Source organism: Pseudomonas alloputida (genome assembly GCF_021283545.2).
Taxonomy (GTDB): Bacteria; Pseudomonadota; Gammaproteobacteria; order Pseudomonadales; family Pseudomonadaceae; genus Aquipseudomonas; species Aquipseudomonas alloputida.
In genome coordinates this window covers 5,050,317-5,162,822 of sequence record NZ_CP128540.1, presented here as the reverse complement: position 1 = coordinate 5,162,822, position 112,506 = coordinate 5,050,317, and the positions used below count along the sequence as shown (strand labels likewise).

Below are 112,506 nucleotides of genomic sequence, written 5' to 3'. Positions count from 1 at the left end.
AGACCGGCGGGTTGGCGCGGTTGAGAGAATCAAGCAGTTCGTCGCCGAACTCGCCGACAAAATCCTGAAGGCTCAGGGTCAGAGGGGATGATTCCGCTTCGAGCAGTTCGCCCGGTACGGGCGCTGCATTGCTGGCGGTGGTGTCGAGATCAACGGGCATGGTGATGCTCCATAAAAAGAATGGGGCATGCACCACCCCAGCGGGGCGATGACATGCCCCGTGGTGGGAAGAGAGACGGCGAACCGTCGGTGGTTGGACAGTACAGGCACTCCTTGGCCTGCGGTGACAACTCGCGGTCAGTACTCGTTGGGCAGCAACAGCGTGGTGACGCTGCGATCCCATTCGGTGATGATCCAAATCTTCAGGCCGGGTGTGACCTCGTAAGAAGAAAACAGACGATCCTCGCCGGACTTCAGCGCGGCATCGTTCTGCCGCCTGTCGCTGTCGTCGAGGTCGCCCCAATCGCCGCCGAGGTGGCGACGCAGGTAGGGAGTCGGGTTGAGCCGGCCCTGTCGGACCAGGTCATCGACGCCGCAGGTCATGACCACCTGGCCTGGCGAGAAGCGCAGGCTCGGTGTTTGGCTGATGGAAAGTGCTTGGGCTGCCATGGAAGGCTCCTGGATATGGAGGGGCCACGGCACCCCATCGGGGCGACTGGACCCCGGTAGGTGGAAAAATCGACGGCGAACCGTCGGCGGTGAAAAACAATCAGCGAATGGTCAACACCTCGCCCCGTGTCGGGGAATCAGGCGTCATGTCCCACGCGCGGATGACGGGAACAAACTTGTCGGTGAGGATGCGCGTCTCGGCGATCGAGCCGTCTTCGCGCTCGGTGAATTCCCGCTGGAGCGTCTTGTCCTTGTGGGTGTCACCTTTGACGACGAGCACGCGCCCCGTCTTGGATTGCACGACTCCCGAGATCGCGCCTGCGGCCAGAGCCAGGGCGAGATGCCAGTGGGACAAGGCCCGCGCCGGTGGACGTAGCGTCTGCTGCGCGGCCCCCAACTGCGTATCCCGCGACGGCCAGAGGCCTTGCAGTCTGCCAACCTCATCGGCGAACTGCTCCGGCTCCATCGTCACGCGGAAGAAATGCCCCGGCTCCGCCGGGCTGGCGGGGACGATGTACGGCAGGAACGGCCATTCGCTCGGCAGCTCCTCGGCTTCGATTTCGCCAAGCCCAATCTGCAGCAACAGACTGCGCACGGCCTTGACGGCATCGGGTGTCTGCTCACGCTGACGCACCCGTCGCCCGAAGATCACCACCTGCTTAAACTGCGTTTCCACCGCTCGATAGATCCGCAGGTCGGTGTAGTGGCGTGTCAGCCAGCCGACCAGCTCGGCATCGAGCACGTAGCCGGGGACGATGAAGACCAGCACGCCGCCGTACTGCAACAGGGGCAGCGTGCGCTGGTAGAACAGCTTTTCGAGGCGGGCTCGGCCCTGACCTTGATAGCCAATGTTGCCGTTGACGTCCTTGGACAGGTCGCCATACGGCGGATTGAGCCAGAGCAGACCGAAGGACTGCTTGGAGATCATCGTGTCCATCAGGTCCGCGTGCAGACAGTGATCGACCAGACCACGGGCATGGCGCGCCCGCTCTGCGTCGAACTCGACGGCGAACGCCTTGGCATGCTCGCGCCCCAGGGCATGAGCCGCTTCAGCGATTGCCACGCCTTCGCCGGCGCAGGGATCGAGGATGCACATCGGCCCATTGGATTCAGAGTTACTGGGCATCAATGCGTTGAGCGCTCTTTCGAGCGTGGGTTCGTCGGTCGGGAAGTACCCGTTTTTCACGAAATTGCGGGCGAGCCGCGGGAACATGAGAGCCATGGAAGTCTCCTGGTTGGCGGGGATGATTGGCGCAGGCACGCCTTGGCGTGCCTGCGCAGGTGGGTCAAGCCGCTACCGTTTCCGGCGTCCAAATCTTGGCCGGATAGGGATAGGCGGTGAGCACGTCACTGCGGATCAGCGAGCCGAGCGCCTGGGTCAGCGCCGGCACGTCGATGGCGAGCCGATGGCCCACCAAAGGCCCGAGGGCGAACGGCAGGCGGGTCAGCATCTCGCGGCTTTGCAGCAGTTCCAGCACGGTTTCGCGCCAGTGGTCGAGCAATGGCAGTGGGCAGGTGTCCTGCACCAACGTCCACAGGCGGTCAAGCCGGTGGTCGCTATCGCGGGGCAGCAATGCCAGTGCGCTGGCGTTGGCCTTGTCGGGCTTGACGCAGCGCCGATCGAACAGCCACACGTTGGACAGCGAACCGAACAGCGTTCGCCGGTAGGCGCGGGTCATGCGCTTTTCCAGGCGATCGACGTTGCCGACGAACACCGGGACGCTGCCGCCCTGGTCGGTGATGACGTGGAACTGCTCCAGGCCTTGCTCGTCACGCCCGAGGGTCAGGCGAGCAAGGAACTGCTGGACGGCGGTGTCCCGCGCCCAGATCGACAGGAAGATCAGATTGCCCTGGTCATCGCCGACGCAAGCGTCGGCCATCACGTCCGGGCATTCGTCGATGCGATACAGCGTGGTGGAAGAAGGGTTTGCGGGCATAGTGGTGTCCTCGGATAAGCGGGAACAGCAGCGCCGCTGGGGCAAGTGCTGCCCCTTGGGGTGGTAGGGCAAACGCCCTGGCTCAGGCCGTCAGCGTCGTAGCCGGGGCTGCTTTGGGTATGCGCCTCTGCGCGTGGTAGGCGCGAACGCCTGCACGCCAGTCGGCGGATTGCTCCGGTGCGAGATCCAGATAGGACAGCGGGCACGAGTAGTAGTACGGGTGCATGGATTCGTCCAGCGGCTTGTAGCCCCACTGGCCGCCGCTGCGTTGCAGCAGATCGCAGCGGATATAGCGCAGGGACTGACCTGGCGCGAGATCACGATGTACGCCGTCGGCTTTGGCCGTCACTTGCGTAACAGACCAGAGGACGTTGCCACGCAGTGCGTGGGCGATGACCTTCACGCTGGTGCGCTCGGTCTCTTGCGGTGTGATCAGTTCCGCGATCAGTTCAGACCGCGATTGGGGGGAGAAATACCAGCCCATGAGAGGCCTCCGGGAGAAATGAAGCCGGAGGCTTCCCCCGAGGGGAAGGCCCCCGGCGGGTGGGTGAGGAACACCGCAGATGCAGCGTTCCGTACTACGCGGGTTGCAGTTCGGCCTGGCGGCTCCACTCTTGCGTCTTGAAGTCCAGCGCATAACCCAGTTCGCTCAAGCGAGCGATCTGCGCGCGCAGGGTGCGGCGGTCGATGGTCGAATCCAGTTTCACGGACTCATCCAGCGGCCACAGCAGGCCGAACAGCGCGGCATCGCCCTCTTCGGTACTGCCGGAGGCAGTCGCCGTAGCGGGCGTCGGCGCATCCACACCAAAGGGGGTGGTATCGACCAGCGGGTCTGCGGATGCCTGCACAGGTGCGGGCTTGGCGGGCCTGGACGTTTTGGCTGGTTTGGCTGGTTTGGCCGGCGTTACCGCAGGCTGTTCGCCCAGCTCTTCATCAAGTGGATCGAGGTCCTGAGTGGCGAAGCTGCGTGCCTCGTCACGGCTCAGTTTGTCGATGTCGTAGAGCGTCATTCCGTCCAGACTGGCGCGGATTTCGAAACGCATGCCACCACCGACCGGGTAGGACTTCGGGAAGATGTACCTGATGATGAACTCCCCGTCGTACTTGCCTTCGGGGTATTGCTCCAGCTCCGGGTCCTTGACCTCGAACGTACCGAGGTGCGTGGCGAGGCGACCGACGGTGAAGGGGCCGTTCTTGCCGCGAATGGTGCGCAGCGTGAGTTGGCCGGGGACGACAATGGGCGAAACCGATTTATCGGATGCCGATGTGGCTGCCATGATGGTTCTCCTTAGCGATTGGGAAAACGACAAGGCCCGCGAGGGCCTTGCCGATCAGAACGAATCAGCCAATGCCGGCTCCTGCTTCTCGACTTCACCTTCGGGCTCGCGCTCGGCGGGCTCGGCAGGCTGATCGGCAGCGGGGCCGGCGTCCTCGGCTTCGGACGCGGATGCGTCCTGGGCTGGCGGCGTCTCGGCTTGCGCGGGGCTCGTCGGATAGACCTTGGTGCCGTCGATCTTGATCAGGCCGATGTGGATCAGCGTCGATTCCAGGCTTGCGGCCGGTTCCCCAGCGCGTTCACCCTTGGTGCGGATGTACGGATCGATCTTCATGTCGTTGAGACGGAAGGCGATCAGCACCTTGCAGTCCCCTTCGATGGCCTGCACGCACCGGCGAACCAGATGCTCGGCTTCAGGGGTGGTAACGATGGTGTCGAAGTACCGATACTCCGGTTCATCGACAGGCCCGGCCAGCGCGGCGACGGTGCAAGAGAGGAACGGGTCGCCATCTTTGGGCGTGACGTCCTTCGGACGGCTGAGGTAGCCGATGCCGCGGGTGATCAGCTCGTGATGCCTGATCGAAGCCAGTTCGGCTCGGTCAAGTGGCTCGGCCTTGAGCAGTCGCGCCTTGAGGGACGCGGCGGCTTGGCCTTTCTGCTCGCCCTTGTCGCGGATGTACGCATCGCCCCACAGGTCGCCGAGGCGAAAGCGCACCAGCGGGCGCTGCTTGGGATCGTCAACGCCGATGCAGCGCTCGACCAGCTTCTTGGCCTCGGCACCCGAGACCTTGACATCGAAATAGCGATAGCTGGGGTCCTTTGCGGAACCGACCAGCGCGGCGATGGTGCATGCCAGAAAAGGCTGCGCACGGCGGCCGCCCCGAACAGGCACTTCACGGACACGCTGGATGTAACCGATGCCCGAGGTGTGGAGGTCGAAATACGATTTCTCGTTGGACGTGGTGCTCATGGTGAATCTCCATAGGGATGAAGCGGAGACACGCCAGTCCCACGCTGCGGGGAAAGGTGCGTAACCCCGCGATGGGTTGATAAGGCGAAAGCATCCACCACCAGAGACTGGTGGCCGCTCGCGGATGGATGCGGTGCGAGCTGGCTCGGTCACGCAGTGGGAGCTGCGCCGCAACCTCGAAGACCGATGGTTGCCTGGCATGTCGCTGACAACGTCAGCAGGCATGGGCTCAGCATGGCCTCGCCTCGCGCGCGAGGCAGCCATCAATCGGCATCCGGGCGATTCCCTTTGATGAATCTCCCAGGCAGAAAAAAGGCCCTCCTTCCGAATGGAGGGAGAGCCTGTGGGGGCATGTCGCCTGGTTTTTTTCGTGGTGTCACGCAGGTACAGCGCGGCGCCGTCGGGACGTCTCCGCGCCGATCACGCTCACATCGATCAGACGCCAGCGTCCGTCGTCGATGAGCCGCTCCAGCACTTCGCCGAGCATGTCGAAGTACACCTCGTCGTGCCGATCGACCAACTCGCCGTCGCGGCGCAGCTCCACCGCATAGGTATCGCTGCCGCGCTGGTAGAGGATCGTCACCTGGCCGGCGAACTTCGCGGTCGAAACCGTGAAACTGATCGCCGGGGGCGTTTCGATGATCCTGGACGGCTTCGGATCGACCCAGGTGAAGTCGTGGGCGCCCGCATCGACCAGCATGTGGGTGATGCGCCGGAACCTGTCGGGCGCCGGCATTTCCTCCAACTGCTCGATGAGCTGACCCAGTTCCATGCACTGCGGCTCGGGAATGGGCAGCTTGGCCGGCGCGGAGCCGAGGATGTGTGTCTTGACGGTGTAGGGAGTGCCGTCGGACATCATCTCGGTGCGCTCTTCTGGCGTGTCCGCACGCAGGCCGTCGAAACGGCGACGGGCATAGGGTTGGACATGCACCTTGGTGCCCTCGCTGGGAACGGTGGTCACCAGGTTGGGATCGAGTACCGCGAACTCGCTGGGCTTGAGCTTGACGACGATGGCGTCTTTGCTGGCTGCTACCACCTTGCCGTCGAAGGGCTGGGGATCAATGACGAAGCCCAGTGTCGAGGACTGTGGTTGATCATCGAACACGCGGTACTTGAACGATCGCACGTTGCGCGGCACATGGCCTGCGACCAGCGAAGGCATCAGGGTCTTGATGAGAGAGCGATCCATGTGAATCTCCTTGAGGAAGAACAAGGGATTCCCGCCCGCAAGGGAGAGGTCCCTTGTGGGTGAATGGGCGCGATGCGTCCGTAGGAAGAAACAACCAGCACGGTTTCCCGCGCTTGCAGCCTTGAAGGTCTTGGCTGCCTGGGCATGTGTCGGCAACGCCGACGAACATGGGGTAAGGATGGCCCTTGAGTGAGCGGCCTGCGCTCAGCAAACCGCACCGCGCCGCACCCGCTTTCCTGCGCCGGGACAAGAAAAGGCCCCTCGAAAGGGGCTGGGTGGTCAGGCTTGGTACACGAAGTAGTGTTCGCGCTGACGTGGAAAGAACACGTGCTTCCACGTGTCGCCGCCGGTGTTGCCACCGTCGAAAACGACCATTTCGTAGTCGTCAATGTCGGTGTCGGCCAGATCGGCGCTGGCGATATGGCGCATGTGCAGCGTGCCACTCAAGCGCTCGAATACCAGGATCTGGCCGATGGCGTCGTCCTGGCCCATGGCGTTGACGCAGGCTCCAAGCTGATGCTCGAAGTCGCGTGCGGGCGAGATGAGGTCGGGGAACATAAAGTGCTCCTATGAAATTGGACCAGCCCGGCTCCTAGAAAGGAGACGGGCTGGCATGGAGGGCAAAGAGGAAGGTGGGCTCGTGGTGTGTTTGCTAGGACTCGGCCAGCGGCAAGCCCGGCAACACGGGCGCGTCGGCGTCGAGGATGAGGATGCGCACATCGGCCTGGCCAGCCAGTTCCAGGATGTTCGCCAGGTCGTCTGGCATGCCCTTGCTGCGGTGCTCCTGCCGAAGCTGCTCGGCGGTGATGCCATCGGCGTGCTCCAGGTTCTGGTCCGTCCAGGGCGTTGAGATCAGCTTGACGCCGATCGCCGGGCTGTACGGAACCCGAAAGGCGATGAACAAAAAGGCCTCCGGCGTGGCGAGGTCCGCCAGATTGGCGAGGTACTGGCCGGTTTCCTGGCTGATGTGCGCGCTGCTGATTTCCCAGCAGCGGCTGTAGTAGCCGGTCTCGAAACTCAGGCGCTGCACGATTTCCCGCGCGGCCTCGACCGAATAGCTGTCACCGACGTGGATCAGGCGATCGTCGAAGTCCTCGCCATGAATGGCATAGACCACGGCACCGATCACGCCTTCGCCGTTAACGCCCTCATCGGCATCGCATTCGGCCAGCACCTCGGCGCTTATAGGTTCAGAGCCGTTCGTGACCACCGCGAAATCGCTGGTGACGATGCAGGAAGATGAAATCAGTTCCTGGTCGGAAAGATGTTGCTGGCTCGGGTGGATATTTCGCCAGACATGCGGGCTTCCGTCCTCGTAGCTGATGGACAGCGTGCGGACGATTTTCAAGTTCCAGTAGCCGCGAACAAAGGGATTGGGATTCTGAGACATGGGAACGCTCCAGATTGAATAATGGAGCCAATTCCCGCCACCGGGAATTGGACCCAGTGGGTTGAAAAGGGAAAATGCGTCAGTCGGCGCTGATCGTTGGCTTTGATTCAGCCGCTTTACGCTGGGCTACGGAAAGGAAATCGAGGGACATGGCCGTGTGGACGCATGTCCCTCGTGGGGAACGAAAAGACGGGGGTGTGCCCGAAACGGGCTCACCAGCCGCTGTAGTTCACCATCAAGTCGGCGATGACCTTGCGGCGTTGCAGATCGAGGCCGTCGAAGTCCGACAGCCCGTCGAAGTGGCAGCGCTTGAGCATGGCACCGCCCTCGCGCGCGTTGTAGAAGCTGACCATGGCGGACAGGAACATGCGTTCGCCGCTGCTCAGGACGCCGAGGGCATCATTGAGCAGCAGCATGTTGGGACGCAGATCCCACTTGCTCTTGGCCTGGTTCAGACCTTCACGGGTGCCGTCGCCGAACCATTCGGGGCCAGCGATCTCGGCACCACGCTTCCATGCCTCGAAGAAGGCTTGGGGCGCGGCAGCGAAATGCTGCTCTTCCCGCATGATCTGATCGACGACTTCCTGCGGCAGCAGTTGATTCATGGCGTGATTCCTCCAGTTGGATCAGGGAATGGCGAGCTGGGACCAGCCGCCTCTTTCGAGGGCACGTTGAGCCGCCGCATGGCTGCGGAAGTACTCGTGCGATTCCCGCGAAACGGGACCTTCGGTATCGCGCGTGCCGATGTAGTGGCCGGCGGCGCTTTGCAGGACTTCGAGCGGCAGGAACTTGCCGCAATAGGTCAAGGCCAACTGGCCGAAAGAGGCTTTGTGGGACATGGGTAGGCTCCTTGGAAAAGCGAGGCCTTGTCCCTCACGGGATGGCAGCTCCCGCACGTGGTGGATAAAAAGCATCGGCGTCACGGGGACGCGCGTCCGCAGACTTGATGCGATACGGACTGGCGGGTTACGCGGGAAGAACCCACGGCAGCCTGGAACCCATGGCTGCTGGCATGTGCTGACGAATCAGCGAACATGCGGGCAGCTTCGTCCGGGAGCCTCGCTGCGTCAGTTGGAAAACGGCAATCGGCCCAGCCCGGATTGATGGCGCGGAGACAGAAAACCCGCATCGAGTGCGGGCTGTCAGGGGGGGCGTGGGTGCGTTGGCTCACTCGGTCTTGTCGCCCAGGACATACTGCTTCCACAGGGCGAATGCCTCGTCCTGTCCCAGTTCGGCCAGGACCACAATGGGTTGCGTTTGCCGCGCACGCAGCGAAGCGAAATACGCCTTACGGTCGGCGATGGCCTTGAGGTTGATGCCATCGATAAACAGCAGCTTGCCGTCCTTGATGAACAGCACCTTGTTGCCAAGGTCGCGCTCGAACGCGGCTCGTACTTTCTCCGGTTGTTGCATGCGTCGGTTTCCTGTTGCTGTGGCCGGCCCTTGGATCGGAACGTTGATCGACGAGACAAAGGAGCCGAAGGCTCGCTGACCTTCGGCTCGGGAGGAAATAACCACCCGTGGGCTGTTGCAGGCCCGGTCGTCGCTCGAACCGTCTGCTCATCAGCAATCACACCCGGCCCATGTCGTGGCTGGGGCCGGCATCGTCTGGCGCACATCCGCGCACAAAGGGAGCCCGTTTTTGCGCCGGTGGGCACCGGCACTGAATACCGCTGACCACAAAGGGTCTCCGGGTGGCTCGCGCTGCCAGGCAAGCCATCGGGGGACCACTTCGCAGTGGGCGGGAGAAACACAGACCAGCAGAACACGCGGGAGGCGGTTCGCGGAAAAACTACCTTCAGGTCCCGCAGCCGGGGACGGCTCGACGGGACGCGCACACGGACAAGAAGGCGTTGCGCGCTGGGCGACCCGCAGGGGCGTGCGGGACACGGGCCACGCCTTTGAAACAGGGTGCGGCCCACGGGAAACGGAGTCGGTTAGGCGCCTTTGCGGCCGCTGCTACGCGAGCGCGAAGCGCCACGCTTGGGCGGACCAGATTCGACCGGCAGCGTGCCTTTGCAGTCGGGGTAGCGACTGCACGACCAGAATGGACCGCTCTTGCCGGTGCGTTGGCGCGTCGATGCGCCGCACTGCGGGCATGCTGGTCCATGGGCAAGCTTGATGGACAGGGACATGCTGCCGTACTGCGCGATCAACTGCGAAATCCAGGCGGCCTGCTTGCCAATGAACACGTCCAGCGTGAGCTGACCAGCCTCGATCATGTCGAGTGCCTGTTCCCACACGGCGGTGGTGCCGGGGTCAGCAATCGCCGCAGGCACGGCATCGATCAGCGTGAACGCCGCATCCGATGCACGGATGGAGCGTCCCTTTTTCACGATGTAGCCGCGAGTGATCAACCCGCTGATGATGTTGGCCCGCGTCGCCTCGGTGCCGATGCCCGTCGTGTCCTTCAGCTTCTGCTTCAGGCGCGGGTCGGTCACGAAACGCGCAACACCCTTCATCGCCTTGACCAGTTCGCCCTGCGTATAGGGCTTGGGTGGCATCGTTTTGAGTGCCTTGATGTCGGCCCCAGCGATCTGACATGCCATCGCTTCGCGCAACGCGGGTAGCACCTGGCTGCGTGCAGAGGCGTCGGCGTCCTCATCAGCGCTGCCTTCACGTTCGGGCTCGTCCAGCACCAGGCGCCAGCCCTTGACGACGACCTGCTTGCCCGTAGCCACCAGCTTCTGCTGGCCGCAGGAAAGCTCGGCCACGGTGCGGTCGAACTCGTGGTGAGGGAGGAACTGGGCCAGGTAATGCGCCCGGATTAGCCGGTACACGGCCCGTTCCTTCTCGCTCATGACGGAAAGATTCGCCGGTTCGAGCGTCGGGATGATGCCGTGGTGCGCTGTGACCTTGCCGTCGTTCCATGCACGCGAACGCTGGGTGCGGTCGAGCTGACCCATGATCGGGCGCAGCGACGGGTCGGTCTTGAGCAGGCTGTCCAGGACGGTGGGCACCTCGGCGAACATGCTTTCGGGCAGGTAGCCGGAGTCCGAGCGCGGGTAGGTTGTGGCCTTGTGCGTCTCGTACAGGGCCTGGGCTATCTGCAATGTCTCCTGTACGTCCAGCCCGAGCTGCCTGGAACAGACCTCCTGAAGCGTCCCCAGGTCGAACAGCAGGGGCGGGCCTTCGCGCACGCGCTCGGTCTCGACCGACACCACCTGGGCGCTGCCCGCAGCGCGAATCTGCTGCGCCGCCTGCTGGGCGACCGGCTGTTGCAGGCAACGACCGGCGTCGTCGGTGCAGCCGTCGGGCGCAACCCACTGCGCGGAGAAAGCCTGACCCTCTGTGGACAAAGACACGTCGATGGCCCAGAACGGCGCCGACTTGAAAGCCGCGATTTCGCGGTCGCGATCAACGACCAGCTTCAGGGTCGGGGTCTGGACACGTCCGACCGACAGCACGCCGTCGTAGCCCGCCTGCCGCCCGAGCAGCGTGAACAGACGGCTGAGGTTCATGCCGACGAGCCAGTCTGCCCGCGAACGCGCCAGCGCCGAGTAGTACATCGGCAGCGTATCGGATGATGGTCGCAGCTTGCCGAGCGCAGTGCGGATCGACGCATCGTTGAGCGCCGACAGCCACAAGCGCTCGATGGGGCCACGGTAGCCGCACAGGTCGATGATCTCGCGGGCGATCAGCTCGCCCTCGCGGTCGGCATCGGTGGCGATGACGAGATGGGTCGCCTTCGCCAGAAGCGCCTTGACGACCTTGAATTGCGTGGCGGTCTTGGGTTTGACCTCGACCCGCCACTGCTGGGGAATGATGGGCAACTGCTCCAGCGACCAGCGCTTGAGCGCCGCGTCATAGACCTCGGGTGCTGCCGCTTCTACGAGATGGCCGATGCACCAGGTAATCGTGACGCCGGAGCCGTTGAGGCAGCCTTCACCGCGCTGTGTCGCGCCGAGAATCCGACCAATATCCTTGCCCTGGGAGGGCTTCTCGCACAAGAACAGCCGCATATCCGTCCATCCGATTTCCGTGGTTCATTGAGTTGCTGGAATCGAGGATGCCGGTCCCCACCAGGGGCAACAGCAAACAAGTCGCAAGCGGTGGCGACCACTTTCACGGGATGGAATGGCTGGGGCGGAGATGGTATGCAGCCGGGGTGTGCGGGCCGGGAGCCGCGATTTTCGGGAGCACGTGGAATCCGGTGGACGTAGATGGAGCTATCCCCTGGGGATAGCTCGCGGGTGCATGGAGCGGCGAACAGTGGCCGACCCATGCCGGGTCACTTCCTACGCCGCGGCTCTTTTGGCGCAGCCGGTTCCTGGGCGGCCTGGGGCTTTGCCTCCGCATCCTGCGGCTTCGGGCTGAGGGTCACGGACTCGATGCGAAACGGCAGGATGCCGACGCTGCGCGCGTTGATCTGCCAGGTTTCGCGCGGCTGATCTTCGTTGTCCGTCCAGGGCTCGCGCTCCATGCGGCCGACGACCAGGATGCGCATGCCTTTCTGGTAGAGGCTTTTCCAGTGCGCGGCGTCGCGGTGCCAGATTTCCACGGGCGCCCAGAAGCCGCCGCGATCCTCGAAGTCGCCGCCTTTGGTGGGAACGGGGTTGTCGAAATACACGTTCAGCCGCAGCAAGCGCCGCGGCTCGTCGTTGCCGTTGGGGAACTCCCGGTATTCGGGCGGGGAGCCAATGTTGCCTTCGCCCCAAAAGTGCGTGCTCATGTTGCAATCTCCATGGTGGTTGAAATACCCGTGCCGCGTCGGCGTCGGGTGTGTGCTGGGGTGTCCGGTGCCATCACCGATCACGCATTCCAGGTGGGATGGACTTGAGCCGGCGCAGGTAGGCGTCTTCCGCCACAGCCGCCTTGCTGGCGCATTCCTGGGCCTGCCTGCCCAGGGTGTGCAACAGGCTGATCTGCATGTTCAGCGTGATGCGCTGAAGCTCGATCGCGTGCAGCTCGGCCAGTAAGTTGACCGGCGTGCCGGTGCTCGCCATCAATTCCTGCCACAGGGCTACGCCCATGGCTGAGCGGTCGTGCTTGCGCCAGCGCAAAAACGCCGTTCCTGCGCCAGTGGTTTGTTGGGCCAACTCCACGGGCAGCAGGTGGAAGGGATGCCCGACTGCCTGTTGCAGCACCTGCCGCTGAGCCAAGCCAATCAACTCGTCGCGCATGGCGAAGCACTGGCTGGCCCAGGCCTCAAGATCCCCCTTACCCTTAAAAGGCTTTAAAAGGCCTTTTAGAGAGGCCGCGTGTTCCAGCTTCACGAAGGCAGCCTGTTGCAGGCCCTGGAAGTAGCGGGGTTCGCGGTTCGGATCGCTCATGCCTGCTCGCCCTTGATCTCGCCGACGCCGACCTCGGGCACCGCGCCGGTGGCGGCCTCGTCGTTGGGGGCAGGCGCTGCAGCAGGACTCTCGACACGCTGTTGCAGGCCACGGCGCACGATGGGCGGCGCGAACTTCGAGCGGTGCGTGCCTTCCAGCACGTCCTGCGGCAGTTCGCCGAATTTCTCCAGCGCCGCCCGTGCTGCGGCGTTCTTTGACACGAAGTCGTCGCGCGTACAGCCCGAATAGCGGTATTGCTGGGCCAGCGAGAACAGGCTGCGCAGTGCATGGGCGCCCTCGTTGAGCCAGCGCTCCAAGGTGCTGCGGTCGATGAGCGCCGTGTGATGGGCGAGGATCAGTTTGCGGGCGATGTCGTCGTAGTCGGCCAGCAGATAGACGGCGGCAAAGCCGAGCTGCGCATTGACGAACAGCGGCAACTTGACGGGTTGCACGTTGAGGTTCTCGCCCAGGCTGAGTGCCGGCGGTACGCTTGCCAGCGCCTGATCCACCTGCTCGCGCAGCGCTTGCAGCGTGGTCTTGGTCTGGTCGAGCTTGACCTCGATGCGCAGCATCCACCAATCCGAGTACGGGTCGTCCTGCTCCGAACCGCGCCGCATCTTGTTCATTTGGGCGATGTAGCCGTTCAGGCCGACGATGCCCGGTCGCCCCTCGGCGGCGGCACGGCCATGCCAGATGCGCGAAGCGTGGTGGGTGTGAAGCGTCAGCGACATCGCGCTGCGCAGGGAGCCGAGATTCAGTTGCAGAGATTCATTGGTTGCCATGGTGTCCGCTCGTTGTGGGGAAAGGAGCGGTCAGCTTCGGCAGGAAGCGGAAGGCCGTCAGTCAACAAACCGAAACCTGCCAGACCCCGGTTCAGCGCGTGGTGGCCGCCTGCGGCGCGAGCTATCCCCAGGGGATAGCTCCAAGGAGCGCCAGCGAACGCTGCACGTCAGGATCAGGACGGACAAGGCCGATGCTGCGGCAGATGTTCGAGGCGAGGCCTGCGACTGCACGGCATCCGCCCCAACGGTGGAACTATCCCCAGGGGATAGCTCTACTGGCATCCATGGGCGTCCACTTCACCGCCTTGCCGGCCTGCTCACTTGCTGGCGAGCAGATTTCGCAGCCGCTCGATGTGCTGCCTGGCGACTTCTGGTGGCACCGGCTTACCCTGCGTTTGGGTCGGCGGTGCGGGTGGTGGCCGTTCGTTTGGTTGAGTGGGTGCCGGTGGCGGGTCTTTCTTTGCCCAGGCATTGAACTCACCGTGGATGGCCCGCTGGATGATGCCGAACAGATACCCTGCGGGATTGCGGATGCCGGGGTTGCTACAACGCGCGGCCCATTCGTCCAGCACGTCCTGCCTCAGCGAGGGATCAACTTGCTGCAATGCCACCTTGGCACCCGCCTGCTGTTCCGCCTTCAGTTGTGCAAAGCGCTTGGGCCATTGCAGATCGCCCAGCGCGCGCGCCTGCGCAGTAGTACGTATTTCATTAATACAACTACTACGTACTGTACGGGCCTGCTTCGGATTCCGAAGAGAGACGTCTGGCGCGGGTTTCAGCCCTGCTTCGGAATCCGTAGCGGGTCGTTCACGATTCCGAAGAAGGCTCGGAGCCCCTTCTTCGGAATCGTGAATGGCGTCTTCCTGTGGATAACTTTCGCAGGCCGTGGGGTTCTGGTTGGCGAGACGTTCGGCCATCACCTGCAACCGTGACGGGAGGGTGCGTCCGGCCAGTAATGGGTCTTCGCCGATTTCCTTGAGCGTGTGCAGGCCCACGATCTGCACGGCCTTGGCAGAATGGCCGAGCGCCTGGCTGACGAGTTGCAGGTAGTCCGGGTCGAGCTGCATGGCCTCGAACGGTGTCAGGGGTTCGTCGTGCAGCACGTACAGATTGCCGAGGATGCGGCCGGTCTTGGGGTCGCGCCGTCGCCGAACCAGGCTCAGCCAGCGGGTCAGGCGCATCAGTGTCAGCGCCCGTGCCACGGTTTCATGCGAGGCCTGGCCTGCGCAGGGCATGGACGCTAGCCAGGGGCGCAACTGCTCGTAGGTGGGAAATGCGGTCACGCCATCGTCGTTGAGCATCAGTCGGAACACTTGCCAGGCGTTTCGTTCCAGCGGCGTCAGGCGGCGGTCGAGGAACAACTTGCGTGGCACCGTCTCGTGCCGGTTGCCACTGAACAGGAAAGCATCGCCGGAGGTGGGCGTGGGCGACTGTGCAGGTGTAGACGCAGGTGCGCTGGGGGCGGGCTTGGGCGCAAGGTCTTTCAGCGCAGCATCGAACAGTTCTGCCAGTGCGATGGGGCCTTGGCGTAGGGCTCGTGGTGCGGTGTCGTCCACGGCCATGACTCACGCCAATCCCTGATCGACCCAGCTCTTGATCGAGGCCCAGACCACCGACAGAGGCAGCGACATTCCTTCGGCCAAGTCCATGGCGGCATCGAGGATGGAAGTGTCATCTTCGAGATCGACGGTTCTGCTGTTGGTCACGGCCTTCCATTGCCGCCACAGCTCCGTGTCCTGCTCCTCGTCCAGCACGGGGTGCCGGCCCTTGCGCTTGGGCAGACCGAGGATTTCACGGCGAAGCGCTACTTCCTGATGCGTCAAGCCATAGAACTTGCTGACCATCTCCGTGCTCGCGCCCAGCCTGAGCATGCGATCGACCGTGGCGATTTCCTTCTCCACGTCCTGCGCCTGCTGGAGCAGCCGCCGCAGCACTTCGCGGTTGACCGTCACTGAGCACCAGGAGACGTTGGCGTTGGCCAGCACGCTGATCAGCGCAGGATGCTTGAGGGCGTCCAGCTCTGCCTCGCCAAACCCCATCAGTTTGCAGCGGCGCAGTTGCCCATTGCGCAGGTCATAGAGGGCCTGGGCGATGACAGCCTGGTTGAGCGGGTGTGCTGTGGACATGCTGGCCTCCCTCGCTTAGGTTCCAGAGTCCGCAGCGCCGGCTTCGAGATCGAGCAGGCGGCGGGCCAGTCGCAGCAGGCGGAACAGCTTGACCAGCGCGGTGTCGCTCAATCGTCGGGTTACGTCGCCCTGGCCGTGCAGCAGCGCCGGCAGGTCGATGACGAGTTGCCCGTTGTCCAGACCGACGTCGGCGGGCTGCTGACCGGCCAGGCAAGCCAACAGCGCATGGACGGCACGGCCCTTTGGCGCCAGGCTTGAGGTATGGGCACGGCAGGCGAAGCCGATGCCTTCTGGACGGTCATCGATGCACTCGCCCAGGTGTGCCTCGCCCGCAATCTCGCGGGCAAACTGCGCGACGTGGATGCGCAGGTGCTCGGGTGTGTCCAGGCCGGGGGCGATGTACCAGACATCCGAGATCGGATAGAGCCCACCAGCCTGCACCGGGATGGACTGCAAGACATTCGCCGAGAAGTCGTGCGGCAGTGCATCGCCCAACTGGTCGGCGACCATGCGCTGGATGGACTCAAGCCGTTCCGTTGTCGGCGCCGGCGAGACGATGTGCTCCTGAAGCCGGTCGCCATCTGTCGCCGGGCTGACCGCGTCCGAATGACTGGCTTCCGCGTCGCTCTCGCCCGTCGAGGGAGTTGCCGTCGGCCTCGCAGCAGGTGGCGCAGTATCGGCAGGTGGGCGCGCAATGGCCTCTGGCTCTGGCAGGGCAGGCGGCGTCGAGGGCGGCGTCGGCTCGCTGACCAAGGCGCGCTGGCGGCTCTCGGATTCGGTCATGTCCAGAGCGAGCACGTCGTAATCAACACCCAGCAATTCGGTCATCTGGCCGATCAGCTCGTCCTGTATGCGCTGCGCAGAGAACTCGTCGGCCTGGACATCGAATTGCGACAGCACTTCCTGAAAGAACTCGTCGAAGTCCTGAACCAGTGAGCGGCCTTTGGCGTAATGCGCCCAGGTGCGCTCGCAGGCCTTGCGCATGACCGACAACCGCTCGACCTGGTGACGCCCCAGGCCGGCGTAGAGCACGGTCGGGATTGCGGGCAGCAGGTAGCGTACTGCGTCGGCCATCCGGCTGATGTGCGACTGCTGCACGGGGTATCCGTCGGCGGCCAGGCGGCGGGCCAGCTCGGACTGGCTCAGGGTGGAGCCGCTTTCCAGTTCGTAGAATTCGCGCGCTTTCTCGACGCCCAAAGCCCGCTCGATGAAGGTGAGGCCACCGCGCAGTTCGTTTTCCGCAAGATGCCCGGTGAGCGCGACGATCTCGCCACGCTCGGGCCACGGGCGGAACAGGCATGAGACCCGAAAAAATCGTTCGTCCTTGGTCTCCGACCAGAGTTCGCGCAGGATTGCCAGTCGCGTGTTGCCGCCATTACGGATGATGTAGTGATCGTCGCCGGGCCGCCGGGTGATGGCCGGAGCCGCGTCCAGACCACGCTCGCGGATGGATGCCTTGATTTCCTCGTACACCGGATTGCGCTTCTTGCGCGGGTCGTGGTCGTAGGGGCGCAATTGGTCGAGCGTCACGACCATGGGCGTGTCGGCGATCGGGTCGCTCAAGGTCGTTGCTGACGGGCCGCTGCGCTCGAACCCGGACGCAAGCAGTTTGCCGGCCATCTGCTGGGAAGTGATCTCAGTCATGGCCGCCCCCCTGCGCTTGGGATCGGGTCTCGCGCTCGGCGCGACGGATCTGCGCACGGGCGTTGAGGGCTGCCCGGTGATCGCTGGCCGTCGAACTGGTGTAGATCGCGGCGCAGCCTGACTTGGTGAACTTGAGGTGACCGCCCGCCGTGCGCTTGACGTGCCAGCCTTCGCCCACGGCGAACTCGATCAGGGCGCGCAGCCGGCTGTGACCTCGGGCCAGTTCATGTGCGTTGGCCATGGGGCCTCCTGGTATCAAGAGGCTGTGGCGGACGGCCGGACACTGCGGCAAATCGATCCTGCCACTGCGGGAGCAATTCGCCGGCAAGATCGCGCATGGTGGCGAGCGCGGCGGGAGCGACTCTGCCCACTGGCTGGCGGTACTCGACCCGATGCACCGGCAGGCCGCGCGTAGCAGCACGCGGATAAGCCTCAATGGCCGGCACGTCGGTAGCCAACACACGGATGTCAGCATGGTCCTGGAACAGATCGCGCAGCGCCTGCTGGATCAGGCGGGCGTTGGCGGACACCGGATGGACGCGGTTGATGAGCAGATGCAGCGGCGGCGGCGCGATGCCCAGCTGCCGGTACGGTGCAATGTCCTCCAGCAACTGCATGGTGCCGCGCCGCAGCTCGCGGGCGGCGAGAATTTCCGGGGTCACGGGTGACAGTGCGAGGTCGGAGGCCAGCACCGCCATCTCCAGCAGCACCGAGCGCGCGCCCTGGGTGTCGATCAGCACCAGGTCGTAGAGGGGATTGAGCGCCGGAAGCAGATGCCGCAGCCGCAAGCGCCCGTCCGGCGCGTGCAGCAGCAAAGTGTTCAGTTCGCCTCGGTGGTCGTTGGAGAGCACCAAGTCCAGGCCCGCGATGATCGTGCGGGACACAAGCTGGTCGAGGTCGCGCTCGTTGAAGGCCAGCAATTCATAGATACCGCCCGGCGCGCGGTGAGCCAGCTCATAGTATGAGGACAAGGTGGGCTGCACATCGAGGTCGAGCAGCAGCACGCGCAGTCCGGCGTCCGCAGCGAGACCGCCGAGGTTCGCAGCGGTGGTAGTCTTGCCGACCCCACCTTTGGTTGAAATGATGGATACGACCTGCATGGCGTTCTCCGTGTCAAGATGAAAAGTCCGCGGGAGAACGGGTCAGGCCCGGTTGTTGACGCGCTCGTCGATCCACTGATCGATTTCGATGGAGTCCCAGCCCACGGCGCGCACGCCCAGACGCAGGGCCTGCGGGAACTGGCGTTTCTTCATCAGGTTGTAGATGTGGGCGCGCTTGAAACCTGATTTCGCTTCGACTTCTTCCAAGCGCAGGATGCGGCGCTCGTTTGGCTGCAGTACAGATGTTTGCGACATGGCAGTCACTCCTGAACGCTCAGCGGCGTTTGTTGGCGTGACCTCTATTCAATAGACACGGCTGCGAAAAGACATTGCAAATGCAATCTCCGCGACTGCACATACAAGCTGGCAAATCTCAGCGGGAGGCGCTACGCAGCCGGCGCCTGGCGGTGGCAAACTTACCGTTCAATGTCCGCTCCGCGATGCCCATGGCGCCGCTGTGATGGGCGACCAGCGCGCTGACCACGGCCTCCTGCGTCTTGAAGCTGGAGTACGGCGTGCCCGATGGCGACTGGCCGAGCATCAGCTCCAACAGGCCGCCAACGATGTTCAGGTAGGTGGCCTCGGCTCGATCACTGATCGGACACTGCGCGCATGCCGGAATCACCGTGGGCTGCTTGAGCAGCGCGTCATGCTTGTCCTGCAACTCGCGAAGCTGACGTTTGGTCTGTTCCAGGACGGATTTCAAAGCCTGGCGTTCGACCAGCATGGCTTGCCCTGTTTCCAGAGAGATGAAGGGATGGGTGATGCGCTCGCTGCGGGAGAAGAGAAAGCCGGGCCGCTGCTCGGGGTAGTGCTGGCGCATCCAGCACTTCAGATCGACATGGCGCACCGTCAGATCAGGCGATTCGATCAACGTGGTGTCGCGCGTCGTGATGCCGTGCTGCCCGAAGGGCAGTTCCCCGTTGAGGATGCCGTCATAGATGCGGTCGGTGTACAGCCGCAGTTCGCCCAAACGTGGGCAGTCCAGCGACTGCGGCAGATTCATCGGCGACGAGACCGAAGCCAGAATCACCTGCTCGTATCGCAGCAGTCCGGCCCAGCGGATGGACGCTTCGAGCGGGCGGTAGAACACCTTTGATGTTGGTGCATCATTTTTGTTCTCGTGCATGCTCCGTCTCCTTCCAGGAGAAGAACTACAGGGCCGACTGCTTTTGCAGCCGTCCCCATGGTCGGCCTGTTGTCCGCGCAAGACGCGAGTGATGACGCCCGCTTTTGATTACTTCTGATCAGTTCGCGCAACGAGTAGGCGTTGTGTGCTCGATGTACAAAAATCCATTGAGCACAAGAAAAGCGAGCGTCCGTCGCGGCTCGACAGTGACGCTTGCGCTATCAGGATCGTGAGAAGTGGCGGTTCACGCAAAACCGTATCGGTATGGTCTGATACGGCAGCGGTTTGAAAAAGCTGCGAGCGGTCGGAATCTATTGATCGGGGCTTGGGATTGGCTGCGGAAATCCGCTGGCGTCATATCCGATCAGGATACTGATATAGCGAGATAGCATCACAGAGAAGTCGCCTATGGTGACTGCCAAGCGCAGATTCGACGCTAAACACTGCCTGCCAATACTTGGAAATCGCGAGTTGGCGGGTGGTCATGCAACGATCGACCTATTGGTTCCCTGCTTGGACCTTGACCGGACGGGCTGCCGTCCGGCCTCAGCTCAACGGGCGACCAGATCTTCGGGCGTATCAACCAACATTGCCGTTTTTACCAGGCGCTCTACAGTCTGCCTGGCCAGCACCGGAGATACTTCCGATTGCTCTGCAAGCTCATCGGTTTCTATGGCATGTGCGGCGACCAGTCGAGCTGCAAGATGCAGGTTGGTCGGATCGACTGCCTCGATGACTGGACACTTGCCCAGGGCATCGTATGGCCGCAGCAGTGCGTGATAGATGTGCCAGGTGTCGATGCCGCGCGGCACCAGCTTCAGGACAGCCTGAATCAGCTTGCGTTTGATGGGGTCGAGTTGCCAGTCCGGGACGCGCTGTCCACGGTGACCCAGATGGATCGACAGGAGATTGCCAGCCTGAATCTCGTAAGTGATCCAGCGGCGGGACTTGCCAACCAGCTTGGCGTAGTCGGCCACCGACAGGTTGTGGGATGCCTCGAACATCTCCAGCAATTGCAAGCGCTCGCGCTGCACCTCTGACAGCGTGGGTCGCGCGTACTCGGGCAGATGCACCGCCGAAAGTCGATAGACGGAAGCTGGAACCGCTGGCGCATCCGGTGCAGGCGCAACGATCAACTGAGGGGCGTTTGGATTCAGGGCGGGCGGCTGCGCTGCCGCCTGTCCGGCAATCGTGGGCAGACCCTGCAGCGTGATGGTCAGGTGCGTGCTGGCAACTTCGAGCTGATTCTGCTCGAACAAGTCCAGGCGGTCGGCCCAGTCTTGCATCATGACGCGGCGCTGCTCGACGTACTCGGCGTGGTTGTAGGTCGCGCTGATCCGATCCGGATCGGCATGCGAGAGTTGGGCGTCTACCCACTTGGGCGGATAGCCCAATTCATTGAGCGCGGTCGATACGGTGGCGCGAACGCCGTGCCCAGTGAGCTGATCTTCATAGCCCATGCGCTTGAGCGCGCCATTGAGCGTGTTCTCGCTGAGAGGTTTTTTCAGGCACCAATCACCGGGGATGAGATAGACCTGCGCTGGCTTCAGATTTCCCAGCAGATGACGAACGACTTCTTGTGCCTGCAACGACAGTGGCACGATGTACGGCGGGATGTCGGCGAAACGCTGGCGCTTCTTCTTGGTGAGCTGCTTGCGTTGCTTGAGCCTGACAACCGGGATGATCCACAGACCGCGCTCCAGATCGAACTGATCGGGCGTGGCGTAGCGCAATTCACCGGTGCGCACGCCCGTGAGCAGCAGCAGACGTAGACCCAGTTGCGTATTCAGGCGGCCGCTGTACTTGCGCAACGTCTGCAGCATGGCCGGCAGTTCGGGCATGCGCAAAAAGGGGTTGTTCTCCACCGGCGGCAGCGGCATCGCCACCACATCCAAATCCTTGGCCGGGTTGTCGCCCATGTTGGGCACCACCACCGAGGCGTAGGTGAATAGCTGGCTGAACCAGGTGCGCAGCTTCTCGGCGACCGACAGCGAGCCACGTTTTTCCACTCTGCCGATGATGTCCAGCAGGTGGGCGCGAGTGACGTCGTAGACGGTCAGGTGGCGCAATACGGGAAACACATCCTTGGCGAAGACGCGCCCGATCTGTTTGGGCGTGCTCTGGCGGCCCTCATTTTCCAGAGAGAGGCTGCGGTGGGCCAGCCATTTGTCGTAGATGGCCTGGAAGGTGTGCTCGCCCGCCAGGACAATCACGTGGCGTTTGCGCTTGCGTTCCGAATGCGGGTTGATGTCCTTGGCCAGCATGGCCCGGGCCTCGTCGCGCAGATGACGGGCATCTTTCAGGGAAAGCGCGGGATAGCCGCCGAAGGACATGCGCTCGCGCTTGCCGCCCCAAGTGAAGCGGAAGTGCCAGGCCTTGAAGCCGGTGGCTGAGATATGGAAGTAGAGACCGTCGAAATCGACAAGCGAATACGCCTTGCCGGTCACCTTGGCCTGTCGAACCTGGAGGTCTGAAAGCATGAGCCCAACTCCTGCGAAACGAGTTGGATGCCATGTTCCCGACGGAACCCCGGCTCCTCCAGCAACAATACGGTTTTGGGAACCTCCGCATTGCCAATGTACCACTCAACGTACCAGTTGGAACCGGCTGTGAGTGGATTTCGCTGGATGTCAGTGGATCGATATTGGGTGAAAATCCTCAATCCTGACAATGACTTACGACGTTCCCTGGCGTTCGGCGGAAGACCCTGGAAAGTCGAAGTGGAGCGGGTAGAGGGAATCGAACCCTCAACTAAAGCTTGGGAAGCTTTCGTTTTGCCACTAAACTATACCCGCATCTGAGCTCGACTTTTTACCAGAACCTTCAGCGAATTAGAAGCCCAAGTTATAAAAAAGCTTGTCGGCGCCCCGTGGCCTGCGGGTATTGGCTACAAGGCGCCGAGCCGCTCAGATGGCAAATGCATGCTGCCCCTGCTGCACGGGTTGGTAACGTTGGCGGGGTTCACGCACGGTTGGCTTGAGGAAGCCCAGCATGACATTGCGGGTGTTCTCGCAGGCGGTCTTGTTCTCCATGTCCAGGAAGTGGCCCGCATCGCGGATCACGCTGAACTGGCTTCTGCCCACATGCTTGCTGAACTGCCGCGCATCCTCGACTGTGGTGTACTCGTCGCGCTCGCCGTTGATGAACAGCACCGGGATGTTGATATTGCGCGCGCCTTGCAGCGCACGTTCCAGGTCGTGCTCCAGCACCTGGTTGATGTGGAAGTGCATCTGTGCGTACTCGTGGCTGTCCAGGCTGCTCACATGGCGGTAGTTGAAGCGTTTGAACAGCGACGGCAAGTGCTTGCCGATGGTGTCATTGACCAGGTTGCCGACCTGATAACGGTCGCAGGCGGCCAGGTACTGGCAGCCACGGTCCAGATAGTCGCGCATCGGCTCGTTGATCACTGGCGAGAACGAACTCACCACTGCCTTCTTCACGTACCGCGGCTGGTGCGCCAGCGCCAGCAGCGTGCTTGCGCCACCCCACGAAAAAGACATCACGTGGTCTGCCTGGAAGTGCTCGATCAGCTCAAGGAGGATATGCGCCTCGGTCTCCTTGCTGATCAGCCGTTCCTGACGGTTGTGCGGCTTGGACTTGCCTGAATACGGCTGGTCGAACAGAACCACGTTGAACTGTGGGTGCAGGTTACGTACCGTCTGGGCGAACGAGGCCGTGGTGGCCAGCGAGCCGTTGATCAGGATGATCGTGTTTTCGGCCGCATCCGCGCGATAGAACTCCGTGTAAACCCGATACTGACCTTGGATATCAAGTACAGCGATTTCTGGCCTCATGTCATCGACTCCTGGCGCAAAAAGGGTATTCGCGTCACCTAGGGTGCACGTTCTTTATGACAGGTAGGCATTTGCCTGAAGATAATCCGGGGGCCCTGTGTCGATCCTTGGCACTTGCGTCGACGGTATTGTTTTTGGCGGGCAATTTGCCGTGCCCCAAGGCATCTAGGCTTTGGGTGGCCGGCAAAAAGTGTCATCGGCTGCAGGTGTGACTTGGTAGTCACATGCAGACTGACGATTTGGATTCAAGCAGTGGGTTGGGGATCGCGCAAGTGCCGTTCGGTAAGTAATGTGACTTTTGTCGCTGAGCGGTCGTATGACGACACGGGCTGTCTGTCACGGCCTAGACAGTGGCTATCTCATTGGCCGTCAGTTCACGATACTCCCCCGGCGCCAACCCCGGATCCAGCCGGATCGCCCCCATGCTCTCCCGATGCAGCCCGATCACCTTGTTGTTGAAATGCCCGAACATGCGCTTGACCTGGTGGTAACGCCCCTCGACGATCGCCAGCCGGGCTCGGTGGGGGCCGAGGATGTCCAGCTGGGCAGGTTGGGTGGTGAGGTCTTCGAAGGCAAAATAGAAACCCTCGCGAAACTTGGCCACATAGTGCTCGCCAATCTCGTCCTCGGTGTCCACCAGATAATGCTTGGGCAGCTTGGTGGCAGGCTGGGTCAGGCGCCGTGACCATTGGCCATCGTTGGTCAGGATCATCAGGCCGGTGGTGTTGAAGTCCAGGCGCCCGGCTATGTGCAGGTCATCTCGCAACGCCGCTGGCAGCAGGTCGAGAACGGTACGGTGTTGCGGATCGTGGGTGGCGCTTACGCAGCCAGTGGGCTTGTACAGCATCAGGTAGCGGGCCGGGCGGCCGGCCTGCAGCAGTTGCTCGTCCAGCTCTACGCGGCTGAATTCACGCACGTCGGTCAGCGGGTCGCTGACTACCTGGCCATCCACTCGCACGCGGCGTTGCGCCAGCATCAGGCGAACGTTCTGGCGGTTGTAGCTGGGCAGGTTGGCGAGGAAACGGTCAAGGCGCATGGCAACGATCAGTGGGCAGCGGATGGACGGAGCTGTTCTTCAACGGCGGCGCAGCGCGGGCACAGACAGGCCTTGTTGCGCAGCTCGTCGGGCAAGGCCTGGAGCACGGCCGGGTCGATGGTCACGCTGTAGCACCAACACGCCTGGGTGGCACGGCGTGGGTCGGCCAGGCTGCAATGGTTGAGGGCACCGCAAGCGGGGCAGTGTTGCTTGTCATTCATGGCGGGTTTCACTGCAGACACGGTTGCGGCCAGCCTGCTTGGCACGATAAAGCGCGCGGTCGGCGCGGGTCAGCAGGGCGTGCAGGGTATCCCCCGGTTGCAGGCTGCTCAGGCCGATGCTGGTGGTCAGCCGCAGCGGCTGGTTGTCGTAACTGAAGGTCAGCTGCTCGGTGCGTCGGCGGATTTTTTCTGCCACCTCGATGGCCTGGCGGCCTTCAGCTTCGCGCAGCAGCACGATGAATTCCTCACCGCCCCACCGGCACAGTATATCTGACTGACGCAGGCTGCCTTGCAGCACATTGGCGAATTGGCGTAGCACTTCGTCACCTGCCAGGTGGCCGTGGTTGTCGTTCAGCGCCTTGAAGTGGTCCAGATCGATCAGCAAGGCCACCAGTGGGCTACTGTCGCGCCTGGCTTCTCGCAGCGCCTGGGCGGCGAGCAGGTCGAAGCTGCGCCGGTTGTACAAGCCGGTGAGGCTGTCGAGCGTGGCCAAGGCTTCGGTGCTGGCCTGGTGGCGGCGGACCATGGCATGCACCAGTGCCAGCACCACCAGGGTGATCATCGTACAGATCGCCAGGTTCAGGTACAGCGCGTGGCGAATGCGGTCGAGGACGCCGGTTTCGCGTTTGTCCACCAACAGGTACCAGTCCAGTTCGGGCAGGTGGCGAACGTTGAGAAAGTGGCTGTGGTTTTCGCTGTCATGGTACTCGTGGCTGCCTTCGCCCGGCACCCACTGCTCGGCCAGCATGGCCTTCAGCTCAGGGTTGTCCTTAAGTAACTGGCCGACTTGCAAGCCATGCGGGCCACCCTCGGAGCCGGTCAACAGCACCTTGCCCTTGGCATCCGTGAAGAGCACCGCGCGCTGGTAGCGGCGTTGGTACTGATCGATCAGCTTGACCACCGACGATACGCTCAGCCCTACGCCTGCCGCGCCGATGAAGCGCTGCTGGTAGTCGTGCACCTGGTAGTTGATGAACACGGTCAGGCTGTCCTGGTTGGCCATGTCCAGGTCGACGTTGATCTCATAAGGGGCCTTGAGTTCACGCAGACGGAAATACCAGGCATCACGCCAGGTGCCCGGTTGGACGTGCTTGAGCACGCCTTTGGCCTGGTAGTAGGTCAGCGTGCGATCGGACACGAAAAAGGACGTGAAGATGTCCTGCTTGCCCAGGACCTCGCTCAGGTAGCGGGTCATGCGTTCGGTATGCTGCTCGCCGGACAGCACCCAGTCGCGCAGGAAGGTGTCCTGGGCCATCATCGAGGCGATCAGCACCGGGCGGATCAGGTCTTTCTGGATTTCCGAGTAGACAGTGTCGGAGGTCAGCGGCAATTCGGTATTGATGATGCCGTCGCGGATGGCGCTGCGAGAGGAGGAGTAGCTGAGCAGCGAGGTGGCCAGGAAGCCGCAGGCCAGTAACACGAGCAGGGTAACGATCAGCGAGCGCTGCGAGAACAGAGCGGAACGTAAGGGCATGATCTTCCCGTGATGTGTGCCGAGCCGCTTATTCTAGTGAGATGGCCAGCAAATGACTGCAAGTTTTTCAGGGTTATTTCAGCTGTATCAAGTTATTGCAGAAATGGCACTGCACCTGCGCGCCGCTGTCTTAGTCAATGTCGATTGACGCATCTCGTATCGACGCTCGCCAGCGCCGCTGTTCGGGCACTCCAGCGGTCCAGGAGGCCGCCATGTCCTATCGAATCCTGTTGATCGCCCTGCTGGGGCTGATGACTTCGGCCTGCGCCCCGTACTATGAACGCGGGGGCTACTACCGTTCGGACTACTACTCCACCGACCGCTATGTGGCGCCGGGGTATTACCGCTATGACCGGTACTATGTAGCGCCTGCGCCGCGCTACTACTATCAGCCTGCTCCCCGTTACTACAATCGGTCGGCCCCTTTGCCCCATTACCGGCCCTATCCGCAGCCGAGGATGAACCAGTGGCATGGCAACCCGCGCTATGACTACGGCAATCGCCAGCGGCAAGACTACCGGCAGGACCGGGATCGCCATGACTATCGCAATGACAGCCAGCGTTACCGGCAGGGCGACCGGCACTCCAATCGGCAGGTTGACCACCGCGGGCGCTGGGACGTGCGGGGCGGGCAGGGGCGAGGAGGATACTGGCAGCGCTAGCTGAGCGGAGGCGGGGGCTGAAAAGCAGCCCCCGGACCAGCAGGCTAACCCACATCCGCCAACGGGTGCCGCCCTTCCCACGCCTTGGCAAAATGCGCCTCGACTACCGCCGTCGGCACTTGCGCCACATCAGGCCAGTGCCAGCGCGGCTGGTTGTCTTTGTCCAGCAGGCGAGCGCGCACGCCTTCACTGAATTCAGGGTGGCGGCAACAGTTCAGGCTCATGCTGTATTCCATCTGGAACACCTGCGCCAACGACAGGTACCGCGCCCGGCGGATCTGCTCCCAGACCAGATGCGCCGTCAGCGGGCAACCCTCATGCAGACGGTGGCCGGCATCTGCCAGCAATGGGTCGTCATGCTGCTTGAGCCTTTCCAGCGCGCGCCAGGCTGAAGCCGCATCCGCCACGTCGAGTAACTGATCGATCTCATGCCGTCGTGGCAGCCACTGGGCATCAGGCAGCTCGGCGCAGGCACGATGCTGCTCGGCCTTGAGCAGGCTGTTCAGTTGTATGGCGGTCTGCTCCTGCCAGTTCAGTTGCAGCAACTCCTCGATCAAGGCCTCTTGCTGGTGCTCGCCCAGAAAACGGTCAGCCAGGCCCAGGTCAAGGGCATCGCGGGCATTGATCGGCGCACCTGTCAGGCCGAAGAACAAACCGAGCTTGCCCGGCAGTCGGGCCAGGAACCAACTGGCGCCTACGTCAGGGTACAGGCCGATGCTGATTTCCGGCATGGCCAGCCGGCTGCTGGGGGTGACGATACGTACATTGGCGCCTTGCAGCAGCCCCATGCCACCACCCAGCACATGCCCATGGCCCCAGCACAACAACGGTTTGGGGTAGGTGTGCAGGGCAAAGTCCAGGCGGTATTCGGCGGCGAAGAAGGAGGCCGCCAGCGGTGGGACACTGCCGGGGTGGTCGCGGCAGGCTTGCGCCAGCGCACGGACATCGCCGCCTGCGCAAAAGGCTTTTGCCCCGTTGCCGCGCAGCAGCACGCAGACGATACCCGGGTCGCGGGCCCAGGCATGCAGTTGTTCGCCCAGCACCTCGATCATCGGCAGGTTCAGGGCATTGAGCGCCTTGGGCGCATCCAGGGTGGCGATGCCGATGCGGGCGCCATCGACGCCGGTGAGTACCTCGCAGTGAATGGTCATGGACTACCTCTCGCAAGTCATCGCTCAAGTATGGCTTGCCTGGCCGATCATGCCGGTCGTCGGTCGGATCGTTTGACAAGCGCGAAGGGCTTACCTAGTGTCGCGCCATTGTTTATGGAAGGCCCCATGACTGACGACGATCGCATCAAACTCGAACCCAGCTGGAAGGCCGCATTGCGCGGTGAATTCGACCAGCCTTACATGCACCAGCTGCGCGAGTTCCTGCGTGGCGAGTACGCTGCCGGCAAGGAGATCTACCCGCCAGGGCCGCTGATCTTCAATGCGCTCAATTCGACACCGCTGGACCAGGTGAAGGTGGTCATCCTCGGTCAGGACCCGTACCACGGGCCGGGCCAGGCACATGGCTTGTGCTTCTCGGTGCAACCGGGCGTGGCCACGCCACCGTCGCTGGTCAATATCTACAAGGAGCTGCAGCGCGACCTGAACATCCCGATCCCCAGCCACGGCTACCTCCAGAGCTGGGCGGAACAAGGCGTTCTGTTGCTCAACACGACCATGACCGTCGAGCGCGCCAATGCCGCGTCGCATGCCAAGAAAGGCTGGGAATTGTTTACCGACAGGATTATCCAGGTGGTCAGTGAGCAATGCCCGAACGTGGTGTTCCTGCTATGGGGGGCGCATGCACAGAGCAAGCAGAAGCTGATCGACGGTACCAAGCATCTGGTTTTGAAGTCGGTCCATCCTTCGCCGCTGTCGGCGTATCGCGGGTTCATCGGTTGCGGGCATTTCAGCCGTGCCAACAGCTTCCTCGAGCAGCGGGGGCTCGGGCCCATCGACTGGGCACTGCCCCCGCTGTGAGAAACCGCGGTGGGGTACGCAATCGCTCAGGGCGTCATGCTCATGCGCGGCTCGCTGCGCTGGCCAATGGCAATCCCCCGCTCATGGTTCTGGCGCACGTACTCCACCAAGGCTTCAAGGTCGGTGATGCCGGTGTCCTGGCGTCGCCTTCCTTCTTTGAAAGTGGCCAAGCCACCGCCACCATCGGCCAGGAAAAGGTTGCTGACGACGCGATAATGGGTCAACGGCTCAACGGGTTTGCCGTGAAGACGCACACTCCCCTCGACGACACGGCTGCCGACAGGCCGTGAACCATCCCACTCATAATGAAAACCCTTCGATACTTGCAGCGGATTGAAACTGCCCCTGTTCCATTGAAGGTTGAGCAGTTCGGTAATCTGCTTGCCTGTCAGTTCCTGAACCACCAGTGGGTTATTGAACGGTTGTACGGCGAATAATTGTTCGTAGGTCAGGTCGCTATCGGCAGGCTGGATAAGATCACTGCGCAGCCCTCCCAGGTTGAGAAAGGCAACCTGGGTATTGAACGCCTGGGTCATGGCCAATTGTGCATCCGTGACCAGATTCCCCAAGGTTGTTTCACCGGCGGCATTTTCTTTGCGGTCAAGTTCTGCCGTCGAGATGCGTCCTATGGGTTCGAGCAATTTTTCCCCGGACCGCTGACGCACTTCCTCTAGCAAACCCGCCAACTGGGCATTGGGCAGGTAGTTCTGTGGGTCAGCAGGAATATTGCGGGCGGTGATGTTCGTGACGTGATGGGTGCCTGGCGTTACCTGCAACTTCAACTGAGTCAGGAAGTGGCCGTACTTGCCAGCCTGAGTGATGCTCAAGTCACCCACCTTGCATTGATAGCTGGCATGCGAGTGGCCGCTGATGACGGCATCTACCGCAGGATCCAGCCGCTTCGCCACGTCGACGATCGTGCCACTTAGCTGGCTGCAATCCTGCGTGTCGAACGGCTCGGCGGTATCCCCTCCCTGGTGCATGACCGCAATGATTGCATTCACACCCTTGGCCTTGAGCTCCGGAATCACGTCATTGATGGCTTGCGCTTCATCCGTGGCCTTGAGCCCTGCGAATGCTCTGGCCGAGACCACTTTTTCCATGTTGCGCGGCACTGCACCGACGAACGCTATCTTCACCCCTTTTACCTGCTCAATGTGATAGGCCGGTAGCAAGCGCTTGCCCGTAGTGGTATCGATCAGGTTGGACGCTATGTAAGGGAAGCCACTTCCTGGATAGTTGCCGCGAAACTTGCAAGCCTTTTCAGGGCGCGTCGACTCGCATCCTCCGTGGATCTGACGAAGAAACTCGGCCTTGCCTGCATCCAGTTCGTGGTTCCCGGATGCGCTGACGACCATGCCCATCGCGTTCAAGGCCTCAAGCACAGGCTCGTCAGCCCACAGCGCAGAAATGGCGGGGCTGCCCCCTATCAAGTCGCCAGCCCCGATGAACAGCAGATCGGGGTCCTGCGTTCGCAGTTCATCGAGCATGGCACCGAGTGTGGCGATGCCGCCGTAGGTCAGGCGGGTAGCGCCTTGCGCGCCAGCGTAGTCCTGGGGGTTGGGTTCCAGGTAGCCGTGGAGATCATTGATAGCCACGACGTTGATCTGGACGGGGGCAGGTGACTCTGCGGCAAGGCTGCCTGCGCTGATGGCAAGGCATGCCCAGGCAATAGCCGAGCGATAGTTGCAAGAAAGACGAACTTTCATCATTACCTCTTGAATGCCGGGAAGTGTGGGTTTGCTGGCGATCAGGGCAGCAATCCGACTCTATTCACCCGGGCATTGGGCAAGTGGTAACTATCTATCTTCAGGGTACTTGCAGCTCGAATGCCTGTTGTCCCACAACCGGAAGAGCGGTTCTGCAAGAAACAACACCAGGATCAGGCGCATCACCTGCAGCGCCGTCACCAGCGGCACTGACAATTGCAGCGTTTCGGCCGTGAGGCTCATTTCGGCGATCCCGCCAGGCATCATCCCCAGTGTCAGCGAACGCAAGTCCAGTGCAGTCATCATGCTCAGCAGCCACGCGGCACTGGCGGCAATCGCCATGCACAACGCCGTGGCCATCAAGGTGCGCCCCAGGAACGACGGTGCGCGACGGAAGAACGCGCGGTTGAAGTGACAGGCCAGGCCGCTGCCGATGAGCCACTGGCCGATCTGGCTGGCGCCATTGGGCAGGGCGATCTGCAGGTTGCCGGCCAGGCTGACCGTAGCCGCTACCAGCAATGGCCCGAACAGCCAGGGGTTGGGCTGGCGCAAGCGCTGCCAGAGCAAGGCAACGGCAACACCCAAGGGCGCAATCAATGCCAGCCAGCCCCAGCTCACGCTACCGGTGTGGTTCAGTGGTACCCCGTCACCCAGCAGAAACTTGAACAGCGCCGGCACGCAAAGCACCACTGCCAGCACACGCAAGCTCTGCGCTGCCGCCACCTGGCTGAGCACCGCGCCATTGCGCGCCCCAAGGTTGACCATCTCTCCCGAACCGCCTGGCATGCTGGCAAAGAACGCGGTGGCGCGGTCTTCGCCGGTTCGCCGCAGCAGCCATACGCTGATCACGCTGGACAGGGTGGTGAACAACGCACCGAAGAAAATCAGCGCGAAATGGCTGGCCACCTGCTCGATCACCGCGGGGGTGAAGTGCAGGCCAATACCGATGCCGATGATCCACTGCCCGCACTTGCGGCCGTTGGGGATTTCCGAAAGCTGCCAACGCGTCAGGCAGCGCACCAGGATGATCGCCAGCAATGAACCGACCATCCATGGCAAAGGCCAGCCGACCTTGCTGGCGGCAAAACCGCCAGCAAGGCCGACCAGCCCGGTCGCGACGAACAATGGCAACGACCGATCAGGCATCGGCCAGGGCCCGGCGCTGCAGGCTGCGTTTGCGCCAGATGCGCAGCAGCGGCAGGGCGAGCATTACCACTACCAGCGCCCAGATGCCCATGCTGATCGGGCTCGACCAGAGGATGCCCAGTTCGCCGTTGGAGATCGACAGCGCCCGACGCAGGTTCTGCTCCATCAGCCCGCCGAGGATGAAGCCCAGCAGAATCGGCGACAGTGGGAAGTCCAGCTTGCGCATGATGTAGCCCATGATGCCGATGCCGACCATCAGGAACAGGTCGAAGGTAGTGGCATGCACGGCGTAAACGCCGATCGCGGTGATGATGGCGATCACCGGCACCAGCGCCCAGTTTGGCACGGCGAGGATGCGGGTGAAGATGCGGATCATCGGGATGTTGAGGATTACCAACATGATGTTGGCGACGAACAGCGAGGCGATCAGGCCCCAGACGATATCTGGCTGCTGTTCGAACAGCAGTGGGCCAGGGGTGATGTTGTACAGGGTCAGGGCGCCGATCATCACGGCCGTGGTGCCAGAGCCCGGGACACCCAGGGTCAGCATCGGGACCAGGGCGCCACAGCAGGACGCACCAATGGCAGTTTCCGGGGCTGCCAGGCCACGGGCATCGCCTTTGCCGAACTTGCCGCTTTCCCCGGCCATGCGTTTCTCGGTCATGTAGGCCACGGCGCTGGCCAGCGTTGCGCCGGCGCCGGGTAGAACACCCATGATGAAACCAAGCAGGCCGCAACGGATGTTGACCAGGAACACCGAGGCCGCTTCCTTGAAGTTGAACAGCATACGGCCGGTAGCCTTGACCGCCTGGTGGCCATGGTGGGTCTTTTCCAGCAGCAGGAGGATTTCGCTGATGGAGAACAGGCCCAGCACGAGGACCACGAACTGAATGCCGTCGGCCAGGTGCACGCTGTCACCGGTGAAGCGGTACACGCCGCTGTTGGCGTCGATGCCGACCGCCGAGAGGAACAGGCCGATGAGAGCGGCAATGAAGGTTTTCAGTGGTTTGTCACCGGCCATGCCACCCAACGCGACGATGGCGAACACCATCAGCACAAAGTACTCCGCCGGGCCGAAGGCGATGGCCCATTTCGCCAGCAGCGGGGCGAACAGCACCATGCCGCAGGTGGCGATGAAGGCGCCGATGAACGAACTCCAGGCCGACAGCGACAGGGCAACACCGGCCAGGCCCTGGCGGGCCATCGGGTAACCATCGAGGGTGGTCATGACGGTCGAGGCTTCGCCCGGGATGTTCAGCAGGATCGAGCTGATACGCCCGCCATATTCGCAGCCCAGGTACACTGCGGCCAGCAGGATCAGCGCCGATTCCGGCGGCAGGCCGAGGGCAAAGGCGATGGGGATCAGCAGGGCCACGCCGTTGATCGGGCCCAGGCCCGGTAGCAGGCCGACCACGGTGCCGATCAAGGTGCCGGAGAGGGCGGTGACCAGGTTGTAGGGGGACAGGGCAATGCCGAAGCCCTGGCCCAGGTAGCTCAAGGTATCCATTTCAGTTCTCCAGTACGCTCAGCAGGCCAAGTGGCAGGGGCACGTCCATCACGCGGTCGAACAGCCAGTAGAGGAAAATGCTCATGCCGGCCACCACAATGGCGCTTTGCAGCCAGCGGCCACCGTACAGCCGAGCCATGGGCAGGCCGACCAGGATGGCGCTGAGGATGAAGCCGAGCGCTTCGAAAGTGGCGGCGAAGACGATCAGCAGGCCGACACAGGCGGTGATCTTGATCAGGGTCTCGCGGTCCAGTTCCGGTTCGTCATCCTTGCGCACGATGGGCGTTGGGCGGAACACCAGGTACAGCAGGCCCAGCCCCATCAGGCCGAGCACCAGCAGCGGGTAAGCGCGCGGGCCCACCGGTTCATAGGAGAATGCAGCCTGATAGGGCCAGGCCATCACGGCCAGGGCGGCACACATCGCCAGCAGGGCCAAGGCGAAAATGCGTTGAAGGATCATTGGGGAATCCTCGTTGGGATTGCTCAAGTGAAATGCAAATCCTGTGGGAGCGGCCTTGCGTCGCGATCGGGCGCGAAGCTGCCGCTAAACCTGCCGATGCGATCTGTACGAAGCATCGTATCGGCTGTGCCAGGGGCCGCTTCGCGCCCGATCCCGACACAAGGCCGCTCCCACAGGAGTGGTGGTGAGTCCGACAGGCTTACTGGATCAGGCCGAATTCCTTGGCCAGCGCCTTGTAGTCAGCCACTTGCTTCTTCACATAGCCGTCCAGCTCTTCGCCGGTCATGGCGAACGGGAACAGCTCGCGCTGGTCTCGCAGCTTGGCGAAGTCCTCGGAGGCCAGCATCTTGTCGAACGAGGCCTTCCACCAGGCGTAGTCCTCGTCGCTCACTTTTGGCCCCAGGTAGAAGCCGCGCACCACCGGCCAGACGATGTCGTAGCCCTGTTCCTTGGCAGTAGGGATGTCTTTCATTTCCGGCTCGTTCAGCCGGTTTTCAGAGAACACCGCGAGGATGCGCATGTTGCCGCTCTGGATGTGCGGCATGGAGTCGGAAATGTCGGTAGAGCCGACCTGGATGTGGCCGCCCAGCAATGCCGTGGCGATTTCGCCGCCGCCCTCCAGGGCCACGTAGCGCAGGTCGCGCGGGTTGATGCCAGCGGCCTTGGCGATCAACGCAGTCTGCATCCAGTCCTGGCTGCCGACGGTACCGCCGGAACCGATCACGACCTTGCTCGGGTCTTTCTTCAGCGCTGCGACCAGGTCATCAAGGGTCTTGTAGGGCGAGTCGCTCTTCACTGCGATGGCACCGTAGCTGGTGCCGACGGCAGCCAGCCATTTCACCGCGTTTTCGTCGAAACGACCGAACTTGCCCTGGGCCAGGTTAAGCAGCGAGCCGCTGGACCAGGCCACCAGCGTGCCGGCGTCTGCCGGGCGCTGGGCGACCACGGCGTTGTAGGCGACCGCGCCGACCCCGCCGGGCATGTAGGTGACGCGCATCGGCTTGCTGAGGATCTTTTCTTGTACCAGTGCGCTTTGCACCAGCTTGCAGGTCAGGTCGAAGCCACCGCCAGGGGAGGCGGGTGCGATGCATTCGGGGCGTTTCGGTTCTGCAGCGAGGGCGTTGCCGGCCAACAGCAGGCAGCCGGTAGCGAGGACGAGGCGGCGCAGTGAAAAGGTCATCGTCGATCTCCGTGAGTGTTGTTGTTATCGGATTACCGCTATGGGGTTACCACAGCGCCACGCTGTAGCTGACCAACAGCCTCACTTCATCCGCGTCACGGGCGAAGTTGGAGCGGAAGGTGGCGTTGCGCAGACGCACGGCGACGTTCTTCAACGGGCCGCTTTGTACCACGTACTTCAGTTCGGTGTTGCGTTCCCACTCTTTGCCTTCGCCACCGGCAGCCCGGCTGACGTTGTCACCGCTGATGTAACGGGTCATGAAGGTCAGGCCCGGTACGCCGAGCGCGGCGAAGTTGTAGTCGTAGCGCGCCTGCCAGGAGCGTTCGTCGGCACCGGCGAAGTCATTGATCTGGACGAAGTTGACCAGGTACGGGTCGGCGCCATCCACATACGGGAAGGCACTTTCGCCGGACAACTGCTGCCAGGCGGCGCTGACCTTGTGCCCGCCCAGGGCATAGCTGAGCATGCCGTTGACGGTGGTGTTGTCGATGTTGCCGGCCTTGGCTGCACCGGCGTCGTCGCTCATGGCAAGGCGCAGGTCGGCACCCAGGGTGCCCGGGCCCCAGGGTTGGGTGGCGACCATGCCGATGAAGTGCTGGCGGTAGATATCGTCGAGCTGGGCGAAGTGGTAGCTGCCGGTGATGCGGTCGGTGAACTGGTAGTCGAGCCCGCCCAGGGCCAGGTTGTCAGCGCTGAAGGTGCCACCGAAGCGGCCGTTCTTGTTGTTCAGCGCCAGGTCTTCCCAGTTGGTGTCGTTGCGGTCCTTGGCTTTGTCTATGCGGCCACCGGTGAAGGTCAGGCCCTTGATCTCTTTGGAGGTGAGCAGGCCGCCCTCGAAGGTTTGCGGCAGGATACGCCCGTCGTTGGGCTGCAGGGTCGGCAGTTCGGGGATCAGGGTGCCGATCTTGAGTTCAGTCTGGGAGATCTTCACCTTGCCGGTCAGGCCCAGCTTGGAGTATTCGTCGGCAGCCTTGCCGTCATCGTGGGTGGGCAGCAGGCCGCTGTCGGTACGGTCGGGGCTGGAGTCGAGCTTGATGCCGAGCATGCCCAACGCGTCCAGGCCAAAGCCCACGGTGCCATCGGTGTAGCCAGACTCGAAATTGAGGATGAAGCCCTGGGCCCATTCATCGCGCTTGGATTGCTGCGCGCTGGTGCCGTCGCGGAAGTCGCGGTTGAAGTACATGTTGCGGGTTTCGAAGGTGGCCGTGCTGTCTTCGAAGAAGGCGGCCTGGCTCATCGGGGCGACACCGGCAAGCGCGAGGGCGCTGGCGATGGCCGAGGGGCGAGCGATAAAGGAACGGGTAGGCGCGAACGCCTGCGGCTGCGATGACAGCATCGTCGATGACTCCGTTTATTGTTCTTATTCGTTGCACCTTGCTGGTGCTTTTTTCGGCGCGAAGGGCGACCGTGGTGCGATGCTAGGCAACGAACCTTTCGCTAACCTTTCAGCGTGAAAGGTTTGTCACGAGGGGCTTCACAGGCGTGGTGACAGCGGTACACTCCGCGCCACCGCCCCACCCGAGCAGGGAGAATCCGATGCGTGTGCTACTGGTCGAAGACCACCTGCAACTGGCCGAAAGCGTGGCCCTGGCCTTGAAAAGCCATGGCCTGACCGTAGATGTGCTGCATGACGGCGTGGCTGCCGACTTGGCGCTGGCCAGTGAGGAATACGCCGTGGCCGTGCTGGATGTCGGCCTGCCGCGCATGGACGGCTTTGAGGTACTGGCGCGCTTGCGAGGCCGTGGCAAAACCTTGCCAGTGCTTATGCTGACTGCGCGCAGCGACGTCAAGGACCGGGTCCATGGCCTGAACCTGGGCGCCGACGATTATCTGGCCAAGCCGTTTGAGCTGACCGAGCTGGAAGCGCGGGTCAAGGCCTTGCTACGCCGCAGTGTGCTCGGTGGCGAGCGACAGCAACGCTGTGGGCCGCTGGTGTATGACCTGGACACCCGGCGCTTCACCCTCGGTGATGACAACCTGACGCTGACCTCCCGCGAGCAGAGTGTGCTGGAAGCGCTGATCGCTCGCCCGGGCCGGGTGATGAGCAAGGAGCAGCTGGCTGCCCAGGTGTTTGGCCTGGACGAAGAAGCCAGCCCTGACGCCATCGAAATCTACATTCACCGGCTGCGCAAAAAGCTCGACGGGCACCCTGTGGCCATCGTCACTTTCCGCGGTCTGGGCTATTTGCTTGAGCACCGCGATGCGTGACAACGGCAGCCTGCGCGGGCGCTTGCTGGGTAATTTGGCGCTGTTGCTGGTGGTGCTGATGCTGGCCAGCGGCCTTAGCGCCTACTGGAATGGCCGCGAGGCCGCCGACACTGCCTACGACCGCACCCTGCTGGCTTCGGCGAGAACCATCGCCGCGGGCCTGTCGCAGCGCGATGGTTCGTTGAGCGCGGATGTGCCTTACGTGGCGCTGGACACGTTTGCCTATGACAGTGCGGGGCGCATTTACTATCAGGTGCTGGATATCAAGCAGAGGCTGATTTCTGGCTACGAGAACCTGCCGCCACCGCCGCCGGGTACGCCGCGCACCGATGACTATCCGGCATTGGCACGGTTCTACAACGCCACTTACCTGGGCCAGGACGTTCGTGTGGTCAGCCTGCTGAAGCCGGTCAGCGAGCCGAACATGAACGGCATGGCAGAGATTCGCGTAGCCGAAACCGAGGAAGCGCGGGTGCGCATGGCCCGAGGGTTGATGGCCGATACCCTGCTGCGCCTGGGTATGCTGGCACTGGGGGCGTTGGTGATGGTGTGGTTTGCCGTGAGTGCCGCGTTGCAGCCGTTGGAGCGCCTTCGCACAGCGGTGGAAGAACGCCAGCCGGACGACTTGCGAGCGTTGCCGGTGGTGCAGGTGCAGCGCGAGCTGGGCCCGCTGGTGCGCGCCTTGAACCACTTTACCGAGCGCTTGCGCGGCCAGTTCGAGCGCCAGGCGCAGTTCATTGCCGACGCGGCCCACGAACTGCGAACGCCGCTGGCGGCGTTGAAGGCACGTGTCGAGCTGGGCTTGCGCTCGGCCGAGCCGCAGGAGTGGCGGCAGACCTTGGAGTCGGCAGCCCAGGGCACCGACAGGCTGACCCACCTGGCCAACCAGCTGTTGTCCCTGGCGCGGGTCGAGAATGGCGCACGGGCGATTGCCGAAGGCGGTGCGCAGCGTCTGGACTTGAGTCAGTTGGCCCGCGAGCTGGGCATGGCCATGGCGCCTTTGGCGCACAAGCGCGGGGTGGCGCTGGCGCTGGAGGCCGAGGCGCCGGTGTGGTTGAAGGGGGAGCCGACATTGCTCAACGAGTTGTTGAGCAACCTGGTGGACAATGCCTTGGCGCATACGCCAGCGGGTGGCAATGTGATTTTGCGGGTAATGGCGCCGGCAGTGCTGGAAGTGGAAGACGACGGGCCAGGTATTCCCGTGGCCGAGCGCGAACGGGTGTTCGAGCGGTTCTACCGGCGAAGTGCGCAGGGCAGTGGGTTAGGGCTGGCGATCGTTGGCGAGATCTGTCGGGCGCACCTGGCGCAAGTGACCCTGCACGATGGCGAGAAGGGCGGGTTGCGGGTGCGGGTGAGCTTTATCGCGGATTGATGGTTTGCCTGTGTCGCCCCTTTCATGGGCTCACCCGCGAAAGGGGCGACACAGGCTGGTACAGCTCAGCGCAACATGCTCCGCGCCTCCAGCAGTTCATCGACCTCCAGCTCGGTGCCAAACGGCAACCCCAGATGGCGGTACGCCGGCAGCGCAGCCAATGGCCGGTGACGCCCGCGCTGACTGATGCAGCGGGCGATCTGCACGATGTCGATGTAATCGATCTTGTCAGTCTGGCGGTCCAGGTCATGAACCTGGCTCGGCAGGTGGACCAACTGCTCCGGAAACTCCCAGGCCTTGAGGATCTTGTCCCCCAGCACCGGCTGGAGTTGCTCGATCACATAATGCAGGCAAACCGGGTCGGACAACAGTTCGTTGTGCTCTTCGGCATAGATGAGTACCGGCAGCGCGCCAATCTGGTTGACCAGCCCACCCAAGGTGGCCTGGTCGGGTTTGAGAGGTGTGAAGCGACGGCAGATTTCGTAGCTGATGCCCGCCACTTCCAGGCTACTGGCCCAGATATCGCGCAGTTTCTGCTCCACTGCCGGCGAGCGGGCATGGAAAATCTGCTCGATCACCAGGCCGATGGCCAGGTTGCAGCTGTAGTTGATGCCTAGCCGCGTGATGGCGGTATGCAGGTCGGTCACCTCGACCGCAGCACGCAGCAATGGGCTGTTGACGACCTTGATCAGGCGCGCAGACAGGGCCGCGTCGCGGCCGATCACCTTGCTCAGGGCCGCTACGCTGATCTCGCTGTCTTCCGCTGCCTCGCGGATGCTCAAGGCAACCTCGGGCAGGGTTGGCAGGACCAGGTCATCCTTTTCGATGGCGTCGAGCAATTGTGCTTGAACCAACTCGGCCAGCTTGTTCATGGGCATGTCTACCGCAGTGGTGGTGCGGCCCCGCCACAGGGGTGGGGCAGGCTGGTCAGCGCTGGATTTCCCGGTCGCGGTCCAGTTCGTAAGGCAGGGTCAGCACCTGCAGGCGCGGGCCTTCGAGGCTGCCCAGGTGCAGGTGGCCGTCTTCCACCGCCTCGGCGCTGAGCACCGCGAGCAGTTCGCAGCCCGTGCCGTTGCCGGCAGCAATGACCACTTCACCGACCGACGACCCATGGGTGGGCGAGAAAATCTCGGCGCCCGGGGCCGGAATGGCCTGCTGGTCAAGTGCCAGGCGGTACTGGCGGCGCTTGAGTTTGCCCAGGTACTGCATGCGGGCGACGATTTCCTGGCCGGTGTAGCAGCCTTTCTTGAAGCTGACGCCGTCGACGGCCTGCAGGTTGATCATCTGCGGGATGAACAGCTCACGGGTTGGGCCCATGACCTGGCCGATACCTGCGCGAATCTGGCCCAGCAGCCAGTCGTTTAGCGTGCCTTCGGGCAGCGCTGCGGCAAGGGCCTGGCGTACTGGCTCGGCGTCAGCCACCGGCACCCACAGCTCGACCCGGCCGGCGGACACGGCGATCGCGATCAGCCCGTCATGGCGCACGGTGCTACCGGCGGCGGCGGGCACGACAAGCCCCAGCGCCTGCAGTGCAGCGTCGCCACCTTGCAGGCCGAAGCGTGCCCATGCGGTGCTTTCGTCGGTCAGCGTGGCCTTGGAGAACACGGCGTATTTTTTCAGGTCGGCCAGTTGCGCGTCGAGCAGTTCACTGGCCATGGCCAGCAAGTAGCCGTTGCCTTCGGGCACTATGCGGAAGCTCGACTGCATGCGCCCCTTGACCATGCAGCGGGCGCCGAGGCTGGCGTGTTCCTGGCTGAGGTAGTTGATGTTGCAGGTCAGCTGGCCTTGCAGGAACTTGCCTGCATCGGAGCCGCGGACGGCGAGGATGCCCTCGTGGGACAGGGGGCAGAAGAAAGCGGAATCGGCCATGGGTCATCGCGGTGGCTAAAGACTGGCGGCCATCATAGAACGCCGGTAACAAAATAGGTAGGTGACTAGACCAACGCCCGGTGTCGCTTCGCGCGCCTGGCTGTATACTGGCGGCCCATTCGAGGAGGGCCCCATGGTCGAACAAACTGAACTCAACCGGCTTTTCTGGCACAGCCGCCGCGGCATGCTGGAACTGGACGTACTGCTGGTGCCTTTCACCCAGGAAGTCTACCCCACCCTCAATGAGACCGACCGTGAACTGTACGTGCGTCTCTTGAGCTGCGAGGATCAGGACATGTTCGGCTGGTTCATGGAGCGCACCGAGTCCGAAGACCCGGAACTGCAGCGCATGGTCCGCATCATTCTGGACCGTGTCCAGCCCAAGTGAGTGCTTCGAGTGCCGTTGGCAAGGCTCGCGCCTGCTGCTGACGGCCTACCTCGCTTGTCAGGTTCTGGCGTGGCTTGCCGTGTGGGCGAGCCCGCTGCCCGGGTGGTTGGCCTTTTCGGTTGTCGCCGCCTGCACGGCCCACGCTGGCTGGGCCATTCCCCGACGTATCCTGTTGACCCATGAGCATGCTGTTGTCGGCCTGCGCCGTGATGTGCGGGGCTGGCAGGTGTTCAGTCGTGCCTGTGGGTGGCAGCGGGTTCGGTTGTGCCGGGACAGTGTGGCGTTGCCACGGCTGGTGGTTTTGCGCTTTGAGCGGGTGGGGCGTTGGCTGGGGGAAAGCCAGTGTATACCTCAGGATGCGCTAGGGGCTGACGAGCATCGGCGCTTGCGGGTGCGGTTGAAGTTCAGCCGGCGGCGCTGGGCTGCGGTGAGCCGGGCATAGATCGAGACCGGGTTAGCTTCTTCGCGGGCGAGCCCGCGAAGGCCACGACGCCGATATCAGAGCGGGTTAAGGATGGTGTCCTTGGCCTCGTCCAGCATCCCTGGATAATCCAGTGTGTAATGCAACCCTCGGCTTTCCTTGCGCTGCATGGCTGACAGGATCATCAGCTCGGCCACTTGCGCCAGGTTGCGCAGCTCGATCAGGTCACGGCTGACCTTGTAGTTGCTGTAGAACTCGTCGATTTCATCCAGCAGCAGGCGAATGCGGTGCTGGGCCCGCTGCAGGCGCTTGCTGGTGCGCACGATGCCGACGTAGTCCCACATGAAGCGCCGCAGTTCGTCCCAGTTGTGCGCAATGATCACGTCCTCGTCCGAGTCGGTCACCTGGCTGGCGTCCCAGCCGGGCAAGGCCTTGGGCATGGCCACTTGCTCCAGGTGCGCCTGGATGTCGGCAGCGGCGGCGCGACCGTACACAAAACATTCCAGCAGCGAGTTGCTGGCCATGCGGTTGGCGCCGTGCAGGCCGGTGAAACTGGTTTCGCCGATGGCATACAAGCCAGGCACATCGGTGTGGCCGCAGTCGTCGACCATCACCCCGCCGCAGGTGTAATGCGCCGCAGGCACCACCGGGATCGGCTGACGGGTGATATCGATGCCAAAGGCCAGGCAGCGCTCGTACACGGTGGGGAAGTGGCTCTTGATGAAATCTGCAGGCTTGTGAGTGATGTCCAGGTATACGCAGTCCACGCCCAGGCGCTTCATCTCGTGGTCGATGGCGCGGGCCACGATGTCCCGTGGGGCCAGCTCTTCGCGTGGGTCGAAGCGTGGCATGAAACGTTCGCCGTTGGGCAGGCGCAGCAGGGCGCCCTCGCCGCGCAGGGCTTCGGTGATCAGGAAGCTCTTGGCCTGTGGGTGATACAGGCAGGTCGGGTGGAACTGGTTGAATTCCAGGTTCGCCACTCGGCAGCCGGCCCGCCAGGCCATGGCGATACCGTCGCCGCAGGCACCATCGGGGTTGCTGGTGTAGAGATAGACCTTGGCCGCACCGCCCGTGGCCAGCACGGTGAAGCGCGCGCCGAAGGTGTCCACCTCGCCGGTGTTGCGGTCGAGCACGTAGGCGCCCAGGCAGCGTTCGCCGGGCAGGCCCAGGCGGCGTTCAGTGATCAGGTCGACCGCCACCCGCTGCTCCAGCAGCTGGATGTTCGGGCGCTGGCGAGCCTGTTCCAGCAGCGTGGTGAAGATTGCCGCGCCGGTAGCGTCGGCGGCGTGGATGATGCGCCGGTGGCTATGGCCCCCTTCACGGGTGAGGTGGAACTCGAAGCCGCCATCGTCGACGCTGTAGTGCTCATCGCGGGTGAAGGGCACGCCTTGCTCGATCAGCCATTGGATCGCTTCGCGGCTGTGCTCGACGGTAAAGCGCACTGCGTCTTCATGGCACAGCCCGCCGCCGGCATTGAGGGTGTCCTCGACATGCGACTGCACAGTATCGGTGTTGTCCAGCACTGCAGCGACGCCGCCCTGGGCCCAGAAGGTCGAGCCGTTGGACAGGTCGCCCTTGCTCAATACGGCAACGCGAAGGTGGCTGGGGAGGTTAAGTGCCAGGCTGAGACCGGCGGCACCGCTGCCGATCACCAGGACATCATGTTGGAATTGTTGGCTCATGTCGGGACACTAGTAATCTTTGGGAGGGGCACGGCACAATGGTCACGCGCGGATGGCATTGTGAAACTATCGTTAAACGTGTCGGGATGCCTTTATAGCAGCCCCGGGTGGCCAATTTCCATGCTACCTGCCAGGTTGCGACAACCTTTGTGGGAACTTTCCGACATGGCCGGAAATCCTATGAAGGCTGCCCGTACGCCACAATTTGCCGCGGCGACGCAGGGCGGCAGGCCTTTCCAGGCTTACCCCTGTGTATTTGAAACCTGATTATCGACGTAGCCGGCCGTGACCGCGCCGCGTCTTCCGTGCAAGCCGACCAAGGGCTGCAGGAAACTTGCTTGGAGGGGAGAACTTTTGCGCAAAGCCCGAGTCTATGGTTGCAAGCCTGAACGATGGCTGATGCAACGCTCCTTCGAGTTCACTGAGGAGTGTTCATGCTAACCCAGGAAGAGGATCAGCAGCTTGTCGAGCGCGTTCAGCGCGGCGACAGGCGAGCTTTCGATCTGTTGGTGCTGAAGTATCAGCACAAGATTCTCGGGTTGATCGTGCGGTTTGTCCACGATACCCACGAGGCCCAGGATGTAGCACAGGAAGCCTTCATCAAGGCCTACCGTGCGCTTGGCAACTTCCGCGGCGACAGTGCGTTCTATACGTGGCTGTACCGCATCGCCATCAACACGGCGAAGAACTACCTGGTGTCCCGTGGAAGACGGCCGCCAGACAGTGATGTGAGCTCCGAGGATGCGGAGTTTTACGACGGCGATCATGGTCTCAAGGATCTCGAGTCCCCAGAGCGCTCGTTGTTGCGGGATGAAATCGAAGGCACTGTCCATCGCACCATCCAGCAACTGCCCGAAGACCTGCGTACGGCATTGACGCTACGCGAGTTCGACGGGCTGAGTTACGAAGACATTGCCAGTGTCATGCAATGTCCGGTGGGTACCGTGCGCTCTCGAATCTTCCGCGCTCGGGAGGCCATAGATAAAGCCCTGCAGCCGTTGTTGCAGGAAACCTGAGACAGCGGCGACAGCGCCAAGAGAGGAACCGCCATGAGTCGTGAAGCTTTGCAGGAATCGCTGTCCGCGGTGATGGATAACGAAGCGGATGAACTGGAACTGCGTCGGGTGTTGAACGCCGTCGACGACGCCGAAACCCGTGCCACCTGGTCGCGTTACCAGGTTGCCCGTGCAGCCATGCACAAGGAACTGCTGCTGCCTAACCTGGATATCGCCTCGGCGGTGTCCGCGGCGCTGGCCGACGAAGCCGTGCCAGCCAAGGTCAAGAAAGGCCCTTGGCGCAGCATTGGCCGTCTGGCGGTAGCCGCCTCGGTTACCGTCGCGGTACTGGCCGGTGTGCGTATGTACAACCAGGACGAAATCACGGGTGCAGAGCTTGCTGCCCAGCAGCCTGTCCAACAGGGCCTGAGTGTGCCACAAGCGCAAGGCCCGGCCGTTTTGGCAGGCTATAGTGAAAGCAGTGAGCAACCGACCGGGCCAATGGCCAATGGCGTGCTGCAGAACCAGGCCGGCTGGGATCAGCGTCTGCCAGGCTACCTGCGCCAGCATGCCCAGGAATCTGCGCTCAAGGGCACTGAAACCGCATTGCCGTATGCCCGCGCCGCCAGCCTGGAAAACCGTTAAGTAAGGAGGATCATGCGCGCGCTACCTCTCTTGTCGCTGCTGATTGGCAGCTGCATGACGGTGCCAGCATTGGCGGCCAATTCTTCGCCTGAGGCGAGTGAGTGGCTGAACAAGCTGGCACAGGCCGAGCAAAAACAGAGCTATCAAGGGTCGTTCGTCTACGAACGCAACGGCAGTTTCTCCTCCCACGACATCTGGCACAGGGTCGACGACGGCAAGGTCAGCGAGCGGCTGTTGCAGCTTGATGGCGCCGCCCAGGAAATCGTGCGCGTGGATGGCAAGGTGGAATGTGTCAGCGGGGCCTTGGCCAGCGGTGTCACGGCGCCGCCGGATACCGCACCGCGTGTGCTTGATCCGCTGAAACTGATGGGTTGGTACGATTTGAGTGTGGCAGGCAAGTCACGGGTCGCCGGGCGCGATGCCGTGATCATTACGCTCACGCCACGCGACCAGCATCGCTATGCGTTCGAATTGCACCTGGACCGTCACTCGGGTTTGCCGCTGCGTTCGTTGATGCTCAACGACAAGGGGCAGTTGCTGGAACGCTTCCAGATGACCCGTCTCGATACCGATGAAATACCCAGCGACGCAGACTTGCGCCCAGGTGCTGCCTGCAAGCCAGTGCAGCATGTGGCAGCCGGCAGCAATGATGCCGTCGCGGGTTGGCGTTCGGACTGGCTGCCACCCGGTTTCGAGCTGGTCAACAGCTCGGTACGCCGTGATCCCAAGCACAACAGTTCGGTCAGCAGCCTGATGTATGACGACGGCCTGGCGCGTTTTTCGGTGTTCATCGAGCAAGTGAGCGATGATGGCGGCACCGACATGCGCACCCAGCTAGGCCCGACCTCGGCAGTCTCGCGTCGCCTGAATACACCCAAGGGCAAAGTGATGGTGACCGTGGTTGGCGAAATTCCGCTGGGTACGGCAGAACGCGTCGCCCTGTCGATGCGCCCCCAGGATGCCCAGGCGCGCCAGTAATGGCGCGCTTTTGCGTGCCGAGCCAAGGCAGGTGGGCATACGCCTGAAATGAAATTAAAGCATTGTCATTTGCAATCCATCGGCAAATTTTCTATAGGTCAGGCTTTGAAGAGCCTGGCCTTTTCTGCGTTGTGCAGGGGTCTTTCCAAACTACCGCTCGTTGTGACGGGAGTCGTATGTCAATACCACGCTTGAAATCCTACCTAATGATGTTCGCTGCTGTGCTGATGCTCGGCCAAGTAGTCGCCGCCCAGGCCGAGGAAGCCCTGCCGGACTTCACCACCCTGGTGGAGCAGGCTTCGCCGGCGGTGGTCAACATCAGTACCAAGCAGAAGCTGCCTGACCGCCGGATCGCCGCAAACCAGATGCCGGATCTGGAAGGCCTGCCGCCGATGTTCCGCGAGTTCTTCGAGCGCAACATGCCCCAGCAGCCCCGTTCGCCGCGCGGCGACCGCCAGCGCGAGGCGCAGTCGCTGGGCTCGGGCTTCATCATTTCCAGTGATGGCTACGTGCTCACCAATAACCATGTGGTGGCCGATGCCGACGAGATCATCGTCCGCCTGTCGGACCGTAGCGAGCTCCAGGCCAAGCTGGTCGGCACCGACCCGCGCACTGACGTGGCGCTGCTGAAGGTCGATGGCAAGAATTTGCCAACGGTGAAACTGGGTGACTCCGAGAAGCTCAAGGTGGGCGAGTGGGTACTGGCCATCGGTTCGCCGTTCGGCTTCGACCATTCGGTGACCAAAGGTATCGTCAGCGCCAAGGGCCGGACCCTGCCCAATGACACCTACGTACCGTTCATCCAGACCGACGTGGCCATCAACCCGGGTAACTCCGGCGGCCCGCTGTTCAACATGAAAGGCGAAGTGGTGGGGATCAACTCGCAGATCTTCACCCGTTCTGGCGGTTTCATGGGCCTGTCGTTCGCCATCCCGATTGATGTGGCGATCGATGTCTCCAACCAGCTGAAGAAAGACGGCAAGGTCAGCCGCGGCTGGCTGGGCGTGGTGATTCAGGAGGTCAACAAGGACCTGGCTGAATCGTTCGGCCTGGACAAGCCGGCGGGCGCCCTGGTGGCCCAGGTGCTGGAAAACGGCCCGGCAGCCAAAGGCGGCCTGCAGGTGGGCGACGTGATCCTCAGCATGAACGGCCAGCCAATCGTCATGTCGGCCGATCTGCCGCACCTGGTAGGCGGCCTCAAGGATGGCGAGAAGGCCAAGCTGGAAATCATCCGCAATGGCAAGCGCCAGAACCTGGACATCAGCGTCGGCGCGCTGCCGGATGACGACGTTGACATTGGCGCTGGCACCGAAGGCAGCGCCGAGCGCAGCAGCAACCGCCTGGGTGTATCGGTCGCCGACCTGACCGCCGAGCAGAAAAAATCCCTGGAGCTCAAAGGTGGCGTGGTCATCAAGGAAGTGCAGGATGGCCCGGCAGCCATGATCGGCTTGCGCCCTGGTGATGTCATCAGCCATCTGAACAACCAGGCCATCGGTTCGGCCAAGGAATTCACCGAAATCGCCAAGGAACTGCCGAAGAATCGTTCCGTGTCGATGCGCGTACTGCGTCAGGGCCGTGCCAGCTTCATCACTTTCAAGCTTGCTGAATAAGCAGTTTCGCAAGGCGAAAGGGCAGCTTCGGCTGCCCTTTTTCATGAATCTTCACAATTGCCGGAATGATTGCTGTGTACAGTCGGACAGAGGAATCTCCCATAACCCAGCAGCTTAAGGTACAATTCCCGGCTATTTTTCGGCGGGCGTCCGGCTCGCAGCCTTTTCGAGTGTTGACCCGTGAGTGATTTGAGTCATATCCGCAATTTCTCCATCATCGCCCACATCGACCATGGCAAGTCGACGCTGGCTGACCGTTTCATCCAGATGTGCGGTGGCCTGTCGGCGCGCGAGATGGAAGCCCAGGTGCTCGATTCCATGGACCTGGAGCGTGAGCGCGGTATCACCATCAAGGCCCACAGCGTCACGCTTCACTACAAGGCGCAGGACGGCAAGACCTACCAGCTGAACTTCATCGATACCCCCGGCCACGTCGACTTCACCTACGAAGTCTCGCGCTCGCTGGCGGCCTGTGAGGGGGCACTGCTGGTGGTTGACGCCGGTCAGGGCGTGGAGGCCCAGTCCGTAGCCAACTGCTACACCGCCATCGAGCAGGGCCTGGAGGTCATGCCGGTCCTGAACAAGATGGACCTGCCCCAGGCCGACCCGGACCGCGTCAAGGACGAGATCGAGAAGATCATCGGTATCGATGCCACCGACGCCGTGGCCTGCAGCGCCAAGAGCGGTATGGGCGTTGACGAGGTGCTCGAGCGCCTGGTGCACACCATCCCCGCGCCAGAAGGTGAGATTGATGCACCGCTGCAAGCGCTGATCATCGACTCTTGGTTCGACAATTACCTGGGTGTGGTCTCGCTGGTGCGTGTGCGCCAGGGCCGCGTCAAGAAAGGCGACAAGATCCTGGTCAAGTCCACCGGCAAGGTGCACTTGGTCGACAGCGTCGGTGTCTTCACCCCGAAGCACACCCAGACCGCTGATCTGAAAGCCGGCGAAGTAGGCTTCATCATCGCCAGCATCAAGGACATCCACGGTGCCCCGGTTGGTGACACCCTGACCCTGTCCTCGACCCCTGAGGTCGAGGTGTTGCCAGGCTTCAAGAAGATTCAGCCGCAGGTCTACGCCGGCCTGTTCCCGGTCAGCTCCGACGACTTCGAGGATTTCCGCGACGCTCTGCAGAAGCTGACCCTGAACGACTCCTCGCTGCAGTACATGCCGGAAAGCTCCGACGCGCTGGGCTTTGGCTTCCGTTGCGGTTTCCTGGGCATGTTGCACATGGAGATCATCCAGGAGCGCCTGGAGCGCGAATATGACCTGGACCTGATCACCACCGCACCCAGCGTGATCTACGAACTGGAGTTGAAAACCGGCGAAACCATCGTCGTCGACAACCCGTCCAAGCTGCCGGACGTCTCGGCTGTGGCCGACTTCCGCGAGCCGATCGTCACCGCGACCATCCTGGTTCCGCAGGAGCACCTGGGCAACGTCATCACTCTGTGCATCGAGAAGCGTGGCGTACAGCGCGACATGCAGTTCCTCGGCAGCCAGGTGCAGGTGCGTTACGACATGCCGATGAACGAAGTGGTGCTCGATTTCTTCGACCGCCTCAAATCCACCAGCCGCGGCTATGCTTCGCTGGATTATCATTTCGATCGCTACCAGTCGGCCAACCTGGTCAAGCTGGACGTGCTGATCAACGGCGACAAGGTCGATGCCCTGGCATTGATCGTGCACCGCGACAACGCGGCCTATAAAGGCCGTGCGTTGACCGAGAAGATGAAGGAACTGATCCCTCGGCAGATGTTCGACGTAGCGATCCAGGCAGCCATTGGCGGCCAGATCATTGCGCGGACAACCGTCAAGGCGCTCAGAAAGAACGTACTGGCCAAGTGCTACGGCGGTGACGTCAGCCGTAAGAAGAAGCTGCTGGAGAAGCAGAAGGCCGGTAAGAAACGCATGAAACAGGTGGGCAATGTGGAAATTCCACAAGAAGCCTTCCTCGCCGTGCTCAGGTTGGATAGCTAGGTCCTATGTCGCTAAATTTCCCGCTGTTGCTGGTCATCGCCGTCTTCATCTGCGGTCTGCTGGGCTTGATCGACCTGCTGTTCCTGGCCCCGCGCCGGCGTGCGGCAATCGCCAACTATCAGGGCAGCGTCAGCCAGCCTGAGATGGCGGTGGTCGAACGGCTGAACAAGGAGCCGTTGCTGGTCGAGTACGGTAAGTCGTTCTTCCCGGTGCTGTTCATCGTGCTGGTGCTGCGTTCATTCCTGGTCGAGCCATTCCAGATCCCTTCGGGATCGATGAAACCGACCCTGGAAGTGGGCGACTTCATCCTGGTGAACAAATTCTCGTACGGCATTCGCCTGCCGGTGATCGACAAGAAGGTCATCGAGGTCGGTGACCCGCAACGCGGGGATGTAATGGTGTTCCGCTACCCGAGTGACCCGAATGTCAACTACATCAAGCGTGTGGTTGGCCTGCCGGGCGACGTGGTCCGCTACACCAACGACAAGCGGCTGTTCGTCAACGGCCAGCCCGTTGCCGAACAACTGGTGGGCAGCGAGCCGGGTACCCTGGGCAGTGCTCAGCTGTACAAGGAAAAGCTCGGCGCGGCCGAACACCTGATCCGCAAGGAAATGAGCCGTTATCGCATGCCGCCGGACCAGCAGTGGACCGTGCCTGCGGGCCATTACTTCATGATGGGCGACAACCGCGACAACTCCAACGATAGCCGTTTCTGGGATGACCCGAACATTCCCAAGGAACTGCACGGCATGGTTCCGGACCGGAACATTGTCGGCAAGGCCTTCGCGGTGTGGATGAGCTGGCCAGAGCCCAAACTCAGCCACTTGCCCAACCTGTCGCGGGTTGGCCTGATCCATTGATACCCATCGGCGCTGTCCAGCAGACAGCGCCGAATGCATTTCTGACATAGGCTGTGTTCTCAGGGATCGGGAGATTCGCCACACATCAATCGGCGGACCACAGCCAAACAGTCTTTCAGGATGTTGATTTGAACAACGCGTTGAACAACGATCGGGTGGCCGCATGAGTGCTTCCCTTGCCGGTCTGGAGCGAAAGCTCGGTTACACCTTCAAGAACCAGGACCAGATGCTCCTGGCACTGACCCATCGCAGTTACGCCGGGCGCAACAATGAGCGCCTGGAGTTCCTCGGTGACGCCATTCTCAACTTCGTTGCCGGCGAAGCGCTGTTCGAGCGTTTTCCGCAGGCCCGCGAAGGCCAGTTGTCGCGGCTGCGTGCGCGGTTGGTCAAGGGTGAAACCCTGGCCCGTCTGGCCCGTGGTTTTGACTTGGGCGATTACCTGCGCCTGGGTTCCGGAGAACTCAAGAGCGGCGGCTTTCGCCGCGAGTCGATCCTGGCCGACGCCCTGGAGGCACTGATTGGTGCCATCTACCTGGACGCCGATATGGACACCGCCCGGGAGCGCATCCTGGCCTGGCTGGCCGATGAGTTCGAAGGCCTGACACTGGTCGACACCAATAAAGATCCGAAAACCCGCCTGCAAGAGTTCCTGCAGTCGCGCAGCTGTGAGCTGCCGCGTTACGAAGTCGTGGATATCCAGGGTGAACCACACTGCCGGACCTTCTTCGTCGAATGCGAAGTGGTACTGCTGAACAACAAGAGCCGTGGTCAAGGCGTTAGCCGGCGTATTGCCGAGCAAGTCGCCGCCGCGTCTGCACTGATCGCCCTGGGCGTGGAGAATGGCAATGACTGATAGCAACCCGACCCGCTGCGGCTACGTAGCCATTGTCGGCCGTCCCAACGTCGGCAAGTCGACCCTGCTCAACCACATCCTGGGCCAGAAGCTGGCGATTACTTCGCGAAAGCCGCAGACCACCCGCCACAACATGCTCGGCATCAAGACCGAAGGTGATGTGCAGGCCATCTACGTCGATACCCCCGGTATGCACAAGGCCAACGACAAGGCCCTGAACCGTTACATGAACCGCAATGCCTCGGCGGCCCTCAAGGACGTCGACGTGGTTATCTTCGTGGTTGACCGTACCAAGTGGACCGACGAGGACCAACTGGTTCTGGAGCGCGTGCAGTATGTCACCGGCCCGCTGATCATCGCGGTCAACAAGACCGACCGCATGGAAGAGAAAGCCGAGCTGATCCCGCACCTGCAGTGGCTGCAAGAGCAACTGCCGAACGCCGAGGTGATGCCGATTTCCGCACAGCAGGGGCACAACCTTGACGCGCTTGAAGCACAGATCGCCAAGCACCTGCCCGAGAACGATCATTTCTTCCCCGAAGACCAGATCACCGACCGTAGCAGCCGCTTCCTGGCCGCCGAACTGGTGCGCGAGAAGATCATGCGCCAGCTGGGTGCGGAGTTGCCGTACCAGATCACGGTGGAGATCGAGGAATTCAAGCAGCAGGGCCATGTGCTGCACATTCACGCGTTGATCCTGGTTGAACGCGATGGCCAGAAGAAAATCATCATTGGTGACAAGGGCGAGCGCATCAAGCGCATCGGTTCCGAGGCGCGCAAGGACATGGAAGTGCTGTTCGATTCCAAGGTCATGCTCAACCTGTGGGTCAAGGTAAAGGGCGGCTGGTCCGACGACGAGCGCGCCCTGCGTTCGCTGGGCTACGGCGACCTGTAAGCCGCGCGCTGGTCCCTGTAGGGGCGGCCTTGTGTCGCGATAGGGCTACGCAGCAGCCCCGGCGATTTATGCTGCGAAGCTAAAAATCTGGGGCCGCTTTGCGGCCCTTTTCGCGACACAAGGCCGCTCCCACAAGGGCCAGTGCAACCCTCGGCGCGAGTGATTTTTAATGGAACAACCTGTCGGTCAGCCAGCCTACGTACTGCACAGCCGTGCCTACAAGGAAACCAGCGCGCTGGTGGACTTTTTCACCCCGCAGGGCCGCATGCGTGCCGTGTTGCGTCGCGCGCGCAGTAAGGGCGGCAGCCTGGTGCGGCCGTTCGTGTCGCTGGAGGTGGAGCTGCGTGGGCGTGGCGAGCTGAAGAATGTCAGCCGCATGGACAGCACCGGCATCGCCGCCTGGCTTCACGGCGATGCGCTGTTCAGCGGGTTGTACCTGAATGAGTTGCTGATGCGTCTGCTGCCCGCCGAAGCACCGTTTCCGACCATTTTCGAACACTACACCTTGACCTTGCAGGCCCTGGCTGAAGGCCGCCCGCTGGAACCTCTGCTGCGTTCGTTCGAATGGCGGCTGCTTGATGAGCTCGGGTATGCGTTTTCATTGAACCAAGACGTCAACGACCAGCCGATTGCCGCCGACGGCCTGTATCGCCTGCGCGTGGATGCCGGCCTGGAGCGGGTCGAGCTGTTGCAGCCCGGCCTGTTTCGTGGGATCGAGTTGCTGGCCCTGGCTGAAGCCGACTGGGACGCACCTGGCGCCTTGCTCGCTGCAAAGCGGCTGATGCGCCAGGCACTGGCAGTTCACCTGGGGGCAAAACCGCTGGTCAGCCGGGAACTGTTTCGCAAGCGCTGATCAGGACGTATGCTGTTGGGCTCAATCTTCAGGAGAGCCTTTCGTGACTCACAGCAACCGCATGCTTCTTGGCGTCAACATCGACCACGTGGCGACCCTGCGCCAGGCCCGTGGCACGCGCTACCCTGACCCGGTCAAGGCTGCCCTGGACGCCGAGGAAGCAGGCGCCGATGGCATCACCGTGCACCTGCGTGAAGACCGCCGGCACATCCAGGAGCGTGACGTTGTGCTGCTCAAGGATGTGCTGCAGACCCGCATGAACTTCGAGATGGGCGTCACCGAAGAGATGATGGCCTTTGCCGAAAAGATTCGCCCGGCGCACATCTGCCTGGTACCCGAAACCCGTCAGGAGCTGACCACCGAAGGTGGCCTGGATGTGGCAGGCCAGGAAGCGCGGATCAAGGCTGCAGTCGAACGGCTGGCGCGTACCGGTGCCGAGGTGTCGCTGTTCATCGACGCCGACGAACGGCAGATCGAGGCCTCGCGTCGGGTTGGCGCACCGGCCATCGAGCTTCACACCGGCCGTTATGCCGATGCCGAAACCCCCACCGAAGTGGCTGAAGAGCTCAAGCGGATCGTCGAGGGTGTGGCGTTTGGCGTGGGGCATGGGCTGATCGTCAATGCCGGTCACGGGCTGCATTACCACAACGTCGAGGCGGTGGCGGCGATCAAGGGTATCAATGAGTTGAACATTGGCCATGCGCTGGTGGCGCATGCCTTGTTTGTCGGCTTCAAGGCTGCTGTGGCCGAGATGAAGGCGCTGATCGTGGCGGCTTCGCGCTGATTGTTGGTCGCCTGTACCGGCCTTTTCGCGGGCAAGCCCGCGAAGAGGCCAGCACAGGCGGCCGATCACTCGGCAGGAAACACCAGGGTAAACCGGGTAGGCCCCAGGGGGCAGCTGCTGACCTCGACCCGCCCGCCATGCAACTGCATGATCGACTTCACGATCGCCAACCCCAACCCGGTCCCGCCCTCCAGCCGCGAACGCCCCGAACCTACCCGGTAAAACCGCTCGAACAAGCGCGACTGGTGCTCTGCAGGCACACCCGGACCCTGGTTCTCCACGGATAGAATGACTTCGCTGCCCGAGCGTTCGATGCGCAGAGCCACGGGTTTACCCTCGGGACTGTGCCGTATGGCGTTGCTCAACAGGTTCGACAGTGCCCGCTGAAACATCAGCCGGTCTCCCAGCGCTGTCCCCCAGCCCTGAACACGTAGCTCAATTTCTTTCAGCTCGGCACTGTAGGCAAACAGCTCGACAACCCGCGCTGCCTCGTCGGACAGCGCCAAGGGTTTCAACGCAACCTGCGTATGCGGCTGGCTGACCTGGGCAAGAAACAGCATGTCGTTGATGATGCGGTTGAGCCGGGTCAGTTCTTCGATGCTGTCTTCAAGCACTTCCCGATAGTTGGCGTTGTCCCGCTCACGGGCCAGTGTCACCTGCGCCTTGCCCATCAGGTTGCTCAACGGTGTGCGCAGTTCATGGGCCAGGTCGTCAGAGAACTGCGACAGCTGCCTGACACCTTGGTCGAGTCGATCGAGCATCACGTTGATACTGCCGGCCAGGTCTGCCAGTTCCTGCGGCAGGGAGGTAGCGGGCAGGCGATGCTGCAGGTCCTGGGCCGACACCTGCCCGGCAATGCGCCGGAAGTGCCGCAATGGTTTCAGGCCGCGCTGCATCAGCCACCATGCCCCCGCACCAATCAAAACCAGTAGCAGTGGCAAGGCGAGCAATGTCGAGTGCAGGTAGGCTTGCAGCAGGGCGTTGTCGTCGGCGCGGTTGAGCGACATCATCACCTTGACAGGGGTGTTGTCGCGCAGGCGCATCAACCGGGTAACGGTGAGGATCTGGTTACCGCCGCTGTCACGCCAGGCGTGAAAGGCCAGGCGCGCATCGGTGTGCAGTTCACCGACCCGCGATTCCAGGGCCGGGCCGAGGCTGAGCAGGTGGGGGTGGTGGCCGTCGAGAGCCAGCACACTGAGGCTTAGGTTGTCATGCCCCATCACCAGGTCCAGCAGTGGATGGGCGCGGCTGCCCAGGTCCTCGCTGCGCAGGTCGACACGCAGGTTGTGCTCGACCTGAAGCATCTTGCGCGCCAAATCCTTGCGCGCGCGGCTGTCCAGTTCGTGATCCAGGGCAAACACGGCCAGGCAGGCCAGCAGCAGCACCAGTGCGGCGCCCATCAATGTGACGCTCAGGCCCAGGCGTAACGACAGGCTGGCGTTTTTCAAAGGCGAGCCTCAAGTACGTAGCCCACACCACGCAGGGTATGGATCAGCTTGTTGTCGAACGGGTCGTCGATCTTCGCCCGCAGGCGCCGGATCGAGACCTCGACCACGTTGGTGTCGCAGTCGAAGTTCATGTCCCACACCAGCGAGATGATCTGCGTGCGCGACAACACTTCGCCAGTCTGGCGCATTAGCAGGTGCAGCAGGGCGAACTCCTTGGCGGTCAGGTCGATGCGCTGCCCGGCGCGGTAGGCGCGGTGGCGGCCGGGGTCCAGTTCCAGGTCAGCGACGCGCAGGGTGCTGGGCTGCAGTTGCTGGTCGTTGCGGCGTAGCAGGCTGCGGATGCGCGCCAGTAGCTCAGGGAACTCAAAGGGCTTGAGCAGGTAGTCATCCGCGCCCAGGTCCAGGCCTTTTACCCGGTCGGCCAAGCGACCGTGGGCGGTCAGCATCATGATGCGTGTGGCCGATTCGGCACGTAGCCGCTGCAGCACGGTCCAGCCATCGATTTCGGGCAGGTTGACGTCGAGGATGACCAGGTCATACGCCTGTTGGCGTGCCAGGTGCAGGCCGTCGGTGCCTGTGTGGGCGCAGTCGACCACGTAACCGTTCTCGCGAAGGCCCTGTTGCAGGTAGTCGGCGGTACGCAGCTCGTCCTCGATGATCAGTAGGCGCATGGGGGGCTCGGTATGTTGAAAGGGGACGATTCTTGACCCTGTAGTGACATCAGGGTCAAGCGCCCCAATGTTACGGCATGAAAAAAGGCCTGCGGTGCAGATAACGGATTTGTAATTCTGCTGTTATCTGGCTGTCTGTTCGGGCCTCTTCGCGAGTAAACCCGCGCCTGTAGGAACGGGTTTACCCGCGAAGAGGCCCGAACAGTCCACACAAGGCCACATTGCAGGACTGTAATCCCCGCCTCACCTTGCCGTTAGCCAGCCCTCGCTAGGATGGCCGTGTCTGATCGGTTATTACGAGGCAAACACGATGAACCTGACCAAATACCTGCTGTTGGCCACCCTTGCCCTGGGCAGCGCCAGTGTTTATGCCGAGGGCGGTGCGGAGCGCTCGAAGCAGTTCTGGCAAGCCTTCCGCGAAGACCAGCAGCGACTGCATGGCGACAAGCAACAGGCTGTTGCCGAGCGCGAGCGCAAGGCGCAAGAGAAGGCGCGTGAGGTGGCCAAGGATTGAGGTATCGACACCTGCGCCGCGACGGCTCCTCGCCGCAGGTGTATTCAGGCGCCCCTGCGGGCGCCTTTTTTATTTGCGCGCCAGCAGGGTGGCGCGGCGTGGGGCAGGCAGGCCTTCGACGGTCTTGCTGTGGTCGTTCGGGTCGAGGAAGTCGCTGAGTGACTGGTAGCGCATCCAATCGGTGCTGCGCTGCTCCTCGACGCTGGTCACGCTCACGTCGACGCAGCGCACATCGCTGAAGCCGGCACGGCGCAACCAGCGGGCCAGCGCCGGTACCGACGGCAGGTACCAGACGTTGCGCATCTGTGCGTAGCGGTCTTCAGGCACCAGCACCTGGTTTTCGTCGCCCTCGATAACCAGCGTTTCCAGCACCAGCTCGCCACCTTTGACCAGGCAGTCCTTGAGCGCCAGCAGGTGCTCGATGGGCGAGCGGCGGTGATAGAACACGCCCATGGAAAACACGGTATCGAAACCTTCCAGGTTGGCGGGCAGGTCTTCCAGGGCGAACGGCAGGTGCCAGGCCGGCAACTCCGGCAGGTATTGCTGCACGGCCTGGAACTGGCAGAAGAACAGCCAGTTGGGGTCGACCCCAATCACCATGTCTGCGCCGGCGCCGAGCATGCGCCACTGGTAGTAGCCATTGCCACAGCCCACGTCGAGTACGCGCTTGCCCTGGAGGTCCAGGTGCGGGCCAACCCGTGACCACTTCCAGTCCGAACGCCATTCGGTGTCAACGTGCACGCCAAACAGGTCGAACGGCCCCTTGCGCCAGGGCGACAGGCCCATCAGTGCCTGGCGCATCTGCGCGCGGGTGGCGTCGTCGCAGTCGCAATCCAGACGCAACCCGTTGACCAGGTCGATTTCACTGGGTTGCAGGGCGGGCAGGGCTTCCAGCGCCCCGCGCCAGCGGTCGAGGTCACCGTGACCCTTTTCCAGCTTGGCGTCCAGTTGTGCTTGCAGGCCTTGCGACCAGGAAGCCAGGGGCGTGCCCGCCAGGCGGCGGACGAGGGGAGACAGATCGATCATGGCAGGGCTATCAACGAGGCGAAGTTAAGGCATTGGAACCAAGGCACCACTTTCGAGAAGCCGGCTGCGCGCAGGCGTTCCTGGTGGGTTTCGAGTGTATCGGGCTTCATCACGTTTTCGATGGCGCTGCGCTTCTGGGCGATTTCCAGTTCGCTGTAGCCATTGGCCCGTTTGAAATCCAGGTGCAGTTCATTGAGCAGGTCCTGCTCTTGTTCATCGGCGAAGCGCAGCTTCTCCGACAGAATCAGCGCGCCGCCGGGCAGCAGCGCCTGGCGGATTCGCCCGAGCAGTTCTAGGCGCTGGTCAGGGGCGATGAACTGCAGGGTGAAGTTCATCGCCACTACCGAGGCGGGCTCGAAGGGCAGGGCAAGGATATCGGCTTCCAGTACTTGCACTGGCAGCAACTCCTGGAACATCGAATCCTGCGCAGTGAGGTACTGGCGGCAGCGCTCGACCATGGCGGCGGAGTTATCAACCGCGATTACCCTGCAGCCGTCGCTGCGCACATGGCGCCGCAGCGACTGGGTAACGGCACCCAGCGATGCGCCCAGATCGTACAGTGCGGTGCCTGGCTGGGCGAACCGAGCGGCCAGTACCCCGAGGTTCTCGACAATGGTTGGATAACCGGGCACCGAGCGCTTGATCATGTCCGGGAACACACGCACGACGTCTTCGTTGAAGACGAAGTCGGGCACCTGCTCCAGTGGTTGGGAGAAAAGGCGGTCGGGTTGTTTGCTCACGGCGAATCCAGGCGGCTGGTGATAGGCAGGGGGCGCATTCTAGCCAAACCGCAGCCGGGATGCATGGTTGGCTGACCAGCGCTTTGCGTTCAATTGACCCGAATGGCGCAATCGAAGGTCTGCACCGGGCGCACTTCCGGGGCCCAGGGTTGCTGGTAGACCAACACCAGGTTCCCTTCGCCCGTAGCGCGGGCCTGGAAGCGCCAGGTCGATAGGCCCGAGCTGCCGACGATACCGGTGTCTTCAGGCGCGCTGTAAACCTCGGGGCCAAGGCTTTGCAATACGTTGGGCGCCGGGTTCTGTACCAGCCAGCGGTAGCCGGTGGTGGGGTTGCTGGGCAGGGTAAGCGTGAGGATCTGGCCGACCTGCAGGCGCTTGGGGCATTCGCTTTCGGCGTCCAGGTCAACGGGCTGCGAGGATTGTTGCGCGCAAGCAGAAAGCAGGGCGAAGCTCAGGGGAACGAGCAGACGAGGAGAGGTCATGGTGGCTCCGAAGGCTGGCGATGGCCTGAGGATACCCGATGATCGAGGAAATTTGTGCTGCCTGTGCCGGTCCTTTCGCGAGTAAGCCCGCGCCTGCAGGGGTAGCGTACCCGTGCAGGTGCGGGCTTGCCCGCGAAGAGGGCGGTGCAGGCTAGAACAGCACTTTCGCCACGTCGGCAAAGCGCTTGGCGAAATGCACTGTCAGGCCTTCGCGCAGGTAGTCCGGCAGTTCTTCGAAGTCGCCGCGGTTGGGCTCCGGCAGGATCAGTTCGAAAATCTTCTGCCGCCGCGCCGCAATCACCTTCTCGCGCACGCCGCCAATCGGCAGTACATGGCCGGTGAGGGTCAGCTCGCCCGTCATGGCGACACCTTTTTTGGCAGACTGGTCGCGGGCCAGTGAGAGCAAAGCGCTGGCCATTGTGATGCCGGCACTGGGGCCGTCTTTGGGCGTGGCGCCTTCGGGTACGTGCAGGTGGATGAACGCTTCGTTGAAGAAACCTGGATCCCCGCCAAATTGCTTGAGGTTGGAGCTGATGTAGCTGTAGGCAATTTCGGCAGACTCCTTCATCACGTCACCCAGCTTGCCGGTCAGCTTGAAGCCGCGGTTGTGGGTGTGGATGCGGGTCGCCTCGATCGGCAGCGTGGCGCCGCCCATGCTGGTCCAGGCCAGGCCGGTGATGACGCCTTTGCCAGCCAGTACCTGCTCGCTGCGGAACACCGGTATGCCGAGTGCGGTTTCCAGGTCCTTGGTGCCGATCTTAAGCTTGGCGTCGGGGTTTTCCAGCAGCTTGACCACGGCCTTGCGCACCAGTTTGCCCAGTTGCTTCTCCAGCTGGCGCACGCCGGCCTCGCGGGCATAACCGTCGATCACCAGGCGCAGGGCGCTGTCGCTGATGCTGAGGCTGGTCTTGGAAACGCCGGCCTTTTCCAGCTGCTTGGGCCACAGGTGGCGCTTGGCGATGGTCATTTTTTCTTCGGTGATATAGCCGGACAGGCGGATCACTTCCATGCGGTCGAGCAACGGCCCGGGTATTGAATCGAGGGTGTTGGCAGTGCACACGAACAGCACCTTGGACAAGTCCAGGCGCAGGTCGAGGTAGTGGTCGAGGAAGTCGACGTTCTGCTCGGGGTCGAGGGTTTCCAGCAACGCTGAGGCCGGGTCGCCCTGGTAGCTCTGGCCCATCTTGTCGATTTCGTCGAGCATGATCACCGGGTTCATCACTTCGACGTCTTTCAGGGCCTGCACCAGCTTGCCGGGCTGGGCGCCGATATAGGTGCGGCGGTGGCCCTTGATCTCGGCTTCATCACGCATGCCGCCGACGCTGAAGCGATAGAACGGCCGGCCGAGCGATTCGGCGATGGACTTGCCGATGCTGGTCTTGCCCACCCCGGGCGGGCCCACCAACAGCACGATCGAGCCGCTGATCTCGCCTTTCCAGGCGCCCACGGCGAGGAATTCGAGGATGCGCTCCTTGATGTCGTCGAGGCCGGAGTGGTACTGGTCGAGGACTTTGCGCGCATGCTTGAGGTCGAGCTTGTCTTTGCCGTACACGCCCCACGGCAGGGCGGTGGCCCATTCCAGATAGTTGCGGGTGACGGCGTATTCGGGTGAGCCGGTTTCCAGGATGGCCAGTTTGCCCATCTCTTCATCGATGCGCTTGCGTGCCTGCGGTGGCAGGGTCTTGCCTTCCAGGCGCTGTTCGAACTGTTCAAGGTCGGCGCTGCGGTCGTCCTTGGTCAGCCCCAGCTCTTGCTGGATGACCTTGAGTTGTTCCTTGAGGAAGAACTCGCGCTGGTGTTCGCCGATCTGCCGGTTGACCTCGGCCGAGATCTCGTTCTGCAAGCGCGCGACTTCCACCTCTTTGCGCAGCATTGGCAGTACCTTTTCCATGCGTTTGAGCATGGGCACGCAGTCGAGCACTTCCTGCAACTGATTGCCGGTGGCCGAGGTGAGCGCGGCGGCGAAGTCGGTGAGCGGCGAAGGGTCGTTGGGGCTGAAGCGGTTGAGGTAGTTCTTCAGCTCTTCGCTGTACAGCGGGTTGAGCGGCAGTAGCTCTTTGATCGCGTTGATCAGCGCCATGCCGTAGGCTTTGACCTCGTCGGTCGGCTCGGCGGGCTGGCGCGGGTATTCGACTTCGACCAGGTAGGGCGGGCGGTGGTGCTTGAGCCAGTTGCGGATGCGCACCCGGGACAGGCCCTGGGCGACGAACTGCAATTTGCCGTTTTCGCGGCTGGCATGGTGCACCTTGACCAGCGTGCCGTACTGCGGCAGTGCCGAGGTGTCGAAGTGGCGGTGGTCTTCTGGCGGGGTGTCCATGAAGAACAGCGCCAGGCAGTGGTCCGGTGACTTGGCTACCAGGTCGAGCGTTTCGGCCCAGGGCTCTTCATTGACGATCACCGGCAGTACCTGGGCCGGGAAGAACGGGCGGTTGTGGATCGGGATGACGTAGACCTTGTCCGGCAGCTGTTGACCGGGCAGGGCGAGGGCGTGGCTGACTTCGGCCTGGAGGGTGTGTTCGACTTCGCTGTGTTCGTCAGGGTGTTCGGGGAAATCCTGCTGGTCGCTCATGGGGCACCTGCGTGAATGACTATGGTGCTTAGATGGGGCGGGGAGGGATGGGTTTCAATGGTTCGGGAGCAGCCTTGTGTCGCGATTGGGCTGCGCAGCAGCCCCAGAATCCATCCAGCATTCTAGATCGTTGGGGCCGCTGCGCGACCGAAACGCGACACAAGGCCGCTCCCTCAGGGTTGAGCCTGCGGGAGCGGTGTCGCTTACTCGGCTAATTTGTAAGCAATGATGTAATCGCCCATCTTGGTGCCCAGCGAGCCATGGCCGCCGGCAGTCACCAGCACGTACTGCTTGCCGTCCTTGCCGGTGTAGCTCATCGGCGTAGCCTGGCCACCCGCTGGCAGGCGTGCTTTCCACAACTCCTTGCCGTTGTTCACGTCATAGGCGCGCAGGTACTGGTCGAGCGTGCCGCTGAGGAAGCCGACGCCACCGGCGGTGACGATCGAGCCACCCATGCTCGGCACGCCAACCGGCAGGCCGATCGGTAGCGGGGTGCTGTCGCGGGTGGTGCCGTTCTTGTGTTTCCACACCACCTTGTTGGTGAACAGGTCGATGGCGGCGACGTAGCCCCAGGCGGGTGCCTGGCACGGTACACCGAGCGGCGACATGAACGGGTGCATGATCACTGCATACGGTGCGCCGGTGTTCGGCTGCACGCCGCTGGTCTCGCTTTCGCGCTTGCTGCCTTCGGCAACCTGCTCACGCGGGACCATCTTCGACACGAACGCCATGTAGTTGGGCGAAGTGAACAGCAGCTGGCGCACCGGGTCGACCGACACGCTGCCCCAGTTGAATACACCGACGTTGCCGGGGTAGACCAACGAACCTTGTTCGGATGGCGGGGTGTACTGGCCTTCGTAGCGCAGTTCGCGGAACTGGATGCGGCACAGCATCTGGTCGAAAGGCGTGGCGCCCCACATGGCCTGTTCGGTCAGCTCTGGGCCGAGCAGGTTGAGGTCGGAGCGGGCCTGGGTGGGCGAGGTGTGGTCGCCTTCCACTGCGCCTTGTGGGGTGGGGATCTCGCGGATCGGCACGATTGGCGTACCGTCGCGGCGGTCGAGCACGTACAGGCTGCCTTGCTTGGTCGGTACGATGATCGCCGGTTTCACACCATCGTCGGTTTTCAGGTGTACCAGGGTCGGCTGGCTGCCGACGTCCATGTCCCACAGGTCGTGGTGGGTGAACTGATAGTTCCAGCGTGCCTTGCCGGTGGCCAGGTCAAGGGCGACCACGCCGGCGCTGTACTTCTCGGCGCCCGGGGTGCGGTCGGCGCCCCACTGGTCCGGGGTCTGGTTGCCCAGCGGCAGGTAGATCATGCCAAGGTCTTCGTCGACGCTGGCGATCGACCACATGTTGGCCGAGTTGCGGCTGTACATTTTGCCGGCAGCCAATGGCTTGGTGTCGTCCGGGTTGTTACTGTCCCAGTTCCACACCAGGTGGCCGTCGTGCACGTCGTAGGCGCGGATCACCCCGGACGGCTCATTGGTCGACTCGTTGTCGGTGACGTGGCCACCGATGATCACCAGGTCACGGGTAATCGCAGCAGGCGAGGTGGAGTAATAGCCGCCGGCGGTGAATGGGCCAATGCCGGTGGTGAGGTCGATCACGCCCTGGTTGGCGAAGCCTTCGCAGACCTTGCCGTTGTCGGCGTTGATGGCGATCAGGCGGGCATCCGCGGTAGGCAGATAGAGGCGACGCGGGCAGGCTTGGGCCACGGCCTGGCCTGCATCGGTAATTTTCGGCGCCGGGCTGCCGTCGCGGCTGACGTAGCGGTTTTCGTCATAGTACGAGACGCCACGGCAGGTCATGTGGGCAAAGCCCTTGAAGGTGCCGGTCGGGCTCTTGACCTGCGGGTCGTAGCGCCAGATTTCTGCGCCAGTGTCCGGGTCCAGCGCCAGCAGGCGACTGTGCGCGGTGCAGGCGTAAAGCATGCCGTTGACCTTCAGCGGGGTGTTCTGGTTGGTCAGCTCCACCGGGTCGTTTTCGGTTGGCAGATCACCGGTGCGAATGCGCCAGGCTTCTTCCAGACGGTAGGCGTTCTGCGGGGTGATCTGGCGCAGCGGCGAGTAGCGGTCGCCATGCTCGGTACGGCCGTAGGCCTGCCATTCGCCGTCGGGCATGGCCGGGGCGGCGCTGGCCATTTCGCTGCTGTCGCGGCCCAGTTCGCCGAACACTTCACCGGGATGGGTGAACTGGCTGGCCAGCGCGCAAGCGCCCGAAGCGACCACTGCCACGCCGAGCAGTGCAGTGTTGGCTTTGCTGGCTGGGCCGATCAGCGGGCGACGTGCCCACGGCAGCAGCAACACCACGCCGATGGCGAACCAGATAGCCAGCCGTGGCACCAGTTGCCACCAGTCCAGGCCTACTTCGAACAGGGCCCACACGGTGCTGCCCAGCAGCACCAGGCCATACAGGCCCAGGGCGATCTGGCGTTGGGCCAGCAGCAGGACGCCCGAAAGGGCAAAGCCAATACCGGCGATCAGGTAGTACAGCGATCCGCCCAGCTGGCTCAGCTTGATACCGCCGGCCAGCAGGGCCAGGCCCATCAGCAACAGCAGCGCGCCAATCAGGCGCGGTAGCCAGCGGCTTCCTTGGTTCGCACCTTCAGTGCTCATCGTAGGTTCTCCGTCAGGTCAAAAAAGGGGTTAGAAACTGCTCTGGATCTTCAGGCCGCCGATCAGGGCGCCATCGACCTGCGACACCCCGCCCGGGTGGCGGATGTACTGCAGGTTGGGGCGTACCGTGAGCCAGTCGGCCAAGTGAATGCCGTAATACAGCTCGGCGCTGTACTCGGTGTCCTGCACTGGCAGGAAGCCCGGGTTGTCGTAGTCATAGAGGCCGGCGGCCTGGTTGACCAGGCGGGCGTTCTTGCGATAGGCAGGGTTGACGTGCACGCGGGCCAGGGCGAAACCGATGTCGTCCTTGGCGCGGGCATCGAAAGGCCCTTTGAATACCAGTCCTGCCTGCACATAGTTGTCGATGGCATTGGTCTTTTTGTCATGCACCGTGGCGTTGGCGAACACGCTCAAGCCGCGCGACTGGTCGGACGCCAGCGAGGTGACCTGCTGCTGGGCGCCAATCCACAAGCCGTGCTTGCTCGAACTGCTGCGGTAGGCGGCGCCGCTGAGGGCGGCCGGCTGACCGTTGCTGTCCTTGAGAACATCTTGTGCCTTGGCATTACTGTAGTAGTAGCCGGCACGATATTCCCCTTTCAAGCCTTGGATACGTGGGGTCCATACCAGTTCGAACGGCATTACCGCACCCTGGGTGCCGCTGCCGCTGAGCTTGAAACCATTGCCGGATTCGAGGTTGGAAGGGTTCTGCTCGAAGACGCCGACCTGGGCGTACAGCTCGGGGGTAAGGTTGTAGCGCACGCGCAGGGCCCACTGGCTGACTGGCCAGTTGTACCAGATGCCACCCACCCAGTTGCCCACCTGCGAGCCGCAGAAAGCCAGGTTCTGGAAGTCGCAAGGGAAGCTGTTGAAGTCCTCGCCTTCACCAAAGCGGCCGAATTTCACATCCAGCGCACCGTCGAAGTACTTCTGCTTGATCCACATCTGCGTCAGTCGCCAGGTTTCGCCGCGGCCCCAGACTTCCTGGGCGGAGGTGAAGCCGCCGACACGCGGGTCGTTGATGCGGTCGTTGCTGATGTTGTCGCCGTGGCGCTCGGTGACGGTCAGCTGGAATTCGGTGTCGTGCCAGCCGAGGATCTTCTCCAGGTCCAGGTGGCTGCCGAAGGTGAACTGGTCGCTGTAGCGCGCGGTGCGGTCGTGGTCGTAGCCGCCGTGCAGGTTGCTGCCCATCTCGCCGGTGTAGCCAAGGGTGAAGTCGTAGCCCTTTTCCAGCAGTTCGCTGCGGGTTCCACCCCAGTCGCCGAGCATCCAAGGGGAGTCGCTGGCGAACATTTCGCTGGCGCCGGCGGGGGTTGCCAAGGCACTGAGGGCCAGGCCGATGTAGCAGGTTTTAGGCAGTTGGAACATGAGATAGCGCTATCTTTTGATTATTGAAAAAAACGGCAAGCGCATCGAAGGGCGGGCCCCTCAATGGATATGGCGACAAGATTGTTCGATGAAGCGTTTCAGCTTGCGGCGGGGAGGATATAGGGGAAGTTATAAGAAAAAAAGACAAATTGTCGCAGAGGATTGTTGTTGAACGGGCAACAGTCGTCATTAATCGAGGCAGGTGTAGGAGCGGGTTCACCCGCGAATGCGCCGGTTGCCCTACCATCGTATTCGCGGGTGAACCCGTTCCTACACCGATCTTCGTCGCTTGTGGTTCAGAAGGTGGTACGCAACCCGACTTCCACGCTACGCCCCGGCGCCGGTGCGATATCGCGCAGGATCGAACTGGCATAGCGCACGGTCTGGTCGGTCAGGTTTTCGCCGCGCACAAACGCCAGCCACTGGCTCTGGCCAATGTCGAAGCGGTAGCCAACGCTCGCGCCCAAGGTGGTGTAGCCATCGGTGCTGGTTTCGTTGGCGGGTTTGCGGTGCTGCGACGCAGCGTGCTGCACGTCTACCCGCGCCTGCCAGCGGTCCAGCTCCCAGACCAGGCCGCTGTTCAGGCGCAGCGGGGCGATGCGGGGCAGTGGCTCGCCACTGTCGAGGTTCTTGGCTCGGGTATAGTCACCGGACAACTCCAGCGCGAAGCTGCCGTAACGGTTCTCGGCCAACTGCCAGCGGTCCTGGGCCTCGATGCCGTAGAAGCGCGCCCGCACGCCTTGGTACTGGTATTCCGGGAAGCCCTCATGATCATGATCATGATCGTGATCCTCCTCCTCATGGTCATGCTCGCCTTCGCGGGTGTTGCCGGTGCCAATCAGGCCGATGTAGTTGCGAAAGTGGCTGTAGAACAACCCAACACTGCCCTTGTGGGTGCCGTTGTCGAAGCGCAGCGCCAGGTCGGCGGAAATGGCCTTTTCCTTGTTCAGGCTGGCGTCACCGACTTCAAACGCGCCGGTGGCTACGTGCGCGCCATTGGCGTACAGCTCGTAAAAGGTAGGGGCGCGCTCGGTGTAGCCGAGGTTGGCGGCCAGCGACCAGATTGGGTCGAGCTGGTACACAGCCCCCGACGACAGGCTGAAGGCGTTGAAGCTGCTGGCGCTGTCGGCGTCGACGAAGTTCTCGTTGCCTTTGGCGTCCGGGTCTACGCGGGTGTGCTCCATGCGCGCGCCCAGGCTCAGGTTCAGGCGTTCGGTGGCTTGCCACTGCTCCAGCATGAACAGCGCCAGGCTGTCGGTATCGGTGTGCGGGACGAAGGCTTCCTCGCCCAGGGCGGAGAATTCGTTGCGGCTGACCTGGGCACCGATCACCCCTTCAATCGGCCCGAGCGGCTGGTGACGGGCTTCGATGCGGGCTTCGTAGCCCTTGTTCTTGAAGGTGGTATGGACCTCGCCTTCCTCGATTTCGCTGTGTTCGTAGTCGGTGTAACCAGCATCTACCTTGACCGAGCTGAACGGGCCGTCGAGATCGCGCAGTTCGGAGGCGAAGGCGTAGTGATCCTGTTTCATGTCCAGGCGCACGCCGGACTCGGCCACCGAGCCGTAGTTGCTGTCGTAGCGGCTGTACGACAGGCCGGCGTAGCCGTGGTCCCAGTGGTAGGCACCACCGATTGCGCCGCCGTCCTGGCGACCGTCGCTGTTTTCCAGGCGGTGTTTGCTGCCGGGCTCGTCGGCATCGCGCACCTTGGCGCTGCGTGCATAGCCCGGGATGCGCAGGTCGTTGAACTGGCGGCTGTTGGCATCCAGGTGCAGGGCGAAGGCGCCGTCGCCGGCCTCCAGCTTGCCGGCGCTGCTGCGAGTGGTGTCGGCGCCGCCGTAACGCAGTTCACCGGCACCGTGGATGCCCTCGATCGGCGAGTCCGGGATGCGGTTGTCGAAGGTGTTGACCACCCCGCCAATGGCGTTGCCGCCGTAAAGCAGGGCGGCCGGGCCACGGACGATTTCGACGCGCTCGACGGTTACCGGGTCCAGCGGCACGGCATGATCGTAGGACAGCGACGAGGCATCCAGGGCACCGACGCCATTGCGCAGGATACGAATGCGGTCGCCATCCAGGCCGCGGATCACCGGGCGGCTGGCGCCAGGGCCGAACCAGGTAGAGGCGACACCGGGCTGCTTGTTAAGGGTTTCACCCAGGCTGCCGTGCTGCTGTTGCAGCAGGTTGTCGCCTTCGAGCACGGTGCTGGGGGCGGCCAGTTGGCGGTTACCCAGCGGGTTGGCGGTGATGACCTGCGGCTCAAGTTCTACGGCCTGGCTGGGGGATGCAGCCAGCCAGAGTGCGACGGCAAGGGGGGAAAGGCGAAGCGGTGTGTACAGCATGGGGATGGGGCGTTCCTTGGCAGATGCTTTTTAGTGTTACAACATAACATAACTATTCCATCACAGAGGTTTTGCCTCTGACCAGCGATTTTTCTGTCGACTCGACGGATCCCTCCCACCACTACACTCGTGTAAGGTGCGCATCTTTCCTACGGAGCACAGCATGAGCACGGCCCAACACAACGCGCTGCACGGCAAGACCCTTGAACAGATCCTCACCGAGCTGGTGGCGCATTACCAATGGCATGGCCTGGCCGAGCGCATCGATGTGCGCTGCTTCAAGAGCAACCCGACCATCAAGTCGAGCCTGACGTTCCTGCGCAAAACACCGTGGGCGCGGGAGAAGGTCGAGCAGCTGTACGTGAAGCTGCAGCGTCAGGCCTGACATGTCGCGTCGCCCTTGGCTGACCGGCATGGCGGTGCTGGGCTGGTTCGGCCTGGCCGTGCAGGTGAACCTGGTACTGCTGGCGCGTTGGCAGGAACAGGCCAGCCTGATTGGTGGCCTGATCAATGTGTTCGGCTACTTCACCGTGCTGACCAATACCCTGGTGGCGACGGTGCTCAGCTATGCCGCATTCGGTAGGGAAGGCCGTGGCAAACGCTTTTTCCTGTCGCCCTCGGTAAGCTCTGCAGTGGCCGCCAGTATCGTGCTGGTGGCGCTGGCCTACAGCGTGCTGCTGCGTCATTTGTGGCAACCACAGGGTTGGCAATGGCTGGCGGACGAGTTGCTGCACGACGTGATGCCGGTGCTGTATGCCTTGTACTGGTGGAGCGAGGTGCCCAAGGGCAGTTTGCGGCTATGGCATTTGCTGGTGTGGGCGGTGTACCCGGCGGTCTACTTTGGTTATGCGTTGTGGCGGGGGAGTGAGATTGGCGTCTATGCCTACCCGTTCATCGATGTGGCCAGCCTGGGGTATGGGCAGGTGATGCTCAACGCCCTTGGGGTGCTGGCGGGTTTCTGGGGGATAGGGCTGGTGTTGCTTGGGCTGGATCGGTGGCGGGGGCTGCACAGGCTGGCTTGACCTGTAGCGGCCTCTTCGCGGGCAAGCCCGCCCCCGCAGAGAAATCACAAGCCCAAGGGCTGTGGTATTCGCTGTGGAAGCGGGAGGCACGCGGCCCGGGTGTCAGCAGCAGGGCACAAGATTGCTGATATCCCCAAATGGCCAGGGCCGCGATGGCGTCTTAGTGCTTCTTCCCTTGCATGCTCGAAACCCATTGCTCGCTGCGACTATGCCCACTGGTTCTCAACACGCCCAGGTCCAGCGCATTTTCCCCATCCGCCGCCATTTTGCTTTTGGCTATCTCGGCGATTGCCGTGCCCAGATCCACCGGTGAGTTGGACGCATCCAACGACAGGTCTCGGCGATAGTCATTGCCGCTTAGCGTTTCCTGGGTGACCGAGTTGGCGTCGAGCCTCACGTCGCCTTTGGCCGACTGTAAGCGTGCCCCCACCAGATGAGCGTTGCCACCGACCTGCAGGTCGATGCCGTCGCTGCTTTTAAGCGTGGTCTGACGCGCCACATTGTCACGCTGTGCATGCGACACGTCGAGGCTGACGGTCGGCGAGAACCCTGGGTCTGCCTTGCTCAGGGCCGAACCGGCCTTTTTCTCGACCTTGCCTCCCAGCGGCCCTGCCACCGATTTGGCCGCATTGACATAGCCCTGCGGGTTTTTCTCCTGGCTCAGCCTGACATCGCCTTTCACGCTCAGGGTGTTGACGTTGTCCTTGAGGCTGGCGATGCGCAGGTCACCGTCGATTGTGCCGCCAATATGCCCTGCATCCAGGGTGGCACTCTCGATGCGGGTATCGCCGCGGCTTTGCAGGTCGATGCGCTCGGCGCGCAGGTCACTGGTATTCCAGGTGAGGTTATCGCGCTTGTCGAGCTCTACCTTGAGCCGGCCATGCAGGCCGCGGGTGTCCAAGGCGCCCTTGGCCATGTTGAAACCGGCGCCGGCCGAGATGTCGAGGTTGTCGCGTCGCTCCTGGCTGGAAGAGGCTTCAACCAGCATGCCGCCATTCGAGGCGTCGAGGGTGATCTGTTCGGCCGAGGCCTGCAGGCCTTGCAGGTGCAGGGCGATGTCCTCGCGGGCGCTGCTGGTCAGGGTCAGTGTGCCGTTGCTGGCAAACTGGGCATCGACCGCCTGACGTGCATGTTCGTCCTGCTTGCCGTGGCTGAAGTGGCCGCCTATGGCTCCCCCCTGGGTCTGGCCAGCCTTGGCCGCCAGCTCCATGCCGCCACCCAGGTTGCTGCCTGTGGCCTGCTGGGTGTTGCTGGCCGCCTTGACCTGCAACTGGCCGCCACTTTGCACCTGTATGTCGCCGGCCTTGGCCTCGCGGCTACCAATGCGCGTGCCTTCGAGCAACAGGTCGCCTGTGCTGGTCAGCTTTACCTCGCCCTTGGCGTCGATTTGTGCCACTTGTGCCTTGCCCTGCGTGCTCAGCTTTTGGCCATGGTCCAGATACCCCCGGCCATCGACACCGGTGCTGCCCGGGCGGTTGCCGACTTTGGCCCAGGCATTGCCATCGAGCTGGCGTGACTGCTGTTCGGCCTTGTCGGTCGCCTGGGGTAGGGCGAGCGACCCTGCACTGTGCATGACCACGCTGCCTTCGCCGCCATCGATGCGGGCCCCTTCGTAGCGGCCATCGCTGCCCAGCTGTACCTGGATACCCTGTTGCCCGTAAAGGCTGCCGGGCACGGCGGTGCTGGCGGTATCCTTTTTATCCAGCGACCCCCCTTTGCCGGCGGCGCGTACATTCAGGTCTTCGCCGGTGCTGGTGTCCAGGCGCGCATCGCCACCATAGGCCAGGCGTTGAACGGTGGTTTCCTGGGTATTTTCGGCGGCGCTCACCTGATGCTGCTGCGCCTCGATTTTCAGCGAGCCGGCATTGGCCCGCCAGGCTGTGCCCTGGTCGGCCAGTGTGTCAGCCTTGACCTCGACCTTTGCTGCGGACAACTCGCTGACCTGAGCAATTCCACGGCGCTGGTTTTCCAGGCGCTTGAGGTGTTCGACCGTCATGTCGGCCCCCACGCTGGGAGGTGCCATGGCGTCTTCGGGCGAAGCTTGCTGGAAGCGCGGGGCTTCCTCACCCAGCACCAGGCGTTCGATAGGGCGGGTCAGGTCGCGGTATTCGATACTGGCGCCCAGGCTACCCGACCAGTCGTCACGGCTTTGTTCATGTTCATGGGTATCCTGAGCTGCACGGTTGTCGATGCGTTTGGCGGTCACCTGCAGGGTGTTGCCGGCCTCGACGTGCGCGGCCTCGGTGAGCAGTGCATCACTGCGCAATTTCAGATCGCCGCTGGCCTGCAACTCGCTGCGCTGCACCTTGCTGTCGCGATCGGCTTGCACCTCGCGGTTGTGATGGCCTTCGAACAAGCTGCCCAGGCGGTCGATGCCACCGGTTACTGTCAACCCGCCACCACTTTCGGTGGTGCTGGTGGCTACGTCACGGTCGTTGCGGGTCGCCCCCAGTGTCACTTCCCGCGCCTGCACATCGAGATCGCCGGCAGTGGCCTGGACCTTGCTGCCGTTGACCTGCAGGTGCGCGCTGCTGTTCATGCCCACCGAGGCGCCCTTGAGCTCACTGGCAACCTGGTTGGTCGTGCGCTGCTTGCTGGTGCTGGTCACGACCTCATACGCCACGCCAGCCGCGTACTGGCGAGACTCGGGCTTGCCATCCTCGGCTTCCTGGGTCTGTCTGGCGTTGGCCGTGAAACCCCGTTGTTGGTCGCGGGTTTCGCGTTCATCGACCGATTGCGCACTGCCAATCAACAGGTCGCCTTTGGCCTCGACTTGCAGATGCTTGCCAGCTTCGACCTTGGCGCCCTGAATACGCATCTCTTCGGCGCTGGCCAGGCGCAGGTTGCTGGTCGAGCTGACGTCGCTGACCAGTACCTGCTGTTTGCGGTCCGTGCTTTCGTGCTTGCTGCCGATCAGGCCGAACAGTTTACTGTCGCTGGTGCGCTGGGTGGAGGTCGTGCTGCCATGGTCTGCCTCGATGGCCAGCGAACCGTTCTCGCTGTAGAGCACCGCGTCCTGTTTACCGAACACGGTGCTGCCTTTGATGGTGACCTGGTCGGCACTCACAGTGAGCTCGCCATCGCTGGTTATCGTGCTGCCCGCGACGACCTGGCCCTCAGTGTCGTTACCTTTGCGGTCACCAAAGAATGTGCCGGACACCAGGTCGCCTCGGTAGTCGCGTTGGGTACCGTGTTCCTGCAAGGTGGTGGTGCCGATGTCGGCCTGTTTCGCCTGGATAGCCAGATCGCTGCGGCTGTGCAGGCTGCTGCCCTGTACGTTGAGGTTGTCGCTTGCCTTTATCGACATGTGCCCGGCGCTCAGGGTACTGCCCTTTGCGGTTTCCTTGAGCTGGTCGCTATCGCTGTCACCGCGCCATAAATCCTTGCGATGACGCACCTGCTGTTCGGTGCGTTTGCTGTCGATGCCGGCGAGGATGTCCAGGCCGGCACCGCTGTCGACCGTCAGCTCGTTACCGGCGTCCACCTTCGCGGCGGTCATGCGCATGTCGTCGCCGGACTGCAACAGCACGCTCTCAGTGCCCAGCAATTGACTGCCCTGTTGTTGCTTGTGGGTGGTGGTGGTCTTGCGGTTGTAGGTTTCACGGGTGACGAACCAGAACTTCTTGTTCCAGCTGTCACTGTCGTGCTTGATGTGCTCGATTGTCTTGGCGTCCAGGGTGAGCTTCTTGCCAGCCCTTGCTTCGATCCGCGGGGCCTGGCCGTCAACCGTTTCAAGCATCAGGTCATCGGCAGCGGTGAGTTTCAGTACGCCACGCTCGCTGCGCAGCTCGGTCGGGCGGTCGCCACTGCCGCTGACATGCAGGCCCCCGGCCGAGCTGATGTCGACCCCTTCGGTGCCCAGAATCTGCGAGGCCCCCACACGCACACCCGCGCCTTCGGTAGTACTTACCACACGGATACGCCCGGCGCGCATGGCGCCGAACAGGCTGGCATCAATGCTCGTGGAGGGGCTGGGCAGGTGTTCGACCACCTCGCCGCTGCGGCTGTCGATACGGTTGCGGCCGACAGTGATGTCGAGCGTTTCGCTGGCCATGAGCAAGCCTTTGCTGTCCACGCGCGGTGCGATCAGTTCGAGTGCGCCACCGGCATTGCCCTGGCCATACTCCAGTACCTGCAGGGTGCCACTGGCCGTGAGCGTATCGAGGTACCTGAGCTGTTGCTCCTCGAATTGCGGGGTGCCCACCACGAAGCCTGCGCGGGTGGTGTTGATGAAACTGCCGCCATTGAGGGTGATGCCATTGGGGTTGGCCAGTATGTAGTCGGCCGGGCGCCCGAAGATTTCCTGCGGCCCCTCGATCAGCGAGGCGTTGCGGCTGATCACTTCGTTAAGAATGGTCGAGGCGGCCTGGCCCTGGAACTGCGGGTTGGCCGCCAGGGCGCCGGCCAGTTGCGACTGCCCGGCTGCGGTGGCGTTGTTCAGCACCAGGCCCGGGGTGGCAACGTTGTAGTCGATGAACTGGTTGTGTGACAGCCCCGTGGCGTTGGGCGGCACGATGTCGATGACCGGCACCCCGTGGCCGTTATGGATGACCGGGGTCCCCCCGGGGCCGCTGGCTGCTTCCAGTCCTGTCTGAGCCAGTGCGGCGCTGGGCCCGAGCACGGCGAGGAAGATTGCCCAGCGCAAGGTATCCGGGCGAACAGGCGGTAACTGCGAGAGTGTTTGCATTTTCTCGTTCTCTTTGTTGTGGGTGAATCAGATGCTCAGGGTCCAGTCCAGCACCCAGAAGCCGGGCTCCAGCCGCGGGCGGGGCAGGTCGCTGGTGTACAAGGCGCGTTGGTAGTCCAGGCGCAGGCGGCTGCCGGGCAGGCTCAGTTCCAACCCTGCGGCGGCCCCGGCCAGGCGCTGTGACGGTTTGCCTTCGGCGGTGCGAACCCAGCCCAGGTCCAGGCCGATGTAGGGGCGTATCTCGAAAGGTGGGGCCCAGGTCCGTGGCAGCGCCTGGCTGAACGTATTGCGCCAGACGGCGCTGCTGGCACCGGAGTAAGTGTGCAGACGAAAGCCGCGGACAGCCGAATCGTCGCTGACCAGCAGCTGTTCGACGGCAGGCAGCGGGTCACGGCTGTACTGCATGGCCAGCTCGCTCTGCCAGCGCCAAGGGCTGGGTGCCGGGCCTTGACGCAGGTGCAGCAGGTTGGCGCGGTACTTGCGAAAGTCCGGGCGCAGGCGATGAGCACCCAGGGGCGAGCGGTCGGCACCCAATGCGTCAATGCCTTGGGCAACGCCGAAGTAACCGTTCCACAGGCCACTTTCGAGCCACAGCAGGTTGATGCCGGCCTCTACCGTGGCCAGCGTCGGGCTCTGCTGGACGATAACCGCGCCAGCGCTGCGGTTGATCAGCTGCTTGCGGTCCAGACGGGCGCTGGCGCTGAGCATGCCTTGCTGGTTGCGCCACAATACCCGCTCGACACTCAGGCCCTGATAGCTGCTGCTGCCGTCGGCAGCCTTGTCGCTGTAGGGGAGGGGGGCTTGATAGCTTAGCTGGCTGGCGCTGAGGGCAAAGGTCCAGGCGCCGTAGGGGATGCTGTAGTACAACGATATCCCTTGGCTTTGGCCGGGCGTATCGAGCACCGTGCGGGCCAACGACAGGCGCAGCTCATCATTGAGGCCAAGCGGGCTGTCCAGGCCAATGCCGAGGTTGACGCGGTGGCGGCCGGTCAGCTCGCTGCCCCGGTTGTCGAAGCGGCTGTCCAGGTGCCAGCGTGAAGCAACCTTGCCCGGCTGCACGACCACGCGGGTGCCGCCCTGCAGTTCGCCGGGCAGCAAGGTGGCGCCCAGTTCATAGGCGCGAAGGCGGTTGAGCTGGTCCAGGCCTTGCTCAAGGTCGGGCAGGTACAGTGGCTGCCCAAGCAGGCCTGGGAAGGCACTGGAGAGAGACAGGGGTAGGTCGGGGCCAGCCAGTTCGATGGTTTCGACAAAGCCTTCGACAATGACGATGTCCAACGGCATGCCCTCTGCTGGGGGCTGGCGCAGGTAGGGGCGGCTGGTTGGGTAGCCGGCTTGTACATAACGTTGGGTGATGGCTTTGAGCAGCCGGTTGATGTCGGCGATGCCCATGCAGGCAGGCGTGAGGGCACGGATGGTGGGCGCCAGTGCCGAGTTCGAAAGCCGGTGCATGCCCGCCACGCGCACGCCATCGACTGCCCAGCAGCGATCATCGTGCGGGCGGTGGGAAGTGCTGTTGGTCGGTTCAGCCGGGACGGGTATACGCTGCCAGCGTTCCAGCCGCTGCTGTTGCTCCAGTTGCCGCAGCCCATGCTGTTGATCGCGCAACTGCTGGCTGGCAGGGTCGTCGGCCAGCACCTGGGGAATGGACAGCAAGCCAGAAAGGCAACCGGCCGACAGCCAATGGGCGATGCGGTGAATCAGGCACGGCATTGAAGCACCCCGCAAATGATGTACGGTTTTCGTACTCGTCTGCGTGGATGCTAGAAATTAAGCCACTCGTATGGATGCAGTACCCTGCCTAAGCACCTGTCAGGCAAGTTCGCGCTAAATGGTGAGAAGGTTCCTACAACTTTTGCCGGAAGGCTCTATATCAAGGGCGGATCTCGATCAGCGTTCCATCCCGAACCAGGTCCCACACTTCCTGCATGTCGCGGTTGCGCATGGCAATGCAACCATCCGTCCAGTCCAGGGTATGGAAGTACCATTCCGGGTATTCATCGTTGATCGGCGTGCCGTGAATCATGATCATGCTGCCGGCATTCACCCCTGCCCGGGTCGCGCGGGCGGCATCGCTGATGTTCGGGTAATTGATGTGCATGGCCAGGTTGAAGCGGTCGCTCTGCTTGCGCCAGTCCAGCCAGTACAAGCCCTCGGGGGTTTTCTTGTCGCCTTCGCGTTCCTTGGCGCCCTTGGGCTGCTTGCCCAGCGAGATGCGGTAGGTTTTCAGCGGCTCGCCGCGGCTGATCAACTGCAGGCGGCGCTCCGACTTGATCACCAGCACCTTGTCGATCAACGGTTGCATGGCTTGCTGCGAAGGCGAGGGAGTTTGCGCTGCCGGCGCGGGCTTGCGGATGATGGTTTCGGTGAAGGCCGCCTGGGACACCGAGGTAACGCAAAGGCAGAAAAGGGCAAGCAACCAGCGCATGTAACAGTATCCCTGAAGGCGTTTAGGTGTGTGGCGAAACGTTCATCGGCGGCAGGTATTCATGGCCTATGGGGTAGTGCTGGCCGATGCGGTCGCGATAGTAGCATTCTAGTGTGCGAGTGACGGTGCGGAAAGCCAGCTCGTCCCACGGTATCTCATGTTCTTCGAACAGCCGCACCTCCAGGCTTTCGACACCGACGGCAAAGTCCAGGTCCGCCAACTCGGCGCGGAAGAACACATGCACCTGGCTGATGTGCGGCAGATCGAACAGCTGGTACAGGGACGTCGGCCCGACCCGGGCGCAGGCTTCCTCGACGGTTTCGCGACGCGCGGCCTGGTCGAGGGTTTCGCCGTTTTCCATGAAACCGGCGGGCAGGGTCCAGAAACCCCGGCGCGGCTCAATGGCGCGGCGACACAGCAACACCTGGCTGCCCCAGGTCGGCAATACGCCGGCCACGATGTTGGGGTTCTGGTAGTGGATGGTCTGGCAAGAGCCGCAGACGTACCGCAGGCGGCTGTCGCCCTCGGGGATCCGCTGACTGACCGGTTGGCCGCATGCGCTGCAGAATTTCATGTGTGGTTCCTTATGCTCAAGGCTATCTTGGCTCGGCCACCGTGCCGCCGCAAGCGCTGGGGCTTGGGTGCTTCGCGGCTTTGGTGCATCATGCAACACAGGACCTGGATACGAGCGTGCGCAATGCTGGACGAGCTACTTCGCCGAATGAGCAACCACCAACCCGCGTCATTGGAAACCGACAGGCGGTTCCCCGAAGCGGCGGTCCTCTTGCCCATTACCCGCAGCGAAGCGCCCGAACTGGTCTTGACCCTGCGCGCCAAGGGCCTGTCTACCCACGGTGGCGAAGTAGCCTTTCCCGGTGGCCGCCGCGACCCGGAAGACCCGGACCTGGTCTTTACTGCCCTGCGCGAGGCTGAAGAAGAAATCGGCCTGCCCCCTGGCCTGGTGGAGGTGATTGGTCCGCTCAGCCCGCTGATTTCGCTACATGGCCTGAAAGTGACGCCATTCGTCGGGCTTATCCCGGACTTCGTCGAATATCGCGCCAATGATGCCGAGATCGCGGCAGTATTCACCGTGCCGCTGGAATTCTTCCGGCAGGACCCGCGCGATCATACCCACCGTATCGATTACCAGGGGCGTAGCTGGTATGTGCCCAGTTACCGCTATGGTGAATACAAGATCTGGGGGTTGTCGGCGATCATGATCGTCGAGTTGGTCAACCTGCTGTTCGATGCCGGTATCAGCCTGCATCACCCCCCTGAGCGTCACATCGAAAATTGAGCGGGCCTACCCCGCCGTCTGCGTCGCAGCCTGAGGAACAAGCATGAAATATCGCCTGGGCGACCTGCGGGTCGAGAGCCACCCCACCAGTTGGGCCGCCCCCAACGCCACGCTCATTGGCAACGTGCGCCTGCAAGCCCATTCCAGTGTGTGGTTTGGCGCGGTGTTGCGCGGTGATAACGAGCTGATCGACATCGGTGAAGGCAGCAACGTGCAGGATGGCACGGTGATGCACACCGACATGGGCTCGCCACTGACGTTGGGCAAGGGCGTGACCGTTGGCCACAATGCCATGTTGCATGGCTGCACGGTGGGCGACTTCAGCCTGGTCGGTATCAACGCAGTGATCCTCAATGGCGCGCGCATTGGCAAGCACTGCATTATCGGCGCCAATGCACTGATCGCCGAGGGCAAGGAAATTCCGGACGGTTCGCTGGTGATGGGCTCGCCGGGCAAGGTGGTACGCGAACTGACCGAGCAGCAGAAGCGCATGCTTGAAGCGAGTGCCGCACATTACGTGCACAATGCCCAGCGTTATGCGCGGGATCTGGTGGTTGATGATGAGTGAAGTGGTCGAGCGGCCGGTGGCTTCGCCGTGCGTGAGTATTTGTGCGCTGGACGAGCAGGATATCTGCACCGGCTGCCAGCGTACCGTGGCCGAGATTGGTCGCTGGGGGCGGATGGACAACGACGAGCGTCGGGCGGTGCTCAAGCGTTGCCATGAACGGGCATTAGAAGCCGGCCTCATCATGCAGGCCTGACGCGAACCCTGTAGGAGCGGGTTTACCCGCGAACGGCCCAGCGGTAATCTGTACGGCTTGCCCACAGACAGCCCGCCATGTTCTATCTGATTGCCTACATCAGCAGCGTAGTGCTGATCAACTACGCCTTCTCCAGTGCCCCGCATCTGGACATCATCTGGTCTGCCTGGGGCGGCCTGGTGTTCATCCTGCGCGACATGGTGCAGACCCGTTTTGGTCATGGCGCCCTGGTCGCCATGCTGGTGGCACTGGTGCTGTCCTATGTCACCTCGGAGCCGGCCATCGCCCTGGCCAGCGCCACTGCGTTCTTCATTTCCGAGCTGATCGACTGGCTGGTGTTCAGCATCACCCGTCGGCCGCTGCGCGACCGCCTGTGGCTCAGTTCGGCGCTGAGCATCCCGGTGGATACCTTCATTTTCTTCGGCATGATCGGCGCGCTGACCCCGGCAGTGATCGGCACCGCGATGGCCTCGAAATTCGCCGGTGTAACCGCGGTGTGGCTGGCCATGGCATTTCGCGCCCGGCGGGCCGCCGTGGCCGGTTGATGGTGTAGAATAGCGGTCCTTTTTCAGCGGGTGGCGCCTAGCCTGGCGCGGCCCCGGATGCCTTCGAGGACCTGAAATGACCCGTATCGGAACCCCATTGTCGCCCACCGCGACCCGTGTACTGCTCTGCGGCTGTGGCGAGCTGGGCAAGGAAGTGGTAATCGAGCTGCAGCGCCTGGGCGTCGAAGTAATCGCCGTCGACCGCTACGCCAATGCTCCGGCAATGCAGGTGGCGCACCGCAGCCATGTGGTCAACATGCTCGATGGCGTTGCCCTGCGCGCGGTGATCGAAGCCGAGAAGCCGCACTACATCGTGCCGGAAATCGAAGCCATCGCCACCGCCACCCTGGTCGAGCTGGAAAACGAAGGCTTCACCGTGGTGCCCACCGCCCGCGCCACCCAGTTGACCATGAACCGCGAAGGCATCCGCCGCCTGGCTGCCGAAGAGCTGGACCTGCCAACCTCGCCGTACCACTTCGCCGACACCTATGAAGACTACGCCAAGGCCGTAGCCGACCTGGGTTACCCGTGCGTGGTCAAGCCGGTGATGAGCTCGTCGGGCAAGGGCCAGAGCCTGCTGCGCAGTGATGCTGACCTGCAGAAGTCGTGGGATTATGCCCAGGAGGGCGGCCGCGCTGGCAAGGGCCGGGTGATCGTCGAAGGTTTCATTGACTTCGAATATGAGATCACCCTGCTGACCGTGCGCCACGTGGGCGGTACCACCTTCCTTGAACCTGTCGGCCACCGTCAGGAGAAGGGCGATTACCAGGAGTCCTGGCAGCCACAGGCCATGAGCCCGAAAGCGCTGGCTGAATCGCAGCGCGTGGCCAAGGCGGTCACCGATGCCCTCGGCGGTCGTGGCCTGTTTGGTGTGGAGCTGTTCGTGAAGGGCGACCAGGTGTGGTTCAGCGAAGTGTCGCCGCGCCCGCATGACACCGGTCTGGTCACCCTGATTTCCCAGGACCTGTCGCAATTCGCCCTGCATGCTCGCGCCATTCTCGGCCTGCCGATTCCGGTGGTGCGTCAGTTCGGCCCGTCGGCTTCGGCAGTGATCTTGCCCGAAGGCCAGTCCCAACAGACCAGCTTCGCCAACCTGGGCGCAGCGCTGAGCGAGCCGGATACCGCCATTCGCCTGTTCGGCAAGCCGGAAATCAATGGCACCCGCCGCATGGGTGTGTGCCTGGCGCGTGACGAATCGGTCGAACTGGCGCGGGCCAAGGCGACCCGCGCTTCGCAGGCGGTCAAGGTCGAGTTCTGATCCGAGAGTGCTGGGGCCGCAAAGCGGCCCCAGTGGCTTACAGCGTGGTATTGCGCGTCTCTTTCAGGCACAGCACGGCAATCAGGCTGATCACCGCCGCCACCGACACATAACCCCCCACCCAGCTCAAACCCCCCATGCTCACCAGCTTCTGGGCAAAGAACGGTGCTGCCGAGGCGCCGACGATACCGCCCAGGTTATACGCCGCCGAGGCACCGGTATAACGCACGTGGGTCGGGAACAGCTCTGGCAGCAGTGCACCCATCGGCGCGAAGGTCACGCCCATCAGGAACAGCTCGATGGCCAGGAACAGCGCCACGCCTGCAGTCGATCCCGAGGTCAGCAGTGGCTCCATGGTAAAGCCCGAAGCTATCGCCAGCAGGCCGCCGACGATCAGTACCGGCTTGCGCCCGTAACGGTCACTGAGCCAGGCCGACAACGGTGTGGCCAGTGCCATGAACACCACCGCGAAACACAGCAGGCCAAGGAACGTTTCGCGGCTGTAGCCCAGTGTGGTTACGCCGTAGCTCAGCGAGAACACCGTGGAAATGTAGAACAGCGCATAGCACACCACCATGGCCGCAGCGCCCAGCAGGGTTGGCAGCCAGTATTTGGAGAACAGGTCGACCACCGGCATTTTCACCCGCTCGTGGCGGGCAACGGCCTTGGCGAACACCGGGCTCTCTTCGAGCTTCAGGCGCACGTACAGGCCTACCAGTACCAGTGCGGCGCTGAGCAGGAACGGAATGCGCCAGCCCCACTCGCGGAACTGCTCGTCGCTGAGCACCAGGGCCAGGGTCAGAAACAGGCCGTTGGCCGCCAGGAAGCCGATTGACGGGCCCAACTGCGGGAACATGCCGAACCAGGCCCGCTTGCCTTCCGGGGCGTTTTCGGTAGCCAGCAGGGCCGCGCCACCCCATTCGCCGCCCAGGCCCAGGCCTTGGCCAAAACGCAGCAGGCAGAGAATGATCGGCGCCCACACGCCAATGCTGTCATAGCCTGGCAGCACGCCAATGGCGGTGGTGGATACGCCCATCAGCAGCAGCGAGGCGACCAGCGTGGATTTGCGACCGATACGGTCGCCAAAATGGCCGAACAATGCCGAGCCCAGTGGCCGGGCGAGGAAGGCGATACCGAAGGTGAGGAAGGCGGCCAGCATTTGCGCGGTGCCCGACCCGGACGGGAAGAACACCGGGCCGATCACCAAGGCTGCGGCGGTGGCGTAGACGTAGAAATCATAGAACTCGATGGCGGTGCCGATGAAGCTGGCAGTGGCTACCCGCGCAGGCGAGTTGACTGGCGCGGCAGGCGCTTGGGCATAAGTGCTGCTTGTCATTGAGGAGGTCCCTGACAGTCTGGTCCGGCTCCATGGGCTTGGCCCGCGACGGCATGCCCTGCAAAAGGGCGGGTACGGTTAAGCGGGCGCCGGAGCGTTTTATTGTGTGCGCCCGACTGACAATAGCCCAAGGGGGTAGGGGCGGGGCGGGTACTGTTCGGGGTGTTGACGCAGGACCGCAGGGCGTATCAGTGGAGCGGACTGGCCGTGGAGCGCCGGGTGCGGGTAGCGGGCGTGACGGCGGGGCTGGGTAAGCGTGACCCGAGTATAGCTATCGGGTCACGGTCCACACCAGTACCTTGCTGGCGCAATTGTCCTCTGTTTCAAGGATTTCCAGGCGATAGCGGCCTATTTTCAGGCAAACAGCGCTTTCCGGGATGCTTTCCAGCGCTTCGGTAACCAGCCCGTTGAGGGTTTTCGGCCCGCCGTCGCAGGGCAGGTGCCAGCTCAGGGTGCGGTTGATTTCGCGTAACGAAGCGGTGCCATCGATGACGAAGGTACCGTCGGGTTGCGGGTGCACATGCGGGTTTTCCAGGCTTTGCTCGTCCTCGAACTCGCCGACGATCTCTTCGAGAATGTCTTCCAGGGTGACGATACCCAGTACTTCGCCGTACTCGTCCACCACCACGCCCAAGCGGCGTTGCTGCTTGTGGAAGTTCAACAACTGCATTTGCAGGGGCGTGCTTTCTGGTACGAAATAAGGTTCGTAGCAGGCGCTGTGCAGCGCTTCCAGGGTCAGCTCGGCCTTGGGCAGCAGGTGGCTGATCAGCTTGGTGTTGAGGATCGCTTCGACCTGGTTGATGTCGTTGTGGTAGACCGGCAGGCGGGTGTGGCGGCTGACGATCAGCTGCTCGACGATGCGTTCGATCGGCTCGTCGAGGTTGATGCCATCCACTTCGTTGCGCGGCACCAGGATGTCGTTGACGGTGATCTTGTCCAGCGACTGCAGGCCGTCGAGCAGACCCTGGCGAGGCGCTTCGTGCTGTTCATCCTCATCGAAGTCGTCGGCCTCCTGCGTGTGCAGGGCCACCGCTGTGGGCTGTGCCCGGAGCGGGCGCAGAATCAGCTTGGCGGCGCCGTCCAGCAGGCAGGCCAGTGGCTGCAGCAGTGCGAGAGGCACTTTCAGCAGGCTGGCACCAAGGCTCACGAACGCCTGCGGGTTACGCCGGGCCAGGCGCCGCGGCAGATACTCGGCAAACACCAGCAAGGTGAGGGTCGCGGCCAGGCCTGCCAGCCAGAAGCCGTGCTCGCCACTCTGGCGCTGGCCCACCAGGCAGGCCAGCCACAGCACCAGCAGCTTGCCCAGGCTGGCGCACAGCACCAAGGCCTGGGCTGGCAGCACGGGATGGCCGTCTTCGCCGGCGCGCAGTGTGCCATTGAGCTGCAGGCGGGCAGCCTCCACGGCAGTGAACAGTGCTGACCACAAAAGGGCCAGTGCCAGAGTGCCGAATAGCGGTGCGTACGGCAGGGTGTCCATGGTCGGCCGTCAGATATGCAAGATGAATTCGCGAACCAGCTTGCTGCCGAAATAGGCCAGCATCAGCAGGCAGAAACCGCTCAGCGTCCAGCGGATGGCCATGTGGCCCCGCCAACCCAGGCGGGTGCGGCCCCACAGCAGCACGCTGAACACCACCCAGGCGACACAGGCCAGCAAGGTCTTGTGCGCCAGGTGCTGGGCGAACAGGTTGTCGAGGAACAGCCAGCCGGAGATCAGCGACAGCGACAGCAGGCACCAGCCGGCCCAGAGGAAGCCGAACAGCAGGCTTTCCATGGTTTGCAGTGGCGGGAAGTTGCGGATCAGCCCGGACGGGTGCTTGTTCTTCAGCTGGCGGTCCTGCAGCAGCAACAGCAGCGACTGGAACACCGCGATGGTGAACAGCCCGTAGGCCAGGATCGACAACAGGATGTGCGCAAGGATGCCGGGTTCTTCGTTGATCAGCGGTACCGTGCCGGGGGGGGCGAACTGGGCCAGCAGCGCGGTCACCGCACCCAGCGGGAACAGCAGCACCAGCAGGTTTTCCACGGGTATGCGCAGGCAGGCCAGCAGGGTCAGGGAGATGACCGCCACGGCGATCAGGCTGGCGGCGCTGAAGAAGTCCAGGCTCAGGCCCAGCGGGGTGATCAGCTGGAAGAACAGTGCACCGGCCTGGGCCAGGACCGCGATGGCACCCAGCAGGCCAAGCAGGCGCTTTTCGGCCTTGCGGCCCTGGGACAGGTATGAGCCCTGGTAGATGGCCGCCGCTATATATAGGCCGGCTGCGATCAGGTTGGGGATGAGGCTGGGTGAGGAGAACATAAGTCCTGGTTGGCGAGCCTTTAAAGAGACGGAGTTTGGCATAGATTCCGCTGATCAAGGAAGACTGAAGGCTTGTGTCGGGGCATTCGTGGGCACGCCCGCTCCCACAGGTATGGCGCAGGCCTGCAGGTAGTGAGGATCCTGTGGGAGCGGGCGCGCCCGCGAAGAGGCCAGCACAGCCACCGAATATCTACCAAGGTGTGCGTCGTCGCTGCACTTCGCTATAATCGCCGCCTTGCTGTGCCCGGCGGGTGTGTGTTTCCCCCCTGGCACCTGACAAACCTCGGCTTTACTGGGCCTGAAAGGATCACCATGTTCGAAAACCTGACCGACCGCCTGTCACAGACGCTGCGCCATGTCACCGGCAAGGCCAAGCTGACCGAAGACAACATCAAGGACACGCTGCGCGAAGTGCGCATGGCGCTGCTCGAGGCCGACGTTGCCCTGCCGGTAGTCAAGGATTTCGTCAACAGCGTCAAGGATCGTGCGGTCGGGACCGAGGTGTCGCGCAGCCTGACTCCGGGCCAGGCCTTCGTGAAGATCGTCCAGGCCGAGCTGGAAAGCCTGATGGGCGCGGCCAACGAAGACCTCGCACTGAACGCCGCCCCGCCTGCCGTCGTGCTGATGGCGGGCCTGCAAGGCGCCGGTAAGACCACCACCGCCGGCAAGCTGGCGCGCTTTCTTAAAGAGCGCAAGAAAAAGAGCGTGATGGTGGTGTCTGCCGACGTTTATCGTCCGGCGGCGATCAAGCAGTTGGAAACACTGGCCAACGATATCGGCGTCACCTTCTTCCCGTCCGATATCAGCCAGAAGCCGGTGGCCATCGCCGAAGCCGCCATCCGTGAAGCCAAGCTGAAGTTCATTGACGTGGTCATCGTCGACACCGCCGGCCGTCTGCACATCGACGCCGACATGATGGACGAGATCAAGGCGCTGCACGCTGCCGTCAAACCGATCGAGACGCTGTTCGTGGTCGACGCCATGACCGGCCAGGACGCTGCCAACACCGCCAAGGCCTTTGGCGAGGCGCTGCCGCTGACCGGTGTGGTGCTGACCAAGGTTGACGGTGATGCCCGAGGCGGTGCTGCGCTGTCGGTACGTGCAATCACCGGCAAACCGATCAAGTTCATCGGTATGGGTGAGAAGACCGAGGCCCTCGAGCCGTTCCACCCCGACCGCGTCGCTTCGCGCATCCTCGGCATGGGCGACGTGCTCAGCCTGATCGAGCAGGCCGAGCAGACCATCGACAAGGCCAAGGCCGACAAGCTGGCCAAGAAACTGAAGAAGGGCAAGGGCTTCGACCTCGAAGACTTCCGCGACCAGCTGCAGCAAATGAAGAACATGGGCGGCCTCGGCGGCCTGATGGACAAGCTGCCGAGCATCGGCGGGGTCAACCTGTCGCAAATGGGCAACGCCCAGGGCGCGGCCGAAAAGCAGTTCAAGCAGATGGAAGCGATCATCAACTCCATGACCCCGGCCGAGCGCCGCGACCCTGACCTGATCAGCGGTTCGCGCAAGCGCCGTATTGCGTTGGGTTCCGGTACCCAGGTGCAGGACATCGGCCGGCTGATCAAGCAGCACAAGCAGATGCAGAAGATGATGAAGAAGTTTTCTGCCAAAGGCGGCATGGCCAAGATGATGCGCGGCCTCGGTGGGATGCTGCCAGGTGGCGGCATGCCAAAGCTGTAACCCCTGATCCGGGTGCCTGCCTTTTGTCGGGCAGGCGCCCAGAACCCCCGCTGTAGCGGGGCAACAGCCGCGAATTTCGCGGCGCAACCGGCAAATCTGGACGGCAGGGCGAGGCCTTGCCGAAAAAGTCATTTGCAAATGTCCGTGTATTCCCCGAGAATATGCGGCCTTTTGGGCACCCGTGTGCCTATTTGGCATTCAGATTTGCAGTACCAGCTGCTGTATCAACTGCAGCACCGACTATAGGAACGATGTTCACATGGTAACCATTCGTCTGGCCCGTGGCGGCTCGAAAAAGCGCCCATTCTACCACCTGACCGTGACCAACTCGCGTAACGCCCGTGACGGCCGTTTCGTTGAGCGCGTAGGTTTCTTCAACCCAATCGCTGCTGGCGCCGAAGTTAAGCTGTCGGTCAACCAAGAGCGCGTCACCTACTGGCTGAGCCAGGGTGCACAGCCGTCTGAGCGTGTTGCTCAGCTGCTGAAGGAAGCTGCCAAGGCCGCTGCCTGAATAGTATGAACGCGACGCCAGAAAAGGCTGACGACCTCATCGTCGTTGGCAAGATTTTTTCGGTTCACGGCGTTCGCGGCGAGGTGAAGGTGTATTCCTTTACCGATCCGATTGAAAACCTGTTGGATTATCCACGCTGGACGCTTCGGCACGAAGGCAAGGTAAAGCAGGTCGAGCTGGTCAGCGGTCGTGGCTCCCAAAAGGGCCTGGTCGTGAAGCTGAAAGGTCTCGACGATCGCGATGAAGCCCGTCTTCTGAGCGGTTACGAAATCTGCATCCCGCGGAGCCTTTTGCCCAACCTGGCTGCCGACGAGTACTACTGGTACCAGTTGGTAGGTCTGAAGGTCATCAACCAGGACGAACAACTGTTCGGCAAGGTCGATCACCTGTTGGAGACCGGTGCGAACGATGTAATGGTGGTCAAGCCCTGCGCAGGCAGCCTGGATGATCGCGAGCGTCTGTTGCCCTATACGGAGCAATGTGTGCTGGCAATCGACCTCGAAGCAGGCGTGATGCGGGTCGAATGGGACGCGGACTTCTAAACGATGGGTAACCTTCGCGTAGACGTCATCACGTTGTTCCCCGAGATGTTCTCGGCCATCACGGAGTACGGCATTACCAGCCGCGCGGTGAAACAAGGGTTGCTTCAGGTGACTTGCTGGAACCCGCGGGACTACACCACAGATCGTCACCACACGGTAGATGATCGGCCGTTTGGCGGTGGTCCGGGCATGGTGATGAAAATCAAGCCTCTGGAAGACGCCTTGGTTAGCGCCAGGCAGGCGACCGGAGCAGCGGCGAAGGTGATCTACCTTTCGCCACAAGGCCGCAAGCTGACTCAGCAGGCGGTCAAAGGCCTGGCCGAACAGGAATCGTTGATCCTGATCGCCGGTCGTTATGAAGGCATCGACGAGCGCTTTATCGAGGCTCATGTCGATGAGGAGTGGTCGATTGGCGACTATGTGCTTTCCGGTGGCGAGCTGCCGGCCATGGTACTGATCGATGCGGTTACGCGACTGCTGCCCGGAGCTTTAGGGCATGTGGACTCGGCGGAAGAAGATTCCTTCACCGACGGTCTGCTCGATTGCCCGCACTACACCCGGCCTGAGGTGTATGCGGATCAGCGTGTTCCCGACGTGTTGCTAAGTGGCAACCATGCACATATCCGGCGTTGGAGGATGAAGCAGTCCCTTGGTAGGACCTTCGAACGACGCGCCGATCTTCTGGAAAGTCGCTCGCTTTCTGGAGAAGAGAAGAAGCTGCTCGAGGAATATCTCCGCGAGCGGGACGATAGTTAAACGTATCGATGGTGGATCGCGTATCCATCTTAGGAGCACAGCATGACCAACAAGATCATCCAGCAGCTCGAAGCCGAGCAGATGAGCAAGGAAATCCCGACCTTCGCACCAGGCGACACCGTTGTCGTTCAGGTTAAAGTGAAGGAAGGTGAGCGTTCCCGTCTGCAGGCGTTCGAAGGCGTCGTTATCGCCAAGCGTAACCGCGGTCTGAACAGCGCCTTCACCGTGCGCAAGATCTCCAGCGGCGTTGGCGTAGAGCGTACCTTCCAGACCTACAGCCCGCAAATCGACAGCCTGGCCGTGAAACGTCGTGGTGACGTGCGTAAAGCCAAGCTGTACTACCTGCGCGACCTGTCCGGCAAAGCCGCTCGCATCAAGGAAAAACTGTCCTGAGTGCAGTTTGCCCGGTGGCCGAGGCCGCCTAGCGAGAAAAAAGCAGCCTTCGGGCTGCTTTTTTGCGTTTTGAAACCCCGAAAATGTGATTGCCATGACGACCCGAGACCAGGAAATCCAGCGCCGCACCGAACTGTCGGTGACCCGCGTTACCAAGGCGGTGTTCCCCAATACCACCAACCACCACAACACCCTGTTCGGCGGCACCGCCCTGGCCTGGATGGACGAAGTGTCGTTCATCGCTGCCACGCGTTTCTGCCGCCTGCCGTTGGTGACCGTGTCTACCGACCGCATCGATTTCAAGCACCCGATTCCGGCGGGCTCGATCGTCGAGCTGGTGGGGACGGTGATCAAGGTTGGCAATACCAGCCTGCAGGTGCAGGTGGATGTGTTTGTCGAGAACATGTACCTGGATGGCCGTGAACGGGCGATCCATGGGGTGTTCAGCTTCGTCGCCATCGACGAGGACAAGCGCCCGGTGCCCGTGCTGCCAGGCGCCTGAGTATCACGGCTCCGGTGCAGGCTCGATCAAGGCCACCAGGGTCCAGCCCGGCTGCGGCTGCAACGGGTTATCAGGGCTGGCTACATGGACCCAGCCCTGGCCATCGCGGGCGAACAGCAAGTGTGCCCGCTCGCCATGCAGTGCCTGGTAGGCATCCCAGCCAAAGCCTTCGGTCAGGTTGGTGCTATACAGCTCGGCGCCTTGATGCAGACGGTTGGCCAGTTGCAGATAGGTCATCGGTTTGGTCCCCAATAGATGCCCGCGGTGCTCTTCGGCCGCCCGGTGCTTGTCGCTACGTTGTTTCTCCAGACCACTGGCTAGCACGAACAGCCGGCTGTGGCCGAAATCATGACGGAACCTGGCGCAGGCCAGGGCATTGATTTCGCCGGCGGGAGAGAGGCCCAGCAAGTGCCCGAGGCCGACCAGGTCAAGATGGGCGTCGGCATGCTGCGAGGCCGGGTTGCCAAAGTAGGTCGTGAGCCCGTCCATGCGTGCGGCGCGGATGTTTTCCCAGCTGGAGTCCGTCAGCAAAACCCGGCAGCCCAGGTGTTGAAGGGCTTTGGCAATGGCCCGGGCCGGTTCGTTGGCACCGACGACGAGAAACCCGCTGGGTGCCGGTTCGGCGACCTTGAGCAAGCGTGCCAGCGGCCTGGCCGTGGCGCTTTGCAGTACCACCGTGCCGATGATGACCGCGAAGGTCAGCGGTACCAGCAGCAAGGCATCCTGGTGGCCGGCCTGGTGCAGGCGGATGGCAAAAATGGCTGAAACGGCCGCCGCGACGATGCCGCGTGGCGCAATCCAGGCCAGCAGCGCGCGCTCCCGCCAGTTGAGTGTCGAGCCCAGTGTGGCCAGCCAGACGTTGAGCGGGCGTGCCAGCAGCTGGATCACCAGCAACAATGCCAGCACAGCAGGGCCAAGGCCTAGCAGGGCATGCAGGTCAAGGCGTGCAGCCAGCAGGATGAACAGGCCGGAAATCAGCAGGACACTGAGGTTTTCCTTGAAGTGCAGGATCTGCCGCACATCAACCCCGCGCATGTTGGCCAGCCACATGCCCATCACGGTCACGGCAAGTAGCCCGGACTCGTGCATGATCTGGTTGGCGGCGATGAATATCCCCAGTACCGCCGCCAGTGACGCGAGGTTGTGCAGATACTCTGGTAGCCACTGTTCGCGCATGATTTGCCCCAGCAGCCAGCCCCCCGCCGCGCCCAGGGTGGTGCCGCAGAAGAGCACACCGGCGAAGGTGATGAGGCTCTGGCTCAGGCCGTTACCCTCGGCGCTGGCGATGATGAAGCTGTAGACCACCACGGCGAGCAGCGCGCCGATCGGGTCGATCATGATCCCTTCCCAACGCAGGATGTTCGCGATCGCTGCCTTTGGCCGCACCACGCGCAGCATGGGCACGATCACCGTGGGGCCGGTCACCAGGGTCAAGGTGCCGAAAAGAATCGCCAGCGGCCAGTCGAACCCGAGCAGCCAGTGGGTTGCCAGTGCAATCACCAGCCAGGTGACCAGTGCGCCCACCGTGACCAGGCGATGCACCACGCTGCCGATCTCGCGCCACTGCGACAGGTGCAGGGTCAGGCTGCCTTCGAACAGAATCAGCGCCACCGACAGCGACACCAGCGGCATCAGCAATGGGCCGAACAGCGCCTCGGGGTCGAGCCATCCCAGCGCTGGGCCGGCAAGGATCCCGGCCAACAACAGAAACAGAATTGCCGGCAACTTCAGGCGCCAGGCCAGCCACTGGCAGGCGAGCGCCGCGGCGCCGATGCCGCCCACACTCAGAAGGATCTGCTGTTCGCTCATGCGGGCTCCCTATGCCGGCGTTGTTATGAAAGACTAAGCGCCATTTCGTCGTTTGCCACCGAGATTTCATGCCCGCCCTCGACCACCCCCTGATCGACCAGTTCCTTGACGCCCTATGGCTGGAAAAAGGCCTGTCCGACAACACCCGCGTGTCCTATCGCAGCGACCTGGCCCTGTTCAATGGCTGGTTGCAGGAGCATTCGGTATCGCTGCCGGACGCCGGTCGCGACCTGATCCTCGATCACTTGGCCTGGCGCCTGGATCAGGGCTACAAGCCACGTTCCACGGCGCGTTTCCTCTCCGGCCTGCGCGGCTTCTTCCGTTACCTGCTGCGGGAAAAGCTGGTGGCCATCGACCCGACCCTGCAGGTCGACATGCCGCAATTGGGCAAGCCGCTACCCAAGTCGCTGTCCGAAGCCGACGTCGAAGCCCTGTTGCAGGCTCCGGACCTGGGCGAAGCCATTGGCCAGCGCGACCGTGCCATGCTCGAAGTGCTCTACGCGTGCGGCCTTCGGGTTACCGAACTGGTCAGCCTGACCCTCGACCAGGTCAACCTGCGCCAGGGTGTGCTGCGGGTGATGGGCAAGGGCAGCAAGGAGCGTCTGGTGCCCATGGGTGAAGAGGCGGTGGTGTGGTTGGAGCGCTACCAGCGCGATGGCCGCGCCGAACTGCTCAATGGCCGGCCCAGCGACGTGCTGTTCCCCAGTCAGCGCGGCGAGCAGATGACGCGCCAGACCTTCTGGCACCGTATCAAACACCACGCACGGGTTGCCGGCATCGACAAGCCGCTGTCGCCGCACACCCTGCGGCATGCCTTCGCCACCCACCTGCTCAACCACGGTGCCGACTTGCGGGTGGTACAGATGCTGCTGGGCCACAGTGACCTGTCGACCACGCAGATCTATACCCACGTCGCCAAGGCGCGCCTGCAGCAGTTGCACGCCCAGCACCACCCGCGTGGATGAATGTTTTTCATGTTCCGCCGACCGGTCCTTGCGACCCCCTTCACTGGCGGCGTGATGTGGTAGGCTTGGGCGGTTTGCACCAAGGGCCGCACGGTCACCGCGTATTTTCCGCAGGTGGCGCCCTCCGGCCCCTGTCCGCCTTCAGGAGTTCCCATGCGCGTGACCCAGTTTTTCGCCGCCGCCGCGTTGGCGCTGGCCAGTACCTTTGCCGTTGCCGCGGCAACCGATAGCAACGCCGGTGCCGAGCAGGCCATCCGTAAATCGTTGCAGAACCTCGAACTGGAAGTGCCTGTGGAAAGCGTGGCCAGCAGCCCGCTCAACGGCCTCTATGAAGTCAAGCTGCAGGGCGGCCGCGTGCTGTACGCCAGCGCTGACGGACAGTTCGTGATGCAGGGCTATCTGTTCCAGATCCAGGACGGCAAGCCGGTCAACCTCACCGAAAAAACCGAACGCCAAGGTATCGCCAAGCTCATCAACGGCATTCCAGCCGGCGAGATGGTGGTTTATCCTGCCAAAGGCGAGACCAAGTCGCACATCACCGTGTTCACCGACACTACCTGCCCGTACTGCCACAAGCTGCACGCCGAAGTGCCCGAGTTGAACCGTCGCGGTATCGAAGTGCGCTATGTCGCCTTCCCGCGCCAGGGCCTCGGTTCGTCGGGTGACCAGCAGTTGCAGGCGGTGTGGTGCTCCAGCGACCGCCGCGGGGCGATGGACAAAATGGTCGAAGGTGAAGAAATCAAGGCCGCCAAGTGCAGCAACCCGGTCAGCAAGCAGTTCCAGCTGGGGCAGTCGATCGGGGTCAACGGCACGCCGGCCATTGTTCTTGAAAGCGGCCAGGTCATTCCGGGCTACCAGCCGGCACCACAGGTCGCCAAGCTGGCACTTGCCAAGTAATCCAGTTCAGTACGCCGTCGTCATGGGGTGACGGCAAGTTTCACGGTCGGCAAACGTGTCGGCCGTTCAATGGGGAGTTCACAGTGAAACCGGTCAAAGTAGGCATCTGTGGGTTGGGGACCGTCGGTGGCGGAACCTTCAATGTACTTCAGCGCAACGCCGAGGAGATTGCCCGCCGTGCCGGGCGCGGTATTGAAGTGGCACAGATCGCCATGCGCTCGCAGAACCCGAACTGCCAGATTACCGGTACCCCCATTACCGCTGACGTGTTCGAAGTTGCAAGCAACCCGGAGATCGACATTGTCATCGAGCTGATCGGTGGCTATACCATCGCCCGCGACCTGGTGCTGAAGGCCATCGAAAACGGCAAGCACGTGGTCACCGCCAACAAGGCGCTGATTGCCGTGCATGGCAACGAAATCTTCGCCAAAGCCCGCGAGAAAGGCGTGATTGTTGCGTTCGAGGCGGCCGTAGCCGGTGGCATCCCGGTGATCAAGGCCATCCGCGAAGGCCTGTCGGCCAACCGCATCAACTGGCTGGCCGGCATCATCAACGGCACCGGCAACTTCATCCTCACCGAAATGCGTGAGAAGGGCCGTGCCTTCCCGGACGTGCTGGCTGAAGCCCAGGCGCTGGGCTACGCCGAAGCCGACCCGACCTTCGACGTGGAAGGCATCGACGCTGCGCACAAGCTGACGATTCTGGCGTCCATCGCGTTCGGTATCCCGCTGCAGTTCGACAAGGCCTACACCGAAGGTATCACCCAGCTGACAACGGCAGACGTGAACTACGCCGAAGCCTTGGGTTACCGCATCAAGCACCTGGGCGTGGCGCGTCGCACCGCCGAAGGTATCGAGTTGCGCGTGCACCCGACGCTGATCCCGGCCGACCGTCTGATCGCCAACGTCAACGGCGTGATGAACGCTGTCATGGTCAACGGTGATGCTGCCGGCTCCACCCTGTACTACGGTGCTGGCGCGGGTATGGAGCCTACCGCTTCGTCAGTGGTCGGCGACCTGGTCGACGTGGTCCGTGCCATGACCTCCGACCCGGAGAACCGTGTGCCGCACCTGGCATTCCAGCCAGACTCGCTGTCGGCCCACCCGATCCTGCCGATCGAAGCCTGCGAAAGCGCCTACTACCTGCGCATCCAGGCCAAGGATCACCCGGGCGTACTGGCCCAGGTCGCCAGCATCCTCTCGGAGCGCGGTATCAACATCGAGTCGATCATGCAGAAGGAAGCCGAGGAGCAGGACGGCCTGGTGCCAATGATCCTGGTGACCCATGGCGTGGTCGAGCAGCGTATCAATGACGCCATCGTCGCTCTGGAAGCCCTGCAGGACGTGGTCGGCAAGGTTGTGCGCATTCGCGTCGAGCAGCTCAACTAACAAATATTGCCGACGGGCCGCCCGCGCGGCCCCGGCCCCAGCATCGAAGGTTTGCACCCATGCGCTATATCAGTACCCGCGGCCAGGCACCGGCCCTGAATTTCGAAGACGTGCTGCTGGCTGGCCTGGCCAGCGACGGCGGCCTGTACGTGCCGGAAAACCTGCCACGCTTCACCCAGGAAGAAATCGCCTCGTGGGCCGGCTTGCCCTACCACGAGCTGGCCTTCCGCGTGATGCGCCCGTTCGTCGAAGGCAGCATCGCCGACGCCGACTTCAAGAAGATCCTCGAAGAAACCTACGGCGAGTTCGCCCACGCTGCGGTCGCCCCGTTGCGTCAGCTGAACAGCAACGAGTGGGTGCTGGAGCTGTTCCACGGCCCGACCCTGGCGTTCAAGGACTTTGCCCTGCAGTTGCTCGGTCGCCTGCTTGACCATGTGCTGGCCAAGCGCAACGAGCGCGTGGTCATCATCGGTGCCACCAGCGGTGATACCGGTTCTGCCGCGATCGAAGGCTGCCGCCGTTGCGACAACGTCGACATCTTCATCCTGCACCCGCACCAGCGTGTGTCGGAAGTGCAGCGCCGCCAGATGACTACAATCTTTGGCGACAACATCCACAACATCGCCATCGAAGGCAACTTCGACGACTGCCAGGAAATGGTCAAGGCCAGTTTCGCCGACCAGTCGTTCCTCAAGGGCACCCGCCTGGTCGCCGTCAACTCGATCAACTGGGCGCGGATCATGGCCCAGATCGTCTACTACTTCCATGCAGCCCTGCAGCTGGGTGGCCCGGCGCGCTCGGTGGCGTTCTCGGTACCAACCGGCAACTTCGGCGACATCTTCGCCGGCTACCTGGCGCGCAACATGGGCCTGCCGGTCAGCCAATTGATCGTCGCCACCAACCGCAACGACATCCTGCACCGCTTCATGAGCGGCAACCAGTACGTCAAGGAAACCCTGCACGCGACCCTGTCGCCGTCGATGGACATCATGGTCTCGTCCAACTTCGAGCGCCTGTTGTTCGACCTGCATGGCCGCAACGGTGGTGCGATTGCCGAGCTGATGGCCAACTTCAAGCAAGGTGGCGGCTTCAGCGTCGAGCAAGACCGCTGGACCGAAGCCCGCAAACTGTTCGACTCGCTGGCCGTCAGCGACGAGCAAACCTGCGAGACCATCGCAGAAGTGTTCGCCGCCACCGGTGAAGTGCTCGACCCGCATACCGCAATCGGCGTCAAGGCTGCCCGCGAGTGCCGCCGCAGTCTGGACACGCCAATGGTGGTGCTGGGTACCGCGCACCCGGTCAAGTTCCCGGAAGCGGTGGAGAAGGCCGGTGTGGGCAAGGCGCTGGAGCTACCCGCGCACCTCAGCGACCTGTTCAGCCGTGAAGAGCGTTGCACGGTCCTGGCCAACGACCTGAAGGCTGTACAGGGCTTTGTCAGCCAGCACGGCAACCGCGGCAAGCCGCTGTAATTGCATGGCGTTTGGGGCTGCAGCGCAGCCCCAACGTCTCAGCCTTTTCCCTCCTGTCTATCAGAAACATCCTATTCAGCCTGCCGGGCGCCAAGCATAAATTAGCCGGTCCTCCCATCAGGAGCGGCTCATGCACCAGCCCTATGTGTTGATTCACCAGGCTCGCCCATCCCACCAGATACTCTTGCACCAGGCCCTCAACGGCCAGGGCGTCTTCAACGTGCGCATCAGCGAGAGCATGGCTGACCTCGACGCCTGCCTCTGCGCTGAGCGTCGCCCCGACCTGCTGATCCTCGACCACGCCATGCCAGCCCGGGCCGGCCTTGCCCTGTTCGCCCAGCAGCAGCGAGCGCGCGCATTGCTGTTCGTCGGCCAGCCTGCCCCAACGCGTCAAAACCTTGCCCAAGAGGCCAGGAAGCGCGGCATGTGGGTGCTCGACGAGTTGCCCTGGCCGCTGTCGATGCCACGCCTGCAGCATGCCTTGCAAACACTGCAGGTGCGCCCAGGGAGGCGTATTCAAACTGTCATGCCAGCCCCGCATGCTCACTGAAGCGGGCGCGGTTTGACGAACTTTCTGCGGCGCCTGCTGGTCAGTTACTTTAGGTCCCACCACGCAGCGAGTGATCCGGATGGAAAGAATCTGCAGCCTGCTCAACGAAGCCCTGACGCCCTATCAGACCCACCTCGGCACCGCCGATCCCAGTGGTAATCGCCAACTGACCGTTCACGACCCTCTCTCAGGTATTACCTTGCGGCGCACGGTCAGCGAGCGCCAATTGCAGGAGCAACGCCTGCTGATCGACCTCGTGGACGGCCTGCACCGAGATCTGCAGATAGCTGAGGGGCGGTTGCAGCCGTGTGTCATCGCAGCATTGCAGCATCGCCAGCAACCGCAGGGAACCTTTGCCTGAGTGGTTCATCAGACAGTGTAAGGGCAGCCAGCCAGTGCTTTGCTCCGGCGCTGGCAAGGCTGTCACGGGAAGTCCTCAAGGGCTTTCGCTTGGCCCCGGGCGTCTTCCCCAGCGCCCGGGGTTTCTTTTTTCGGCAGGCACGTATCCCCCGTCTGCTTCTGCAACGACCGTGCATACGGGTTGGGCTTATTTGTCCTCAAAGAAACGCCGGCTTTCCTGTAGATAGTCTTCTCGCAATGCCAGGTCCAGCCAGCGGGCATACAACCCTGGCAACACATCCCGGCGCAGTGTAGGCAGCAACTGGTCGATGTGGGCAACTGCCGCACGCCCCAGTTCGCTGTTTGAGCACCCCACATGCAGAAACTGGTAGCGATTCACGCCCTGCACAGTATGAAACTGGTAGTCAGCCAGTGCCCCGCCTTGTTGTTGGATCAGGTAGCGCACTTCAGGCCAGTAGCCGAGCACCAGGCGCAGGCGCCCCAGTTGCTGCATCTGCAACAGGTTGGCGGTGGCCTCGTTGCCGTAGTGGCGGCTGAGCGCGCTGTCGGGCAACTGGCGCAGGATGCTGTCAATCTGCGTGCCGTAGCTGCGCTCGGCGACAATCCCCAGCTTTAGCGGGGCCTTGCTCAGCAGGCCATGCAGGTCCACCTGATGGCCGTCGAGGTAGGGTGCCACCAGCGCCTGGTTTTCCTTGCGCAACACCAGGCCGCCGCTGAGCACGCCCAGCGCTGGAACGGAAAAATGCACATATTTGGCCCGTTCCGGTGTCCACAGCAGGGTTGGGTCGCAGGTGAAGGTGTCACGGTCTTGCAGCATTTGGAGGCTGCGGGCGCGGTTGACCCGCACGATGCTGTGTTCGTACTCGGGCATCTGCCTTATCAGCAGCGGTAACAACTGGTCGATGACCCCCCGGCCTTCTTCCGGGCCATCAAAAATGGTGAACGGTGGCAGGTCGCGTACCAGCCAGAAGAGGTGCTCCTTGGCATTTGCGGGCTGCAACAGCAACGCAGGCAACAGCCCGCAGAGCAGGAGCAGATGGCGTAGGCAGCGGGGCGCGCACATGGAGCCGGTCAGCGCCAGGATCAGACCGTGCCCGCTGCGCGCAGGCTGGCGATGGACGCTGCGTCGTAGCCCAGGCTGCCGAGCAGCGCCTCGGTATGCTCGCCCAAGGCCGGGCCGACCCATTCGCTAGAGCCGGGAGTCTCCGACAGCTTGGGCACGATGCCGGGCATGTGGAATGGCTTGCCATCCGGCAGCTTGGCCTGCAGGAACATCTCGCGTGCCAGGTACTGGGGGTCGTTGAACATGTCCTCGGCCGAATAGATACGGCTGGCCGGCACTTCGGCAGTGGTCAGCACCTGCATCAGTTGCTCCAGTGGCAGGCTGTTGGCCCAGCGGTCGATCACCCCATACAGCTCGTCACGACGCAGGTCGCGGCCGTCGTTGCTGGCCAGGGTCGGGTCGTTGGCGAGGTCATCGCGACCGATGGCCTGCATGAAGCGCTTGAAGATGGCATCACCGTTGGCGCCGATCTGCACATGCTTGCCGTCGGCGCTTGTGTGGATGGAGGAGGGCGTGATGCCCGGCATGATGTTGCCGGTGCGTTCGCGGATGAAACCGAACACATCGAATTCCGGCACCATGCTCTCCATCATGGCAAAGATCGCCTCGTACAGGGCCACGTCCACCACCTGGCCCTGGCCGCCATTGACTTCCCGGTGGCGCAGCGCCATCAGCGCGCCGATCACCCCCCACAGGGCGGCAATCGAGTCACCGATGGAAATCCCCGTGCGCACTGGCGGGCGGTCATCGAAACCGGTGATGTAGCGCAGGCCGCCCATCGACTCGCCTACGGCACCGAAGCCTGGCTGGTCTTTCATCGGCCCGGTCTGGCCAAAGCCCGACAGGCGCACCATCACCAGGCGCGGGTTCAGCGCATGCAGCACATCCCACCCCAAACCAAGTTTTTCCAGCACGCCCGGGCGAAAGTTTTCGATCAGGATGTCGGCCTCGGCCAGCAGGCGCTTGAGGATATCGCGGCCCTCGGGGTGCTTGAGGTTGAGGGTGAGCGACTGCTTGTTGCGGGCCTGCACGAACCACCACAGCGAGGTGCCCTCGTACAGCTTGCGCCACTTGCGCAGCGGGTCGCCGCCATCGGGCGATTCGACCTTGACCACTTCGGCGCCGAATTCGGCACAGATACGCGAGGCGAACGGCCCGGCGATCAGGGTACCGAGTTCGACAACTTTAAGGCCGGCGAGGGGTTTGCTGGGCGTCGACATGGGGTGTCCGTGGCAGTTGGGCAGAGCCGTGGTTTTATCACACGTCGGTTTCGCCGGGTACTGCTGCGGGGCATGGAAGGTGCGGATGGGGTAGACTGTGCCACTTTCTTTTGCACGAAGCCCGTCGACCATGGCCCAGCCGTCCACCACCTACAAGTTCGAATTGAATCTCACCGACCTTGATCGCAACGTCTACGAAAGCGTCAAACAGACTATCGCTCGGCACCCTTCGGAAACCGAAGAGCGCATGGCCGTTCGTTTGTTGGCGTACGCGCTCTGGTACAACGAGAACTTGTCGTTTGGCCGCGGCCTGTCGGATGTCGATGAGCCGGCGCTGTGGGAAAAGAGCCTGGACGATCGCGTGCTGCACTGGATTGAAGTTGGCCAGCCCGATGCCGATCGCCTGACCTGGTGCTCGCGCCGTACCGAACGCACCAGCTTGCTGGCTTACGGCAGCCTGCGAGTGTGGGAGGGTAAAGTGGTGAGCGCGGTCAAGAACCTGAAAAACCTGAGCATTGCCGCTGTGCCGCAAGAGGTGCTGGAAACCCTGGCGACCGACATGCCGCGTAGCATCAAGTGGGACGTGATGATCAGTGAAGGTACGGTATTCGTGACTGACGACCGTGGCCAGCATGAAGTGCAACTGCAGTGGCTGCTCGGTGAGCGTGGTTGAAGCAACACATGCGTATCGAACCTCGCCCGCTGCCGCCGACCCTGCCATTTCTGGGTAACCTGCCACCCTTGCTGACCCGCCTTTACGCCGCGCGCGGCGTGCAGAGCGAGGCCGAGCTGGACAAGAGCCTGGCACGCCTGCTGCCCTACCAGCAGCTCAAGGGCATCGAGGCCGGTGTGGACCTGCTGGTCGAAGCCATCGACCAGCGCCAGCGCATCCTCATCGTCGGCGACTTCGATGCCGACGGTGCCACCGCCAGCACCGTCGGGGTGCTGGGCCTGCGCCTGCTGGGTGCGGCCCATGTCGATTACCTGGTGCCCAACCGCTTCGAGTATGGCTACGGCCTGACCCCGGAAATCGTCGAGGTGGCGCTGCAGCGCCAGCCGCAGTTGCTGATTACCGTGGACAACGGCATTTCCAGTGTCGACGGGGTGGCGGCCGCCAAGGCCGCCGGGCTCAAGGTGCTGGTCACCGACCACCACCTGCCGGGCGAGCAGTTGCCCGATGCCGATGCCATCATCAACCCCAACCAGCCGGGCTGCAGCTTTCCGAGCAAGTCACTGGCCGGGGTGGGGGTGATCTTCTATGTGTTGATGGCCCTGCGCGCTCGCTTGCGCAGCCTTGGGCGCTACGAGGCGCAGCCACAGCCGAACATTGGCGAACTGCTCGATCTGGTGGCGCTGGGCAGTGTTGCTGACGTGGTGCCGCTGGATGCCAACAACCGCATCCTGGTGCACCAAGGCCTTGAGCGCATCCGCGCCGGCCGCGCCCGGCCCGGCCTCAAGGCCATCCTTGAGGTGGCGCGGCGCGATCACCGGCGCATCACTTCGACTGACCTTGGTTTCATCCTCGGCCCACGGTTGAATGCCGCCGGGCGCCTGGACGACATGAGCCTGGGCATCGAATGCCTGCTGTGCGAGGACGCGGCGCTGGCCCAGGACATGGCCCAGCAGTTGGATGACCTGAACCAGGACCGCAAGTCCATCGAGCAGGGCATGCAGCGCGAAGCCCTGGCCCAACTCAAGGACCTGCCGGTCGAGTCGATGCCGTATGGGTTGTGCCTGTTCGATGCCGACTGGCACCAGGGCGTGATCGGTATTCTGGCTTCGCGCTTGAAGGAGCGTTACCACCGGCCGACCATCGCCTTCGCCGATGCTGGTGATGGCATGCTCAAAGGCTCGGCGCGTTCGGTGCCGGGCTTCCATATTCGCGATGCGCTGGATGCCGTGGCCGCGCGCCACCCGCAGCTGATCAGCAAGTTCGGCGGCCACGCCATGGCTGCCGGGTTGTCGTTGCCAGAGGCTAATTTCTCGGCGTTTGCCGAGGCGTTCGACGAAGAGGTGCGGCGTCAGCTGCGCGAAGAAGACCTGACTGGCCGCCTGTTGTCCGACGGCAGCCTGGCGGTAGAGGAGTTCCACCTCGACCTGGCCAAGGCCCTGCGCCATGCCGGCCCATGGGGCCAGCACTTCCCTGAGCCGCTGTTCCATGGCGTGTTCCAGTTGGTGGAGCAGCGTGTGGTTGGCGAACGGCACCTGAAAGTGGTGCTCAAGAGCGAATGTGGCTCGGTGCGGCTGGATGGCATTGCCTTCGGCATTGACCGCGAAGTGTGGCCAAACCCGACGGTGCGCTGGGTGGAGTTGGCGTACAAGCTGGATGTGAACGAGTTTCGCGGTAATGAGAGTGTGCAGTTGATGATTGCGCATATGGAGCCGCGCTGAGTTTAGCGTCAGGTGCCTGCCTTGGATCTTGCGCTGGGGCACAAATCGAGCGCCGCCCGCGCGGCGCTCGATCTCACAGGCGCTGCAAACCTTTCGGCGAACCCCTCGCCATCCCACAGAACCTCCCCCCACCAATCTGGTCTAGTCTCATTAATGACCGGCACCGGGCCAGGGATGTGCACTTGAGTGTCCGGGCCGGATCACCATTGGAGTCCTTGGGAGGTGCCCTCATGAGCCTGCTGCTCGAGCCTTACACCCTGCGTCAGCTGACGCTGCCCAACCGCATCGCGGTCTCGCCGATGTGCCAGTATTCCGCCATCGATGGCCTGGCCAACGATTGGCATCTCGTTCACTTGGGCTGCCGCGCCGTGGGTGGCGCTGGCCTGGTCATCAGCGAAGCCGTTGCGGTGACTGCCGATGGTCGCATCACCGCCGAAGACCTAGGCTTGTGGAACGACGACCAGATCGTCCCGTTGCAGCGCATCACCCGTTTCATTACTGCGCAAGGCGCCGTGCCGGGTATCCAGTTGGCCCACGCCGGGCGCAAGGCCAGTACCTATCGGCCCTGGCTGGGCAAGCAGGGCAGCGTGAAGCTCGAAGACGGCGGCTGGCAGCCCGTGGGGCCGTCGAAAATCGCCTTCGACCCGCAGCACACACCGCCACGCGAGTTGAGCAAGGACGAAATCCAGGACGTGATCGACGCCTTCGTCGCATCGACCGAGCGGGCGCTCAAGGCCGGCTTCAAGGTGGTCGAGATCCACGCTGCCCATGGTTATCTGCTGCACCAGTTTCTCTCACCGCTGAGCAACCAGCGCCGTGACGAATACGGCAGTTGCTTCGAGAATCGAATCCGCCTGACCCTGCAGGTGGTGGAGGCCGTGCGCAAGGTCTGGCCGGCCGAATTGCCGCTGTTCGTGCGGGTATCGGCGACTGACTGGGTCGAGGACGGCTGGAACCCGGATGAAACCGTCGAACTGGCTCGTCGCCTGCGGGTGCTGGGTGTCGACCTGATCGATGTGTCCTCCGGTGGTACCTCGGTCAACGCCGAAATTCCTACAGGCCCTGGCTATCAGACGCGCTTTGCAGAGCGCGTGCGCAAGGAAGCAGAGATCGCCACCGGCACCGTCGGCATGATCACTGAACCTGCCCAGGCCGAGCACATTCTGCGTACCGGGCAGGCCGACGTGATCTTCCTGGCTCGGGAGCTGCTGCGCGATCCTTACTGGCCGCTGCATGCCGATGATGATCTGGGTGGCAACAAGGCCACTTGGCCGGCGCAGTACCAAAGGGCGACCAGCCGCGCCAATCCGATACATGAGTCGGACTTGCGGGATTAAGCTACTGCATTCAGCTGAATGCGGCCTGGCTGAGGATGTCACTTACCCATTGGTTAATGCTCTTTTCCGCCAGTTCGGCTTTAGCAGCCACGCTGGCGTGAAGAGCAGGTTCAAGACGCAGGCTCAGCTTTCCCGAGTAAGCTTTCTGAGGTTCCCTTCCGAGTTTTTCGCAAGTCTCGATGTAGTCATCGACAGCTTCTTCGAATGCTCGACGGAGCTCACTGATTGATTCACCGTGAAAGCCGATCACGTCACGGATGCCGGCAACATGACCGATCAGTAACTGGTCTTCATCGCTGTAATCAATGCGTGCGGCATAGCCGCGGTAGGTCATTACATTCATGGTGTTACTCCTGCCTGTTCCAGGAACTGGCGCGCGCTCCGTACCTGATAGGATTTGGCATCCTTGTCGGGATGCGGTCGATGGTACGTGGCAATGGTCCCATTAAGCTCGAAGCGCACCCGCGATCCACGGCCTTCGATCGCCTTGGCGCCTATCGATATCAGAAATGACTCCAAACGCGGCCACTCCAGCGACTTTGGAACCGGCTTTTTGAAAATGGCTTCAAAGGTCGATCTTTGATGATTATTCATGGTATCAGAATATGATACCAGCTGATTGTTGGTATGTAGGATGGGCGGAGCCCTATCTGTAGGAGTGGTCTTGCGAGCTAGGGGTGCTGGGCGTCGACGTTAGCCGTGCATGGCGGTAGTCGTGTTGTGTGGCGAAAATCGAGCGCCGCCAGCGCGGCGCATCGCGAGCTGCACGTACGATGCTCGATCTCACAGGCGCTAAACCCCTATAGCCCTACACCACCGGCCCCCTCAATGCTTGATCATCACATGCCGCACACAGGTGTAGTCCTCCAGCCCATACATCGACATGTCCTTGCCATACCCCGAATGCTTCTGCCCGCCATGGGGCATTTCGCTGACCAGCATGAAGTGGGTATTCACCCAGGTGCAGCCATACTGCAAGCGCGCCGCCAGGCGGTGGGCGCGGCCGGTGTCGCGGGTCCATACCGATGAGGCCAGGCCGTAGTTGGAGTCGTTGGCCCATTCCAGTGCCTGCGCTTCATCGGTGAAGCGGGTGACCGAAACCACCGGGCCAAACACTTCGTTGCGCACGATCTCGTCGTCCTGCAGGGCGTCGGCCAGCACGGTAGGCTCGAAGAAAAAGCCATCGCCCGCTATTGGCTTGCCACCGGTTACCAGACGAATGTGCGGCTGGGCGATGGCCCGCTGCACCAGCCCGGCGACCTTGTCGCGGTGCTGGGCGCTGATCAGTGGCCCCAGTTCGGTTTCTTCAGACTCCTGCAGGCCCGGCTTGAGGCTGGCTACGGCTTTACCCAGGCGTTCGACAAAGCGCTCGTAGATCCCGTCCTGCACATACAGGCGGCAGGCTGCGGTGCAGTCCTGGCCGGCGTTGTAGAAGCCGAAGGTGCGGATGCCGTCGATGGCGGCATCGATGTCAGCGTCATCGAACACCAGCACCGGCGCCTTGCCGCCCAGCTCCATGTGCATGCGTTTCACGCTGTCGGCGGTGGCGCTGATGATGTGCGCGCCGGTGGGGATCGAGCCGGTCAGCGACACCATGCGCACCTTGGGGTGGGTTATCAACGGGTTGCCGACCGTCTGGCCGCGGCCGAAGAGAATGTTCAGCACCCCCGGCGGCAGCAAGTCCTGGGCCAGCTCGCCCAGGCGCAGGGCCGTCAGCGGCGTCAGCTCGGACGGCTTTATCACCACGGTGTTGCCGGCAGCCAGGGCTGGGGCGATCTTCCAGGCCAGCATCATCAGCGGGTAGTTCCACGGCGCGATGGAAGCCACCACGCCCAACGGGTCGCGGCGGATCATCGAGGTGTGGCCCGGCAGGTACTCGCCTGCCGCCGAGCCGCCCAGGCAGCGCGCCGCACCGGCAAAGAAACGGAACACGTCGGCAATCGCCGGGATCTCGTCGTTGAGTGCAGCGCTCAGGGGCTTGCCGCAGTTCTGTGATTCCAGCCGGGCCAGTTCATCGCCATGGGCTTCGATGGCATCGGCCAGCGCCAGCAAGGCCTGCGAACGTTCTTTAGGGCTGGTTTGCGACCAGCTGTCGAAGGCCTGGTCGGCAGCGCGCACGGCACTGTCCACCTGCGCCTCGGTGGCTTCGTTGATCTGCGCCAGGGCAGTGCCCAGCGCCGGGTTGAGCACGGTCCAGGCCGGGCCTTGGCCAGCGACCAGCTGGCCATTGATCAGCATCTGCGTTTGCATCGGGGGCTCCTCCAGGGTCATTTTCCACCGCCCGCGACGCTGTCGCCGCCACGGGTCAGGTAATAGGCGCCAAGAATCGGCAGCATGGTCACCAGCATCACCAGCATGGCGACAACGTTGGTCACGGGCACGTCGCGCGGGCGGCTGAGCTGGTTGAGCAGCCAGATCGGCAGGGTGCGCTCGTGGCCGGCGGTGAACGTGGTGACGATGATTTCATCGAACGACAAGGCAAAGGCCAGCATGCCGCCCGCCAGCAGCGCCGAGCCGAGGTTGGGCAGGACGATGTAGCGGAAGGTCTGCCAACCGTCGGCGCCAAGGTCCATCGAGGCTTCGATCAGGCTTTGCGAGGTACGCCGCAGGCGGGCGATCACATTGTTGTAGACGATCACCACGCAGAACGTGGCGTGGCCGACTACGATGGTGAACACCCCGGGCTCTATCCCCAGCGTCTTGAACGCCGAGAGCAGGGCGATGCCGGTGATGATGCCTGGCAGGGCGATGGGCAGAATCAGCACCAGCGAAATGCTCTCCTTGCCGAAGAAGCTGCGCCGATAGAGCGCCGCCGAGGCCAGCGTACCGAGCACCAGTGCGATCAAGGTGGCCAGGCAAGCCACCTGCAGCGACAGCTTGATTGCCTCGAGCACATCGGGCCGGGTGAAGGCCACGTCGATCCACTTCAGGGTAAAGCCCTTGGGCGGAAAGCTGAACGCCGCGTCTTCGGTGTTGAAGGCGTACAGGAAGATGATCAGGATCGGGAAGTGCAGGAACAGCAACCCGCCCCAGGCCGCCAGGCGCAGCCCTGCAGACGCTTTTTCAGAGTGCATCGAAAGCCCCCAGGCGCTTGACGATGGCCAGGTATACCGCGATCAGCACGATTGGCACCAAGGTGAACGCGGCGGCCATCGGCATGTTGCCGATCGCCCCTTGCTGGGCATAGACCATGCTGCCGATGAAGTAGCCGGGCGGGCCGACCAGCTGCGGCACGATGAAGTCGCCCAGGGTGAGCGAGAAGGTGAAGATCGAGCCGGCGGCGATGCCGGGGATCGACAGCGGCAGGATCACCTGCACGAAGGTTTGCCCTGGCCGGGCGCCCAGGTCGGCCGAAGCCTGCAGCAGCGACGGTGGCAAGCGCTCCAGCGAGGCCTGGATCGGCAGGATCATGAATGGCAGCCAGATGTACACGAACACCAGGAAGCGCCCCAGGTGTGAAGTCGACAGCGTGCTGCCGCCCACGCCCGGCACGGCCAGCACCGCCTGCAGCAGGCCATCCAGGTGCAACTGCTGGACGAACCACTGGGCCACGCCGCCCTTGGCCAGCAGCAGGGTCCAGGCATAGGTCTTGACGATGTAGCTGGCCCACATCGGCATCATCACCGCGATGTAGAAAAACGCCTTGGTCTTGCCGCTGGTGTAGCGCGCCATGTAATAGGCGATGGGGAAGGCCAGTACCGCGCTGGCCAGCGACACTGCCACCGCCATGCCCAGGGTGCGCAGGATGATGTCGAAGTTCGACGGGTTGAACAGCGCGGCGAAGTTGCCCAGGGTCAGGTCCGGGGTCACCGCCATGGTGAAGTCGTCGAAGGTATAGAAGCCCTGCCACAGCAGGTTCAGCAGCGAGCCCAGGTAAATCGCGCCGAACCAGGTCAGCGGCGGGATCAACAGCAGTGCCAGGTACAGGTTGGGGCGCCGGTACAGCAGGTTGGACAGGGTGCGCAGTGTGCTCATGTCAGCGGCCCTCGGTTTCCTGCAGCACCGTCATGGCCTCGCGGGGCCAGTGCGCCTGCAGGCGTTGCCCGAGCTGCCAGGCCTGCATCTGCTTCTGCCAGCGGTCATTGGCCTGGCTTACTGCCAGCAGTTGACCGTTGTCCAGCTGCAGTTCGTAGCGGGTGGCGCTGCCTTGGTACTGGACATCGTGCAGCACGCCGCTGACCTGTACCTCATGGCTGGTCACTACCGGGTCGCCCAGGCGAATGAGCTCGGGACGGATGGAAAAGGGCGCCGGGCTGCCGTTGATCTGCATGGCCAGCTCGCCCCGCACCACGTTGGACGTGCCGACAAATTCAGCGACGAAGGTTGTGCTGGGCTTCATGTACAGGTTGCGCGGGGTGTCGACCTGTTCGATACGGCCGCGGTTGAACACCGCGACCCGGTCGGACATCGACAGCGCCTCGGTCTGGTCGTGGGTGACGAAGATGAAGGTGATGCCCAGTTGGCGTTGCAGCTTTTTCAGCTCGCCTTGCATCTGTTCGCGCAATTTCAGGTCCAGCGCGCCCAGTGGCTCATCCAGCAGCAGCACCCGCGGCCGGTTGACCAACGCCCGGGCCAGGGCCACGCGCTGACGCTGGCCGCCAGACAGCTGTGCCGGCTTGCGCGCGCCATAGCCGGCCAGGGCCACCATGGCCAGGGCTTCTTCGGCGCGGCTGTGGCGTTCGGCCTTGCCCACGCCTTTTACCTTCAGGCCATAGGCGATGTTCTCCAGCACGTTCATGTGCGGGAACAGCGCATAGTCCTGGAACACAGTGTTGACGTCACGTTGGTAGGGCGGCAGGCCAGCGGCCTCGACCCCTTGGATGCGGATCGAACCGCTGGAGGGTTGCTCGAAGCCTGCGATCAGGCGCAGGCAGGTGGTCTTGCCCGAGCCGGAAGGGCCGAGCATGGAAAAGAACTCGCCATCGATGATGTCGATGCTGACCTGGTCGACGGCCTTGACCTCGCCGAAGGTGCGGGAAACCTGGGTGAACTGGACGGCTAGGGGCATGCGTGGACTCCGGACAACAAGGGTTCTCCTGTGCCGGCCTCTTCGCGGGTGAACCCGCTCCTACAGGGCGCGCCACCCTTGCAGGCGGTGAAGAACCTGGGGGAGCGGGCTTGCCCGGGAAAAGGCCGGTACAGGCATTCAGGCAACCTCAGCGACCACCCATGATCGCAATGTAGTCCTGGGTCCAGCGGCTGTAAGGCACGAACTTGCCCCCTTGGGCCTGCGGTGTTTTCCAGAAGGCAATCTTGTCGAAGTTGTCGAAGCCGTTGGTCTTGCAGCCCTCGGCCCCCAGCAGCTCGCTGCCGGTGCACGCCGCCGGCACAGCCGGCAACGAGCCGAACCAGGCCGCCACATCGCCTTGCACCTTAGGTTGCAACGACCAGTCCATCCACTTGTAGGCGCAATTGGGGTGCTTGGCCTCGGCGTGCAGCATGGTGGTGTCGGCCCAGCCGGTCGCGCCCTCCTTGGGAATGGTCGAGGCCACTGGCTGGTTCTCGGCCTTGAGGCCATTGACCATGTAGCCCCAGGAGCTTGAGGCAACCACGCCTTCGTTTTTCACATCGCTCATCTGGACCGTGGCGTCATGCCAATAGCGGTGGATCAGCGGTTGTTGCTGGCGCAGCAGTTCCAGCACGGCCTTGTATTGTGCCTCGTTCAGTTCGTACGGGTCCTTGATGCCCAGTTCAGGCCTGGCCGACTTCAGGTACAGCGCTGCATCGGCGATGTAGATCGGCCCGTCATAGGCTTGCACGCGGCCCTTGTTTGGCTTGCCGTCGGGCAGGTTCTGCGGCTCGAACACCACGCTCCAGCTGGTGGGCGCCTGCTTGAAGGTATCGGTGTTGTACAGCAGCACGTTTGGCCCCCACTGGTACGGCGTGCCGTACACCTGCTTGTCGACCACATACCAGCTACCGTTCTGCAGGCGCGGGTCGATGCTCTTCCAGTTGGGGATCAGGGCAGTGTTGATCGGCTGTACGCGCTTGCCTGCAATCAGCCGCAGCGATGCATCGCCCGAGGCGGTGACCAGGTCATAGCCGCCCTTGGTCATCAGGCTGACCATCTCGTCCGAGGTGGCGGCCGTTTTCACGCTGACCTTGCAGCCGGTTTCCTTTTCGAAACCGGTCACCCAATCGTAGGCCTTGTCGCTTTCACCGCGTTCGATGTAACCGGGCCAGGCGACGATGTCCAGGCGCCCCTCGCCGTCCCCCAGGGCCTTGAGCGTTTCGGCGGCCTGCAGGCTGGCGCCGGCCAGCATGGCGCAGGTGGTGGCGCCGAGCAATGCGGTCTTGTGCACTGACATGGTGTTCCCTCTTCTTGGCGATCTTGTTCGGGCAGTCATGAGGCAAGCAGTGAAACAATCGTTATAAGCGTAGTGCGTGAGTGCGAGGTATTGGCGATATCGAGTCTAGTTGGCTTTTTGCCCGCTAACGCAACATCCTGAAGCAAATCCCTGCATGGCGTGTGCTCCTCCAAGCCTTACTCTGGCGTTTGAATCTTCTTACGTGGAGACACGCGAATGAACACCCGTGGCTTGCTCGATCAACTCCTCAAATCCGGCCAGCAACTGCTCGAAAAGCAGGGGGGCGCCACCAAGCCTGGCAGCCCTTCGGGCGGGTTGGGCGGGTTGTTGTCCGGGGCAGGGGGCGGCCTGCTGGGTGGGGGCGCTCTGGGCCTGTTGCTGGGTAGCAAGAAGGCCCGCAAGTACGGTGGCAAGGCCCTGACTTACGGCGGCCTCGCCGCGCTGGGGGTACTGGCCTATAAAGCTTACGGCAACTGGCAGGCAAACCAGCGGGGGGCCGCAGCCGAGCCTCAAACCATCGACCGCCTGCCGCCGGCCCAGGCCGAGCAGCACAGCCAGGCGGTACTGCGCGCCCTGGTGGCGGCGGCCAAGTCCGATGGGCATATCGACGAGCGCGAGCGGGCGCTGATCGAGGGTGAATTCACGCGCCTGGACAGCGACCGCGAATTGCAGCACTGGCTGCATGCCGAGCTGAACAAGCCGCTGGACCCGGCCGAAGTGGCCCGCGCTGCGCAAACGCCGGAGATGGCTGCCGAGATGTACCTGGCCAGCGTGATGATGGTCGATCAGGAAAACTTCATGGAGCGTGCCTACCTGGACGAGCTGGCCCGCCAGCTGCGGCTGGACCCGGGCTTGCGCCAGGAACTGGAAAGCCAGGTGCGGTTGGCTGCAGCGTAGTGGCGGTGCTTGCCACGGCCTATTGAGCGCCTGTGAGATCGAGCGCCGCCCGTGCGGCGCTCCGTCTCACAGGCGCAAAATTCCTGACGACAATCACATCAATACCGTAAGACCTCTGGGCTATACTTCGGCGATTTTTCCCGCTCGTTGTGAATTCCTGAGGGCTGAATGTGAAGAACTGGACCTTGCGCCAACGGATCCTGGCAAGTTTCGCCGTGATCATCGCCATCATGCTGCTGATGATCGTGGCCGCCTACTCGCGGTTGGTGACTATCGAAACCGCCGAAGAGGCGGTGGGGACCGACAGCATTCCCGGCGTCTACTACAGCTCGATGATCCGCAGCGCCTGGGTCGACAGCTACGTCACCAGCCAGCAACTGGTGGGCCTGTCCAACCATCGTGAAATCACATCGGCCGATCTGGAACTGTTCAGAAGCTTCGATAACCGGCTGAAGCAATACATGGCCAGCTACCAGGCCACCATCCAGGACAAAGACGACCAGGCCCGATTTGACAGCTTCGTGCAACTGGAAGAAAGCTACCTCAAGATCGTCAACCAGGTGCTCGATGCCTACGGTCAGCGCAACTACGACGAGGCCCAGCGGCTGATCACCGAGGTACTTACTCCGGCCTGGAAGGATGGGCGCGAGCACCTGAATGAAGTGATCGAGAATAATCGGGCCTCTGCCGATGCCGCCACCAACGATATCGTCAACGCAGTCAACACGGCAAAGGGCAGCATGGTGGTCTCACTGCTGCTGGCAATCGTCGCTGCCGGCATCTGCGGCCTGTTGCTGCTGCGCGCTATCACAGCGCCCATGCAGCGTATCGTGCATGCCCTCGACAAGCTGCGTTCCGGTGACCTGAGCATGCGCCTGAGCCTGGATCGCAAGGACGAATTCGGTGCCATCGAAAGCGGCTTCAACGAAATGGCCGAGGCACTGGCCAACCTGGTGGCCCAGGCCCAACGCTCGTCGGTGCAGGTGACCACTTCGGTCACCGAAATTGCCGCCACGTCCAAGCAGCAGCAGGCCACCGCCACCGAGACGGCCGCCACCACCACCGAAATTGGCGCCACCTCGCGGGAAATCGCCGCGACTTCGCGGGACCTGGTGCGCACCATGACCGAAGTGACGACGGCTGCTGATCAGGCATCCAGTCTGGCAGGCTCCGGGCAGCAGGGCCTGGCACGCATGGAAGAGACCATGCACCAGGTGATGGGCGCTGCCGACCTGGTCAATGCCAAGCTTGGTATCCTCAACGAGAAAGCCAGCAACATCACCCAGATGGTGGTAACCATCGTCAAGGTTGCCGACCAGACCAATCTGCTGTCGCTCAACGCCGCCATCGAAGCGGAAAAGGCCGGTGAATATGGCCGCGGCTTTGCCGTGGTCGCTACCGAAGTGCGCCGCCTGGCCGACCAGACCGCCGTGGCCACCTACGACATCGAGCAAATGGTGCGCGAGATCCAGTCGGCAGTGTCGGCCGGTGTCATGGGGATGGACAAGTTCTCCGAAGAAGTGCGCCGCGGCATGTTCGAGGTGCAGCAGGTGGGCGAGCAACTGAGCCAGATCATTCACCAGGTGCAGGCCTTGGCGCCGCGTGTATTGATGGTCAACGAAGGCATGCAGGCCCAGGCCACCGGTGCCGAGCAGATCAATCAGGCGCTGGCCCAGCTCAGCGATGCCAGCACCCAGACTGTCGAGTCGCTGCGCCAGGCCAGCTATGCCATCGACGAGCTGAGCCAGGTGGTCGCGGGCCTGCGTGGCGGCGTGTCGCGCTTCAAAGTCTGACCGCGATGAACGACTTGCAACTGCGCACCGCTCGGGCGGCGAACACCGAGGGGGCGTTGTACCTGCAGTTTCGCATCAGAGCGCAGCGTTTTGCCCTGAGCGTGCACGAGGTGATCGAAGTGTTGCCGCGTCAGCCGCTCAAGCCGATCGCCCAGGCACCTGCCTGGGTCGCGGGCATTCTCGCCCATCGTGGCCAGCTGGTTCCGGTCATCGACCTTGCCGCCTTGAGCTTTGGCCAGCCGGCGGTGCAACGCACCAGCACCCGCCTGGTGCTGGTGCACTACCGAGGCGGCCTGCAGCTTGGCCTGATCCTGGAGCAGGCCACCGAAACCCTGCGTTGCCAACCGGACGAGTTCCAGCCCTATGGGGTGGACACAGGCGATGCGCCTTATCTGGGCCCGGTGCGCCAGGATGCCCAAGGCCTGCTGCAGCGCATCGAAGTCAATGACCTGCTGCCCGACACCGTGCACGCATTGCTGTACACGCAAGACCCGACAGGGATGCCTACATGAACGAACAGCGTTTCTTCCGCTTCTTGCGCGAGCGTATTGGCCTGGACGTGGAGTCGGTGGGCGCGCCCATGGTCGAACGCGCGCTGCGCCAACGTTGCGTGGCTGCGGGCGCAATGGACCTGGACGATTACTGGCTGCGCCTGCAGCAATCGGCAGATGAGCAACAGGCGCTGATCGAAGCGGTGATCGTCCCGGAAACCTGGTTTTTCCGTTACCCCGAATCCTTCACTGCGCTGGCCAGCCTGGCCCATAAACGGCTGGCTCAACTGGCTGGCGCGCGCCCGCTGCGATTGCTCAGCCTGCCGTGCTCTACCGGCGAGGAGCCCTATTCGCTGGCCATGGCCTTGTTTGACGCCGGCATGGCGCCTGGGGCATTCCTTGTCGATGGAATGGACATCAGCCCAAGTTCGGTAGCCAAGGCCGGGCAGGCGGTATATGGGCGCAATGCGTTCCGGGGTAGCGAACTGGGCTTTCGCGAGCGCTACTTCGATGCTCTGGACGAAGGCCACCGCCTGCATGAGCGGGTACGCCAGCAAGTCAGCCTGCGGGTGGGCAATGTGCTTGACCCGGCGCTGGCCAGCCGCGACGGCCTGTATGACTTCGTGTTCTGTCGCAACCTGTTGATCTATTTCGACGTACCGACCCAACAGCGTGTGTTCGAAGTGCTCAAGCGCTTGCTGCATCCGCAGGGTGTGCTGTTCATCGGCCCGGCCGAAGGCAGCTTGCTGGCACGCATGGGCATGCGTCCATTGGGGATCGCCCAGTCGTTTGCCTATGTGCGTCACGAAGGCGACAGCGCTCCCTTGGCGGCGGCACCCGCCCAAACTGCCAAGCGTGCGTTCACGACGTTGCCCGCACCGGTTTATCCGCAGCCCAGTGTGCCGTTGCCTCGTTCGCGGCGTGTGCTGCCGGTGGCGGCCAGGCCAGCGCGAGCCCGCGAGCACAGCCACGAGGGGGCCAGCGAGTTGCTGGCCGGCATTGCCCGGCTGGCCAATGCCGGTGCCAGCGAGCAGGCCCGTAGCGAATGCCAACGCTACCTGAGCCAGTACCCGCCGTCGGCACAGGTGTACTACTGGCTGGGTTTGCTCAGTGATACCGAAGGCGATGCGCAGCAGGCGCTGAGCCACTATCGCAAGGCCCTGTACCTGGAACCACAGCACCCCGAGGCGCTGGTGCACCTGGCCGCCTTGCTGGCGGCCCAGGGTGACCTGGCCGGCGCTCGGCGCCTTCAGGAGCGCGCGGCGCGGGCTGGCCGGGAGTCTGAACGATGAACAGTGAATTCGCGATGCAATTGCTCGCCGAGGATGACGCGCACATCGACGACTGCTGGAACCGCATTGGCGTGCGCGGCGACAAGCATTGCCCACTGCTGGAGCGGCATGTTCATTGCCGCAATTGCGAGGTGTATGCCGCTGCGGCCACGCGTTTGCTCGACCGCTATGCGCTGGTGCAGGAGCACCAGGCTGCAGCGGTGCAGCCGGATGCGGAAAACACCGGTCGTTCGATGCTGCTGTTCCGTCTGGGCGAAGAGTGGCTGGCGCTGGCTACCGCCTGCCTGGCCGAAATCGCCCCGTTGCAGGCGGTGCATTCATTGCCGCACCAGCGCTCGCGGCTGCTGCACGGGGTTGCCAATGTACGCGGTGCGTTGGTGCCGTGCCTGTCCCTGGCTGACTTGCTCGGGGTGCAGGCCGGCTCCACCGAGCAACGCAGCGCACGGGCGATGCCACGTATGCTGATTCTGGCCGCCGAAGGCGGGCCGGTGGTGATGGCTGTCGAGGAAATCGACGGTATTCACCGGCTCGACCCGCAGTTGCTGGGCAGTGGCCGGGACGCCACACGCTTCACCGCCGCAGTCCTGCAGTGGCGCGGCCGCAGCGTGCGGGTTCTGGACGATCAACACTTACTGTCTGCCGTGCAGCGGAGCCTGTCATGACCCCAGAGCAAATGCGCGACGCATCGTTGCTCGAACTGTTCAGCCTGGAGGCCGAGGCGCAGACCCAAGTGCTCAATGCCGGCCTGATGGCACTGGAGCGCAACCCTACCCAGGCCGACCAGCTCGAGGCCTGCATGCGCGCTGCCCACTCGCTCAAGGGGGCTGCGCGCATTGTCGGGGTGGATGCTGGCGTCAGTGTCGCCCACGTGATGGAAGACTGCCTTGTGGCGGCCCAGGAAGGCCGACTGCGGCTGACCGCCGAGCATATTGACGCGCTGTTGCAAGGTACCGACCTGCTGATGCGTATTGCCACACCCGGTGATGCCGGGGCGCAGGCGACCTTGCCGGTGTTTCTTGCGCAAATGGCCAGCCTGCTCGACCCGGGCGCCTCTGCCATGCCTGTCGTGCCACCGGCGGCATCCGTGCCGCCGCTGGCAACCCTGCCGCCTGCCCCCATGGTAATGCCAGCCGAACCACCGGAACCAGAGCCCGAACCCGCCCTGCGGCGCAAGGCTGGCAAGCGCGCTGGCGAGGGTGCCGAGCGGGTACTGCGTGTCACCGCCGACCGCCTCAATAGCCTGCTTGACCTGTCCAGCAAGTCGCTGGTGGAAACCCAGCGGCTCAAGCCATATCTGGCTACCCTGCAGCGCCTAAAGCGCATGCACGGCCAGGGTATGCAGGCGCTTGACGGCTTGCGCATGCAGCTGGAAGACACGGGGCAGGGCAACGAGGTGCTCGAGGCCTTGGCACAGACCCAGCGCCTGCTGGCAGAGACCCAGCGGATTCTGCAGCAGCAGGCGGCCGACCTGGATGAGTTCGGCTGGCAGGCCAGCCAGCGTGCGCAGTTG

The 112,506-nt window shown here is 62.9% G+C and carries 110 protein-coding genes and 1 tRNA gene (2 of these 111 running past the window's edge); 45 read left to right on the top strand and 66 right to left on the bottom strand.

Annotated elements, in window-relative coordinates; genetic code table 11:
• The 30 genes from LU682_RS23975 to LU682_RS23830 all read right to left on the bottom strand — a co-directional run.
• Positions 1–160, bottom strand: partial view of a helicase-related protein gene (locus LU682_RS23975; RefSeq protein ID WP_003158628.1) — the beginning only. 2,120 nt of this gene lie to the left of the window's left edge; only the first 160 of its 2,280 coding nucleotides appear in the window; it begins with the start codon at positions 158–160; its stop codon lies off the left edge, out of view.
• Between the two features lie 137 nt (positions 161–297).
• Entirely contained in the window at positions 298–543 is a 246-nt protein-coding gene (locus tag LU682_RS23970) for a plasmid related protein (RefSeq protein ID WP_425311439.1), read from the bottom strand.
• Positions 544–709: 166 nt separating this feature from the next.
• Positions 710–1,831 (bottom strand): DUF6094 domain-containing protein, encoded by a 1,122-nt coding sequence (locus LU682_RS23965; protein WP_003158626.1) that lies wholly within the window; start codon positions 1,829–1,831, stop codon positions 710–712.
• A gap of 64 nt (positions 1,832–1,895) precedes the next feature.
• A complete protein-coding gene (locus tag LU682_RS23960) occupies positions 1,896–2,546 on the bottom strand; it encodes a hypothetical protein (protein ID WP_003158625.1) in 651 nt (216 codons plus the stop codon).
• Between the two features lie 82 nt (positions 2,547–2,628).
• Positions 2,629–3,030, bottom strand: coding sequence for a hypothetical protein (locus LU682_RS23955; RefSeq protein WP_003158624.1), 402 nt, complete (start codon positions 3,028–3,030; stop codon positions 2,629–2,631).
• 94 nt (positions 3,031–3,124) lie between these two features.
• Positions 3,125–3,823: a DUF3275 family protein gene (locus LU682_RS23950; RefSeq protein ID WP_003158623.1), complete on the bottom strand. Its 699-nt coding sequence runs from the start codon at positions 3,821–3,823 to the stop codon at positions 3,125–3,127.
• A 54-nt stretch (positions 3,824–3,877) separates the two neighbouring features.
• A complete protein-coding gene (locus LU682_RS23945) occupies positions 3,878–4,792 on the bottom strand; it encodes a DUF3577 domain-containing protein (protein WP_003158622.1) in 915 nt (304 codons plus the stop codon).
• A 376-nt stretch (positions 4,793–5,168) separates the two neighbouring features.
• Positions 5,169–5,981, bottom strand: coding sequence for a hypothetical protein (locus LU682_RS23940; RefSeq protein WP_003158621.1), 813 nt, complete (start codon positions 5,979–5,981; stop codon positions 5,169–5,171).
• Positions 5,982–6,260: 279 nt separating this feature from the next.
• Positions 6,261–6,539 (bottom strand): hypothetical protein, encoded by a 279-nt coding sequence (locus LU682_RS23935; protein ID WP_003158620.1) that lies wholly within the window; start codon positions 6,537–6,539, stop codon positions 6,261–6,263.
• A 94-nt stretch (positions 6,540–6,633) separates the two neighbouring features.
• Positions 6,634–7,371, bottom strand: coding sequence for a DUF5983 family protein (locus LU682_RS23930; protein WP_003158619.1), 738 nt, complete (start codon positions 7,369–7,371; stop codon positions 6,634–6,636).
• 212 nt (positions 7,372–7,583) lie between these two features.
• Entirely contained in the window at positions 7,584–7,976 is a 393-nt protein-coding gene (locus tag LU682_RS23925; protein WP_003158618.1) for a hypothetical protein, read from the bottom strand.
• A gap of 21 nt (positions 7,977–7,997) precedes the next feature.
• Positions 7,998–8,210: a hypothetical protein gene (locus LU682_RS23920; protein ID WP_003158617.1), complete on the bottom strand. Its 213-nt coding sequence runs from the start codon at positions 8,208–8,210 to the stop codon at positions 7,998–8,000.
• 328 nt (positions 8,211–8,538) lie between these two features.
• Positions 8,539–8,784 carry a hypothetical protein gene (locus LU682_RS23915; protein ID WP_003158614.1) on the bottom strand — a complete coding sequence of 82 codons (246 nt, stop codon included), beginning with the start codon at positions 8,782–8,784 and terminating at the stop codon, positions 8,539–8,541.
• A 524-nt stretch (positions 8,785–9,308) separates the two neighbouring features.
• Positions 9,309–11,333 (bottom strand): DNA topoisomerase III, encoded by a 2,025-nt coding sequence (locus tag LU682_RS23910; protein ID WP_003158613.1) that lies wholly within the window; start codon positions 11,331–11,333, stop codon positions 9,309–9,311.
• A 269-nt stretch (positions 11,334–11,602) separates the two neighbouring features.
• Positions 11,603–12,043 (bottom strand): single-stranded DNA-binding protein, encoded by a 441-nt coding sequence (locus LU682_RS23905; RefSeq protein WP_003158612.1) that lies wholly within the window; start codon positions 12,041–12,043, stop codon positions 11,603–11,605.
• Between the two features lie 73 nt (positions 12,044–12,116).
• Entirely contained in the window at positions 12,117–12,644 is a 528-nt protein-coding gene (locus LU682_RS23900; RefSeq protein WP_003158611.1) for a DUF3158 family protein, read from the bottom strand.
• The gene (locus tag LU682_RS23895; protein ID WP_003158610.1) at positions 12,641–13,426 is read right to left on the bottom strand and encodes a PFL_4669 family integrating conjugative element protein; all 786 of its coding nucleotides are present in this window, start codon (positions 13,424–13,426) and stop codon (positions 12,641–12,643) included. Before LU682_RS23895 ends, LU682_RS23900 begins: the two co-directional genes overlap by 4 nt.
• A gap of 317 nt (positions 13,427–13,743) precedes the next feature.
• Positions 13,744–14,988 (bottom strand): STY4528 family pathogenicity island replication protein, encoded by a 1,245-nt coding sequence (locus tag LU682_RS23890; RefSeq protein ID WP_003158609.1) that lies wholly within the window; start codon positions 14,986–14,988, stop codon positions 13,744–13,746.
• A 3-nt stretch (positions 14,989–14,991) separates the two neighbouring features.
• Complete coding sequence (locus LU682_RS23885) at positions 14,992–15,552, bottom strand: DUF2857 domain-containing protein (protein WP_003158608.1); 561 nt, start codon at positions 15,550–15,552, stop codon at positions 14,992–14,994.
• 15 nt (positions 15,553–15,567) lie between these two features.
• Positions 15,568–17,196: a ParB family protein gene (locus LU682_RS23880; RefSeq protein ID WP_003158607.1), complete on the bottom strand. Its 1,629-nt coding sequence runs from the start codon at positions 17,194–17,196 to the stop codon at positions 15,568–15,570.
• Complete coding sequence (locus tag LU682_RS23875) at positions 17,189–17,437, bottom strand: hypothetical protein (RefSeq protein WP_003158606.1); 249 nt, start codon at positions 17,435–17,437, stop codon at positions 17,189–17,191. The genes LU682_RS23880 and LU682_RS23875 overlap by 8 nt, the downstream gene beginning before the upstream one ends.
• The gene (locus LU682_RS23870) at positions 17,421–18,296 is read right to left on the bottom strand and encodes a ParA family protein (RefSeq protein ID WP_003158605.1); all 876 of its coding nucleotides are present in this window, start codon (positions 18,294–18,296) and stop codon (positions 17,421–17,423) included. The genes LU682_RS23875 and LU682_RS23870 overlap by 17 nt, the downstream gene beginning before the upstream one ends.
• A 42-nt stretch (positions 18,297–18,338) precedes the next feature.
• Positions 18,339–18,551, bottom strand: coding sequence for an AlpA family transcriptional regulator (locus LU682_RS23865; RefSeq protein WP_003158604.1), 213 nt, complete (start codon positions 18,549–18,551; stop codon positions 18,339–18,341).
• A 118-nt stretch (positions 18,552–18,669) separates the two neighbouring features.
• Positions 18,670–19,425 carry a hypothetical protein gene (locus LU682_RS23860; RefSeq protein WP_003158603.1) on the bottom strand — a complete coding sequence of 252 codons (756 nt, stop codon included), beginning with the start codon at positions 19,423–19,425 and terminating at the stop codon, positions 18,670–18,672.
• Between the two features lie 551 nt (positions 19,426–19,976).
• Positions 19,977–21,905 carry a tyrosine-type recombinase/integrase gene (locus LU682_RS23855; protein WP_003158602.1) on the bottom strand — a complete coding sequence of 643 codons (1,929 nt, stop codon included), beginning with the start codon at positions 21,903–21,905 and terminating at the stop codon, positions 19,977–19,979.
• Between the two features lie 241 nt (positions 21,906–22,146).
• A tRNA-Gly gene (locus LU682_RS23850) sits at positions 22,147–22,220 on the bottom strand.
• A gap of 111 nt (positions 22,221–22,331) precedes the next feature.
• Positions 22,332–23,219, bottom strand: a complete 888-nt coding sequence (gene phaG / locus LU682_RS23845) for a (R)-3-hydroxydecanoyl-ACP:CoA transacylase (RefSeq protein ID WP_010952516.1) — start codon at positions 23,217–23,219, stop codon at positions 22,332–22,334.
• Between the two features lie 343 nt (positions 23,220–23,562).
• Positions 23,563–24,255 (bottom strand): pseudouridine synthase, encoded by a 693-nt coding sequence (locus tag LU682_RS23840; RefSeq protein WP_049587358.1) that lies wholly within the window; start codon positions 24,253–24,255, stop codon positions 23,563–23,565.
• Positions 24,256–24,263: 8 nt separating this feature from the next.
• Complete coding sequence (locus LU682_RS23835; protein WP_049587360.1) at positions 24,264–24,476, bottom strand: cysteine-rich CWC family protein; 213 nt, start codon at positions 24,474–24,476, stop codon at positions 24,264–24,266.
• Positions 24,469–25,950: a sensor domain-containing diguanylate cyclase gene (locus tag LU682_RS23830; protein WP_010952518.1), complete on the bottom strand. Its 1,482-nt coding sequence runs from the start codon at positions 25,948–25,950 to the stop codon at positions 24,469–24,471. Before LU682_RS23830 ends, LU682_RS23835 begins: the two co-directional genes overlap by 8 nt.
• A gap of 212 nt (positions 25,951–26,162) precedes the next feature.
• Between LU682_RS23830 and LU682_RS23825 the strand changes: the two genes are divergently transcribed.
• A complete protein-coding gene (locus LU682_RS23825) occupies positions 26,163–26,612 on the top strand; it encodes a hypothetical protein (RefSeq protein ID WP_049587361.1) in 450 nt (149 codons plus the stop codon).
• 44 nt (positions 26,613–26,656) lie between these two features.
• On the opposite strand, the gene dspII is transcribed toward LU682_RS23825, so the two are convergent.
• Entirely contained in the window at positions 26,657–27,763 is a 1,107-nt protein-coding gene (gene dspII / locus LU682_RS23820) for an enoyl-CoA hydratase/isomerase DspII (protein ID WP_010952519.1), read from the bottom strand.
• A 126-nt stretch (positions 27,764–27,889) separates the two neighbouring features.
• Here dspII and ung point away from each other — a divergent pair, with 126 nt between their 5' ends.
• On the top strand, positions 27,890–28,582 hold the full coding sequence (ung, locus tag LU682_RS23815) for a uracil-DNA glycosylase (protein WP_010952520.1): 693 nt from the start codon (positions 27,890–27,892) through the stop codon (positions 28,580–28,582).
• A 26-nt stretch (positions 28,583–28,608) separates the two neighbouring features.
• On the opposite strand, the gene LU682_RS23810 is transcribed toward ung, so the two are convergent.
• The 6 genes from LU682_RS23810 to LU682_RS23785 all read right to left on the bottom strand — a co-directional run bounded on the left by LU682_RS23810 (position 28,609) and on the right by LU682_RS23785 (position 35,920).
• Positions 28,609–30,291, bottom strand: a complete 1,683-nt coding sequence (locus LU682_RS23810) for a bifunctional metallophosphatase/5'-nucleotidase (RefSeq protein WP_010952521.1) — start codon at positions 30,289–30,291, stop codon at positions 28,609–28,611.
• A gap of 90 nt (positions 30,292–30,381) precedes the next feature.
• On the bottom strand, positions 30,382–31,437 hold the full coding sequence (locus LU682_RS23805; RefSeq protein WP_010952522.1) for an AbrB family transcriptional regulator: 1,056 nt from the start codon (positions 31,435–31,437) through the stop codon (positions 30,382–30,384).
• Positions 31,430–32,944 (bottom strand): tripartite tricarboxylate transporter permease, encoded by a 1,515-nt coding sequence (locus LU682_RS23800; RefSeq protein ID WP_010952523.1) that lies wholly within the window; start codon positions 32,942–32,944, stop codon positions 31,430–31,432. Before LU682_RS23800 ends, LU682_RS23805 begins: the two co-directional genes overlap by 8 nt.
• A gap of 1 nt (position 32,945) precedes the next feature.
• Entirely contained in the window at positions 32,946–33,404 is a 459-nt protein-coding gene (locus tag LU682_RS23795; protein ID WP_049587364.1) for a tripartite tricarboxylate transporter TctB family protein, read from the bottom strand.
• Positions 33,405–33,603: 199 nt separating this feature from the next.
• Complete coding sequence (locus tag LU682_RS23790) at positions 33,604–34,584, bottom strand: Bug family tripartite tricarboxylate transporter substrate binding protein (RefSeq protein WP_010952525.1); 981 nt, start codon at positions 34,582–34,584, stop codon at positions 33,604–33,606.
• 46 nt (positions 34,585–34,630) lie between these two features.
• Entirely contained in the window at positions 34,631–35,920 is a 1,290-nt protein-coding gene (locus LU682_RS23785) for an OprD family porin (RefSeq protein WP_010952526.1), read from the bottom strand.
• A gap of 200 nt (positions 35,921–36,120) precedes the next feature.
• On the opposite strand from LU682_RS23785, the gene LU682_RS23780 reads away from it, so the two are divergent.
• The gene (locus tag LU682_RS23780) at positions 36,121–36,792 is read left to right on the top strand and encodes a response regulator (protein WP_010952527.1); all 672 of its coding nucleotides are present in this window, start codon (positions 36,121–36,123) and stop codon (positions 36,790–36,792) included.
• Positions 36,785–38,164: a sensor histidine kinase gene (locus LU682_RS23775; protein WP_060488856.1), complete on the top strand. Its 1,380-nt coding sequence runs from the start codon at positions 36,785–36,787 to the stop codon at positions 38,162–38,164. Before LU682_RS23780 ends, LU682_RS23775 begins: the two co-directional genes overlap by 8 nt.
• Positions 38,165–38,229: 65 nt before the next feature.
• Here LU682_RS23775 and LU682_RS23770 read toward each other — a convergent pair whose 3' ends face one another.
• Complete coding sequence (locus LU682_RS23770) at positions 38,230–39,036, bottom strand: HDOD domain-containing protein (RefSeq protein ID WP_028698136.1); 807 nt, start codon at positions 39,034–39,036, stop codon at positions 38,230–38,232.
• 55 nt (positions 39,037–39,091) lie between these two features.
• Positions 39,092–40,033: a CAF17-like 4Fe-4S cluster assembly/insertion protein YgfZ gene (ygfZ, locus tag LU682_RS23765; RefSeq protein ID WP_010952530.1), complete on the bottom strand. Its 942-nt coding sequence runs from the start codon at positions 40,031–40,033 to the stop codon at positions 39,092–39,094.
• Positions 40,034–40,166: 133 nt separating this feature from the next.
• Here ygfZ and LU682_RS23760 point away from each other — a divergent pair, with 133 nt between their 5' ends.
• Both LU682_RS23760 and LU682_RS23755 read left to right on the top strand, forming a co-directional pair.
• Positions 40,167–40,421: an FAD assembly factor SdhE gene (locus LU682_RS23760; RefSeq protein ID WP_003252043.1), complete on the top strand. Its 255-nt coding sequence runs from the start codon at positions 40,167–40,169 to the stop codon at positions 40,419–40,421.
• Positions 40,405–40,863: a protein YgfX gene (locus tag LU682_RS23755; RefSeq protein WP_010952531.1), complete on the top strand. Its 459-nt coding sequence runs from the start codon at positions 40,405–40,407 to the stop codon at positions 40,861–40,863. The genes LU682_RS23760 and LU682_RS23755 overlap by 17 nt, the downstream gene beginning before the upstream one ends.
• Before the next feature lie 56 nt (positions 40,864–40,919).
• On the opposite strand, the gene nadB is transcribed toward LU682_RS23755, so the two are convergent.
• A complete protein-coding gene (gene nadB, locus LU682_RS23750; RefSeq protein WP_010952532.1) occupies positions 40,920–42,524 on the bottom strand; it encodes an L-aspartate oxidase in 1,605 nt (534 codons plus the stop codon).
• 434 nt (positions 42,525–42,958) lie between these two features.
• Here nadB and rpoE point away from each other — a divergent pair, with 434 nt between their 5' ends.
• The 10 genes from rpoE to pdxJ all read left to right on the top strand — a co-directional run bounded on the left by rpoE (position 42,959) and on the right by pdxJ (position 52,977).
• The gene (gene rpoE / locus LU682_RS23745) at positions 42,959–43,540 is read left to right on the top strand and encodes an RNA polymerase sigma factor RpoE/AlgU (RefSeq protein ID WP_003252049.1); all 582 of its coding nucleotides are present in this window, start codon (positions 42,959–42,961) and stop codon (positions 43,538–43,540) included.
• Positions 43,541–43,573: 33 nt separating this feature from the next.
• On the top strand, positions 43,574–44,164 hold the full coding sequence (locus LU682_RS23740; RefSeq protein WP_003252050.1) for a sigma-E factor negative regulatory protein: 591 nt from the start codon (positions 43,574–43,576) through the stop codon (positions 44,162–44,164).
• 12 nt (positions 44,165–44,176) lie between these two features.
• The gene (locus LU682_RS23735; RefSeq protein WP_010952533.1) at positions 44,177–45,142 is read left to right on the top strand and encodes a MucB/RseB C-terminal domain-containing protein; all 966 of its coding nucleotides are present in this window, start codon (positions 44,177–44,179) and stop codon (positions 45,140–45,142) included.
• A gap of 206 nt (positions 45,143–45,348) precedes the next feature.
• Positions 45,349–46,752 carry a DegQ family serine endoprotease gene (locus LU682_RS23730; RefSeq protein ID WP_370688748.1) on the top strand — a complete coding sequence of 468 codons (1,404 nt, stop codon included), beginning with the start codon at positions 45,349–45,351 and terminating at the stop codon, positions 46,750–46,752.
• Positions 46,753–46,932: 180 nt separating this feature from the next.
• Complete coding sequence (gene lepA / locus LU682_RS23725; protein ID WP_010952535.1) at positions 46,933–48,732, top strand: translation elongation factor 4; 1,800 nt, start codon at positions 46,933–46,935, stop codon at positions 48,730–48,732.
• A gap of 5 nt (positions 48,733–48,737) precedes the next feature.
• Positions 48,738–49,592, top strand: a complete 855-nt coding sequence (lepB, locus tag LU682_RS23720) for a signal peptidase I (RefSeq protein ID WP_003252057.1) — start codon at positions 48,738–48,740, stop codon at positions 49,590–49,592.
• Positions 49,593–49,755: 163 nt separating this feature from the next.
• Positions 49,756–50,445 carry a ribonuclease III gene (rnc, locus tag LU682_RS23715; protein WP_003252059.1) on the top strand — a complete coding sequence of 230 codons (690 nt, stop codon included), beginning with the start codon at positions 49,756–49,758 and terminating at the stop codon, positions 50,443–50,445.
• Positions 50,438–51,340: a GTPase Era gene (gene era / locus LU682_RS23710; protein ID WP_020193177.1), complete on the top strand. Its 903-nt coding sequence runs from the start codon at positions 50,438–50,440 to the stop codon at positions 51,338–51,340. The genes rnc and era overlap by 8 nt, the downstream gene beginning before the upstream one ends.
• Before the next feature lie 169 nt (positions 51,341–51,509).
• Positions 51,510–52,193, top strand: coding sequence for a DNA repair protein RecO (recO, locus tag LU682_RS23705; RefSeq protein WP_010952537.1), 684 nt, complete (start codon positions 51,510–51,512; stop codon positions 52,191–52,193).
• Positions 52,194–52,254: 61 nt separating this feature from the next.
• A complete protein-coding gene (pdxJ, locus tag LU682_RS23700; protein ID WP_246745495.1) occupies positions 52,255–52,977 on the top strand; it encodes a pyridoxine 5'-phosphate synthase in 723 nt (240 codons plus the stop codon).
• Positions 52,978–53,042: 65 nt separating this feature from the next.
• On the opposite strand, the gene LU682_RS23695 is transcribed toward pdxJ, so the two are convergent.
• Complete coding sequence (locus LU682_RS23695; protein WP_060488854.1) at positions 53,043–54,425, bottom strand: heavy metal sensor histidine kinase; 1,383 nt, start codon at positions 54,423–54,425, stop codon at positions 53,043–53,045.
• Positions 54,422–55,096, bottom strand: a complete 675-nt coding sequence (locus tag LU682_RS23690) for a heavy metal response regulator transcription factor (RefSeq protein ID WP_003252070.1) — start codon at positions 55,094–55,096, stop codon at positions 54,422–54,424. Before LU682_RS23690 ends, LU682_RS23695 begins: the two co-directional genes overlap by 4 nt.
• A 310-nt stretch (positions 55,097–55,406) precedes the next feature.
• Between LU682_RS23690 and LU682_RS23685 the strand changes: the two genes are divergently transcribed.
• The gene (locus LU682_RS23685; RefSeq protein WP_003252072.1) at positions 55,407–55,610 is read left to right on the top strand and encodes a hypothetical protein; all 204 of its coding nucleotides are present in this window, start codon (positions 55,407–55,409) and stop codon (positions 55,608–55,610) included.
• A gap of 69 nt (positions 55,611–55,679) precedes the next feature.
• On the opposite strand, the gene cmoB is transcribed toward LU682_RS23685, so the two are convergent.
• The 7 genes from cmoB to LU682_RS23650 all read right to left on the bottom strand — a co-directional run bounded on the left by cmoB (position 55,680) and on the right by LU682_RS23650 (position 66,746).
• Positions 55,680–56,636: a tRNA 5-methoxyuridine(34)/uridine 5-oxyacetic acid(34) synthase CmoB gene (cmoB, locus tag LU682_RS23680; RefSeq protein WP_010952540.1), complete on the bottom strand. Its 957-nt coding sequence runs from the start codon at positions 56,634–56,636 to the stop codon at positions 55,680–55,682.
• A complete protein-coding gene (gene cmoA / locus LU682_RS23675; protein WP_010952541.1) occupies positions 56,633–57,376 on the bottom strand; it encodes a carboxy-S-adenosyl-L-methionine synthase CmoA in 744 nt (247 codons plus the stop codon). The genes cmoB and cmoA overlap by 4 nt, the downstream gene beginning before the upstream one ends.
• 89 nt (positions 57,377–57,465) lie before the next feature.
• Complete coding sequence (locus tag LU682_RS23670) at positions 57,466–57,858, bottom strand: protease inhibitor I42 family protein (RefSeq protein ID WP_049587373.1); 393 nt, start codon at positions 57,856–57,858, stop codon at positions 57,466–57,468.
• Between the two features lie 151 nt (positions 57,859–58,009).
• Positions 58,010–60,427, bottom strand: a complete 2,418-nt coding sequence (gene lon / locus LU682_RS23665; protein ID WP_232857186.1) for an endopeptidase La — start codon at positions 60,425–60,427, stop codon at positions 58,010–58,012.
• 203 nt (positions 60,428–60,630) lie between these two features.
• Complete coding sequence (locus tag LU682_RS23660; protein WP_010952544.1) at positions 60,631–63,042, bottom strand: glucose/quinate/shikimate family membrane-bound PQQ-dependent dehydrogenase; 2,412 nt, start codon at positions 63,040–63,042, stop codon at positions 60,631–60,633.
• Positions 63,043–63,072: 30 nt separating this feature from the next.
• Positions 63,073–64,407 carry a carbohydrate porin gene (locus LU682_RS23655; RefSeq protein WP_010952545.1) on the bottom strand — a complete coding sequence of 445 codons (1,335 nt, stop codon included), beginning with the start codon at positions 64,405–64,407 and terminating at the stop codon, positions 63,073–63,075.
• Between the two features lie 296 nt (positions 64,408–64,703).
• Entirely contained in the window at positions 64,704–66,746 is a 2,043-nt protein-coding gene (locus LU682_RS23650; protein ID WP_010952546.1) for a TonB-dependent receptor, read from the bottom strand.
• 163 nt (positions 66,747–66,909) lie between these two features.
• Here LU682_RS23650 and LU682_RS23645 point away from each other — a divergent pair, with 163 nt between their 5' ends.
• Together LU682_RS23645 and LU682_RS23640 are read left to right on the top strand one after the other, a co-directional pair.
• Positions 66,910–67,131, top strand: coding sequence for a VF530 family protein (locus LU682_RS23645; RefSeq protein WP_012053596.1), 222 nt, complete (start codon positions 66,910–66,912; stop codon positions 67,129–67,131).
• 1 nt (position 67,132) lies between these two features.
• Positions 67,133–67,768 carry a Pr6Pr family membrane protein gene (locus tag LU682_RS23640; RefSeq protein WP_010952548.1) on the top strand — a complete coding sequence of 212 codons (636 nt, stop codon included), beginning with the start codon at positions 67,133–67,135 and terminating at the stop codon, positions 67,766–67,768.
• Positions 67,769–67,928: 160 nt separating this feature from the next.
• On the opposite strand, the gene LU682_RS23635 is transcribed toward LU682_RS23640, so the two are convergent.
• The 4 genes from LU682_RS23635 to LU682_RS23620 form a co-directional block, all read right to left on the bottom strand.
• Positions 67,929–72,455 (bottom strand): hemagglutinin repeat-containing protein, encoded by a 4,527-nt coding sequence (locus LU682_RS23635; RefSeq protein ID WP_010952549.1) that lies wholly within the window; start codon positions 72,453–72,455, stop codon positions 67,929–67,931.
• Positions 72,456–72,482: 27 nt separating this feature from the next.
• Positions 72,483–74,165, bottom strand: a complete 1,683-nt coding sequence (locus LU682_RS23630; protein WP_049587377.1) for a ShlB/FhaC/HecB family hemolysin secretion/activation protein — start codon at positions 74,163–74,165, stop codon at positions 72,483–72,485.
• A gap of 160 nt (positions 74,166–74,325) precedes the next feature.
• The gene (locus LU682_RS23625; protein WP_010952551.1) at positions 74,326–74,880 is read right to left on the bottom strand and encodes a L,D-transpeptidase family protein; all 555 of its coding nucleotides are present in this window, start codon (positions 74,878–74,880) and stop codon (positions 74,326–74,328) included.
• A 22-nt stretch (positions 74,881–74,902) separates the two neighbouring features.
• Complete coding sequence (locus LU682_RS23620; protein ID WP_010952552.1) at positions 74,903–75,454, bottom strand: NUDIX hydrolase; 552 nt, start codon at positions 75,452–75,454, stop codon at positions 74,903–74,905.
• 123 nt (positions 75,455–75,577) lie between these two features.
• Between LU682_RS23620 and LU682_RS23615 the strand changes: the two genes are divergently transcribed.
• From LU682_RS23615 to purT, 5 genes are all read left to right on the top strand, one after another.
• Entirely contained in the window at positions 75,578–76,177 is a 600-nt protein-coding gene (locus LU682_RS23615) for a CoA pyrophosphatase (protein WP_010952553.1), read from the top strand.
• A gap of 43 nt (positions 76,178–76,220) precedes the next feature.
• Entirely contained in the window at positions 76,221–76,745 is a 525-nt protein-coding gene (locus LU682_RS23610; RefSeq protein ID WP_010952554.1) for a gamma carbonic anhydrase family protein, read from the top strand.
• Between the two features lies 1 nt (position 76,746).
• Entirely contained in the window at positions 76,747–76,938 is a 192-nt protein-coding gene (locus LU682_RS23605) for a DUF1289 domain-containing protein (protein WP_162490565.1), read from the top strand.
• Between the two features lie 77 nt (positions 76,939–77,015).
• The gene (locus LU682_RS23600; protein ID WP_010952556.1) at positions 77,016–77,483 is read left to right on the top strand and encodes a 7-cyano-7-deazaguanine/7-aminomethyl-7-deazaguanine transporter; all 468 of its coding nucleotides are present in this window, start codon (positions 77,016–77,018) and stop codon (positions 77,481–77,483) included.
• A gap of 76 nt (positions 77,484–77,559) precedes the next feature.
• Positions 77,560–78,741, top strand: a complete 1,182-nt coding sequence (gene purT, locus LU682_RS23595; RefSeq protein WP_010952557.1) for a formate-dependent phosphoribosylglycinamide formyltransferase — start codon at positions 77,560–77,562, stop codon at positions 78,739–78,741.
• 37 nt (positions 78,742–78,778) lie between these two features.
• Here purT and LU682_RS23590 read toward each other — a convergent pair whose 3' ends face one another.
• From LU682_RS23590 to LU682_RS23580, 3 genes are all read right to left on the bottom strand, one after another.
• A complete protein-coding gene (locus LU682_RS23590) occupies positions 78,779–80,077 on the bottom strand; it encodes an MFS transporter (protein ID WP_010952558.1) in 1,299 nt (432 codons plus the stop codon).
• Between the two features lie 271 nt (positions 80,078–80,348).
• Positions 80,349–81,554: a transporter associated domain-containing protein gene (locus tag LU682_RS23585; RefSeq protein WP_232857196.1), complete on the bottom strand. Its 1,206-nt coding sequence runs from the start codon at positions 81,552–81,554 to the stop codon at positions 80,349–80,351.
• Positions 81,555–81,563: 9 nt separating this feature from the next.
• Positions 81,564–82,373: a cytochrome C assembly family protein gene (locus LU682_RS23580; protein ID WP_014592195.1), complete on the bottom strand. Its 810-nt coding sequence runs from the start codon at positions 82,371–82,373 to the stop codon at positions 81,564–81,566.
• Between the two features lie 312 nt (positions 82,374–82,685).
• Between LU682_RS23580 and ffh the strand changes: the two genes are divergently transcribed.
• The 6 genes from ffh (at position 82,686) to LU682_RS23550 (ending at position 86,766) form a co-directional block, all read left to right on the top strand.
• A complete protein-coding gene (gene ffh, locus LU682_RS23575; RefSeq protein WP_003252139.1) occupies positions 82,686–84,062 on the top strand; it encodes a signal recognition particle protein in 1,377 nt (458 codons plus the stop codon).
• A gap of 259 nt (positions 84,063–84,321) precedes the next feature.
• Positions 84,322–84,573, top strand: coding sequence for a 30S ribosomal protein S16 (rpsP, locus tag LU682_RS23570; RefSeq protein WP_003252142.1), 252 nt, complete (start codon positions 84,322–84,324; stop codon positions 84,571–84,573).
• A 5-nt stretch (positions 84,574–84,578) separates the two neighbouring features.
• On the top strand, positions 84,579–85,115 hold the full coding sequence (gene rimM / locus LU682_RS23565) for a ribosome maturation factor RimM (RefSeq protein WP_003252144.1): 537 nt from the start codon (positions 84,579–84,581) through the stop codon (positions 85,113–85,115).
• 3 nt (positions 85,116–85,118) lie between these two features.
• Positions 85,119–85,871, top strand: coding sequence for a tRNA (guanosine(37)-N1)-methyltransferase TrmD (gene trmD / locus LU682_RS23560; protein WP_003252146.1), 753 nt, complete (start codon positions 85,119–85,121; stop codon positions 85,869–85,871).
• Between the two features lie 42 nt (positions 85,872–85,913).
• Positions 85,914–86,264, top strand: a complete 351-nt coding sequence (gene rplS, locus LU682_RS23555; protein WP_003252148.1) for a 50S ribosomal protein L19 — start codon at positions 85,914–85,916, stop codon at positions 86,262–86,264.
• Between the two features lie 94 nt (positions 86,265–86,358).
• Positions 86,359–86,766: an acyl-CoA thioesterase gene (locus LU682_RS23550; RefSeq protein ID WP_010952562.1), complete on the top strand. Its 408-nt coding sequence runs from the start codon at positions 86,359–86,361 to the stop codon at positions 86,764–86,766.
• Positions 86,767–86,769: 3 nt separating this feature from the next.
• Here the strand turns inward: LU682_RS23550 and LU682_RS23545 are convergent, their stop codons facing one another.
• Positions 86,770–88,575, bottom strand: a complete 1,806-nt coding sequence (locus LU682_RS23545) for a cation:proton antiporter (RefSeq protein ID WP_060488850.1) — start codon at positions 88,573–88,575, stop codon at positions 86,770–86,772.
• Positions 88,576–88,643: 68 nt separating this feature from the next.
• Here LU682_RS23545 and xerD point away from each other — a divergent pair, with 68 nt between their 5' ends.
• From xerD to LU682_RS23515, 6 genes are all read left to right on the top strand, one after another.
• A complete protein-coding gene (xerD, locus tag LU682_RS23540; protein ID WP_003252154.1) occupies positions 88,644–89,540 on the top strand; it encodes a site-specific tyrosine recombinase XerD in 897 nt (298 codons plus the stop codon).
• A 153-nt stretch (positions 89,541–89,693) separates the two neighbouring features.
• A complete protein-coding gene (locus LU682_RS23535) occupies positions 89,694–90,437 on the top strand; it encodes a thioredoxin fold domain-containing protein (RefSeq protein WP_049587384.1) in 744 nt (247 codons plus the stop codon).
• 83 nt (positions 90,438–90,520) lie between these two features.
• A complete protein-coding gene (locus tag LU682_RS23530; RefSeq protein ID WP_003252157.1) occupies positions 90,521–91,825 on the top strand; it encodes a homoserine dehydrogenase in 1,305 nt (434 codons plus the stop codon).
• Between the two features lie 59 nt (positions 91,826–91,884).
• Positions 91,885–93,294, top strand: a complete 1,410-nt coding sequence (gene thrC / locus LU682_RS23525) for a threonine synthase (protein ID WP_010952565.1) — start codon at positions 91,885–91,887, stop codon at positions 93,292–93,294.
• A gap of 130 nt (positions 93,295–93,424) precedes the next feature.
• Complete coding sequence (locus LU682_RS23520) at positions 93,425–93,844, top strand: ANTAR domain-containing protein (RefSeq protein ID WP_049587386.1); 420 nt, start codon at positions 93,425–93,427, stop codon at positions 93,842–93,844.
• A 79-nt stretch (positions 93,845–93,923) separates the two neighbouring features.
• The gene (locus tag LU682_RS23515; protein ID WP_061405586.1) at positions 93,924–94,205 is read left to right on the top strand and encodes a DUF3509 domain-containing protein; all 282 of its coding nucleotides are present in this window, start codon (positions 93,924–93,926) and stop codon (positions 94,203–94,205) included.
• Positions 94,206–94,391: 186 nt separating this feature from the next.
• Here LU682_RS23515 and LU682_RS23510 read toward each other — a convergent pair whose 3' ends face one another.
• Positions 94,392–95,267: a TIGR02285 family protein gene (locus LU682_RS23510; protein WP_010952568.1), complete on the bottom strand. Its 876-nt coding sequence runs from the start codon at positions 95,265–95,267 to the stop codon at positions 94,392–94,394.
• Between the two features lie 20 nt (positions 95,268–95,287).
• A complete protein-coding gene (locus tag LU682_RS23505) occupies positions 95,288–96,487 on the bottom strand; it encodes a CaiB/BaiF CoA transferase family protein (protein WP_232885691.1) in 1,200 nt (399 codons plus the stop codon).
• A gap of 130 nt (positions 96,488–96,617) precedes the next feature.
• Here LU682_RS23505 and LU682_RS23500 point away from each other — a divergent pair, with 130 nt between their 5' ends.
• The 3 genes from LU682_RS23500 (at position 96,618) to LU682_RS23490 (ending at position 100,215) form a co-directional block, all read left to right on the top strand.
• Positions 96,618–97,160 carry a YaeQ family protein gene (locus LU682_RS23500; protein ID WP_003252169.1) on the top strand — a complete coding sequence of 181 codons (543 nt, stop codon included), beginning with the start codon at positions 96,618–96,620 and terminating at the stop codon, positions 97,158–97,160.
• Between the two features lie 8 nt (positions 97,161–97,168).
• A complete protein-coding gene (gene recJ / locus LU682_RS23495; RefSeq protein ID WP_010952570.1) occupies positions 97,169–98,878 on the top strand; it encodes a single-stranded-DNA-specific exonuclease RecJ in 1,710 nt (569 codons plus the stop codon).
• Between the two features lie 230 nt (positions 98,879–99,108).
• Positions 99,109–100,215 carry an NADH:flavin oxidoreductase/NADH oxidase gene (locus LU682_RS23490; protein ID WP_010952571.1) on the top strand — a complete coding sequence of 369 codons (1,107 nt, stop codon included), beginning with the start codon at positions 99,109–99,111 and terminating at the stop codon, positions 100,213–100,215.
• A 10-nt stretch (positions 100,216–100,225) separates the two neighbouring features.
• Here the strand turns inward: LU682_RS23490 and LU682_RS23485 are convergent, their stop codons facing one another.
• From LU682_RS23485 to ydcS, 7 genes are all read right to left on the bottom strand, one after another.
• Positions 100,226–100,558: a type II toxin-antitoxin system HicB family antitoxin gene (locus LU682_RS23485; RefSeq protein WP_010952572.1), complete on the bottom strand. Its 333-nt coding sequence runs from the start codon at positions 100,556–100,558 to the stop codon at positions 100,226–100,228.
• Positions 100,555–100,809: a type II toxin-antitoxin system HicA family toxin gene (locus LU682_RS23480; protein WP_010952573.1), complete on the bottom strand. Its 255-nt coding sequence runs from the start codon at positions 100,807–100,809 to the stop codon at positions 100,555–100,557. The genes LU682_RS23485 and LU682_RS23480 overlap by 4 nt, the downstream gene beginning before the upstream one ends.
• Before the next feature lie 231 nt (positions 100,810–101,040).
• The gene (locus LU682_RS23475) at positions 101,041–102,465 is read right to left on the bottom strand and encodes a gamma-aminobutyraldehyde dehydrogenase (RefSeq protein ID WP_010952574.1); all 1,425 of its coding nucleotides are present in this window, start codon (positions 102,463–102,465) and stop codon (positions 101,041–101,043) included.
• Between the two features lie 17 nt (positions 102,466–102,482).
• On the bottom strand, positions 102,483–103,289 hold the full coding sequence (locus LU682_RS23470; RefSeq protein ID WP_010952575.1) for an ABC transporter permease: 807 nt from the start codon (positions 103,287–103,289) through the stop codon (positions 102,483–102,485).
• On the bottom strand, positions 103,279–104,190 hold the full coding sequence (locus tag LU682_RS23465; RefSeq protein ID WP_010952576.1) for an ABC transporter permease: 912 nt from the start codon (positions 104,188–104,190) through the stop codon (positions 103,279–103,281). Before LU682_RS23465 ends, LU682_RS23470 begins: the two co-directional genes overlap by 11 nt.
• 1 nt (position 104,191) lies before the next feature.
• Entirely contained in the window at positions 104,192–105,223 is a 1,032-nt protein-coding gene (locus tag LU682_RS23460; RefSeq protein ID WP_010952577.1) for an ABC transporter ATP-binding protein, read from the bottom strand.
• Between the two features lie 148 nt (positions 105,224–105,371).
• A complete protein-coding gene (ydcS, locus tag LU682_RS23455; protein ID WP_049587392.1) occupies positions 105,372–106,523 on the bottom strand; it encodes a putative ABC transporter substrate-binding protein YdcS in 1,152 nt (383 codons plus the stop codon).
• Positions 106,524–106,739: 216 nt separating this feature from the next.
• Here ydcS and LU682_RS23450 point away from each other — a divergent pair, with 216 nt between their 5' ends.
• The 6 genes from LU682_RS23450 to LU682_RS23425 all read left to right on the top strand — a co-directional run.
• A complete protein-coding gene (locus LU682_RS23450) occupies positions 106,740–107,420 on the top strand; it encodes a tellurite resistance TerB family protein (protein WP_010952580.1) in 681 nt (226 codons plus the stop codon).
• Positions 107,421–107,590: 170 nt separating this feature from the next.
• Positions 107,591–109,213: a methyl-accepting chemotaxis protein gene (locus LU682_RS23445; protein WP_232914898.1), complete on the top strand. Its 1,623-nt coding sequence runs from the start codon at positions 107,591–107,593 to the stop codon at positions 109,211–109,213.
• A gap of 5 nt (positions 109,214–109,218) precedes the next feature.
• Entirely contained in the window at positions 109,219–109,725 is a 507-nt protein-coding gene (locus LU682_RS23440) for a chemotaxis protein CheW (protein ID WP_010952582.1), read from the top strand.
• Entirely contained in the window at positions 109,722–110,996 is a 1,275-nt protein-coding gene (locus LU682_RS23435) for a CheR family methyltransferase (RefSeq protein WP_010952583.1), read from the top strand. The genes LU682_RS23440 and LU682_RS23435 overlap by 4 nt, the downstream gene beginning before the upstream one ends.
• Positions 110,993–111,658 carry a chemotaxis protein CheW gene (locus tag LU682_RS23430; protein ID WP_049587394.1) on the top strand — a complete coding sequence of 222 codons (666 nt, stop codon included), beginning with the start codon at positions 110,993–110,995 and terminating at the stop codon, positions 111,656–111,658. Before LU682_RS23435 ends, LU682_RS23430 begins: the two co-directional genes overlap by 4 nt.
• Positions 111,655–112,506, top strand: the 5' end (the start) of a protein-coding gene (locus LU682_RS23425) for a hybrid sensor histidine kinase/response regulator (protein WP_010952585.1). Its footprint extends 1,437 nt past the window's final position; 852 of the gene's 2,289 nt are visible here — the first part of the coding sequence; it begins with the start codon at positions 111,655–111,657; its stop codon lies off the right edge, out of view. Before LU682_RS23430 ends, LU682_RS23425 begins: the two co-directional genes overlap by 4 nt.

Bases quoted from the DNA above. Each gene is read 5' to 3' on its own strand.
- LU682_RS23970 (WP_425311439.1), bottom strand. From the start codon at position 543: ATGACCTGCGGCGTCGATGACCTGGTCCGACAGGGCCGGCTCAACCCG.
- LU682_RS23965 (WP_003158626.1), bottom strand. From the start codon at position 1,831: ATGGCTCTCATGTTCCCGCGGCTCGCCCGCAATTTCGTGAAAAACGGG.
- LU682_RS23960 (WP_003158625.1), bottom strand. From the start codon at position 2,546: ATGCCCGCAAACCCTTCTTCCACCACGCTGTATCGCATCGACGAATGC.
- LU682_RS23955 (WP_003158624.1), bottom strand. From the start codon at position 3,030: ATGGGCTGGTATTTCTCCCCCCAATCGCGGTCTGAACTGATCGCGGAA.
- LU682_RS23950 (WP_003158623.1), bottom strand. From the start codon at position 3,823: ATGGCAGCCACATCGGCATCCGATAAATCGGTTTCGCCCATTGTCGTC.
- LU682_RS23945 (WP_003158622.1), bottom strand. From the start codon at position 4,792: ATGAGCACCACGTCCAACGAGAAATCGTATTTCGACCTCCACACCTCG.
- LU682_RS23940 (WP_003158621.1), bottom strand. From the start codon at position 5,981: ATGGATCGCTCTCTCATCAAGACCCTGATGCCTTCGCTGGTCGCAGGC.
- LU682_RS23935 (WP_003158620.1), bottom strand. From the start codon at position 6,539: ATGTTCCCCGACCTCATCTCGCCCGCACGCGACTTCGAGCATCAGCTT.
- LU682_RS23930 (WP_003158619.1), bottom strand. From the start codon at position 7,371: ATGTCTCAGAATCCCAATCCCTTTGTTCGCGGCTACTGGAACTTGAAA.
- LU682_RS23925 (WP_003158618.1), bottom strand. From the start codon at position 7,976: ATGAATCAACTGCTGCCGCAGGAAGTCGTCGATCAGATCATGCGGGAA.
- LU682_RS23920 (WP_003158617.1), bottom strand. From the start codon at position 8,210: ATGTCCCACAAAGCCTCTTTCGGCCAGTTGGCCTTGACCTATTGCGGC.
- LU682_RS23915 (WP_003158614.1), bottom strand. From the start codon at position 8,784: ATGCAACAACCGGAGAAAGTACGAGCCGCGTTCGAGCGCGACCTTGGC.
- LU682_RS23910 (WP_003158613.1), bottom strand. From the start codon at position 11,333: ATGCGGCTGTTCTTGTGCGAGAAGCCCTCCCAGGGCAAGGATATTGGT.
- LU682_RS23905 (WP_003158612.1), bottom strand. From the start codon at position 12,043: ATGAGCACGCACTTTTGGGGCGAAGGCAACATTGGCTCCCCGCCCGAA.
- LU682_RS23900 (WP_003158611.1), bottom strand. From the start codon at position 12,644: ATGAGCGATCCGAACCGCGAACCCCGCTACTTCCAGGGCCTGCAACAG.
- LU682_RS23895 (WP_003158610.1), bottom strand. From the start codon at position 13,426: ATGGCAACCAATGAATCTCTGCAACTGAATCTCGGCTCCCTGCGCAGC.
- LU682_RS23890 (WP_003158609.1), bottom strand. From the start codon at position 14,988: ATGGCCGTGGACGACACCGCACCACGAGCCCTACGCCAAGGCCCCATC.
- LU682_RS23885 (WP_003158608.1), bottom strand. From the start codon at position 15,552: ATGTCCACAGCACACCCGCTCAACCAGGCTGTCATCGCCCAGGCCCTC.
- LU682_RS23880 (WP_003158607.1), bottom strand. From the start codon at position 17,196: ATGACTGAGATCACTTCCCAGCAGATGGCCGGCAAACTGCTTGCGTCC.
- LU682_RS23875 (WP_003158606.1), bottom strand. From the start codon at position 17,437: ATGGCCAACGCACATGAACTGGCCCGAGGTCACAGCCGGCTGCGCGCC.
- LU682_RS23870 (WP_003158605.1), bottom strand. From the start codon at position 18,296: ATGCAGGTCGTATCCATCATTTCAACCAAAGGTGGGGTCGGCAAGACT.
- LU682_RS23865 (WP_003158604.1), bottom strand. From the start codon at position 18,551: ATGTCGCAAACATCTGTACTGCAGCCAAACGAGCGCCGCATCCTGCGC.
- LU682_RS23860 (WP_003158603.1), bottom strand. From the start codon at position 19,425: ATGCACGAGAACAAAAATGATGCACCAACATCAAAGGTGTTCTACCGC.
- LU682_RS23855 (WP_003158602.1), bottom strand. From the start codon at position 21,905: ATGCTTTCAGACCTCCAGGTTCGACAGGCCAAGGTGACCGGCAAGGCG.
- phaG (WP_010952516.1), bottom strand. From the start codon at position 23,219: ATGAGGCCAGAAATCGCTGTACTTGATATCCAAGGTCAGTATCGGGTT.
- LU682_RS23840 (WP_049587358.1), bottom strand. From the start codon at position 24,255: ATGCGCCTTGACCGTTTCCTCGCCAACCTGCCCAGCTACAACCGCCAG.
- LU682_RS23835 (WP_049587360.1), bottom strand. From the start codon at position 24,476: ATGAATGACAAGCAACACTGCCCCGCTTGCGGTGCCCTCAACCATTGC.
- LU682_RS23830 (WP_010952518.1), bottom strand. From the start codon at position 25,950: ATGCCCTTACGTTCCGCTCTGTTCTCGCAGCGCTCGCTGATCGTTACC.
- LU682_RS23825 (WP_049587361.1), top strand. From the start codon at position 26,163: ATGTCCTATCGAATCCTGTTGATCGCCCTGCTGGGGCTGATGACTTCG.
- dspII (WP_010952519.1), bottom strand. From the start codon at position 27,763: ATGACCATTCACTGCGAGGTACTCACCGGCGTCGATGGCGCCCGCATC.
- ung (WP_010952520.1), top strand. From the start codon at position 27,890: ATGACTGACGACGATCGCATCAAACTCGAACCCAGCTGGAAGGCCGCA.
- LU682_RS23810 (WP_010952521.1), bottom strand. From the start codon at position 30,291: ATGAAAGTTCGTCTTTCTTGCAACTATCGCTCGGCTATTGCCTGGGCA.
- LU682_RS23805 (WP_010952522.1), bottom strand. From the start codon at position 31,437: ATGCCTGATCGGTCGTTGCCATTGTTCGTCGCGACCGGGCTGGTCGGC.
- LU682_RS23800 (WP_010952523.1), bottom strand. From the start codon at position 32,944: ATGGATACCTTGAGCTACCTGGGCCAGGGCTTCGGCATTGCCCTGTCC.
- LU682_RS23795 (WP_049587364.1), bottom strand. From the start codon at position 33,404: ATGATCCTTCAACGCATTTTCGCCTTGGCCCTGCTGGCGATGTGTGCC.
- LU682_RS23790 (WP_010952525.1), bottom strand. From the start codon at position 34,584: ATGACCTTTTCACTGCGCCGCCTCGTCCTCGCTACCGGCTGCCTGCTG.
- LU682_RS23785 (WP_010952526.1), bottom strand. From the start codon at position 35,920: ATGCTGTCATCGCAGCCGCAGGCGTTCGCGCCTACCCGTTCCTTTATC.
- LU682_RS23780 (WP_010952527.1), top strand. From the start codon at position 36,121: ATGCGTGTGCTACTGGTCGAAGACCACCTGCAACTGGCCGAAAGCGTG.
- LU682_RS23775 (WP_060488856.1), top strand. From the start codon at position 36,785: ATGCGTGACAACGGCAGCCTGCGCGGGCGCTTGCTGGGTAATTTGGCG.
- LU682_RS23770 (WP_028698136.1), bottom strand. From the start codon at position 39,036: ATGAACAAGCTGGCCGAGTTGGTTCAAGCACAATTGCTCGACGCCATC.
- ygfZ (WP_010952530.1), bottom strand. From the start codon at position 40,033: ATGGCCGATTCCGCTTTCTTCTGCCCCCTGTCCCACGAGGGCATCCTC.
- LU682_RS23760 (WP_003252043.1), top strand. From the start codon at position 40,167: ATGGTCGAACAAACTGAACTCAACCGGCTTTTCTGGCACAGCCGCCGC.
- nadB (WP_010952532.1), bottom strand. From the start codon at position 42,524: ATGAGCCAACAATTCCAACATGATGTCCTGGTGATCGGCAGCGGTGCC.
- rpoE (WP_003252049.1), top strand. From the start codon at position 42,959: ATGCTAACCCAGGAAGAGGATCAGCAGCTTGTCGAGCGCGTTCAGCGC.
- LU682_RS23740 (WP_003252050.1), top strand. From the start codon at position 43,574: ATGAGTCGTGAAGCTTTGCAGGAATCGCTGTCCGCGGTGATGGATAAC.
- LU682_RS23735 (WP_010952533.1), top strand. From the start codon at position 44,177: ATGCGCGCGCTACCTCTCTTGTCGCTGCTGATTGGCAGCTGCATGACG.
- LU682_RS23730 (WP_370688748.1), top strand. From the start codon at position 45,349: ATGATGTTCGCTGCTGTGCTGATGCTCGGCCAAGTAGTCGCCGCCCAG.
- lepB (WP_003252057.1), top strand. From the start codon at position 48,738: ATGTCGCTAAATTTCCCGCTGTTGCTGGTCATCGCCGTCTTCATCTGC.
- rnc (WP_003252059.1), top strand. From the start codon at position 49,756: ATGAGTGCTTCCCTTGCCGGTCTGGAGCGAAAGCTCGGTTACACCTTC.
- era (WP_020193177.1), top strand. From the start codon at position 50,438: ATGACTGATAGCAACCCGACCCGCTGCGGCTACGTAGCCATTGTCGGC.
- recO (WP_010952537.1), top strand. From the start codon at position 51,510: ATGGAACAACCTGTCGGTCAGCCAGCCTACGTACTGCACAGCCGTGCC.
- pdxJ (WP_246745495.1), top strand. From the start codon at position 52,255: ATGCTTCTTGGCGTCAACATCGACCACGTGGCGACCCTGCGCCAGGCC.
- LU682_RS23690 (WP_003252070.1), bottom strand. From the start codon at position 55,096: ATGCGCCTACTGATCATCGAGGACGAGCTGCGTACCGCCGACTACCTG.
- LU682_RS23685 (WP_003252072.1), top strand. From the start codon at position 55,407: ATGAACCTGACCAAATACCTGCTGTTGGCCACCCTTGCCCTGGGCAGC.
- cmoB (WP_010952540.1), bottom strand. From the start codon at position 56,636: ATGATCGATCTGTCTCCCCTCGTCCGCCGCCTGGCGGGCACGCCCCTG.
- LU682_RS23670 (WP_049587373.1), bottom strand. From the start codon at position 57,858: ATGACCTCTCCTCGTCTGCTCGTTCCCCTGAGCTTCGCCCTGCTTTCT.
- lon (WP_232857186.1), bottom strand. From the start codon at position 60,427: ATGAGCGACCAGCAGGATTTCCCCGAACACCCTGACGAACACAGCGAA.
- LU682_RS23660 (WP_010952544.1), bottom strand. From the start codon at position 63,042: ATGAGCACTGAAGGTGCGAACCAAGGAAGCCGCTGGCTACCGCGCCTG.
- LU682_RS23655 (WP_010952545.1), bottom strand. From the start codon at position 64,407: ATGTTCCAACTGCCTAAAACCTGCTACATCGGCCTGGCCCTCAGTGCC.
- LU682_RS23650 (WP_010952546.1), bottom strand. From the start codon at position 66,746: ATGCTGTACACACCGCTTCGCCTTTCCCCCCTTGCCGTCGCACTCTGG.
- LU682_RS23645 (WP_012053596.1), top strand. From the start codon at position 66,910: ATGAGCACGGCCCAACACAACGCGCTGCACGGCAAGACCCTTGAACAG.
- LU682_RS23640 (WP_010952548.1), top strand. From the start codon at position 67,133: ATGTCGCGTCGCCCTTGGCTGACCGGCATGGCGGTGCTGGGCTGGTTC.
- LU682_RS23635 (WP_010952549.1), bottom strand. From the start codon at position 72,455: ATGCAAACACTCTCGCAGTTACCGCCTGTTCGCCCGGATACCTTGCGC.
- LU682_RS23630 (WP_049587377.1), bottom strand. From the start codon at position 74,165: ATGCCGTGCCTGATTCACCGCATCGCCCATTGGCTGTCGGCCGGTTGC.
- LU682_RS23625 (WP_010952551.1), bottom strand. From the start codon at position 74,880: ATGCGCTGGTTGCTTGCCCTTTTCTGCCTTTGCGTTACCTCGGTGTCC.
- LU682_RS23620 (WP_010952552.1), bottom strand. From the start codon at position 75,454: ATGAAATTCTGCAGCGCATGCGGCCAACCGGTCAGTCAGCGGATCCCC.
- LU682_RS23615 (WP_010952553.1), top strand. From the start codon at position 75,578: ATGCTGGACGAGCTACTTCGCCGAATGAGCAACCACCAACCCGCGTCA.
- LU682_RS23610 (WP_010952554.1), top strand. From the start codon at position 76,221: ATGAAATATCGCCTGGGCGACCTGCGGGTCGAGAGCCACCCCACCAGT.
- LU682_RS23600 (WP_010952556.1), top strand. From the start codon at position 77,016: ATGTTCTATCTGATTGCCTACATCAGCAGCGTAGTGCTGATCAACTAC.
- purT (WP_010952557.1), top strand. From the start codon at position 77,560: ATGACCCGTATCGGAACCCCATTGTCGCCCACCGCGACCCGTGTACTG.
- LU682_RS23590 (WP_010952558.1), bottom strand. From the start codon at position 80,077: ATGACAAGCAGCACTTATGCCCAAGCGCCTGCCGCGCCAGTCAACTCG.
- LU682_RS23585 (WP_232857196.1), bottom strand. From the start codon at position 81,554: ATGGACACCCTGCCGTACGCACCGCTATTCGGCACTCTGGCACTGGCC.
- LU682_RS23580 (WP_014592195.1), bottom strand. From the start codon at position 82,373: ATGTTCTCCTCACCCAGCCTCATCCCCAACCTGATCGCAGCCGGCCTA.
- ffh (WP_003252139.1), top strand. From the start codon at position 82,686: ATGTTCGAAAACCTGACCGACCGCCTGTCACAGACGCTGCGCCATGTC.
- rpsP (WP_003252142.1), top strand. From the start codon at position 84,322: ATGGTAACCATTCGTCTGGCCCGTGGCGGCTCGAAAAAGCGCCCATTC.
- rimM (WP_003252144.1), top strand. From the start codon at position 84,579: ATGAACGCGACGCCAGAAAAGGCTGACGACCTCATCGTCGTTGGCAAG.
- trmD (WP_003252146.1), top strand. From the start codon at position 85,119: ATGGGTAACCTTCGCGTAGACGTCATCACGTTGTTCCCCGAGATGTTC.
- rplS (WP_003252148.1), top strand. From the start codon at position 85,914: ATGACCAACAAGATCATCCAGCAGCTCGAAGCCGAGCAGATGAGCAAG.
- LU682_RS23550 (WP_010952562.1), top strand. From the start codon at position 86,359: ATGACGACCCGAGACCAGGAAATCCAGCGCCGCACCGAACTGTCGGTG.
- LU682_RS23545 (WP_060488850.1), bottom strand. From the start codon at position 88,575: ATGAGCGAACAGCAGATCCTTCTGAGTGTGGGCGGCATCGGCGCCGCG.
- xerD (WP_003252154.1), top strand. From the start codon at position 88,644: ATGCCCGCCCTCGACCACCCCCTGATCGACCAGTTCCTTGACGCCCTA.
- LU682_RS23535 (WP_049587384.1), top strand. From the start codon at position 89,694: ATGCGCGTGACCCAGTTTTTCGCCGCCGCCGCGTTGGCGCTGGCCAGT.
- thrC (WP_010952565.1), top strand. From the start codon at position 91,885: ATGCGCTATATCAGTACCCGCGGCCAGGCACCGGCCCTGAATTTCGAA.
- LU682_RS23520 (WP_049587386.1), top strand. From the start codon at position 93,425: ATGCACCAGCCCTATGTGTTGATTCACCAGGCTCGCCCATCCCACCAG.
- LU682_RS23515 (WP_061405586.1), top strand. From the start codon at position 93,924: ATGGAAAGAATCTGCAGCCTGCTCAACGAAGCCCTGACGCCCTATCAG.
- LU682_RS23510 (WP_010952568.1), bottom strand. From the start codon at position 95,267: ATGTGCGCGCCCCGCTGCCTACGCCATCTGCTCCTGCTCTGCGGGCTG.
- LU682_RS23505 (WP_232885691.1), bottom strand. From the start codon at position 96,487: ATGTCGACGCCCAGCAAACCCCTCGCCGGCCTTAAAGTTGTCGAACTC.
- LU682_RS23500 (WP_003252169.1), top strand. From the start codon at position 96,618: ATGGCCCAGCCGTCCACCACCTACAAGTTCGAATTGAATCTCACCGAC.
- recJ (WP_010952570.1), top strand. From the start codon at position 97,169: ATGCGTATCGAACCTCGCCCGCTGCCGCCGACCCTGCCATTTCTGGGT.
- LU682_RS23490 (WP_010952571.1), top strand. From the start codon at position 99,109: ATGAGCCTGCTGCTCGAGCCTTACACCCTGCGTCAGCTGACGCTGCCC.
- LU682_RS23485 (WP_010952572.1), bottom strand. From the start codon at position 100,558: ATGAATGTAATGACCTACCGCGGCTATGCCGCACGCATTGATTACAGC.
- LU682_RS23480 (WP_010952573.1), bottom strand. From the start codon at position 100,809: ATGAATAATCATCAAAGATCGACCTTTGAAGCCATTTTCAAAAAGCCG.
- LU682_RS23475 (WP_010952574.1), bottom strand. From the start codon at position 102,465: ATGCAAACGCAGATGCTGATCAATGGCCAGCTGGTCGCTGGCCAAGGC.
- LU682_RS23470 (WP_010952575.1), bottom strand. From the start codon at position 103,289: ATGCACTCTGAAAAAGCGTCTGCAGGGCTGCGCCTGGCGGCCTGGGGC.
- LU682_RS23465 (WP_010952576.1), bottom strand. From the start codon at position 104,190: ATGAGCACACTGCGCACCCTGTCCAACCTGCTGTACCGGCGCCCCAAC.
- LU682_RS23460 (WP_010952577.1), bottom strand. From the start codon at position 105,223: ATGCCCCTAGCCGTCCAGTTCACCCAGGTTTCCCGCACCTTCGGCGAG.
- ydcS (WP_049587392.1), bottom strand. From the start codon at position 106,523: ATGTCAGTGCACAAGACCGCATTGCTCGGCGCCACCACCTGCGCCATG.
- LU682_RS23450 (WP_010952580.1), top strand. From the start codon at position 106,740: ATGAACACCCGTGGCTTGCTCGATCAACTCCTCAAATCCGGCCAGCAA.
- LU682_RS23440 (WP_010952582.1), top strand. From the start codon at position 109,219: ATGAACGACTTGCAACTGCGCACCGCTCGGGCGGCGAACACCGAGGGG.
- LU682_RS23435 (WP_010952583.1), top strand. From the start codon at position 109,722: ATGAACGAACAGCGTTTCTTCCGCTTCTTGCGCGAGCGTATTGGCCTG.
- LU682_RS23430 (WP_049587394.1), top strand. From the start codon at position 110,993: ATGAACAGTGAATTCGCGATGCAATTGCTCGCCGAGGATGACGCGCAC.